We start from the raw sequence: 114,330 nt of genomic DNA, 5'->3' as shown, positions 1-114,330 counted from the left end.
GCGGTGAGCGAGACGCGCAGTTGTTCCGAGGTGCGCGCCAGCCGCCGCGCCCGCACGGTGGCGCGGTGCAGCAGGCCGAGGGATTCCGCTGCCGCTTCCAGCAGCAGCGCGCCCGCCGGGGTCAGCTGGATGCTGCGACTGGTGCGCACGAACAGCCCGAGGCCGAGCTGATCTTCCAGCTCCTTGATCTGGTGGCTGACCGCCGCCGGCGTGAGGCCGACTTCTTCCGCGGCGCGGGTGAAATTCAGGTGGCGGCCGGCGGCCTCGAAGGTACGCAGCGAGCGGGTGCCGGGAAAGGAGCGGCTCATCGATCTTCAAATCCTTCTTGATGATCCGTCGAGAAATACTCGTTTCTCCTGGCTTCGTCAAAGATCGATAGTGGACTCACCTTGAAGATCAACGTGCAGAGGAAGCCCACACCATGTCCGCCGCCATTCATCCCTACATCACCCAGCGCAACGCCCATCCCGCCAGCGCCGACGATCTCGCGCCGCTGGCCTTCGCCGGCTACGCCCATTTCACCGCCATGCAGGTACGCGGCGGTGGCATTCGCGGGCTGGATCTGCATCTGGAGCGTCTGCGCAATGCTTCCCAGCGCTTGTTCGGCCAGAGCCACACCGACGGGGAAATCCGCGCTGCCTTGCGCGCCGCGCTGGAACAGGCTCCGGCGGATACCTCACTGATGGCGACGGTGTACTCGCCGGCGGGGGAATTCACCGTCGCCGGCCCCGAACACCGGCCCGAGCTGCTGGTGCGCACCGCGCCGCCGTCGGATGGGCCGCAGGGCCCGCTGTCGCTGGCGATTGCCGGGCACGAGCGGGTGCTGCCGGAGATCAAGCACGTCGGTGAGATCGCCAAGACCTGGTACCTGCGCGAAGCGGTGGCCGCCGGTTTCGATGATGCGGTGTTCACCGACCACCGTGGCCGTTTCAGTGAGGCGACGATCTGGAACCTGGCCTTCTGGGACGGCGAATCGGTGATCTGGCCGCGGGCGAAGATGCTCACCGGCACCACCATGGGCATTCTCCAACGTCAGCTGGACCGGCTCGGCGCACGCCAGTCATCGCTGAGCATCGACCAGCAGGACCTGCCGCGCCTGGCCGGCGCCGTGCTGATGAACTCCTGGACGCCGGCCGTCCCGGTGAGCCGTATCGGCCAGGTGGCGATTCCGCCAGCGCCGGAGTTCGTCGAGCTCCTGCGCAGCGCCTTCGAGGCGGAGCCGCGCATTCAGCCCTGATTCACAGGGGCAGGAGATCGCTGCGCTGGCGATGCTGTGCCGGCGTCGGCCGGTCACAGCGCAGGAACTGGCCGCGTCCCGGCGCCAGCCTTGGCTCGCCATCGAACACCACTTCGCCGCGCGACAGGGTAAGTGCCGGCCAGGCTTGCAGGTGCATGCCTGCATAAGGCGTGTAGTCGACGTTGTGGTGCAGCATGCGGTTTTCCAGGCGCAGGTCCAGGCCGTCGTTCCAGATCACCAGGTCAGCGTCAGCGCCCACGGCGATGGTGCCCTTGCGCGGTGCCAGGCCGTAGAGTCGCGCGGCATTGCTGGAGGTCAGGGCGACGAACTGCTGCGCGCTGATGCGCCCCTTGAGCACGCCTTCGGACCAGAGCAGCGGCATGCGGGTTTCCACGCCGGGAATGCCGTTGGCGATGCGTTCGAACGAGGCGTGGTCGCCGTGGGCACGCTTGCCGTCCGGGCCGTCGTAGCAGAACGGCGCGTGGTCGGAGGAGAACACCTCGAAGCTGCCGTTGACCAGCCCGTTCCAGATCACCGACTGGTTCGCCGCATCCCGCGGAGGAGGGCTGCAGATGCATTTCGCCCCTTCGAAGCTGTCGTCGCAGCCCAGCGCGTCGGCGCTGAGGAACAGGTATTGCGGGCAGGTCTCGGCATACACCTTGAGTCCCTGGCCCTGGGCCCAGCGAATCTGCTCGATGGCTTCGCGGCCGGAGACGTGGACGATGAGGATCGGTACGTCCACCAGTTCCGCCAGCGCGATGGCGCGGTGAGTGGCTTCGCGCTCCACCAGCATCGGCCGCGAGCTGGCATGGTAGCGCGGTGCGCTGCGCCCGGCGGCCAGCAGGCGTTCGGTCAGCCAGCCGATGCAGTCGCTGTTCTCCGCGTGCAGCATGACCATGGCGCCGTGTTCGCGGGCGACGCTGAGGGTTTCGAGGATCTGCCGGTCGTCGAGCTTGAGCGCGTCGTAGGTCATGTAGATCTTGAACGAGCTGTAGCCTTCGTCGATCAGTGCGGGGAGTTCCTCGCGCAGGACCTGCTCGGTCGGGTCGGTCACGATCAGGTGGAAGGCATAGTCGATCAGTGCCTTGCCATCGGCGCGACGGTGGTAGTCCTCGACGGCAGCGCGCAGCGACTGGCCCTTCTGCTGGCAGGCAAAGGGAATCACGCAGGTAGTGCCGCCGCAGGCCGCCGAGCGGGTGCCGCTGAGAAAGTCGTCGGCCATCCGCGAGCCGTCGCCGGTGGGCTGGTCGAAATGCACATGGCTGTCGATGCCACCGGGTGTCACGTAACGCCCGGCGGCATCGATCTCCCGTGTTGCCGCCGGCAGGTCGCGGCCGAGGGCGACGATGCTGCCGCCCCGCACCGCGATATCGCAGTGGAATTCGTCCGCGGCGGTCACCGCTCTTGCGTTGCGAATGACCAGGTCGAAGGGCGAGGTGTCGCCGGCGCAAGAGGTGGCCATGTCAGGAACGTTCCAGCCAGGCGCGGGCGATCTGTTCGCGGGTGGCGAACCAGATATCGCTGTGCTGCTGCGCATACTCGATGAAGCGCTTGATCGCCATCACCCGGCCCGGGCGGCCGACCATGCGCGGATGCAGGCCGATGGAGAGCATGCGCAGGCCCTGCGCCGACTCTTCGTAGAGCACGTCGAAGCTTTCCTTCATGTACTCGAGGAAGTCCGAGGCCTGGTTCAGGCCCGGGGTGTTCCAGTAGCGGAAGTCGTTGACGTCGGAGGTGTAGGGCACCACCAGGTGGCGCTTGCCTTCGACCTCGACGAAGTAGGGCACGTCGTCGTTGTAGGCGTCCGAGTCATAGAGGAACCCGCCTTCCTCGGCGACCAGACGGCGGGTATGCACACTGGCGCCATAGCGGCAGTACCAGCCCACCGGGCGCTTGCCGCAGGTGCGTTCGAAGGATTCGATGGCCAGGCGGATGTGTTCGCGCTCCTCAGCCTCGCTGAGACGGAAGACCTCTTCCCAGCGATAGCCGTGGCTGCAGATTTCGTGGCCAAGCTCGACGGCGGCGCGGGCGACATCCGGGTTCTGCTCGAAGGCGACTGCACAGGCGTGGAAGGTCGCTGGTACTTCGGCGGCCTGGAGGATATCCAGGATGCGCCAGATGCCGACGCGCGAGCCGTATTCGTACATCGACTCCATGGCCAGGTTGCGCACGCCGGGCGGGCACTGGTAGCTACCCCATTCGGTCATCGATTCCTGGTCCGGGTCGCCCATGGCCAGCGAGCGCTCGGAGCCTTCTTCGTAGTTGATCACCAGGCTGATGGCCAGGCGCGCGCCGTTCGGCCAGCGTCCGGTGGGACGTTGGCGGCCGTAGCCGACGAGGTTGCGAGCAGGTTCTTTCATGCAGAGGGACTCCTGGCAGCGGCCCGCTGGGCCGCACCGAAAAAAGAGGATTGGGGTGGATCAGCAGTCGATGTCTTCGAGCACCTGATGATCGAAACTGCCGTCCGCGGCCTGGCGGTCGCGGAAGGCCAGACCCATCGCCAGGGTCTGGGCCACGCAGAACGACGCCGTCAGCGAACGGAAACCGAGCAGTTCGGCATCGCTGACCTCGATCAGCACGGCCGCGCCCTGGGCAATCGGGCTGAGCAGGCTGTCGGTGATCGCCAGCACCCTGGCGCCGGCGGCCAGGGCCTGCTGGCAAGCCTCGACGGTGTCGCTTGCATAGGGCGGGAAGCTGACCGCCACCAGCACGTCATCGGCACGCACCGCGCCGACCTGCTCGCGCAGGGTGCCGCCGAAACCGCCGATATGTACCGACGGCCGACCGCCGCGACTGAGCGCGTAGCTCAGGTAGCTGGCGACCGGGAAGGAACGGCGCATGCCGATCACGAAGGCGGTGCGCGAGCCTTGCAGCAACGCGATGGCCTCTTCGATGGCTGCCTGCTGCGTGCCTTCTGCCAGATGCTCCAGCGAGACGATATTGGCCCGGCTGAACTCGCGCAGGATGCCGCCGACGTCGGTGGGGTCCTCCAGCAGCTGTTCGCCCTTGTGGTGGCGGATGCGCTCGCTGAAGCTGCCCTGGCCGGCCTGCTGCAGAGGTTCCTTGAACAGCTTCTGCAGCTCGCTGAAGCCGTTGAAACCCAGCGCCTTGGCGAGGCGGATGAAGGCAGTCGAAGCAATGCCCGATCGCTCGCTGAGCGCCGCAACGGTGTTCAGCGCGACGTCATGGGGGTGGTCCGTCAGGTAGCGGGCGGCATCGCGCATGCGCTGGGTCAGGTCGACCTGCTGGGCGACGATGGCGGCACGCAGTTCCGTGAGATTCTTCGGGGCAGACATAAGAGGCTCGGTCAGGTAGGGGAGCGTCGATCAGCGCAGGCGATCGAGCGTGCCGTCGAGGTGTTCGACCAGGCGGTCGATCTCCTCGAGTGTGTTGTAGTGCGCGATGGATACCCTCACCACTCCGCCATGCTTCGCCAGTCCGAGATGCTCGATCAGGCGCCTGGCGTAGAAATCGCCGAAACGGATACCGATACGCTGTTCGTCCATGGCTTGCACCACACTCTCCGAGAGCAGCCCGTCGACGACGAAGCTGATGGTAGGCACGCGCGCGCGGTCTTTCACCTGCGCCTGGCCAATGATACGCACGCCGGGCTTGTCGCGGAGGAACTGCAGCAGGCGTTCGGCAACCCGATCTTCCTGCTGTTCGAAGGCGTCGAAGGCGGCCTGCATGATCTGCCGCGGATTGCCCTGGGCGCCGAGGCGAGTACCGATGTCCAGCAGGTAGTCGTTGATGCCGGCGCAGCCATGGGACAGCTCGTAGTTGAGGTTGCCCGGCTGCAGCTTGTAGGGGAGCACTTCGCGGCCGATGAAGAAGTGGTTCAGGCTCGGCAGTTCCAGCAGTGCTTCGCGCTGGCCCCAGAGCACCGCAAAGTGCGGGCCGAAGACCTTGTAGAAGCTGAACACGTAATAGTCCGCGGCACTGGCCTGGACATCCACCAGGCGGTGCGGTGCGTAGGCGACGGCATCGACGCAGAGTTTGCCGCCGACCGCGTGGACGCGCTGCGCGACTTCGGCGACCGGGTTGACGCTGCCGAGGATGTTGGAGGCGTGGGTCATGCTGACGTAGCGGGTGCGCGGGCTGAGCAACTGGTCCAGGTCGGCCAGTTCCAGCTCGCGGCTGTCACGGTCGACTTCCCAGAATTTCAGCGTGGCGCCGCGATCTTCGGCCAGACGCACCCAGGGACCGATATTGGCTTCGTGGTCGCTGTTGGTGACGATGATTTCATCGCCGGGCCCGATGCTCGGCGCCAGCGCGCGGCAGAGCGTCTGCAGCAGGTGGGTGGTCGAGCCGCCCATGATCACTTCTTCGTGGTGACGGGCATTGATCAACTGCGCGACGGCCTGGCGCGCCTGCAGAACGAGCGCGCCGGCATCCACCGAGCCGCCGTAGGAAGCGCCCAGTTGCACGCTGTGGTGGAGCAGGTAGTCGCGCACCCGGTCGGCCACGCGACCGAGCACGGCCGAACCACCGGCGTTGTCGAGGTAGGCGAAGCCGTCGGCCAGCATGGGGAACTGGGCCCGCACGTAGTCCATGTCGAGTGCGGCTGGGCAGGAAGCAAGGGGCAGATTCAAGGCAGTGCTCCTATTGGGTGAGCATTGTTCACTGGGACATTGTTCAGTGATGCAGGATGGCCTGCAGGAAGGCTTGGGTTCGTGCTTCACGGGGCTGGGTGAAGAACGCCTCGGGCTGGTTCTCTTCGACGATGCGTCCGCTTTCCATGAAGATCACCCGGTCGGCCACGCGCCGGGCGAAGCCCATTTCGTGGGTGACGACGATCATGGTCACGCCGGTGCGGGCCAGGGCCTGCATGACGTCCAGCACTTCGCCGACCATCTCCGGATCGAGCGCGGAGGTGGGTTCATCGAAGAGGATGACCTTGGGCTCCATGGCCATGGTGCGGGCAATCGCCACGCGCTGTTGCTGGCCGCCGGAGAGCTGTCCGGGCAGCTTGTGCGCATGGCTGGCCATGCCGACCTTTTCCAGCAGCACCTGGGCGCGGGCCTGGGCGTCGCGGCGTGACATCTTCCGTACGCGGATCGGCGCCAGGGCCACGTTGTCCAGCACGCTCAGGTGCGGATAGAGGTTGAAGCCCTGGAACACCATGCCCACTTCGCTGCGGATATGCGCCAGGCGCGGGCCGTTCTCGACACGCTCGCCGGCCACCAGGATGTCACCTTGCTGGTAGTTCTCCAGCAGGTTGATGCAGCGGATCAGGGTGGACTTGCCCGAGCCGGAAGGACCGAGGATGACTACCACCTCGCCTTCGACGACGTCGAGGTCGATGCCGTGCAGGGCCTGGAAATCACCGTAGTGCTTGGACATGCGCTGGACCTGGATGATCGGCTTCATGCGGTTTTGCTCCGGCTGTGATTGCGTTGCTCGATCCAGCTCACCATCTGCACCAGGGGCAGCAACAGCAGCAGGTACATGACGGCTGCGCCGACCAGTGGCGTCGGGTTCGCCGCCAGCGCCTGCGCCTGGGTCGCCTGCTTGAGCAGGTCGGGCATCGCCACGACCGAGGCCAGGGCGGTGTCCTTCATCACGTTGATGCAGTTGCTGGTCATCGGCGGCATGACGATGCGCATGGCCTGCGGCAGGATCACGTCGCGCATGGTGTGGAAGAAGCTCATGCCCTGCGATGCGGCGGCCTCGAACTGGCCCCGCGGGATGGCCTCGATGCCGGAGCGGAAGATTTCCGCGGCATAGGCGCAGGAGACCATCGACAGCGCCATGGTCGCCGCCGCGAAGGACGACAGGCGAATGCCCATGAACGGCAGTGCGTAGTAGATCAGCACCAGCAGCACCAGCAGCGGGATCGAGCGAAGTACGTCGATGTAGAAACGCGCCAGGGCACGCAGGGGAGCCAGGGCGTACAGGCGGATCATCGCCAGCGCCAGCCCGCCGACCAGACCCAGCACGATGCTGACGATGCCGAGCATGATGGTCACGCCGAGCCCGCGCAGCATCACCGGCAGGGCGTCGACGAAGACGTTCCAGTTGAAGAAGGTATGTAGCAGTTCCATCGGGACTTCCTAAACGAAGCGGCCTGAGCGAAGCGGCGCCGCTGCAGGCCGCCGCGTGGCTGGGATGGTTTCAGTGCGGTGCGTCGACTACTTCCAGGGTGCTGGAGCCGGCGGTTGCATCGGCGCCGAACCACTTCTTGTGCAGGCCGGCGATGTAGCCGTCCTGTTTCATGGCGCTGATGATGTCGTTCAGTTGCGCCGAGGCCGGCCAGTTCTTCGCGTGCATGATGGCGTAGCGCTCCCCGGTGGGGATGTGCGCGACCACGGCGTACTGCGGCTTGTCCTTGATGTAATAGAGCACCGCGGGGATATCGCTGATATAGCCGTCGATACGCCCGGAGGCGAGGTCGAGCATGGCCGGGGACAGCCCTTCGTAGCGCGACACGTCGCCGATCTTGTACTGCGCGCTGTGCTGGCCGACCCACATGTCGCCGGTGGAGCCGGTATCGACGCCGACCACCTTGCCGGAGAGGTCGTCCAGGCTCTTGATCGAGGAGGACTTGAGCACCGACAGGGACTGGTCGCTGTCGTAGTACGGCTGGGCGAAGCCGACCGATTCCAGGCGCTTGGGGGTGATGGTGATGGAGGAAATGGCCAGGTCCGCGCGCTGCGATTGCACGGCGCTGAACAGGCCATTGAAAGGAATGTTGACGAACTCGACGGTCTTCCCGGCGCGCCTGGCGGCCTCGCGGACCACGTCCACTTCAAAGCCGACGATGTCGCCCTTGGCGTCCTGGAACTCCCAGGGCACGTTGCCGACGTTGGCGCCGACCGTCCAGTCAGCGGACCAGGCGCTGCCGGCTCCGGCGGCGAATGCTGCCGCCAGGGCGAATCCTGCTACAACCTTTGCTTTCATTGCTGCTCCCCTCGTTCTTGTTGTACAGAGGCCGCTTTTGAAGCGGCCTGTTCTGAAGAAGCTGGCGATCCCGTCTGGGGAATCTGTCGTCGAGGGTAAGCCTGTAAATCAAATAGTTCAATATCTAATTTTATTGAATCAAATAGTTCTCTGGTGGTGCATTGCGCACCCTTTCGGGGCGCTGCGGACAGGGCTCCGGGCGCAGGAAATGCGCGCCTCAGAGCCTTGCCTTGAAAGGAGCCTGCACCGGTTTGCAGCGGCAGGCAGGGCGCTGGCAGGTCAGTTCAGGTGTGCCTTGAAACCGCTCGCATGCGGCTCGATCTCCTCGCGCAGGGTCAGCGCGGGGATGTCGTAATCCCCGCCATTCTGCCGGCGGAAGGGGATGGGCGGGGTGGTCTGCAGTGTGTCCAGGCGCTCGCCGAGTTCCCGTTCGATCTGTGCGTAACGATCCGCATCGACGCGGCTGGTGCGGTAGATCAGGTAGGGCGGCAGCACATCGAAGCCGGGGTAGTGCAGTACGCCGTGGTGGATCGGGAACAGCAGGTCATCGATCGGCCCGTTGATGCCGCGGGCGCTGTAGTGCGATTCCCAGCCGCCGGTGGTGACCACCAGCATGGCGCGTTTGCCGGCGAGGTTGCCTTCGCCGTAGCGGTCGCCCCAGCGGGCATCGGAGTGTTCGCCGACGCCATAGGCGAAGCCGTAGGCATAGACCCGTTCGAACCAGCCCTTGAGGATCGCCGGCATGCTGAACCACCACAGCGGGAATTGCAGGATCACCGTGTCGGCCCAGCGCAGCTTTTCCTGCTCGGCGGCGATATCGCTGCTCTGCCGGCCAGCGGCGTAGGCGCGCCTGGAGTCCTGGGACGGATCGAAGCGCGCCTCGGGGTCGCGGTCGAGGCTGTCGGAGGCGTCCAGCGCGGCTTTCCAATTCATCGCATAGAGGTCGGAGACCTGCACTTCATGGCCGGCTGCCTGCAGGCGGCGCACGGCGAAATCCTTCAGCGAACCATTGAGCGAGCGCGGTTCCGGGTGGGCGTAGACGATCAGTACCTTCATGGCGGCTCTCCTGTGAGCGGTGGGGTGCGCGCAGGATGCGATTGCCGCAGGTATAGTTGAAATGAATATCTTAAATCCCAGGTATACGAATGAATAATCTGCGCAGGCTCGACCTCAACCTGCTGGTAACCCTGGATGTGCTGCTCGCCGAGCACAACGTGACCCGCGCGGCCGAGCGACTGAACTTCTCGCAGCCGTCGGTGAGCGTGCACCTGGCGAAGCTTCGCGACATCTTCGACGACCCGCTGCTGCTGCCCGGCCCGCGCGGCATGCGCCCGACGGCGCGGGCTGAGTCCCTGCGCGAACCCTTGCGCATCGCCCTGGAAGCACTGGAGCAGGCGGTGGCGCCGTCCGCACCGTTCGACCCGGCCCAGGCCGACAACACCTGGCGCATCGCGGCGACGGACTATGGCGAATCCACCATCCTGCTGCCGGCCCTGAGCGCCATTCGGGGCAGTGCGCCGGGCACCCGTCTGGCGCTGCTGGAGCTGTCGCCGCCGCGCATCGCCCGGCAGGCGGAGCAGGGCGAGATCGACCTGGCCTTCCACACCAGCGGCGGCAGCCCGCCGGGCATGCGCCGCCGAACATTGTTCAGTGAACGCTACGTGCTGGCCGGTCGCGCCGGGCACCCGAAGCTCAAGCGCAAGCCGACTCTGGCGCAGTTCTGCCAGCTGGAACATGTGATGGTGTCGCCCGATGGCGGTGGTTTCAGCGGGGTGACCGACGAGACGCTGGCAGAAGTTGGCCTGAGCCGGCGCGTGGCGCTGTCGGTGCCGCACTTTCTCTTCGTCATCTCGGCGCTGGCCAGCAGTGACCTGGTAGCCATGGTGCCGGCGCGGCTGGTGCGGGATAACCCGGCGTTGCGGGTGGTGGAGGCGCCGGTACAGGTGCCGGGGTACGAGATGTCGATGCTCTGGGACGAACGCTCGCACCGTGACCCGGCGCATCGCTGGTTGCGCGAGCGGATTGCCGCATCGGTCTGACGACGGTGTACACCTGCAGGGGCGGCGTTGGGTGGGTTCGCGAGCAAGCTCGCTCCTACGAAGGGCGCCCGAAGCCGAGGCTGAACTTGTAGGAGCGAGCTTGCTCGCGAACAAAGCCGGGTACGCAGGATGGGTGCGTCCTGGCGTATCAGTCCACGAAGCGCAGCCGCAACAGGTACTTCAGCGAAGCGGCCAGCGTCTGCCCATGACTCATGCCGTCGAAGGCATGGAACTGCGCCTGCATGCCGGGCACCTGGGCGAGGTCGTCCACCAGTTGCTGGGCGGCGCGGGGCGCGCTGGGGGTGATGTCCTCACGCGGCCGGAAGGGTTCCTCGCCGCCACGCATCAGCAGCAGTTGCGCGGAATGCCCAGCCAGGCGCTGGGCGAAGCCTTCCTGCTCCTTGAGGATGGCGCCGTCGCCCCACCACAGCGAAGGACTCGCCGGGGCGTAGAAGCTGAACTGCTGCGGCCGGGTGAGTAGCGCGTGGAGGGTCAGCAGACCGCCGTAGGAATGACCCCAGAGTGTCTGCTGCGCGCGGTCGATGGGCGCTTGCGCGGCCACGGCCGGCAGCATCCGGTCACGCATCAGGTCGAGGAAGGCGTCGGCGCCGCCGCTGGGGTCGCCGGTGAGCGGGTCCTTCTGCTCGGCCAACTGCGGCCGGGGCGGGGTGTAGTCGCGGGTGCGGCCGCTGCGGTCGATGCGCAGCGGCGTCTGGTAGCCCACGGCAACCAGCAGTGGAGTCTTGCCGTCGTTCAGCTCGGTCAGCAGCTTTTCGTCCAGCGCACCGATGGCGGCATTGCCGTCGAGCATCCACACCACCGGGTAACCGGCGGCGGGGGCAGGGTGGTTCGGGCGGGCGATCCACAGCTGGTAGTGGCGCTGGCCGTCGGCGGAATCCAGCTTCAGTTCGCTGAAGCGGTAAGCCAGGTCGCTGCGCTGCAGCAGGTGGGTGTCCATTTTCTGGTCGGGGGCAGGCGCGGCGTGCGCTGCCAGCCCCGGCACGGCGAACGCCAGTGCCAGGGCCAGGAGGCGAAGTCTCATCAGGCTTTTTCTCTAATCAGAAGGACGCGGTGAGGCTGGTGTACAGCGTGCGGCCGGGTTCGTTGTAGGTGGCGGCGCCGGCGCCTTCGATGCCGTTCACGCCCTGGGCATTGCCCTCGCGGAACAGGCGCTTGTCGAAGACGTTGTCCACCCCGGCGGTGAAGCTCAGGTTCTTGGTGAACACGTAGGTGCCGCTCAGCCCGGCGATGGCGTAGGGCGAGAGCTGGTTGTTGGCGCTACCGGTAACGCGGTCGCCGTGGTAGTCGTACTTCTTCGGCGTCTGCTTGCCGTACCAGGCGACGCTGGCCTGCAGCGACAGCGCGTCGGTGGCCTGCCAGTCGAGCATGGAGTTCAGGGTGTACTTCGGCGTTACCGAGAGTACGTCGCCGGTTTCCTTGTTCTTCGACTGCAGCATGTAGGTGAAGTTGTTGCTCCACTTCAGCTGTTCCATCAGCGGAATGGTCAGGGTGCCTTCCAGGCCCTCGACCAGCGCCTTGGGCACGTTTTCCCACTGGTAGATCGCCGCGTTGGCGTAGCTGCCGGTGCCGCCGCTGGCCTGATCGATGGGCGACAGGCCCGACTCGATCTTGTTCTTGTAGTCGTTGCGGAAGTAGGTCAGGCCGGCGATCAGGCCGTCCTTCTGGAACTCGATGCCCAGTTCCTTGTTGACGCTGGTTTCCGCCTTGAGGTCCTCGTTGCCCTGCAGGTAGCAGCTGGTGCTCTGGCCATAGCAGCCCTGGCCGCGGCTGTAGAGCAGGTAGTCAGGGTTCAGCTGGTACAGGTTCGGCGCCTTGTAGGCGCGGGCGATGCCGGCCTTCAGGGTGACGGTGTCGGTCAGCGCGTGGGACAGGTTCAGCGACGGGCTGAAATTGTCGCCGACGATACTGTGGTGGTCCCAGCGCAGGCCCGGGGTGAGCATGGTGCCGGGCAGCAGTTCGATGTTGTCCTCGGCGAACAGCGAGAAGATCTGCGCCTGGGAGGTGGTGTCGCGGTTGCTGCTGGTCAGCCCCGGTACCGAGCCGCCTTCGCTGGTGGTCTGGGTGTTGGCGCTGGGGTCGTCGAGCTTCTGCTGCACCCATTCGCTGCCCAGGGTCAGGGTCTGGTCGCGCCAGGCATGCAGCGGCAGGTTCACTTCGCCGTGGGCGGTGAGGTCGCGCAGGGTGGCGGTGTAGAAATCGGTGTTGCTGAAGATGCCCTCGGTGCCGCCGGCCAGGCCTTCGTTGATGCGGCTGTTGCGGGTCTTCTCGTACTGCAGGTAGGCCATGGAGCTGCCGAAGTCCCAGTCGCCGCGATGGGTGACCGAGTAGTTCTCGCGGTACATGCGGTTGGTCTCGTGACCGAGCATGGACTTCACGTTGGCGTTGCTGTTGGTGTTCTGCGTATCGCCTGTGTAGATGTTGCCCTGGCGGCTGAAGCCGGCTTCGAAGTCCAGCGTCTGCTCGGGCGTCAGGTGCCAGCTGAGCAGGCCGTTGACGTCCTTGTTGCGCACGCCTTCGCGGCCGGCGGGGAGGGTGCCGACCTGGTTGCCGGTGCGGTTGGATTCGTGGCCGGCGTTGATGTCCCAGTCGTCCGAGTCGGTCTTGGCGACGTTGCCGTAGACGCGGTAGCTCAGGGTGTCGGTCAGCGGGCCGTTGAGGCCGAAGGTCATGCGCTGGGTGGCGCCTTCGTCGCTGTGCTGCGGGAAGTTGCTGTAGACGGTGACGTCGCCGTGGGTTTCCTTGCCGGCCTGCTTGGTGATGATGTTCACCACGCCGCCTGCTGCACCGTTGCCGTAGCGCGCCGCCGCCGGGCCGCGCAGCACTTCGATGCGCTCCACCTGGTCAGCCGGCACCCAGTTGGTGTCGCCGCGCGAATCACGCTCGCCGCGCCAGCCGTAGCGCACGGCGTTGCGGCTGGAAACCGGCTTGCCGTCCACCAGGATCATGGTGTTCTCCGGGCCCATGCCGCGGATGTCGATCTGCCGGTTGTTGCCGCGCTGGCCACTGGTGGAGTTGCCGGTCAGGTTGACGCCCGGCATGGTGCGGATGATCTGCGACAGGTCGCTGGCCGGCGGGCGCTTCTTGATGTCCTCGGCGGTGATGATCGACACGCCCGGCATCTGCTTGGCTTCCTCGGCGGCGGTGGCGACGATGGTTTCGCTGTCGAACTCGACGACATCGGAATCGGCGCTGGCGGCCTGTACGGCGAAGGACAGCAGGCAGCTGGAAAGCAGCAGGAAGGGCGGAAGGAACTGCATCGGACGGGACGACATCGGTGATCTCCGAAGGAGGACGATTACTAAGAGATCACAAATGATAATGACTGCTATTTGCTAGTAAAGCGCATTAACTTTCTAAACACTTGCGACGTTTTGTTGGGCAACGTTTCCTGGAATTGCGGCGGGTAGCAGCAGGTGCAGACAGAGACCGGCGTTGCCATCACGGCTGCCGTTCTCGGCCCACAAGCGCCCATCGGCCAGCTCGACACCGCGCCGCGCGATGGCCAGGCCGAGGCCGAAGCCGCTGGACTCGGACGGCTGCAGCCGCTGGTAGGGCTGGAAGATGCGTTCGAGGTCCTGCTCGGCGACACCGGGACCGTCGTCGCTGACGCACAGGTGCCAGAACGCGCCTTCGCGCCAGCCGTCCAGGCGCACGCTGCCGCCGCGCGGGGAGTGGCGGATGCCGTTGCGCAGCAGGTTCTCGATGGCCTGGGCGAAGCTGTCCAGATGCACCTGCACCACGCAATCGGTGCCCAGAGAGCAGGGCAGCCGTTCGGGCCCCCAGCCGCTTTCGAAGCAGGCGTCCTCGCGCAGCGCTTCCCAGACCGACAGCACCAGCACCGGCTCGCGCTCCAGCCGCGGCCGCTCGGTGTCCATCCAGGCGAGGTCGAGGGTGTCTTCGAGCAGGCGCTGCATGTCCTGGATCTCGCGGTCCAGGCGTTGCCGCAACTGGTCCGCCGGCAGATCGCTGTCATGGGCAATGCGCAGGCGTGCCAGCGGAGTGCGCAACTCATGGGACAGCGTGCGCAGCAGCAGGCGCTGCTGCGCCAGGCTGTGGCGCAGGCGATCGGCCATGTGGTCGAAGGCCAGCGCCAGCTCGCCCAGTTCGTCGCGGCGGTGGGCCAGTGCTGTGCCGGGGCCTTCGCTGTCCAGGTCGTCCGCCCGCAGGGCGTCGGCACGGGCGCGCAGGCGATTGAGCGGCAGCACCAGGTGGCGATAGATCAGCAGGCCGAGGAGGGCAGCCAGCAGGGTCGGCACCACGCCGTGGCTGAACAGGTGCGTCCAGGGCGTCAGGCCGCTGGGCAGCAGGCGCTCGGGCAGCTGCATGACCAGCCGGCCGTGCTCGGGATGACGGGGGAACTCGATGCTGACGTAGGGCAGCTCGTCCTGCAGGCGCCGGCTCATCGGCCAGTGCAGCATGCGCATGAAGGTCAGGTGGCTGGACTCTTCAGCGGTCAGCGGCGTGGTGCCCAGGCTCTGCAGGTGCGGGCCGATCACCGCAACCCAGGTGTCCTCGGCGGCGGACAGCTGCTGGCGGAAGCGCTCCACGCCCTCGGCGCCCTGTTGCTCCCAGATCATTTCCGCCTGTTCGGCGTAGCGTGCCAGGTAGTCGCGGTCCTCGGTGCCGAGGAAGTAGGTGCTGCGCTCCAGCGACAGGCCCCAGGTCCAGATCAGCCAGGTCAGCAGCAGGCAGAAGCCGACCTGCAGTGCGGCGATCTTCCACAGCAGCGGGTGACGGCGCATCAGTGGCGTTCCGCGTCTACCAGAATGTAACCCTGACCGCGCACGGCCTGGATCTGCACCTGCTGCGCACCGATGGCCGCCAGCTTGCGGCGCAGGTTGCAGACATGTACGTCCAGCCCGCGGTCGAGCCGCGTGTAGGCACGGTGCAGCACGCTCTGGTAGAGGAAACTCTTGCTCAGCGCTTCGCCGGCGTGGGCGTTCAGGGTCGACAGCAGGCGGTACTCGGAATGAGTAAGGCCTGCGTGTTCACCGTCGCGGGAAACGTCCTGCAGCTCATCGTCGAACTGCAGGATGCTGCTGCGCTGTGGCGCAGGTGGCAGTGTGCGGGCGCGATCCAGATCGACCCGGCGCAGCAGCGCATCGATGCGTGCATCCAGCTCCGCCAGGCTGAAGGGCTTTGGCAGGTAGTCGTCGGCGCCACGGGTGAAGCCGGTGATGCGGTCCTGTTCCGCCCCCAGGGCGGACATCAGCATCACCGGCGTGGAGCGCTCGCGACGCAGGTCGTCGAGCAGTGACAGGCCATCGACGCCGGGCAGCATGATGTCCAGCAGCACCAGGTCGAAGTCGTTCTGGTGGACGGCCACCAGGCCCTGGTCACCGTTCGCGCAGGTAGTGACGGCAAATCCGCGCTGACAGAAATGACGTTCGAGGTCCAGGCGAAGACGGGAGTCGTCTTCCACCAGCAAGAGCGAAGGGGACACGGCAGGCCTTGATGCGAATATTTACCATTTGCAAATATCGCATCCCTGTCTGTCAGAAGGCAATGGCGATCTGCCAAGCATCTGTCAGAAATGGCCTCAGACCCAGCGCCGCACCCGACCGCAGAAAGCCTCGAACTCCGCACCGAACAGCTCGCGCAGCGCCCGTTCTTCCGGGCGAATCTGGAAGCGCCCGATGTACAGTACGAAGGCCGCCACGCCGAGCACCGCCAGGGCCGAACCGAGGAACACGCACCAACCCAGCAGGATGATGGCAAAGCCCAGGTACATCGGGTTGCGCGTGTGCCGGTAGATACCGGCGACCACCAGCGACGAGGCGGACTCCGGCTTCAGCGGGTTGACCGTGGTGTGCGCGCGGCGAAATGACGCTACGCCCGCCAGACAGACTGCGACACCGGCCAGCACCACCAGCAGGGCCAGCCACAGCCGGTTGCCCAGTGGATCGATCGGGCGCACCGCCAGCCACATCAGCACGGCGGTGATGATTGCCACCAGGGGTGGGGGAATACGGTGTTCCAGCCAATCCATGCTCGGTCTCCGGGCCAGTGCGGCCATCTCCAGTGAGGTGCCCACACTAGCCCAGATCGATGCCCTTAGCGCGGCCGGCGTACTGCGCGGACCTTGCCGCTGTTGCCGCCGCCGCAGTAGAAACGCTCGCCGCCATCGGCCTCCAGGCCGGAAACGTGCACGCCTTCGGGCATGTCCAGCTGCTGCAGAACTGCGCCGGACTGCGGGTCGATGCGGCGTAGCTCGCTGTAGGTCGATTCCGGTTCCCAGGTGCCATGCCAGAGTTGGCCTTCGACCCAGGTCACCCCAGTGACGAAACGATTTGAATCAATCGTACGCAAGACTTCACCGGTTTCCGGATCGACCTGATGAATTTTCCTGGCGCGGTACTCGCCGACCCAGAGTGAGCCTTCCGCCCAGGCCATGCCGGAGTCGCCACCGTTGCCCGGCGCGGGGATGGTCGAGAGCACCTTGCCGCTGGCCGGGTCGATCTTCTGGATGATGCTTTCGCCGATCTGGTACAGGTGCTTGCCGTCGAAGGCCGTGCCGGCGTGGGCCGGGACCGCGATGGCTGTCTCCAGTCGGCCGCTCTGCGGGTCGAGCTGCTGCAGTTGCTCGCCGGTGGCGATCCAGACGCGCTGACCGTCCCAGGTCACCCCGGCGACGGTCTTCACCTCAGGGAAGGGGCCGTATTCCTGGAGCACTTCGGCGGGGGATTGCTTGTAGCTGGTCATGGTATTGCCCTGCACTTGGTGGTTGGAGCCTTCAGCCTATTCAGGCACCGAAGGGCGCGGGGAGTAACAAGGTCGTCGCGAATCCCGGCACCGGCGGCAGCGTCCAGCGACGCGAGCGGCCCTGTCCCAGTGCCTGCACCCGACCGGCTTCGGCCAGCGCTTCAAGGGCGCGCTGCACGCTGCGCTGGCTGGTATCCAGCGCCAGCGCCAGGGCTGAGCTGGACCAGGCCTGGCCATCGCTGAGCAGCGCCAGCACCTCAGCGTTGGCGTCCTCCAGGGGCGGCGCAAGGACTACCGGATTGGCGGCCACCAGCCGATAACCACGGGACGTTGCCTCGATGCCCGCCATGGGCTGCAGCAGACGGCGCAGGCGGCCGATCTCCACTCGCAGACGTGCGCGGTGGGTTTCATCCGGGTGGCGGGTGCGGAACACCCGGCCGATCAGCTCGGTGCGCGACACGTCGCCCGGCCAGGCTTCGGCCAGGGTGCGTGCCAGGGCAAAGAGCACCGGACGACTGCCCAGTGAGAGATCGCCGATGCGGTTGCGGCAGGCGTCCACTACCAGGGCATCGGAGCCCAGCAGCGTCTCCACGTCATCCAGTGACAGCAGGTGCGCGAGCTGGCGGTCGGTTCTCCGGGCGGCCGGCGCTTCGAGCGCGTGCGTTGCCTGATCGACCTCTGCACGCAGGGCCGGAATGCCCGCGACCGAAGCGGCTTCGGCGGCCTTGCGCAGTGCTGTCCGGGCCTCACCGGCGTGCAGTCGGCGGACGGCGATGCCGGCCGCAATCAGCCAGTGAACCGCGCGCAACGGCGCCGGCAGCGATGTCGGCTGCAATTCGCCGAGTGCGGCATGGGCCTGGTCGAGCTGGCCGATCAGCAGTGCGCGGCGGATCAGCAGGTAGCGGGCGTGGGCGGCGTTGTTCGCATCGCCATGGTTCTGCAGCGTCTGCACGGCCTGCTCCAGCGGTGTAGTCGGCCAGTTCAGCTCGCGGCTGGCCAGCGCCACTTCCGCCTCGGCCACCCGGCAGCGGGCGCGCTCCATCGGCTCATGGGCGCCGAAGGCGCGGGCGGCGCGGCGCAGCAGGGCGCGGGCGCGGAGAAAATCGCCCAGCTGGGCCATAGCGATGCCGCGCAGGGCCAGTGCCGGCGGGTCTTCGCGCAGCGCCACGCGGTTCAGCGCGCCCAGCGGATCGCCTGCGGCGAGCGCGCCGGCTGCCGCCGTGATCAGCGAATCCATGGAAATCCCGCCACCTTTGTCACTCCCGTCGAACTCGGCCCGCTGCCTAGTCTAAGCCATGCCCACCGAGCCGCCGCTGGCGGAGGAGAACTGCCATGACTGCCCATCCCACCGCGACCCGCGAAGAGTGGCTGGCTGCGCGCCTGGACCTGCTGGCCGAGGAAAAGGCCCTGACCCGGCGCAGCGACGAACTGGCGCGCCAACGCCAGGCGCTGCCCTGGGTGCTGATCGACAAGGACTACCGCTTCGACACCGAGCAGGGTCCGGCGAGGCTCGCCGACCTGTTTGCCGGCCGTTCGCAACTGCTGGTCTACCACTTCATGTTCGGCCCGGACTACCGAGCCGGCTGTCCGTCGTGCTCGAACATCGCCGATGGTTTCGACGGCTATGCGACCCACCTGGCGAACCACGACGTAAGCCTGGTAGCGGTATCGCGCGCGCCATTGGAAAAGTTGCTGGCCTATCGCCTGCGCATGGGCTGGAGCTTCCCCTGGGCGTCGTCCCACGGCAGTGGTTTCAACTATGACTTCAACGTGTCCTTCACCCAGGCGCAGCAGCGTGGCGGGGAGGTTGACTACAACTTCCGCCGCGAAGGCCCCGCCGCGGGTCCGGCGCCGGAACCTGTGGTCGCAACTGCCGCCTGCTGCGGCACCGATGTGGCGACCTTCACCCGCGATCTGCCGGGAATGAGCAGCTTCATTCGTGAGGGCGAGCACATCTATCACTGCTACTCCACCTACGCCCGCGGGCTGGACTCGCTGTGGGGCCTGTTCCAGTGGCTCGACCGCGCACCGCTGGGGCGCAATGAGCAAAGCATGTGGTGGCGTCGGCACGACGAGTACTGAGGGCCTCCGCGCCGCCCGGAAACATCGCGGACGCAATCCGCTCCTATGGGTTCAGGACCGCTATCTGAGCCTGGAAGGAGCCCCTGTAGGAGCGGGCCATGCCCGCGAACCGCGGACGTAGTCCCGGCACCCCAGGTCAGGGATTCCAGCGCGCCGCGCTGATATCCACGGCGCGCGGCAGGATGCGCTCGGCGAGGAACAGGTCGGCGGTGCGCTGTTGCGCGGCAATGTCCGCCTCACCGACAGGCTGAATGGGCGAGGCCGGACGGTGCCTGAAGGTTTCCTCGATCACCGCGGGAGCCAGCCCGGTGATCCGCGCCATGATTGCCACACTGCCGGGCTCGTCGCTGCGGGTCAGGGCTTCCGCGTCGTTGAGGGCGCCCAGTACCTGTTGAATGAACGCTGGGTTGGCGCCTGCGTATTCCCGGCTGGACAGGTAGAACGGCCCGCTCAGCCCGACCGCCGAGCCGTCAGCGAGCAAGCGTGCATGACCATCCAGCAGCAGCGCCGAGTACCACGGGTCCCAGATCGCCCAGGCATCCACCCGGCCGCTCTCGAACGCGGCGCGGGCGTCAGCCGGCGTCAGGTACAGCGGATGGATGTCCTTGAGGCTCAGGCCTTCCTTCTGCAGCAGGCGCAGCAGCAGGTTGTGCGAGCTGGAGCCCTTCTGGAAGGCCACGCGCTTGCCTTTGAGTTCAGCCACGCTGTGGATCGGGCTGCCCTTGGGCACCACTACGGTTTCGGCCTGCGGCTTGGGCGGTTCGACACCGACGTAGAGCAGGTCGGCGCCGGCGGCCTGGGCGAAGATCGGCGGGATGTCGCCGGTGGAGCCGATATCCAGGCTGCCCACGTTCAACGCTTCGAGCATTTGTGGCCCGGCGGGGAATTCGATCCACTGGATCTGCGTCTGCGGGAAGCGCTTCTCCAGCAGGCCGTGCTCCTTGGCCAGCACCAGGCTGACCGAGGCCTTCTGGTAGCCGATGCGCAGTTGCGTCGGGTCCTGCGCCTGGGCCGTGCCGGCCGCGATCAGCAGCAGAGCGGCGAGCAGTCGACTGAACAGTCTCACAGGCTCATTCCTTCCAGTCGTGGGACGGTTTCTCCCAGAGGTTGATCCCGCCTTCCACGGCGTAACGATCGATCTCCGCCAGTTCCTCGGCGCTGAACACGAGGTTGTCCAGCGCGGCAACATTCTCGACGATCTGTTCCGGCCGGCTGGCGCCGATCAGCGCGGAGGTCACACGGGCATCGCGCAGCACCCAGGCCAGCGCCAGTTGCGCCAGGCTCTGGCCGCGGCGCCGGGCGATTTCGTTCAGCGCGCGGGCACGACGCAGGTTGTCGTCGGACAGGTGCTCCGGCCGCAGCGAAGCGCCGCCCGGCTGGTTGACCCGCGCGTCGGCCGGCACGCCGTTGAGGTAACGATCAGTGAGCAGCCCCTGGGCCAGCGGCGTAAAGGCGATGACGCCCGCGCCCAGCTCATCGGTGGTGGCCAGCAGGTCCTTTTCCACCCAGCGGTTGAACAGGTTGTAGGCCGGCTGGTGGATCAGTAGCGGCACCTTCCGTTCCTTCAGCAGCGCGGCGATCTCGGCAGTCTTGCCGGCGGAATACGACGAGATGCCCACGTACAGCGCCTTGCCCTGCTGCACGGCGCTGGCCAGCGCACCGGCGGTTTCCTCCAGCGGGGTATCGGGGTCGAAACGGTGCGAGTAGAAGATGTCCACGTAGTCCACGCCCAGGCGCTTGAGGCTCTGGTCGAGGCTGGAGAGCAGGTACTTGCGCGAGCTGCCGCCCTGGCCGTAGGGGCCGGGCCACATGTCCCAGCCGGCCTTGGTGGAGATCACCAGCTCGTCGCGGTAGGCGGCGAAGTCCTCGCGCAGCAGGCGACCGAAGTTGATCTCGGCGCTGCCATAGGGCGGGCCGTAGTTGTTGGCCAGGTCGAAGTGGTTGATGCCCAGGTCGAAGGCGGTGCGCAGCAGGGCGCGCTGGCGGTCCAGCGGCACGCTGTCGCCGAAGTTGTGCCACAGGCCCAGGGAGAGGGCTGGCAGCACCAGCCCGCTGCGGCCGACGCGGCGGTAGGGGACGCGCTGGTAGCGGTCGGGGTGGGCGAGGTAGGTCATGAAAACTCCTTTGCAAACGGGCCGTAGAGGGGGCGGCCGGTGAATCGTCAGATCGTGTAGCGGTTGGCCGGACGTTTGAGCCCGAGGTGGTTGCGCAGGGTGCTGCCGCTGTACTCGCGGCGGAACAGCCCGCGTCGCTGCAGCTCTGGCACGACGTGGTTGGCCACGTCTTCCAGGCCGCCGGGCAGGTGCGGCACCAGCACGTTGAAGCCATCGGCGGCGCCGCCTTCGAACCACGCCTGCAGTTCGTCGGCGATCTGCGCCGGCGTGCCGATCAGGCTGTAGTGCCCGCGCCCGCCGGCGATGCGCCGGCCCAGCTGGGCGAGGGTGAGGTTCTCGCGCCCGGCCAGCTCGGTGAGCAGCAGCTGGCGGCTGCGCTGGCCGCTGTCGGTGAGCGGCAGCTCGGGCAGCGGGCCGTCCAGTGGGTAGCCGGACAGGTCGAAGTTGCCGAGCATGCGCGACAGCAGAGCGACGCCGACCTGCGGCTCCATCAGTTCCTGGAATTCCTCGAACTTCTCCTGTGCCTCGGCCTGGCTCTGGCCGACCACCACGAACACGCCGGGCATGATGCGCAGGTCGTCCGCGCTGCGGCCGAAGCGCGGCAGACGGCCCTTGAGGTCGTTGTAGAAGTCGCGGGCGGCGGCCAGCGAGGTCTGCGCGGTGAACACCACTTCGGCGGTCTGCGCGGCCAGCTCGCGGCCGGTCTCGGAGCTGCCGGCCTGGACGATCACCGGGCGGCCCTGGGGCGAGCGCGCGACGTTCAGCGGGCCCTGCACGCGGAAGTGTTCGCCCTCGTGGTTCAGCACATGCAGCTTGGCCGGGTCGTAGTACTGGCCGCTGGCCTTGTCGCGGGTGAAAGCGTCTTCTTCCCAGCTGTCCCACAGGCCGGTGACCACTTCGTAGAATTCCCGTGCGCGGGCATAGCGCTCGGCGTGGCCGAAGTGTTCCTGGCGGTTGAAGTTGAGCGCCTCCGCAGCGGCATCGGAGGTGACCAGGTTCCAGCCGGCGCGGCCTTCGGAAATGTGATCGAGCGAGGCGAACTTGCGCGCCACGTGGTACGGCTCGTTGTAGCTGGTGGTCACGGTGCCGACCAGACCGATGCGTTCGGTCACTGCCGCCAGCGCCGAGAGCAGGGTCAGCGGCTCGAAGTGGTCGGAGCGTGCCATGCGGCTGGCGATGTCGCCGGTTGGCGCGGCAACGCTGTCGGCAACGAAGAGTGCGTCGAACTTCGCCGCTTCGGCCACCTGCGCCAGGCGCATGTAGAGTCGGAAGTCGAGGCCGCCGTTGGCCGGCACATCCGGGTGCCGCCACGCGGAGACGTGGTGACCGGTGGCCATGAGGAAGGCGCCAAGGGAAAGGGTGCGTGTCATGTCGGTTTTCCTGTGTGTCCGTCGGGTTGGACGCAAGGCGGCGTGGGTGTTGTTGTCGGCGGCGCCGGGGCGAGCCGGCGCCGCTTGTTTCAGGCGATCAGAAGTCCTTGCGCAGCTCGACGCCGAAGTAGCGGCCGTCGTCGCGCGGCACCATGCGGTAGACGTAGCTGCCGCCGGTGGCCAGGAGGGGCGAATAGGACTTGTCGGTGAGGTTCTTGCCCAGCAGGGCGACACGCCAGCCGTCGTTGTAGTCAGCCAGGGCGATGCTGGCTCCCCACAGGCCGTAGGCGCCCTGGATGGTGTCGGGGTTCTGGCTGAGGTCGTACTGCACCTTGTCCTGCCAGCTGTAGTCGGTGCCCAGTTCCACATCCAGGCCGTTGTCCAGCGGGATGCTGTAGTCGGCGCGCACGTAGCTCTTCCAGTCCGGCGAGAAGGGCAGCGGCTTGCCGTCGACATTGCAGGCAGCGGCCGCACCGGCCGGGCAGGCAAAGCTGTCGATGCGCGCCTTGGTGTAGGCAACGGCGCCGGAGACCTTCAGCTGGCGGGTCGCCTGGTAGCTGAAGTCCAGCTCGGCGCCCTCGCTCTTGACCTTGCCGGCGTTGATCAGACGGGTCACCACCTGGCCGGCGACGGTGTCGTAGAAGTTCGCCTGGTAGTTGTCGTAGACGGTGTGGAACACCGCGAGGTTGGCGGTCAGGCGGTTGTCCAGCGCGGTGGCCTTCAGGCCGGCTTCCCAGGAGTTGGAGGTCTCCGGCTTGAGCGCCTCGGTGTCGCGTGGCTGCATGTTGAAGAACACGTTGTAGGCCGGCCCCTTGTAGCCGCGCGAGTAAGTCAGGTAGCTGGTGAGCTGCTCGCTGAGGTCGTACTGCAGGCCGAGGCGGCCGGACCAGCCGTCCTCATCGGTGGAGCCGGAACTGGACGTGGACGGCTGGATGCCGGTCACCGCCGTGGCCGAGGTGGAGCGGCGGCGATGGTCGTATTCCAGGTCGTCGTGGGTGTAGCGCAGGCCGGCGATGCCACGGAAGTCGTCGGTGAAGTTCAGCGTGCTCTCGCCGAACACCGCGTAGGTGTCGCTGCGCGTGCTGTAGTCGGCCACGCCGGTGTTCTGCGCGGTGGTGGAGGTCACCACGCGGCGGTAGGTTTCATCGTCCACGGCGTGCATGTAGTAGAGGCCACCGACGTACTCGAGGAACTCCCCCTTGGGCGAGGCCAGGCGCAGTTCCTGGGAGTACTGGTCGTAGTTCAGTTCGCCCTTGTCGTGGGAGCTGGGGATACTCGCCGTGACCTGGGAAAGTCGGTCGCCATCCTGCCACTGGGTGTTGTCCCAGCCGCGCCAGGCGCTGATGGAGGTCAGGGTGTAGTCGCCCAGGTTCCAGTCCAGCTGCGCCGACAGGCCCTTGTTGGTGTCGTCGACGTGGGTGCGGTAGTCGCTGTTGATCTTGCGGTTGTCGCTGTCCGCCGTCACCGGGCGCAGGGCATTGGCGAAGGCCGCGCTGGAAGTGCTGGTGATGACGCCGCTGGGACTGTCGTCATTGCCCTTCATGTAGTCGGCGATCAGGGTGACCTTGAGGTCGTCGTTCGGGGTGATCTCGAACTTCGTGCGCGCGCCGGCGCGGTTGTAGCCGTTCACCTCGTGGCCGTTGTAGACGTTGTCCACGTTGCCGTCGTAGCTGCCCAGCAGGGTGGTGACGCTGGCCTTGAGCTTGCCGGGGATCAGCGTGCCGCCGATGCCGAAGCGTGTGCGGTTCTCGTTGCCGCCGCCGAAGTGCGAGTAGTCGATGTAGCCGGTGGTTTCGTCCGGTACCTCGCGGGTGACCACGTTGAGCACGCCGGCCGAGGCGTTCTTGCCGAACAGCGTGCCCTGCGGGCCGCGCAGCACTTCGATGCGCTCGACGTCGAGCAGGTCGAGGGTCGCCTGGCCGGGGCGGCCGAGCACCACCCCGTCGATCACCGTCGATACGCTCGGCTCGACGCCGGGGGAGGTGGAGATGGTGCCCACGCCGCGGACGAACAGCGAGGTGTCCTTGTTCGAGGCTCCGGTACGGAAATTCAGGGTCGGCACCTGCTGGACGATGCTCGACACGTTATTGCGGTTGTCGCGTTCCAGCTGCTCGCCATCGATTACCGAAACGGCCACCGGGACCTTCTGCAGCGATTCTTCGCGGCGAGTGGCGGTCACGGTGACTGCCTTGAGCGTCGGCGCCGAGTCGGCGGACTGGGTGTCGCTGCCGGTGGCCTGCGCAGCTTGCACGCTGCAGCTCAGTGCGCCGATCACGCTGGCGACGCCCAGGGCCAGCGCGCTGCGCCGACCAGTGAATGACGGACGGCCGAGCGTCCCCCGTTGTTGCGATTGCATAGCCACTCCTTCGTGCCCTGGTCCACCCTCAGTCTCTTTGCCGGGGCGCCTTTTTCTGCGGGACTGTCACGAGCGCTCGCTCGTGCGAGTGGCTGGAATCGTTGCGGACAGTTTGTGTTGTTAGCGCTAACATCGGCGAGTATCCTGAATCGCCAGATAGATCGTCAAATAATTAAAAATTACGTTTATATTCCTGAAATGGTATTCAGACTCCAGCAGCAGGAGAGCCGTGTTGGCCAACCAGACACCCCGTAAACGTCGCGGGGCAGGGCGCGTGACGCTGACTGCAGTGGCCGAGCGCGCGGGCGTTTCCGCGATCAGCGTGTCGCGCTACTTCAACCAGCCGGCGCAACTGTCGGATGACCTGCGCGAGCGAATCGGCGCAGCGGTGGAGGAGTTGGGCTACGTGCCCAACCAGGTCGCCGGCGGACTGGCTTCGGCGCGGGGCAGGGTAGTGGGGATGGTGGTGCCGAACATCTCCGGGCCGATCTTCGCCGACACCATCCAGGCGTTCAGCGACACCCTCGCTGCCCGCGGCCACCAGTTGCTGCTGGCCTCCAGCTACTTCTCCGAAGACAAGGAAGAAAGCGCCGTACGCGCCTTCCTCGGCTGGAACCCGGCGGCGCTGGTGCTGACCAGCCACTTCCATAGCGCCGCCACCGAGAAGTTGATCGCCGGCGCCGACATGCCGGTGGTGGAGGTCTGGGATTACCAGCCCGAGCGCGCACCGCTCCAGGTCGGCTTTTCCCACTATCAGGTCGGCGTGGAAGCAGTGCGCTACCTGCACGGGAAGGGCCACCGGCGCATTGCCTTCGTGCAGAACAGCGCGCCCGGCGACTTCAGCGCCCTGGATCGCCGTGATGGCTACGCCGACACCCTGCGCGAACTGGGCGGCGAACCGTGGATGTTCGTGCCCACCGAGAGCGCGCCCTTCGAAGCCGGGCGGCAGGCCATGGAAGCGTTGATGGCACGTGGAGCGCAGCGGCCGGAGGCGATCATCTTCGCCAACGACAACCTGGCTGCCGGCGGGCTGCTCGCCGGCCAGCGCGCGGGGCTGAAGATTCCCGAGGATTGCGCGGTACTGGGCTTTGGTGACTATCCCTTCGCACCGATGCTGCTGCCCAGCCTGTCCACCATCAAACCGCCGGCCCGCGAGATCGGCGAGATTGCCGCGCTGCGCGTGCTGCAGTCCATTGGCGTAGTACCGCTGGAGGGCGCGGTGGAGCGGCTGAACCTGCTCGGTTGCCGAGTGCTGGAGCGCGAAAGCGGCTGAACACTGAGCCCCCTGGGGGCGTTATTTCGCCAGCAGGTCGATCACTTCCTGGTCGCTGAGCTGGTGGAAGTCCCGGTAGTGATCGCCCACCGCACGGAAGGGTGACGGGGTGTCCAGGCAGACCAGCGCATCCACCTCATCACGCAGCTTCTGCACGGTTTCTGCCGGTCCCACCGGCACGGCCAGTACCACCTTGTGCGGATGCTGCGCACGCAGGCACTGGAGCGCGGCGCGCATGCTGCTGCCGGTGGCGAGGCCGTCGTCGACCACGATCAGGTCGCGGTCCTCCAGCTGCGCCGGGGCCTTCACGCCGCGGTAGAGCACTCGCCGGCGCTCCAGCTCGCGGATCTGCTCCAGCACCTGCTGCTCGAACCATTCCGGTGGCGGGTCGTAGCGTTCGAGCATCTGCTCGTCCACCACCCAGTTCGGCTCGGGGCCGTCGACGATGGCACCCAGGGCGTACTCCTCATTGCCCGGCGCGCCGATCTTGCGCACCAGCAGCACGTCCAGCGGGGCGCCCAGAGCGCGGGCAATCTCCTTGCCGACCGGCACGCCGCCGCGGGGCAGGGCGAGGACCAGCGGGTTCTCCAGCGGCATGTCGCGCAGGGCCATTGCCAGCGCCACGCCGGCATGGCGACGGTTGGTGTATTGCACAGAGGGCATCTGAACCTCCTTTCGCGAGTCACAGCAGCGTGTCCAGGGTATGTGGCCGCTCGCGGATGCGTTTCCGTTTGCAGGGTAGACGGACCTGGCGGCGCCTGCGACCTGCCGGAAAGCGATTGCGCCCGTCTGCCCCGGATGAAACCGGCGCGCGCGGGTCTGCCGTGGGCTGTGAGCCGCAACCCTATCGAAGGTTCAGCTATTGCGCGCGAACGGTCGCTGGCATCGCGCGGCGGGCGCTCGGGTTGAACATCGGCACGCCCCGTCACTCCTAGTGGTAAGTCCTCCCAGAAGAGACGCCGATGAATACCCATGTCACCCGGCTCGCCGCGCCACGCGAGATCTCCGCCCAGCGTACTGTCACCTGGCACCTGACGCTGTTCATCCTGATCCTGCTCGGGGCGCTGGGGGTGAGCGGCGCGGTGATGGGGCACATCGCTGCGCTGCAGGATGAGATGGCCCGGGAGCAGACGCTCTTCTACGCCGGCAAGGCGCTGCAGAACCGCATCGCCGCCTCCGAGTCGCTGATCCGCACCTACGCGTTCTGGAATGACGCCTACCACTACCTCAATGCGCCGCTCAACGCTGACTGGGCCTACCGCGAGGACAACGTCGGTCCGCTGCTTTACACCGCCAACGAGTACGAGATGGTCTGCGTGCTCAACCAGGCCGGCGAGGAGTACGTGATGCGTGACGGCCAGCCGACGCGCAGCCACTGTACCCGTGACATGCCGGTGAACCTCGACGAGCTGCGCGACGCCGCCACGCTGGCCGCGCGGCATGATGCCGTGGTGACGCGTTACGTGACCCTGGGCGACCAGCCTGCCATTGCCACCGCTGCACTGGTCCGCCCGACACGAGCCAACCCGCCGCTGGACGGTCCGCTGATGATCTTCGTCGACCGGCTCACTCCGGCCAAGCTGCAGAAGATCGCGCGGGATTTCGGCCTGAACGCGCTGCAGGTGCGCGCCGACGATGTGCGGGTCAGCGACGGCAGCGCCGTCGACCTGGGGGATTCGGGTTTCGAGCTCAGCTGGCGCACCCCCACGCCCGGCCGTGACATGCTGCATCGCCTGGCGAGCGTCTGGGCGGCGGTGGTACTGCTGGTGTTCGTCTTCCTGGTCTGGCTGATCCGCGCTTCGCTGACCAATGCGCGGGTGGTCGATCACTATCAGCGCAGCCTGAAACAGATCAACCAGGCGCTGGAAACCAGCGAGCAGCGGTTCAGGGCTGTCGCCGAAGCCAGTTCCGACTGGATCTGGGAAATCGACGAGAGCTTCCGGCTGACCTATCTCTCCGCGCGCTTCGAGACGCTGACCGGCTACCGTATCGACGACTGGATCGGGCGGCGTATCGACGACCTGATCAGTTGCGACACGACGAGCCTGGTCGCCTGGCTGGAGAAGATACCCCAGGAAGGCCATTCCACCACCCTGACCTGCGGTTTTCGCGACGCCCACGGGTTGCGGCGTATCTGCAGGTTCACTGCGTCCGGCGCGGGCGGGCTGGGTTATCGCGGCACCAGCGCCGACATCACCCATGAGGTGGAAGCCCACGCGCGGATCCAGCACCTGTCACTGCACGACGCCCTGACCGGGCTGCCCAACCGCGCCAAGCTCGCCAGTTTCATGGATGACCTGCTGGGTAGCGGGCGTGAGGAGCAGATGGCGGTGCTGATGCTCGACCTGGATCGTTTCAAACCCATCAACGACACACTTGGTCATCCGGCCGGCGATGCGGTGCTGCAGATAGTCGCCGAGCGCCTGCGCGATTCGATTCGCGGCGAGGACCTGGTGGCGCGCCTGGGTGGAGACGAGTTCGTCATCGTCGACAGCCAGTCCCAGGGGCGCGGCGACGCCGAGGCCTTCTGCCGGCGCCTGGTGGCCATCATCAATCAACCCATCGAGTACAACGGCAACCTGCTGCATATCGGCACCAGCATCGGCATCGTGCTCTCGGGCGATGCCCAGGGCGACGCACAGAACCTCCTGCGCTGCGCGGACGTGGCGATGTACGAAGCCAAGTCCGCCGGGCGCAACGCCTGGCGCTTCTATTCCGAGCACCTGGACCTGCAGCTGAAGGCGCGCAAGCGCAGCGAGACCGAGTTGCGCGAGGCCCTGCGCGAGGGTCAGCTGGAACTGTACTACCAGCCGCGCTACCGCATCGGCGACCTGGCCATCGTCTCCGCCGAGGCCCTGCTGCGCTGGAATCATCCCGCGCGCGGCCTGGTGGGGCCGGAGGAGTTCATCAAGCTGGCGGAGGAAAGCGACCTGATCGTCGATATCGGCGAGTGGGTGCTCGCGGAGGCTTGCCGTGAGGCGGCCCGCTGGCCGGGTTCGATGCTGGTGTCGGTGAATATCTCGCCGAGCCAGTTCATCCACGCCGACATCGTCAGCCAGGTGAAAGCAGCGCTGGTGGACTCGGGGCTGGCAGCCGAGCGGCTGGAACTGGAACTCACCGAGAACACCATGCTCGGCGACGTGGAGTGCGCGCTGCTGACCATGCAGGCGCTCAAGGAGCTGGGCGTGAAGCTGAACATGGATGACTTCGGTACCGGCTACTCATCCCTGGGCTACCTGCGCGCGTACCCGTTCGACAGTATCAAGATCGACCGCCGCTTCGTCGCCACCCTCGACACCACCGGCCGCGACCGTTCCATCGTCCAGGCCATCATCGCGCTGGGCCGGGCGTTGAACCTGGCGGTCACCGCCGAAGGCGTGGAAACCGAAGATCAGCTGCGCATCCTCGCGGACGAGCAGTGTGGCGAGGTGCAGGGCTTTCTGTTCAGCGAAGCGGTGAACCGGGAAGGCCTGGCGCGCCTGTTGCGGAAAACCCGGGTGGCGGCAGGTTAGCGCCGCGCGGCGCCTGTATCGGCAGGGCAAAAAGAAGGCCCCGTCGGAGAGGGGCCAGGGGAAAGTCCGGGAAGTGCACTTACCCTAACAGCCTGGGTTGTCGTGCCAAGCAACTTGTGGCGATAGGCCGTTTCGGTTGCGGGCATATGTGCTCGCCACTCACCCGCTGCGCCCACTTTGCATCGGGCATTCTGCATCGAGAAAATCGCGCACTCGGGCTTTCTGCTGCTAGCGCCGTGCGATCACTGGTCCGACAAACCGCTCTGCGGCAGGCCTCTGGCCTTGGGCGGCGAATGGGCGCGGAACTTGCTCGACTCCTGCATTCGTGGAGAGCCCGTACTCGACAAGGGAGAGACGCACATGCAAGCACATGACAACAAGATGGTGCTGATCCTCGAGGAAGCACCCGAGCAACTGCAGCGCCTGGAAGACCATCTGCTCGGCCAGGGCCATGCCGTGCTCAGCGCCCTCAGCGAAGAAGAAGCCATCGAGCACCTGGTGTCGTCCTCGGTCATCGACCTGTTCCTCATCGACGAGCAGCTCACCGGGCCGCTGACAGGTGCCGCCCTGATCGAAGCCTGCCTGCCGCTGCGGCCACGCATGCGCGTACTGGTGCTGTCGCCTTGGGCGGAGAAAGGCGAAGAGGGCTCGCCTTACCCCGTGCTGCCCAAGTCGGCGGACTTCGACGAACTGGAGGGTGCCATTCAGCGCACGCTGCTCAGTCCGCCCGTGCAACCCTGGATGCTGAACTAGACTCCTGCGCACAAAGGCCGTCCGATCAGCGGAACGGCCGAGTTCACCGGGGAGGAGGCACCATGCACGCGTACCTGATCCGCTATAGCCGCAACGGCCAGTCCATGAGCACCGTGCTGCGCCAGGAAAGCCTGAGTCGCGAGCAGGCACAGAAGTTCGTCCGCGCGCTGCATGGCCCGGTCGGGCACGATTCGCGCTCGGATATCCAGGTGAGCGAGGTGCTCTGCACTCAGTGACCGGGCGCTCCGCCCGAGTCGCCAGTGAGCAGCTGCCCATGAAAAACGGCGCCGATCCTTCGGCGCCGTTTTCGTTCTTGCGGGGAATTAACGACTGGCAGTGAGCTGGCGAGCGCGCACAACGCCGCCTCGCCAGCTCCGGATCAGTGGCCGCCGTGACTGCGCTGACCTCCCTTGCGGCCCGCGTCGGATGCGCGCGCCGGATCATTCTTGAAGTTGCCGCCACTGTGCTGGCCGCCTTTCCTGCCGGCTTCGGAAGCACGCTGGGGGTCTTCTGCAAAGTTGCCTTTACCGCCTCTATGTTCGGCCATGGGAACTACTCCGTGGGCAATGTTCGTGAGAAAAGTCCGTGAAAAATGAATAGGCGAATGCCGTGCATTCCCTTCATCCGAAACACATCGCGCAGGGGTGTTCGACTCTTTTTCAGAACGATCCGTCATCGCGGCGGCGAAAAACCGTTATATGTAAAGTCTTGCCGCCGGTCCGGGCTGGTTAATTGGCGAACCCGGAGAATTGCCGCCGTGCAGGACTCAAGCCGCTCAAATCGTTGGCCTTTGCGGCGTCGCCGGCGAAGTGGGCGAGCCGGGTGATGGCCAGTGGCCGCGGTTCCATTCCCAGCGCAGCGGCGCAGGATAGGCACAGCAACGCAGGAGAATCCGATGAATCCGCCAAGCTGTCACGACGTCGCCGAACTCCTTCACCGGAGCTATCCACTGTTCGACTTCACCTGCGACCGACAGGAAGACGGCCGTTACCTGATCAGCCTTCAGAGCCGCTATACCTCCACGCCGCGAACCAACGTGTTCGGTATCCACGGCAATGAACTGCGCACCGTCAGGCAGGTAAGAGACCTGGGCATGGAACTGATCTGTGGGTTGATGCAGGGCGGTTCAGACGACTCGTTTGCGCAGTCGCGCGATTAGCTTCTGCCGCTGCTCGCTGTCCGCCTCCCAGACCTTGCCGTCCAGTGCGTGGCAGATCAGCCAGATTTCCTCGTTGTTGAGCATCACCGCGCCACCACCGGATTCCGCCCGGCGCTTGCGATAGGCAGCCTGTTTTTCGGCGTTGCTCATGGCGCCTTCCTTGCGGGGGCGGCCCTTGCGCGGCGTTTCGAAGGCGTCGCGAGTGGCTTTGTCCTTGGCGTCTTTCATTCTGGTTCCCCTGGTTTGTAACGCGTTACCGGAATCCGCTCGATATTCTGGTAACGCGTTACCTATCATAGCCGGCGCAGCAGGTGTCGCCAATCGTCGGCTGGCGGGGTGGAAATGGAAAAACCGGGCTATTCCTGCAATGCACAACCACAAGCAATGGAGGCTGACGTGGAGCGACTGCGAAAGGTATTGATGGCCTCGGCTTTCAACGAGACCTGCGTCGTCCAGGTGCTGCGCGAAGCCGCGCTCAAGGCCACCACTCCCGATGCGGCAACGGCGCTGATGGCGGCAGCACTATTGCTGGAACATGACGCCGAAACCCTGCTTCACGCCGCCCACCGGATCGACCTCGTCCTGCACCATTCGCCTGCCGAAGGCGGCACTATCTCCCTGGTCGTGATGGACTGAGCCGAATGCCGATGGCCTGGCCATCATTCTCTTTGAACCGCCGATACCCGCGCCCGGTCAGTGCTTGAAACAGAGCCAGCAGCCCGGAGGCGCCATGCAGGACGAATTTCTGACAAAGCGGTACCACGTCAGCTTTGTGAGAGATGGGCGGGAGTTCGAGTTCGAAGCCCAGGATGAGTCCATGAGCGAGGCGCGGGCGTGGAGTCATGTGGCGCGCCACCTGCACATTCCGACTCACGATCTGCGCGGCTACCAGAAGCGCTACCACACCATCCGGCGCAATGTGGAAGCGCATAACGTGCAGGACGTTTCCTTTCGTGTAGCGGGGGCTGGCGACTAGGAAAATGCCTCAGGCTTGCGCGAAGGCGAGGCGTGGCAGTGCTTCGTACTACGAAAAAGGCATTAGGTTATGCCTTCCGGCGATTTGTCCTGCGCGGCGTGACCGATCAGGATAGGCAATCGTGATTGAAAGCCCCTGAAGATCAAGGAACACAGCAAGCGATGAACGACGCCAACCGACTGTACGAGAATGTCCCGGTGAACTGGCAACTGGCGCAGATCGTCGAGGACCTGCGTGGCGCACGCAATGAATGGCGCAGCCGCACGGGCCGCCACCCGGAGCAGGGTGGTCGCGAACTGCCCTCGCGGCAGTCCGTCGAGGAAGTGGTGGAACGCCTGGCCAGTGCGCTGTTCCCCATGCGCCTGGGGCCGAACGACCTGCGCGAAGAGAGCGAGGACTTCTTCGTCGGCCACACCCTGGACGCCGCGCTGAATGCACTGCTGGTACAGGCACGACTGGAACTGCGCTACAGCGCGCGGCAGCGCGGTGATGTGGTGGACGGCCGGATCGATGAGCACGCCGTGGTGCTGGTGCGTGATTTCGCCCGTGCACTGCCGGAGATGCGCCGGCTGCTCGACGCCGATGTGCTCGCGGCCTACCAGGGCGACCCGGCCGCACGCAGTGTCGACGAGGTACTGCTGTGCTACCCGGGTGTGGTGGCAATCATTCACCACCGTCTCGCGCATCACCTGTACAACGCCGGGCTGCCGCTGCTGGCGCGGATCATCTCGGAGCTGGCGCACTCGTCCACCGGCATCGACATCCACCCCGGCGCGCAGATCGGCAGCAGCTTCTTCATCGACCATGGCACCGGCGTGGTGATCGGTGAAACCGCGATCATCGGCAAGCAGGTGCGCATCTACCAGGCAGTGACCCTGGGGGCAAAACGCTTCACTGCCGACGAAACCGGCCAACTGCACAAGGGCGAGCCGCGCCACCCGATCGTCGAGGACGAAGTGGTGATCTATGCCGGCGCGACCATCCTCGGTCGCGTCACCATCGGCAAGGGCTCGACCATTGGCGGTAACGTCTGGCTGACCCGCAGCGTTCCGCCGGGCAGCCAGGTGAGCCAGGCCAGCCTGCAGCATGACGAGAGCCGCTGCGGCAAGGACTGAGCCAGTCCTGCCTGCGGACACGCAAAGCGAAGCGGGGGAGTTGACAGCTCCCTCGGTCCTTCAGCAGTATCCGTCAGGTATTTCACACAACTTATCTTGGGCAAGAGCATTCCATGTTCTCCGTCTTCAACCACTCGCTTTCCGCTTCGGGCTTCCTTGCCCGGGCCTGCGCGTGCGTTGTCGTTGCCAAGAAATCGAAGAAACAGTCGCTCATTTGACCGGGGCGCTGTCCCGTCAGATGGGCTGACAGGACACAAGGCGCAAGGTCGAACCTCCCTCCCGCTTGATTCCCGCATCCCTCCCTGACGGCGACCCGACGGTCAGCCAACAGGAGTCTTTGCATGTCGAATTTTCGTGGGATCTGGGTGGCGCTGGTCACTCCCTTTCGTGATGGCGCAGTCGATTACCCGGCACTTCAGGGGCTGGTAGCGCAGTTGCTGGAGCAAGGCGTCGCCGGTTTCGTGGTCTGCGGCACCACGGGCGAGGCGGCCGCGCTGAGCCATGAAGAACAGCTCGAAGTCCTCGATGCCGTGCTCCAGTGGGTGCCCGCGCAGCAAGTGATCATGGGGCTGGCCGGCAACAACCAGCGCGAGCTGCTGGCCTTCCTGCAGGACATCCAGCGCCGCCCGGTGGCAGGCGTGCTGGTACCGGCGCCGTACTACATCCGTCCATCCCAGGCCGGGCTGGAAGCCTTCTTCCGTGCCGTGGCCGACGCCGCCAGCGTGCCTGTGGTGCTCTACGACATTCCCTACCGTACCGGTGTGCGCATCGAGCGCGAGACGCTGCGCCGCATCGTGCGTCACCCGAACATCGTGGCGATCAAGGATTGCGCAGGCGATGTGGAGACTACCCTGGCGCTGATCGCCGATGGTCAGGTCTCGGTGCTCACCGGGGAAGACCTGCAGATCTTCAGCAACCTCTGCCTGGGTGGTGCCGGGGCCATCTCGGCGTCATCCCACGTACGCGCCGATCTCTACGTGCGGATGTGCGGGGAGATGGAGGAGGGCGATATCAACGCGGCACGCCGGACTTTCTATCGTCTGCTGCCCTGGATGCAGGCCGCCTTCGCCGAGCCGAATCCTGCTGCCGTGAAAGGTGCGCTGGCCCTGCAGGGGTTGATCGCCAACGAAGTGCGTGAGCCGATGCAGGCTTGCACGCCGGCGACCCTGGAACGGTTGAGGGGCGTGCTGGCGGAGCTGGCTGACTAGGCGCTGCGGGTATTCGGAGGGAAGCGCGGGGCTCTTGACGGGCGCCGTTCCGAAGTTGCGGCCGTGCGGAAAGTGTTCGCGAGCAGGCTCGCCCGTACAGATTCGGAGCTCCGATGGGGTTGTAGTGGCGGGCTGCGCCTGAAGGTGCTGCGCCGATCGCTGTAACGCGTTACCGAAATCAGCCTCCGGAAATGGTAACGCGTTACGTTTGGCGGTTTCAGAATACTGCTGAAAGCCCCGCCTGGCGGATCTTGCGTTCTCGCCGGCGCTTCCGCTCAGCAGCGCTGATCCGTTTCTAGGGTGATTTACTCGATGAAACTGGACGTTTGCTTTCGTGGGAGCGGGTCACAACGATCAGCAGATTGTTCTCCCGGAAGACTTCCGCATCCGACGGAATCCAGGAGGGAATATCGGCCCCGGACTTCGCCGGAAGATCCAGCACCATCCCGATCGGACCTTGCTCGGAATGCTGGGCAATCCAGCGCCCGACATTCTCCGAAGCGACCTTGCGCTCGGCGGCATCGGTATAGGCCAGGCCGTACTGCAACTCGCCCTGCACATCGAGCAGGGTGACGTCGCTGCGATCCAGTCGCCAGGCCAGCGCCGATGCGGCGCCCAGCTCATTGCTCAACAGGCTCCTGGCGCCCTTCAGCTCGCCCAGGTGCCGCGCAATGAATTGGTCCGGCATCTTGTTATCGACCACCGACAACGGCATCGCCGCCGGCAACAGGGCAATCAGAACCCACAACCCCAGTGCCGGTGCGTACCAGTGCCGCGCCGGGCGCATCCATTGCACGTAGCCACTGGCAGCCCAGGCGCCGCAAACCAGCAAGGCGAGGGACAGCTGCAGAGGCTGGCCGCTGTACAGCGGATGCACCAGCTGCAGGAAGATCAGCCCGAGCAGGGCCAGGCTTCCCGCGACCAGGTTGAACAGCCCGTTGCCGCTGATGGCGAACAGGTCCCTTTGCCGAACCTTGTCCACCAGCGCGTTGGCCATCAGCAGGGCCAGCGGCACGAAGCACGGCAGGATATAGGTCGGCAGCTTGCCCTTGCTGAGGCTGAAGAACAGGAAGGGCATCGCCAGCCAGAGCGCGAGGAACGCGATGCGCCGTTCCTTGCGCTCACGCCAGGCACGACGCAGGCTGGGCACCACCAGCAGGGCCCAGGGCGAGGCGCCGGCGAACAGCATCGGGACGAAGAACCAGAACGGAGCGGCGTGCTGCGCCTTGGCTCCGGCAAAGCGGCGGATGTGCTCGTTCCAGAAGAAGAACTGCCAGAAGTCCGCTTCGCGGTGATGCACCGCAAGCGCCCACGGTAGGCTGAGCAGCACGGCCAGGAGAATTGCCAGCGGACCGCCCTTGAGCAGTTCGCGCCAGCGTTGTTGCAGTATCGCGTAGGGAGCCACCACGATCACCGGCAGCAGCCAGGCGAGAAAACCCTTGGTCATGAAGCCCATGGCGCAGGCTATGCCCAATAGGCCCCAGCCGGTCCAGCGCTCGCGGGCGGTGCCTCCCTCCATGGCGTACCAGGCCGCCACCAGGCTGAGGGTGATCCACAGCGTCAGCTGCGGGTCGATGTTGGAGTAGCCGGCCTGCCCGGCCGCCAGGCCGTAGCTCATGTAGAGCAGGCAGGCCGTCCAGGTTTTCCAGGCGTCGTTCCAGAGGCGGCGGCCCAGCAGGAAGATCAGCCCCAGGGTGGCGGCGGTGGTCACGGCGGAAGCGATCCGTGCGCCGAACAGGTTGTCACCGAAGATCGCCTGGCCAATCGCGATCAGCCAGTAGCCGCCGATGGGTTTCTCGAAGTAGCGCAGCCCCAGGAAGTGCGGCGCTACCCAGTTGCCGCCGTGCAGCATTTCCTGGGCTGCCTGGGCGTAGCGTGACTCGTCGGGTATCCACAGTCCGTGCAGGCCGAGCGGCGCCAGGAAACACAGCACGAAGGCAATCAACAGGGCGGGGTAGGCCGCCGCGGGCAAGGCGCCTGCGATGCCCGGGATGGTCGTGCCCGGTCGGCACGGGGATGGGAGCGTGATCTCGCGCATCGGCTCGGTTCCTCGAAGGTCGCGTGGACGATCATTGGCTGGAGCCGCGAGATTACGAGGGAAGACTTAGCTGGCCCTGAGGCGGGCCGGGGCAGGGCGGGTACGTACCTGTCAGATACGTGCGGGCCAGATGTGTGCCGATCAGGTCGCAGTCAGGAAGCGTAGCGAAACGCACAGTCCGGTTTTCGCCGTGCTGTCCGAGTAATCCAGCTCGATGCTGGCGCCGGCGCGGCTGGCGATGGTCTTGACGATGGACAGGCCCAGGCCTGAGCCGATCTCGTCGCTTCCGGGCACCCGGTAGAAGGCGTCGAAAACCCGCTCGCGCTCGGACTCGGGAATGCCCGGCCCGCTGTCCTCGACCTGCAGGATGACCGTTGCACCCTGGCGCAGCACGCGCAGGTCGATCCGGCCGCCGGCGGGGGTGTAGCGCACCGCGTTGTCGGCCAGGTTCTTGATCAGGGTCTGCAGGTCCAGTTCGTTGGTCACTATCTCGCAGTCGTCGCCGTCCACGCCCAGGTCGAGCTGCTTCTTCTCGGCGACCGGCAGCAGGTCTTCGAGCACTGCGCGGTAGACCTTGTGTACCGAGATTCGCGCGGGGGTCGTGGCACTGGATGACTGCGCGCTGGCCAGCGCGAGCAACTGGTCGATGAGATTGCGGCCGCGCTCGATGCCCTGGCGCAGCTTGGCCAGGCGCTCCCTGGCCAGCCCGGACATTTCCGCCGCTGCCAGACGCTCCGCCTGCAGTGACAGCGCGGTCAGTGGCGAGCGCAGTTCGTGCGCCGCGTCGGCGACGAAGCGGCGCTGGGCTTCCATGGACTTGCCGACCCGGCCGAGCAGGCGGTTGATGGCGAGGGCGAAGGAGCGTATCTCGGTGGGCAGGTGGCGCGCGTCGATAGGCGCCATGTCCTGTTCATCGCGCCGGTCGATCTCGGCCGACAGCGTGGCAATGGGGCGGAACAGCTTGCGGATCAGGTCATTCATCACCAGCAGCAGCACAGGGATGAGGATTACGAAGGGGATCAGTCCTCGCCAGGCGCTTTCGCGCGCATCGCGGTCGCGGCTTTCGGTTTCCTGGGCAATGGCGATGCGTTGCCCGGTTGCAGTAGTGCGCACCAGCACGCGGAATTCCTCGCCGCCAACGCTGGTGGTGGAGAAGCCATCGTTCAGGCTGCTCGGCAGGGGCAATGGCAGGCTGTTGTCGTTGGCTCCGGGGGCGATGGCGCTGTCGGCCAGGTACTGCACGACGACCCGGGTCTCCTCGTTGTCGCCCGCGATTCTGTGGGTGTCATTGGGGTAGTGCAGGGTCATCTGCTGGCGCTCGAACATCGCTCCGATCTGCTTGAGCGTGTTGTCCTGCATCTCCAGCGCTTCGCGGTAGGCCGATACGAAGGCGAAGATGCCGGCTAGCAATGCGACCACCAGGATGGTCCCCGACAGCGCCAGGGACAGGCGGAACTGCACGGACTCCTTCAGTCGCTTTTGCAAACCATCCATCCCATTCCCCTGACGTTCCTGATGACCTGGGCTCCGAGCTTCTTGCGCAGCGAATGGATCAGGAACTCGATGGCGTTGCTCTCGACTTCATGACCCCAGCCATAGATGCGATCTTCCAGTTCGCTGCGCGAGAGGATCGCGCCGGGGCGGATCAGCAAGGCTTGCAGCAGGCTGAATTCGCGGTTGGACAGCTGCACATCGCTTGCCTCCGCGCTGCAGGCCAGTTTCGAAACCGGGTCCAGCGACACCGCGCCATTGCTGAGGATGGGCGAAGCGGTGCCGCCCTTGCGGCGCATGACCGCGCGCATGCGTGCCAGCAGTTCGGCCATCTCGAAAGGTTTCAGCACGTAGTCGTCAGCGCCGCCGTCGAGGCCGCGCAGACGGTCTTCGAGGCTGTCCCGCGCGGTGATGATGACCAACGGCACGGGGTTGTCCCGGGCGCGGATGCTTTCCAGCACGCTCAGCCCGTCGCGGCCGGGCAGGCCAAGGTCGAGCAGTATCTGATCGTAGGCCTGGGCGGCGAGCGCCGAGAGTGCGGTCTGGCCGTTGTTGACCCAGTCGACGGCGTAGCCGGCATCCTTGAGCGCGCCTTCGACGGCCTCGCCGATCATGGGGTCGTCCTCGACCAGCAGTATTCGCATGTTCCCGCCCCTGAATCCCGAATGCCCCTGTACGGCTGCCGTACCGGGGCGGTGTCTTCTGACGATAGCCGTCAATGGGCCTGCCGACGCTTACGACTGGCGCTGGCCCTGAAGGGTATCAAATGCCTTCATCAGGTCGTCCATGGCGGCCTTGCAGGTCGCCTGCTGCGGGCTGCTGTCGCGCAGCGCATCGAGTGCGCGGTCGATGGCCTTGTCCAGCGTGTGCCAGTCACTGACGGCGCGCGGCTTGATCCCAGCCTCGGCATTGTCCCAGGCCAGTTCCAGGTCCTTGATACGGGCCTTGCCCTTGTCCAGTTCGTTCTTGTCGACCAGGGCGCTGACATCGGCCGCGATGCTGCGGAATTCGCCGAGATCGCCGAGCCGGGTGGCCGCGCGGGGGCCGGCGCTGGCCTGCTGGCTGGCGCTGGGGCTGTCCTGCTTGGAGCAACCGGCGGCCAGACCGAGCAGGGCGATGGCGGAGGCGAGGGCGACTTTGCAGACGATTCTCTTGAAGTAGGTCATGAAGGATTCCTTGATAAGTGGGGATGCGTTACTGGGATACGCGCTGACTGCTGGCACCGAGCTGGGCGACGGTCACCAGAATCAGGATCACGCAGAGGAAGATCGCGCTGGTCCAGGTGGCGCCCATGCCGAGGCCGCCATAGGTCTTGGCCTGGGTGAGCAGGTCGCCCAGCGAGGCGCCGAAGGGGCGGGTGAGGATGTAGGCGACCCAGAAGCTCGGCACGGCGTCCGCGCCGAGTTTCCAGGCCGCGAAGGTGGCGGCGAGGAGGGCGCCGAACAGCATCACGCCCACGGTGAAACCCATGCTCAGGGCTTCGGTCGCCAGGTCGCCAGCGGCTGTGCCGAGGGCGAAGGTGCAGAGCACGGTGGTCCAATAGAACAGCTCGCGGCGCGGGGTGACGATTTCCTGGATGGAAAGGTTGCGTTCGACGGCGTACCAGGCGCCGAAGTTGATCGCCAGCAGGCCGGAGAACACCGCGGTACTGAGGTACAGGCTGACGTCCAGCACGTCGGTGAGAATGTCGGTGAGCTGGGTGCCGAGAATGCTCACCACGACGACCGTCAGCCAGTAGATCCAGGGCGTGTAGGTGCGGGTGCGCATCTGCCAGGTCAGCGAAACCGCCAGCAGTGCGGCCATGGCCGCGGTGGTGATGCCCAGGCCGAGGCCGGCATCCACGGCGAGGAAGTCGGCGAAGGTCTCGCCCACGGTGGTGGACATGATCTTGATGACCCAGAAGGCCAGCGTGACCTCCGGGACCTTGTTCAGCCAAAAGGCTTTCGTACTGGGATTCATGGCGAGGCGTCTCCTTCGCGGCAACTGGGTGGCGTGGAGGAGAGCCTACGGGGCGAAACTTAGCTGGGACTGAGGTCCTGCCGGATCGCGCTCCGGCAGGAGGTGTTCGCTGTGGTTGCTGACGTGGTCAGTCCAGCCGGCCGGCCGAAAAGGAGTGGGCGGCGCCGCTGACCAGGATATGCACTCGCGCCCCCGGCTCGGGGCAGTCCATCGCCGGCACCCGGACCGGAATCGTCATCTCGTCTTCCTTCAGCGGCGCTTCCAGTTGGACCATCACCGTGCACTTGTCGCCGCCGAAGTCGCTGCCCACCACGACGCCATAACAGCCGTCCTTGCTGTTGGGGAACATCGAGCTGCGGCTCAGGTGCAGCTGTTCGGGGCGCAGCAGTATCTGCGCGTGGCCGTTGACCGTGGTGCTGTCGGCGATCACATTGCCCAGCGCACAGCGCGCCCAGCCGTTCTGCACATGGGCGCGGAAGACCAGGGCATCGCCCAGGAATGCCGCGGTTTCCTCATCGACAGGGCGCAGGTAGAGGTCTTTCGGCGCGCCGGCCTGGACCAGTCGCCCCTGGCGAATGACGGCCAACTGGTCGCCGAAGGAGAGGGCTTCTTCCTGATCGTGGGTCACCAGGATAGCGGTGACTCCGGCATCGCTCAGCACCTTCGACACCGCCTTGCGCATCGAGACGCGCAGGCCGCTGTCCAGCGCCGAGAAGGGTTCGTCGAGCAGCATCAGCTTCGGGCTCTGCGCCAGAGCCCTGGCCAGCGCGACGCGCTGTTGCTGGCCGCCGGACAACTCATGGGGCCAGCGCGTGGCCATGGCGGCGCTCAGCGAGACCATCTCCAGCAATTCGTGGATGCGCCGCTCGCGAGCCGCCATGCCCTTGGGCAGCCCGAAGCCGATGTTCTCGCCCACCGACAGGTGAGGAAACAGCGCGCCGTCCTGCGGCACGTAGCCGATGACCCGGCGATGGGCGGGCACGAAGGTGCTGCCACCGGCCAGCGTCTCGCCATCGAGGGTGATGCTCCCGAGGTCGGGCACCTCGAAACCGGCGATCAGGCGCAGCAGTGTGGTCTTGCCCGAGCCCGACGGGCCGACGATCGCAGCCCGGCCGCCGCTTGCCACGGACAGGTTGAAGTTCTCGATCGCTGCATAGGCGCCAAAGAACCGGGAGACGGACTTCAGTTCGAGGGTGCTCATCGACCTGCTACTCGCTTGGATTGGTGGTAGAGAATCCCGGTCAGGGGGAGGGACAGCAGAATCATCAGCAGGGCGTAAGGCGCCGCCGCCGCGTAATCGATCTCGCTGGTCTTCGACCAGAACGCGGTGGCCAGCGTCGAGGTGCCGCTGGGCGACAGCAGCAGCGTCGCGGTGAGCTCGTTGACGATGGCGAGGAACACCAGCGCGACGCCCGCGGCGGCCCCCGGAGCGGCGAAACGGACGGTGACGCCCCATAGCGCCTGCATCGGCGTGCGGCCCAGGCTGCGGGCGATGTTCTCCAGCTCCACCGGTGCCTGGGCGAGCCCCGCGCGCAGGCTGACCAGGGCGCGCGGCAGGAACATCAGCACGTAGCCCAGCAGGACGGTGAACACGGTCTGGTACAGCGGCTGGGCGAAGCGGATGGTGACGCTGACCAGCGCCAGGGCGATGACGATGCCCGGCAGCGCGCTGGCGATGTAGTTGCTGCCTTCGAGCAGGCGCTGGAAGCGGCTCGGCGCGCGGACAGAAATCCACGCGATGGGCACGGCGGCCACGGTGGTCAGCAGGGCGCCACCAGCGCCGAGCAACAGGGTCTGGCCCAGGCAATTGAGCAGCTCACTGGAGCTCCAGACCGCAATGCCGCCGGCCTTGAGCCATTTGCCCAGGGTCACCAGCGGGACGCCCAGGGAGGCGGCAGTGAAAGCCGCACAGAGGATCAGCACCAGCGCCGAAACGGTCCCGCCGAGCCGATATTGCCGTGGCGAACGCGGGCTGCCGGCGCCAAGGCGGGCATAGCGTGCTGAACCGCGCGTGGCCGATTCCAGGCTGAGCATCATCAGGCAGCCCAGGGCCAGCACGCCGGCGAGCATGTTCGCCGAGGGGCCGCTGAACGAGGACTGGAACTGATCGAAGATCGCCGTCGTGAAGGTGTCGAAACGAATCAGCGCGTACAGCCCGTACTCCGCCAGCAGGTGCAGCCCGACCAGTAGCGAGCCGCCCCAGATGGCCACGCGCAGTTGTGGCAGCACGACGCGCAGGAACACCTTGAGCGGCCGGTCGCCCAGTGACTCGGCGACATCTTCCAGCACCGGATCGAGCCGGCGCAGCGCCGCAGCGGCGGGCAGGTAGATGAAGGGCGAATAGGCAATCACCGACACCAGCACGGCGGGGAACAGGCCGTGGATCGACGGAACCAGACTGATCCATGCGTAGCTGTGGACGAAGGCCGGAATGGCCAGCGGAGCCACCACCAGCAACGACAACAGACGCCTGCCCGGAAGGCTGGTGCGCTCGGTCAGCCAGGCCATCGCGATGCCGTGGAACACGCACAGCGGAACGGTGATCACGACGAGGAGGGCGGTGTTGTACAGCAGCTCCGCCACTCGGGGGCGAAACACCAGCTTGGAAATCAGCGGAATACCGGCCTGGAAGCCGGCTACCGCGACGAAGATCAGCGGTAGCAGGGCGAATGCCGAAACCAGCAAGGCAGCACCCAGTACCCAGGGCAGTCCCGAGCCGTTGCGCCAGCGTCGCAACGTTGATGCCGAGGTTTTCGCCCTGGCCTGGAGCAGGCGCTCGTCGGGGCCGAACTGTTGTGCTGTCACTTAGAGCAGGCCAGCCTGGATCATCAGGTCGACGACCTTCTGGCTATCCAGTTTGGACGCATCGATGACCGGGGCGTCCAACTGGTCCAGCGGAACCAGCTTCGGGTTCGACTGGGCGCCTTCACCCACGGCGTATTCGAACGAACTGCCATCCCTGAGAATCGCCTGCCCCTTGGGCCCGGTGATCCATTGCAGGAACTGCTGGGCCTGTTTCTGGTGCTTGCTCGATGCCAGCACGCCGCCACCGGACAGGCTGATGAAGGCGCCAGGGTCCTTGTGCCGGAAGTAGTGCAGGGCGGTGTTGCCGCTGTTCTCGCCGGTCTTCGCCTGGTCGCCGAAGAAGTAATAGTGGTAGATCACCCCGGAATCGATCTGGCCGGCGTTCACCGCCTTGAGCACGGCGTTGTTGCCCCGGTAGTTGCGCGCGCCGGCCTTCAGCGCGTCGAGCCAGTCGAGCGTCACGGCTTCGCCCTTGAGTTCCAGCAGCGCGCCGACGATGGCCTGGAAGTCAGCACCCGCGGGGGAGGCGGACCAGCGACCGATCCACTGCGGCTCGGCCAGTTCGAGCAGCGACTTGGGCAGCTCGGACTCCTTGATCTTGTCCTTGTTGTAGACGAACACCGTGGAGCGGGCGGCGATACCGACCCAGTGACCCTCGGCCGTCCTGAAGGGCGCGGCGACCTGGGCAATGGTGGCCGGATCGACCGGAGCGAACAGCCCGGCGTGGTCGACGAGCATCATCGCCGGGGAGTTCTCGGTGAGGAACACATCGGCGGGCGAAGCCTTGCCTTCCTGGACGATCTGGTTGCCCAGCTCAATGTCGTCGCCCTTGCGCAGCGTCACCTTGATCCCGGTATCGCGAGTGAAACCCTCGCTCCAGGCCTTGGTCAGCGACTCGTGCTGGGCGTCGTAGACCACGATGCCGTCGTCATCGGACGCGCCCAGCGCTGTGGCGGAGCCCAGCAGGGCAGCGCTTCCGAGGGCTGCCAGGATGACCAGCGAGGCTCCGTACCGTTTCATCAAACACCGCTCCAATCCATACGATCCATACGGCACACAAAGCGCTGCGCCTTTCGAGAGTGGCAGCGATCTTCGCCGGAAGGCTGTTAAAAAAGTGTCATTCTCATTGGCTGGTTAAGGCACCAGGTAAAGCAGATCGCGCCCGTGACTGCCTGCAGAGCCAGCGCTTTGGCCGGCGCGGACAGGACGCGAACAACTGAGCGCGCACTAGACTGCGACTACCCAACAAGAAGGAGTTGCACATGGCTTTCGATCAGCAAGTGGTGTGGATCACCGGGGCATCCTCGGGCATCGGCGAGGCCCTGGCCCGTCTGTTGTTGCAACAGGGCGCGCGGGTGATCCTGTCTGGCCGCCGCGAGTCAGCGTTACAGGCCGTCGCCGAGCAGGCGCCGCAACAGGCCTTGGTACTTCCCTTCGAAAGCACCGACTACGCAGCGCTGCCGCCGATAGTCGAACGGGCCTGGGCCTGGCAGGGACGGATCGACTGCCTGATCAACAATGCCGGCGTCAGCCAGCGCAGTCTCGCCCTGGACACCCAGTTCGAGGTCTACCGGGAACTGATGGAAGTCGACTACCTCGCGCCAGTCGCACTGACCCAGTTGCTGCTGCCGCGTCTGGTTGCACAGGGCAGCGGCCAACTGGCAGTCGTCAGCTCGGTGGCTGGCAAGGTCGGCGCGCCACTGCGCACCGGTTACTGCGGCGCCAAGCACGCCGTGATCGGCTACTTCGAAGCCTTGCGCGCTGAGGTCGAACAGGCCCACGGCATCCGAGTCAGCGTGATCCTGCCGGGCTCGGTGCGCACCGGCGTGGCAGTCAATGCGCTGAGCGGCGACGGCGCCCGTCGCGGTCGTTCCGACGTCAATATCGATAACGGCATGCCTGCCGAGGAAGCGGCACGACGTATCGTCGAGGGCCTGGCTGCCGGCCAACACAGCATCGAGGTGGCGGAGGGCACTGAGAAGATTGCATTGCACCTGCGCAGCACTGATCCGGAGCGGCTGTTCATGCTGACCGCGGCCGAAGGCGCACGCCTGGCCGAAGAACGCGCCCGCAACGGCAATGCCGATATCGATCCGGGAGCGGTACAGCGACTCGGTAGCTGATAGCGTTTGTCGCAAGGCAAAAGCCTGGGCAAGTGCCTGGGCTTTTTGGTGCGGAGCTTTCAGATACTGCAGCGTGTCCTGGGGGTGCTGTAACACCCCCACTTTGGTATGAAACTCCATACTTTTCCGGGCGGCGGTGGGACTCTTTTCGGCCGCCTGCCTTCTCCGTCAGTCCTTTCCTAGGACGGTCTCGCGGTACGCCTTCCCCCTATGCCACGCAGCACGGCGTGAAGGGAGCGCAGTTCGAACGCGTCATGGTGGTGATGGACGAGGAAGAAAGCGACTACCGAACGTATAACTACGAGCGTGTCTTCGCAAGTGCTGAGGCCCGTGCTGCAGATCGTGCGCGAGCACTGGATGGTGATGAAAACACTTGAGCTGGGCCCGATGTTCACTAGCTTCCAGATCAATGTGCCGCAACTCAATGTCGAGTTGGACCGGGTCAAGGCGAAGCAGCAGGGCGTATCCGTTCGTGATGTGTTCGACACCCTGCAGATCTACCTGGGCTCGCTGTACGTGAATGACTTCAACGCCTTCGGCCGGGTCTACCAGGTACATGCCCAAGCGGATGCGCCTTTCCGCGCAACCGCGGAGTCCATCGGCCAGTTGAAGACTCGCAACGCTGCCGGCGAAATGGTCCCGCTGTCGTCCCTGGTGAAGGTATCGCCGACTTACGGGCCGGAAATGGTCGTGCGCTACAACGGCTTCCTGGCGGCAGATATCAATGGTGCTCCGGCTCCGGGTTATTCCTCCGGGCAGGCCGAGGCGGCAGTCGAGCGCATCGCTGCAGAAGTCTTCCCGCGCGGTATCAAATTTGAATGGACGGACCTGACTTACCAGCAGGTACTGACCGGAAATTCTGCCCTGTGGGTATTCCCGATCAGCGTGCTGTTGGTGTTCCTGGTGCTGGCGGCAATGTACGAGAGCCTGACCTTGCCGTTGGCAATCTTGCTGATCGTGCCGATGACTCTCCTGTCCGCGTTGGCTGGCGTTTGGTTGACCAACGGCGACAACAACATCTTCACCCAGATCGGCCTGATGGTACTGGTGGGGCTGTCGGCGAAGAACGCCATTCTCATCGTCGAGTTCGCCCGTGAACTTGAAATGAGTGGTCGCAGCGTTGTGCAGGCGGCCATCGAGGCTAGCCGTTTGCGTCTGCGGCCGATTCTCATGACCTCGATCGCTTTCATCATGGGCGTGGTGCCTCTGGTGGTTTCCAGTGGTGCCGGTTCGGAAATGCGCCAGGCCATGGGTATTGCGGTGTTCTTCGGAATGCTCGGTGTGACCCTGTTCGGACTGCTGCTTACCCCGGTGTTCTACGTCTTGCTGCGCAAACTGTCGGGTCTCGAACACCTGGTCGACAAGCACGGCAAGCATGGCAACACCGAGCCACTCGACGCTGACGCTTCTCATCTATCCACGCCTGCCTATCGGCCGACCGCCGAAGCAGCGATGCTCGATTGAGGACTGAATCATGAACGTCACTCTGACTAATCGTTCGCTTCGCCTGGGCGCCCTGGCCAGTCTGCTTATGGCGCTGATCGCCTGCTCGGCTGAGCCAACTTATGAACGCCCCGAGGCCGCGGCCGCGGCGGCATTCAAGGAGGAACTGTCCGCGGCGGAGCTCGGTACCTGGAAAACTGCTGAACCGGCGGACTTCAATGCAAGAGGTGAGTGGTGGAAGGTCTTCGAAGATCCTGCGCTTGATGCACTGGAAGTCCAAGCACTTGCGGCCAACCAGAATCTGCAAGCTGCCGCTGCCCGTATCAAAGAGGCGCGAGGGTTGAGCCAAAGTGCCCGTGGTGGGCTGTTCCCCAGTATTGATGGCGGGGTGGGGGCCACGCGCCAACGTGTTTCTGAAGCCGCTCAACCGGATGGTTCGAGCGCCTATCAGAACACCATGGTTCGCGCTCAGACCGGTATCGCTTATGAGGTCGACCTGTTCGGCCGAGTATCGTCCTCTGTACATGCAGCCCAGGCCGATCTTGAGCAGAGCGAGGCGTTGTTCAGGTCAGTACAGCTCGCCCTGCAGGCCGACGTCGCGCAGAACTACTTCTTGGTACGTCAGCTAGATGCTCAGGCTGGTGTACTGGCCGATGCTGTTGAGTTGCGCGAGCAGGCGTTGAAGCTGGTGGAGACACGCTTTGCTGACAGCGAAATCGACGAGCTGGACGTATCCCGCGCCCGTGCCGAGTTGGCTACTGCTCGCTCCGATGCCATGACCGTCGCTCGCCAACGTGCCGCTGCGGAACACAGCCTCGCCGTTTTGCTGGGCAAGGCTCCCTCGGAATTCAGCCTGGCAGCAAAGCCTCTGGAAAGTGTGAAGGTACATGTTCCCGCGGGTCTTCCTTCGGCGCTTCTCGAACGGCGTCCGGATATTGCTGCCGCCGAGCGCGCGATGGCGGCGGCGAATGCCCGTATCGGGATTGCCAAGGCTGCATTCTTCCCATCCTTGTCATTGACCGGTTCGGCCGGCTTCGAAGGCTCTACGCTTGGCGATCTGTTCAACTGGAGTAACCGTACCTTCCTGCTTGGGCCGTTGGCCGGTACGGCTCTGAACATCCCGATCTTCGATGGCGGTCGCCGCAGTGGCAATCTCGCGGCAGCCCGCGCGAAGTATGAAGAGGACGTCGCCAACTATCGGCAGCAAGTCCTGATGGCCTTCCGCGAGGTCGAGGACAACCTTTCAGACCTGAGCATTCTGGAGAGGCAGACCCGAACTCAAGGAGAGGCGGTAACGGCGTCGTCCAGGGCTGCGGATATTGCACGTACACAGTACGTCGAAGGTGCAGTGGCCTACCTGGATGTCATCGATGCCGAGCGTTCGGTTCTCCAGGCGCAGCGAGCCGCCATTGACCTGCAGGGTGTACAGGCCATTGCCACGGTAAACCTCATTCGAGCCTTGGGCGGCGGGTGGGGCTCCACTGGAAGCAATGCCGTGGCGAGCAGCCGCTAACGCCCTTTGTGCCTGACTGGGTCAGGCCTCAACTTTCACCACTGTTCCCTCCACGGGTGGAGCGCCATGCGCTCCGCCAGAGGAAACTCTTTGCGTAGGAAAAGCCATGACTGCGACAAGCAACGCTCGTTCTGACGAGCAAGGGAAAATCTGGATCTTGGTCTCGATCTGTTTGGCCGCGCTGGTTCTGCCAATGAGCTTCACCGGTGGGGCGGTGGCGCGCCCGGCCATCGGTCATGAATTGGGCGGTACGGCAGTACAGCTGACCTGGATTACCAACGCATTCATGCTGACGTTTGGAAGTCTGTTGATGGCTGCTGGAGCGTTGGCCGACCAATATGGCCGCAAGCGGTTGTTCACGCTGGGAACCGGACTGTTCACCCTCACTTCATTGGCCCAGGGATTTGCACCGTCGGTTCCGTGGTTGGATGTGCTGCGTGCGCTCCAGGGTGTGGCCGGCGCCGCGGCCCTAGCCAGCGGTTCGGCAGCGTTGGCCCAGGAGTTCGAGGGGCATGCCCAAACTCGTGCCTTCAGCATGCTCGGCACCACATTCGGTATTGGTCTAGCATTTGGCCCCCTGCTGTCCGGGGTGCTGATCGAGAGCTTTGGCTGGCGGGCCATCTTCTTCGCTACCGCGGCACTCGGCGCTCTTTCGATGGTTTTCGGCCTGCCTCGTATGCGCGAGACCAGAGATCCTGGTGCCACCGGTCTGGACTGGCCAGGAACGCTGACTTTTACCGGAACGCTCGCCACCTTTACCTTCGGTGTAATCCAGGGACCTGAGAGTGGCTGGGGAAGTCCGCTGGTCATAGCGCTGCTCGTTTCGTCAGCGCTTTTGCTGGCTGCCTTCATTGCAGTGGAAAACCGAGTGGCTCGTCCGATGCTGGACCTCAGCCTCTTCCGAATTCCTCGCTTCGTAGGTGTCCAGATTCTGCCACTCGGTACCTGTTACTGCTACATCGTGCTGGTGGTGATCCTGCCGTTGCGCTTCATTGGCATCGAGGGCATGAGCGAGATTGAGGCCGGCTGGATGATGCTTGCGCTTTCCGCGCCGATGCTCGTCGTACCGTTCCTCGCGGCCAGCCTGACGCGTTGGTTCTCGCCTGGTCTCCTGAGTGGCGTCGGCTTCCTGATTTCCGCAGTAGGGCTGCAGTGGTTCAGTCGAGCCAATGTGGGGGCTTCAGGTGCATCGGTGATTGTGCCGATGCTGTTAATCGGTATCGGAGCAGGTCTTCCATGGGGGCTGATGGATGGTCTGGCCATTGGCGTGGTCCCGAAGGAGCGAGCTGGCATGGCTACTGGCATCTTCAACACTGCACGTGTGGCAGGCGAAGGCGTTGCCCTGGCGATTGTTAGCGCCATTCTTGCATCCCTGGCCCAGCAATACCTGATGCAGGCTGCTCCGACTGCACTGCCAGGGTTGGCGAGTGCTGCCCAGCAGGTGGCAGCAGGCGACCTTGCCCATGCTTCAGTTGCCCTGCCTGAAGTATCGAGGGAGACATTAGTTGCAGGCTACGCCAAGGCATTTGAGCTGCTGCTGCACATCCTAACCGGTATCACCATTCTTTCGAGTCTGGCGGTATTTGCCTTCCTTTCTCGTAACGCCACCCAGGACGCAGCCACTGAGGTTTTGGAGGCTGGCCACTAACGTTGATGCAGCCGGTGCGACGCGCCGGCTCTACTTCAAGAGGACATCGTCATGTCTATCAACGCCGTGAGCACTCTTGAAATCGAGTGGACCAAGGGCATAGATGCTGAGCTGGCAGTCGGAATCAGAAATAGCGTCGCCGAGCTGCAGTGCTTGCAGGGGTGCCACAGCTATACCCTTACAGAGAGCGCCGGTCAGTCTCACCGCTGGTTACTGAGCGGGTATTGGTTGAGTGAGGAGGCGATGGATCGCCACTTCGCCTCCGTTGCTATAGAGATGCTACTGATCTCTATTGGCAACTCCGCCGCCGCAGTTCGCTTTGGCAGCTTCTCCCGGCGATTGGGTGAGCAACATGGCACTCGATGAGCAGCTATTGCGTAGCCTGGATCTGAATGCGCTCGTGATCTTTATGGTGGTGTATCGCGAGCGCGGGGTTTCTCGTGCGGCAGATTTGCTACACATCACTCAGCCAGCAGTTAGCAACACGTTGCGGAAGCTACGCCGACACTTTGGTGACGCACTTTTTATACCCAAAGGCGGGCAGGTTTGCCCAACTGCTTTGGCCGTCCAGATAGCATCGATTCTGGAGCCAGCCCTTTCAGGGCTGCAGGGTGCGATTCAGGTTCGCAGTAGAACAGATAGGGGCTTGGGGGGGAAATGACGAGCGGCGTAATGTAGGCCCTGCCCGATTGCCGCCCCTGACGAGGGGCAGCTACCGACCCATAGCGGACGTCCATAGGCAGGTATGATCGGGTACTTGTCGAGTTAGTCGGCGATGCACTCTAGTAGTTTGGTAAAGCGGTAGATAGCGACATTGATGTCATCCCTAGTGTCGCCATCCCAATCTTCAATAGTTTCGAGTTCGGCTTTGAGCAGTGCTATCCGCTCCCTGATTTCTGCTGCCTCTGTAGCCCCACATTGTGCGGCAATTGCCGCCCATTTCTCCTCAGAAATTCTCTCCTGGATCGAAAGTCCGGCCTGTGCTTCTGCAATTAGTTCAGCGAGTTTGCTCATCGTTTACGCTCCAAGTAAGGCTGTGTCGGCGCTATAACCTCCCAGAAATCTACATCCGCTATTGGCTGATACCAGCTTTTCGCTCGCAAATTCCCACAGCGTTGCTGATGGCTGAGTATCGCAGGGGACTCCCGCGTCCGCCGGCGTGGAAGAGGCTGTCTGACGCAGTCGCCGCGCAAGAGTGCGTCGATTTGATCTGTAGTGAGAAATTGAGCGCGGCCAGGCCGCGTTCTTATCGTGAGTGAGCCGGACAGCGCTCCGGTGGACAGCTCACTCTTCCCGAGTACTGCGGGCACCAGCAGGTGTCGGCGGGCGAGGGGGTGAGGTGAACTCAACTCTGGAGTTTCAGCTCATGCACGATAAAAACAACAATGCCGGAGCCGGCGGGGCCATCCCCAAGAACAGCCTGTCGAAAGGTCTCAGCAGCCGGCAGATCACCATGATCTCCATCGGCGGCGTAATCGGCGCTGGGTTCTTCGTCGGTTCCGCCAGCGCTATCATGGCTGCCGGCCCCGCCGTGCTGGTGTCGTTCGGCGTCGCTGCGGTGCTGGTGGTACTGGTCATGGGGATGCTCGGTGAACTGGCGACCGCCAATCCCGACTCGGGGTCCTTCTCCACCTATGCGCAGAATGCCCTCGGGCGCTGGGCTGGCTTCTCCATCGGCTGGCTCTACTGGTGGTTCTACGTGCTGGTGATCCCGCTGGAGGCCATAGTCGCGGCGGATATTCTCGGTGGCTGGCTCGGCTTGCCGTCGATGCTGATCGGCGTGGCGCTGATCGTCGCACTGACCTTCACCAACATCCTCAGCGTGAAGAACTTCGGCACCCTCGAATACTGGTTCTCGCTGATCAAGGTGGTCACCATCCTGGCGTTCATCGTCCTCGGTTTCAGCGCCATCGCCGGACTGCTGCCAGGCAGCTCCGCGAGAGGCCTGGAACATCTGTGGACCGATGGCGGGTTCGCCCCGACCGGGTTGCCGGGCATGGCCTCGGCGCTGGTGCTGGCTCTGTTCAGCTTCACCGGGATGGAGATCGTGACCATCGCTGCCGCCGAATCTGAGGACCCGCGGCGCAATATCCGTAAGGCGATCCGTTCGGTTGTCTGGCGGATGCTGATCTTCTACTTCGGCTCGATCTTCGTGATCGTCAGCCTGGTGGCCTGGAACTCCCCGGCGTTGGCTAATGGCTCCTTCCAGTCCGCGCTGGAAGCGATGAACGTGCCGGGAGCCGCCACTATCGTGCAGACGGTCATCCTGGTCGGCGTGGCCAGCACGCTGAACTCGGCGATCTTCACCGCTTCGCGCATGGGTTACTCGCTGGCTACCCGCCGCGATGCCCCCCGCTCCTGGGCGCACACCACGCACCAGGGCGTGCCGCGGGTTTCGGTGCTGTTCGCCAGCGCCGGGGCACTGGTGCTGCTGGTGGCCAACTACACCTTGCCGCAGAGCGTGCTGGTGCCGCTGATCGCCACTATCGGCACCATCGCCCTAGTGATGTACCTGGTGATCGCCGTCAGCCAGGTGGTGCTGCGCAAGCGCGCCATTGCCCGAGGCGAGGAGCTGCGGGTGAAGTTCCCGCTGTTCCCGGCGCTGTCGTACCTGACCATTGCCCTGATCGTCGCCTTCCTCGGGCTAATGGCAGTGGTGCCGGGGCACCAGATGGAGCTGCTGGTTTCCTCGATCCTCACCGGCGGGCTGATCGTGGTCGGCTGCTGGTTACAGTATCGCGACCGCAGTCAGGCCGGGAGCGCGGCTGAACTTAGGTCACCTGCCTGAGTCGACAGGGCCGGCGCTGCCAGGCGCCGGTCCTGTGCGTCTGTCTGCGTCGATGGAACAGGCGTTGCGAAATTGAGCGCAGGACCTGCGTCAATTAACTTGGCGGGGGCTCGCTCGCGGCCAGCTACCGCTCGCTTCGCTCTAGGTCGTTCTGACGGCCCTTCGCACTTCATGCCAGAGTTCTCCATGTCCAGCTTCGATTCCTCCGCCATCTCCGCCCGCAACCTCGCGGCCTGCCGCCTGACCTTCCTGCTTTCCGGTGCCGCCATGGGGGCCTGGGCGCCGCTGGTGCCCTATGCCCGCGAGCGCGCCGGTATCGAGGATGCCCAGCTCGGCCTACTGCTGCTGTGCCTGGGCTGCGGCTCGATGGTGATGATGCCGCTGGCCGGTTGGGTGGTGTCGAGAATCGGCTGCCGGCGCACGATCTTCCTGGCCGCCAGCGCGGTGGCGCTGAGCCTGGCGTTCCTCGCCTCGGTTTCGTCCTTCGCGGCGCTGGTGGCGTTCCTGCTGCTGTTTGGCGCTGCGGTCGGCACCGCCGACGTCACCATGAACATCCAGGGCGTGATAGTTGAACGAGCCTGCGGGCGTTCGATGATGTCCGGCTTCCACGGGCTGTTCAGCCTGGGCTGCATTCTCAGCGCCGCCAGCCTCAGCGCGCTGCTGTGGCTGGGCGCCTCGCCGCTGCAGGCTGTCTGCGGGCTGCTGGTGGCCGGCGCGCTGGTACTGATGAGCTATGGCAATGCGTTGCTGCCCTACGGCGAGGGCGGCGCGAGTTCGCCGTTCATCCGGCCTTCCGCAGAGGTCCTGCTGCTCGGTGGGCTGTGCTTCATCGCCTTCCTGGTGGAGGGTGCGCTGCTGGACTGGAGCGCGGTGTTCCTCGCCACCACCAGGGACGTCGACAAGGCCCAGGCCGGCCTGGGCTACGCCTTTTTCTCGCTGACCATGGCGGCGGGGCGGCTGTGCGGGGATCGCATCGTCAATCGCCTGGGGGAGCGCAGCGTGCTGGTCGCCGGCAGCCTGCTGGGCATCTGCGGAATGGCTCTCGCGGTGGCACTGCCGCACTGGTACTTCGCTCTGCTGGGCTTTGTGCTGGTGGGGGCGGGGATTTCCAACATGGTGCCGGTTTTCTGCTCCCTGGCGGGTCGACAGCGGCGAATGCCGGTGGGCATGGCGATCGCCGCGATGACCGGCATCGGCTACCTGGGGATTCTGCTGGGGCCGGCGCTGATCGGCGGCGTTGCCCACCTGGCGAGCCTGAGCCTGGCGCTGGCAAGCAGCGCCGGGTTGCTGCTTATCGTGGTCGCCTGCGCGCCCTGGATGACCCGCAAGCGCGCAGTCTGAGGCCGGCGGTTCCATAGCTCAAGATGACGCACTAGACTGAGACATATTGCGCCGGCCACTGTCGGACGGCGCTGCGATAGGCGCCACCAATGGACAAGCAGGAATTCCTCCCCGAGAACCTCCGCATCCTCAGCGAGAGGGCGGGCACGGTCACCGACATGTGTCGGCGGATCGGCATCAACCGCCAGCAGTTCAACAAGTACCTGGCCGGCACCCACGCACCTTCCAGGGCCAACCTGCGAGCCATCGCCAGCTTCTTCGGGCTCAACGAGGAGGTGCTGTTCAGCGCGCCGAACGATTTCCGCTCGATGATGGATGGCGGGCATTTCCACCTGTTCCGCAGCCTGGTGCAGTCCCCCGCCATGCAACTGTTCATCAGCGAGATGCTGCGCGCGGGTGGCGGCGCGGAGTTCGCCGGCATCTACGAGCGCTACCACTATTCGTCGATCTATCCGGGGCAGATCCTGCGTTCCATCTTCTGCCTCTACGAGCGCGATGGCGTGCTCATGCACTACTACGTGGAGCGCTTCCCCAGCCTGGATGGCACCGGCAAGGTAGATTACCGCTTCAAGTACCACGGCCTGAGCTTCCTGCTGGCGGGGCGAATCTTCTCGGTGGATTTCGAGACCATCCAGAAGAACGAGATGACCTTCAGCAACCTGGCCGCGGTGAGTCGCAGTTCGCGCAAGTACATCTTCGGCGTCACCAGCGGCATCGCCGCGACCATGATGCGCCAGCCGGTGGCAGCGAAGGTCGCCATGTGCTTCGTCGCCAAGGGGCTGATCAGGAAGGAGCACATGCAGCGCGCCACCGTGCTGGCGCCCAGCGATCCCTCGATCCCCCGCGAGGTGCTGATCTACCTGAACTCCGGGAACACCTCAATCGATTCGGCGTGACCTCGGCTAGCCATTCGCATGTATTTCACGTGGTGCGTCAAACTGCGTCATATTAAGTGCATCTGAGAAATTGAGCGACGCACATCCTCATCGTACTTTTCTCCCACAGGGCGGGATTCTCGCCCTGTCGATGACGCAGCCCGACCGTTGCCTCAACCGACGCCTTTTGCCCTGCACCACGCTAGCAAGGCCGGGCGCCCGGCAGGACGGCTGAGCGTGCGCATCCAGTGGCTGCCGCCGGTCAGGCTGCAGCCTCCTCGATCAGGCAGATCGCAGATGGTGCTTTCTGGCTTCGCGCCAGGACCAGGCTGCGCCAACAAGAAAAGGTGAATGTGATGGCTGAGTGGATCAAGAAGGCGAAGCCGACCGGGCAACAGGCCGCCGCCAACGACAAGCTGAAGGCAGACGTGTCGAACATCCTGCTGGACATCGAGAAGCGCGGCGATGCGGCGGTGCGTGAACTGTCGGTGAAGTTCGATGGCTGGGACCGCAGCGACTACCGCCTGAGCGAGCGCGAGATCGAACAGTGCATGGCCAGGCTGACCGACCGCGAGCGCGACGACATCCTCTTCGCCCAGGCCCAGGTGCGCCGCTTCGCCGACGCCCAGCGCGCGTCGATGCTCGACTGCGAGATCGAGACCATTCCGGGCGTGGTGCTCGGCCACAAGCACATCCCGGTCAACGCTGCCGGCTGCTACGTGCCTGGCGGCAAGTACCCGTTGCTGGCCTCGGCGCACATGTCCATCGTCACCGCCAAGTCCGCCGGCGTGCGCAACATCGTCACCGCGGCGCCACCGTTCCAGGGTCAGCCTGCACCCTACATCGTCGCTGCCCAGCATCTTGCCGGCGCGGACGCCATCTACTGCCTGGGCGGCATCCAGGCGGTGGCAGCTATGGCGATCGGCACCGACAGCATCGCCCCGGTGGACATCATCGTCGGCCCCGGTAACGCCTATGTTGCCGAAGCCAAGCGCCAACTGTTTGGTCGTGTCGGCATCGACCTGTTCGCCGGCCCCACCGAAACCCTGCTGATCACCGACGACAGCGTCGACGGCGAACTCTGCGCCACCGACCTGCTGGGCCAGGCCGAGCACGGCAAGGATTCCCCGGCGGTGATGCTGACCACCTCGCGCGCGCTGGCCGAGGACACGCTGAAGGAAATCGCCCGCCTGCTGGAGCTGCTGCCCACTGCGACCATCGCCGGCGAAGCCTGGGAAAACTTCGGCGAGATCATCCTCTGCGAGTCCTTCGAGGAGATGGTGCGCTACTCCGACGAATACGCCTCGGAGCACGTACAGATCATGACTCGCGACGACGACTTCTTCGTGAAGAACCTGAGCAACTACGGCGCGCTGTTCGTCGGCCCGCGTACCAACGTCTCCTATGGCGACAAGGTAATCGGCACCAATCACACGCTGCCGACCAACAAGGCCGCGCGTTACACCGGCGGGCTCTGGGTCGGCAAGTACATCAAGACCTGCACCTACCAGCGCGTGCTGACCGACGAGGCCTCGGCGCTGATCGGCGAGTACTGCTCGCGCCTGTGCCTGATGGAAGGCTTCGTCGGCCACGCTGAACAGGCCAACCTGCGCGTGCGCCGCTACGGCCGCAAGGATGTGCCCTTCGGCGAGCCGGCGCTCTGAGCCCTGCCGCCACAACAAAGCTGCAAGAGAACGTGTGAAGAGTACGTGTGAGCCGGGGTGTTCCGGGGCCGGGGCCTGCGCCGGCTCACGCTACCTGCGGAGCGCTTCGGCGCTCCGCGGTTTTCCGCAGCATCCCGCCACCCAGCCTGGAGATCCAGCCATGCCCAGCCTGACAGCAGACATGCCGGCGAAGCCGCGTTTGCGCGCCGGCATGATCGGCGGTGGCGAAGGCGCTTATTTCGCCAGCTACCACCGGGCCGCCATGCGCCTGTGCAACCGCTTCGATCTGGTCGCCGGTGTGTTCTCCTCGTCGCCGGCGAAATCGCAGGAAGCGGGCACGGCACTGGGCATCGATATCGAGCGCATATACACCTCGGCACAGGCCATGGCGGATGCCGAGCGCGGCCGTCGGGATGCGATTGACGTGGTCGTGGTGGTGACGCCCAATCACCTGCACTTCGAGGCCTGCCAGGCGTTCCTCGCCGCCGGTATCCCGGTGATCTGCGACAAGCCCCTGGTCAATCGCCTGGACGAGGCTGACGAACTGCTGGCACTGGTTCGCCGGCAACCGACCTTCTTCGGCGTCACCTACACCTACCTGGGCTATCCCATGGTCCGTGAAGCGCGCAGCCGCATCCGTGCCGGCGAGCTGGGAGATATCCGTTTCGTGCAGGCCGAGTACCTGCTGGAGTGGCTTTGCCAGGGCACCGACGGGCTGAGCGACAGCCTGGCCTGGCGCGGCGACCCAGCCAAGGCGGGGGCGACCAGTGTAGTCGGCGACGTCGGTACCCATGCCCTGAGCCTCATGGAATTCGTCACCGGCCAGCGCTGCCGCAGGCTCAACGCGAATCTTTCGACGAAGGTCCCGGGCTGGTCGATGGACGACCACTGCGTCGCCCAGCTGGAGCTCGACGGCGGCGCCGACGGCCTGATGTGGCTGAGCTTCGCCGCGCCCGGCCACCGCAACGGGCTGAGCCTGCGAGTGATCGGCAGCAAGGCGTCGCTGGAGTGGCGCCAGGAAGCGCCGGAGACGCTGCATATCAGGCCGGTGGACGAGGCCGAACGGATCTACCGGCGCGGCCAGGCGGACAACTTCCCCCATACCCGCGCCAGCAGCAGCCTTCCTGCCGGCTGCAGCGAGGGCTATCTGGAAGCGCTGGCGGTGCTCTACGCGGATTTCGCCGAGGCCATGGCGACGGACGATCGGCAACCTGGCATCGGAAGTGCTTCGCTTCCGGGGCTTGTCGAGGGAGTGAGAGGCGTGAAGTTCTGCCATGCCTGCCTGCAATCGAGCCGGGAGCGCTCGTGGGTGGAACTGCCCAGCGCCGAATCGGAGTGAAGGGAGGGTCAGTTTTTTAGAAAGATGAGTGCCTGAAGGACCGAGGAGCGAGTCCGCAGGTACCAACCAACGGCTTGTGGCCTGCGGGCCAACTAGTCTTCAGCTGTGCTACGGAATTGTTGAAAACAAGATGAACAAGAGAAACAACAACCTGGTCACTCCACGCATTCGCCGGGCGCGCATCGCCACCTTCGCGGGTTTCATGATGATCGGCGCCATGATGTACATCTGGTCCACCGGCGTGACGGCCTTCCGCGAACAGATGGGCCTGTCGGGCAGCCTCGGCGATGTGGACTTCGGCATGATCGCGCTGAGCATCGGCGTCGGCGCCGCCATCGGCTGCATCGCCGTGGGGCGCTTCGTCGATGCGTTCGGCGCGCGCAAGGTCATCTATGCCACTGCCATTGCCTATCCGCTGTCGATCATCCCCATGGGGTACGTCAGCCACTTCTGGTTCGCTGTCACCTTTGGTGGCGTGCTCGGGCTGTTCCGCGGGGCCATCGATACCGCGCTGAACTCGCACGGGGTGCAGGTCGAGCGCTTCTACCAGCGGCCGATCATGTCGGCCTTCCATGCCTTCTATTCCTTCGGCGGCTTCCTGATCGGCATAGTCGGCAGCTACTTCGCGAGCCACTACACCAGCAGCGCCGCAGTGCCGTTCACCGTGCTTGGCCTGGCGATGCTGCTGATCGGCCTGGTCACCGGGCACTTCCTGCTCGACAAGGGCGAGGCTCCGGCCCAGGACATGGCCGTTGCCGACGGTGATGCGGCGGGCCCGGCCAGCTCTGCGCGGAACTGGCAGATCATCCTGATCATGATCGGCTTCGGCATCCTGCTGCTGGGCGGCATCATCGGCGAAAGCGCGGTCTCGGACTGGGGCCAGGAATACGTACGCCGCCAACTGGGCACAAGCGCCTCCGAGGCCGGCCTGGCGATCTCGGTGTTCATCGGTGCGCAGTGCTTCAGCCGGGTCGTCGGCGACCGCATCGCCGAGCGTATCGGCGCGGCGCAGATGGTCTTCTGCAGCGGCCTGGCGGCGGTGGCCGGCCTGCTCGTGACCATCATCGGCGGGACGCCGCTGGCGGGGTTGATCGGTTTCGGCCTCTATGGCCTGGGGCTGGCCTGCATCGCCCCGCTGATGCTCTCCAGCGCGGGGCGCAAGGACCCGGCCCATGCCGGTCGCAACATCGGCATCGTCAACGGCATAGGCTACTCGGGGATGCTGGTGGGGCCGGCGGGCATCGCTGCGTTGGTCAACTATTTCGGGCTGAGCTACCTGCTCTATGCACCGCTGATCCTGCTCGGCCTGCTGGCGATCTTCAGCCCGCTCCTGATGCGCGCCCATGTGTCTTCGCCAGCCGGCAGCGGAGCGTCATCCTCCCTGCCTGCACACTAGTCACGGCTAGTCGAGCTTACGGGTGGAAGTGCGTACCACCAGTTGGGTCTGGAAGATCTTGCGCTTGGGCTCGTCGCCCTCGGCGGGCGGTGTGTTGAGGATGTCCACCAGGAAGCGCGCGGCGTAGACGCCTTTTTCCACCAGCGGCTGGCGGATGGTGGTCAGGCCGGCATTGCCGGCCTCGGCGATATCGTCGAAGCCGATCACCGACAGATCGTCCGGCACCTTCATCTGCAAGGCCTGCGCGGCACTGATAGAGGCGAGCGCCATGACATCCGAGCAGGCCACGATGGCGGTGGGAGCGTACTGGTTGAGCAGGCTGGTGGCGGCCGCCTGGCCCACCGTCGAGTCGAAGCCGCCGGCCTCGAAGACATGAAGATCGCTGAACGCCAGGCCTGCTTCCTCGGCTTCCTCGATATAGCCGGCGAGCCGTTCGCGCACGATCATCTCGGTGGACGACTTGAAGCGCTTGAAGTCCACCTCGCCACGGTGGTTGTCGGGGTTGAGGCGATCGACGATGACGCCGATCCGCCGGTGCCCCAGCTCCAGCAAGTGGCGCATCTGCTGCCGGGCGGCGCCGCGGTCGTCGATGCCGACGTAATGGGCGCCGTCGATCATCGGCGAGTCCACCACCACGTAGGGAATGCGCTGCTGGATCACCGCCCGCACCATTGGGTGGTCGTCGGGCATGGTCGGGATGATCAGGCCGTCCACCAGGCCACGCACTGCCAGGCTGGTGTTGCCGGGCTTGCCGGCTTCCTTGCGGATGCGCTGGTTGTTCAGCGGGAACAGCGTCAGGGCGACGTTGGAGAGTTCGCCGATTTCGCCGATACCGCGCAGCAGGGCGATCATCGAGGGGTCGGCGAAGGCGTAGGAGAGCTTGTCCATGACCATCAGTCCGATGGCGCCTACCTTACCCGAACGCAGGCTGCGGCCCATGATGTTTGGCCCCGGATAACCGAGCTGCTCCGCCACCGCGAGGATATGCTCGCGCTGCGCCGCCGACAGCTTGCCGGGCTTGTTGTAGGCATAGGAAACCGCCGGCTGGGAAACCCCGGCGGCCAATGCCACGTCCTTCATCGAAACCATTGTCACACTCTTCAGCCACTTCCGTGGCGCTCATTCCTGTTCGGCCCTGGCAGCTTGTGCCTTGCCCGGGCCGTGAAGTCCCGGCGCGATCATAACGCACCTGAGGGTCGGGTATCGGCCGCTAAGCGGCGCCGGCCTGCCGAATCCGTCACCCAAGTCGTCACCTGAGAGAAGGAGTGAAACCGTGAGCACACTACTGGAAAGCGCCTACGCGACCCTGCTGCCGGCCTTTGCCGGGCTGGAGCTGGATGGCGCCGTCCGCGACTTCCTCGCCAGCGGCGGCTGTTCGCTGCTGCTGGGCGAGACCCGCGCGGAGTACCTGGCGCGAGCGATGTCGGCCGAGCGCCAGGGCAGCGAGAGGCGCGAGCAGTTCAGCCAGCTGGTCGCCCAGGCCCGCGAACTGGCCGGGCAGGACCTGCTGATCGCCGTGGACCAGGAACTGGGCGGCATCCCGCGCCTGCACCGGCTGGTTCCCGTACTGCCCAGCGCCGCCGAGGCTGGATTGCTGAGCACGCAGGATCTGGCGCAGCAGGCGGCGTCGGTCGCCGAATCGGCCCGAGCCATGGGCATCAATCTGTTCCTCGCCCCCATCGTCGATGTCGTCACGGGCGAAAATCCCTGGTTGCAGAGTCGCACCCTGGGTACCCGCGCGGAGGATGTCAGCCGTGTGAGCGGTGCCTATGTCAGCGGCGTGCAGCAGGCCGGTGTTGCCGCTGTCGCCAAGCACTTTCCCGGGCATCCGGTGACGCCGCTGGACCCGGCGGTGGCCGAGGCAATCGTCGAGTGTTCGAGGGAAGAGCTGCAGCCCACCCTGGGTGTATTCGCCGAGCTGATCGCGGGGGGCGTGCAGGCCATCATGGTCGGCCCGGCGCTGGTGCCGGCGCTGGACACGCAGGAACCTTCCAGCACCTCGGCGGCGACCATTGCCCTGCTGCGGGATGAAATGGGCTTCACCGGGCTAGTCGTGTCCGATGACCTGGATGCACCGGGCATCCACCGTGGCCGCTCCATCGAGGCGACTGCCGTGGCGTCGATCAAGGCGGGCGCCGACCTGCTGCTGCTTTCCAGCGAGGCGGGTCTGGACTCGGTAGCGAGGGCGTTGGCCGAAGCGGTAGAGAAGGGCGAGATGACCGAGGCACGCCTGCTGGATGCGGCGCGGCGGGTGAGGGCGCTGGCAGCGCAACTGTCGGCCGGGGGCTGAAAAAAGCTGCGTTGCGCTGCCGGTGGCTGTGGCAGTGCAACGCAGAAAGGATGCTCGGTCAGGCCGATTCGGCAGGCAGGCTCTGGCGCAGGGCGCCGGCGTCGGTCTTGTGCGTCGGGCCTTTCTGGATCATGTCCGCGGCCTTCTCGCCGATCATGATGCACACCGCGTTCGGGTTGCCCGAGACCAGTGTCGGCATGATCGAGGCATCGGCTACGCGCAGGCCCTCGACGCCGTGTACCCGCAGGTCAGGCCCGACCACCGAATCCGCGTCGCTGCCCATGCGGCAGGTGCCCGCCGGGTGCAGTGCGGCATGGGCCTGCTCCAGGCAGAACTTGCGCATCTCCTCGCGGCTGCTCACCTCGTTGCCTGGCACGTGGCGGCGGGCTATGAAGGGTTTGAACGCCGCCTGGCACATGATCTGCTCGCCGACCATGCAGCCATCGGTGAGGGCCTCGATGTCGTAAGGGTCGGCGAAGTAGTTCGGCACAATGCGCGGCGGCAGGCTGGTGTCGGCCCCGCGCAATTCGACGTAGCCGCGCGAGCGCGGGCGAATCTGTCCCAGGTTGAGGGTGCAGCCATTGCCGCCGGGCACCGAATCGACGCCTTCCTCGATGCCCGCGCCTACCACCATGAAGTACTGCACGTCCGGGGTTTCCTGGGTCTTGTCGCCCCACCAGAAGGCCCCACCCTCGATCAGGTTGGAGGATGCCGGGCCGTTGCGGAACAGGGCGTACTGCAGGCCGGCCATGGCCTTCCAGAACGGTTTCTTGTACTTGTCGTAGCTGTGCGGGCCGGTGAGTTCGTAGATCAGCGAGATCTCGATGTGGTCCTGCAGGTTCTGGCCGACGCCGGGCAGGTCGCTGACCACCTCGATGCCATGCTTTTGCAGGTGCTCGGCTGGGCCGATGCCGGAGAGCATCAGCAGGCGCGGCGAGCTGATGGCGCCGGCGCTGAGGATGATTTCCTTGTTGGCGAAGATCTGCTGGCGGTGACCGTTCTCGATGAACTCGACGCCCTTGGCGCGGTTGCCCTGCATGAGGATGCGCTCGACGCGGCAGCCGGTGCGTACCGACAGGTTGGCGCGGCGTTTCGCCGGGGCCAGGTAGGCGCTGGCGGCGCTGCTGCGCAGGCCGTTCTTCGCGGTGATCTGGTAGAGGCCGCATCCGGCCGGGTCGCCGCTGTTGAAGTCGGCGTTGTAGGGCAGGCCGAATTCCTGGCAGGCCTTGAGCCAGACCTTGGTCAGCGGGTGGATGTAGGGCACGTCGGAGACGCCCAGCGGGCCACCGGTGCCGTGCACCCGGTTTCTGAAACGCTCGTTGTCCTCGGCCTTGCGGAAGTACGGCAGCACGTCCTGATAGCCCCAGCCGGCGGAGCCCTGGGCGGCCCAGCCGTCATAGTCCTGGGGCACGCCGCGGATGTAGATCATCGCGTTCACCGAACTGCCGCCACCGAGCACGCTGGCCTGGACCATGGTCGGCTTTTCCGTGCGCGCCTGGTCGTCGCGGGGTTCCCACTCGTAGCGCTTGAGCAGCGGGCCCTGAGCGGTCTTGTAGTAGGCGCCTGGGATGTGGATGTAGGGGCTGCGGTCGCGAGGGCCTTCCTCGAGCAGCACGACGGAGGCGGAAGGGTCCTCGCTCAGCCGCGAAGCGACGGTGCAGCCGGTGGAGCCGCCGCCGATAACGATGTAGTCGACCATGAAAGTTCTCTCAGCCTGGTGGCGGAATGGGGTGGGGATCATCGGCTCAGCAGGCGTTCGAGCAGCGCCTTGAGTTCGCTGGCGACTGCGTAGCTGTCCTGCTGCTGTTGCCTGCGGCAGAACAGCTCGCAGCTCCACCAGCCCTGGTAGCCGGTGGCGAGTACGGCGTCGGTCCAGGCCTGCAGGTCCAGGGTGCCCTGGCCGGTGGGAACGTCGCGCAGCACCACCTCGTCGGGAATGCCGCCGGCGAAGGCCAGCGAGTCGCAGACGTGCACGCCGTAGAGGTGGCGCTTGTCCATCTTCGCTACGTCGTCCGGGGTATCGCCAGAGGTGTGGCAGTGCCAGAAGTCGATGACCATCTTCAGGTTGTCGCGCTCGCTGCGTTCGAGTAGCTCCACCTGGTGGCCGATGCCGCGCAGCGGCGTCCAGGACAGCGCTTCCAGGTAGAGGGTGAGGCCGAAACCCTGCGCCAGGTCGGCCAGGCGGCGCAGGTTGTTGGCCGTCAGCAGCATCTGCTCGCGCAGATCGGTACCCAGCAGCCCGGCGTAGTGCTGCGAGCGGCCCTGGCGCTGGAAGTCGCGCACCGCCTCGACATTGATCGGCCCGGTGAGCACCTGCACGCCCTTGGCGCCAGCGGCCTGGGCCAGGGTGAACAGCGCTTCGGCCTCGGCGAACAGCGCGTGTTCCTCGGCGCCCTGGCGTTCGATGTTCGCCAGGTAGCCGATACCGGGGATGTCCAGATCGCCCAGCAGGTTCTTCAGTTCGGCATGGGTGAAGCCGGCGTCCAGGTAGCTGGCGATCTTCAGGCCCGAGGCCTCCAGCGCCTGCAGGCCGAGACGGCGGGTGATGTCGACATCAGTGGCGAGGGTGCCGTGGCGCGAAACAGTCGAGTGCTGCGCCATCGTTTGCCCGGAAATGTTCATCGCGATTCCTCTTGTTCTTCTTGGGGGCGATCAGTGATCGCCGCGGGTTGCCGAATGCAGGAAGCCGTGCGCCACGCGCAGCGCGTTCGCCGCGATGGTGAGCGCGGGATTGACCGCAGCGGAGGAGGGGAAGGAGGAGCTGTCGACGACCCACACGTTGTCCAGGTCATGCATGCGGCAGTCGCGGTTCAGCACGCTGCGGCTGCTGTCTTCGCCCATCACCGCCGTGCCGCACTGGTGGGAGTTGGTGCCGATGCCCATGCGCTCGGTGAGCACCAGCGGATAGCCCGCCGAGCGCATCAGCGCCGTGGTCTTCTCCACCAGCTGTTCGTGGGCCTGGAGGTTGTTGGGCGTCCAGAACACCTTGATCGCATCGCGCTCGGCGTCGAATTCGATGCGGTTCTGCGCGGTGGGCAGGTCTTCCGAGGTCAGGTAGAGGTCGACGCTGTGGTCGGTGAGGTAGCGCGACACCGTCTTCGGCACCCAGGGGCGCATCCCGGAGATCATTGGCTCGCGAATCTTGCCGAGCATCTGCACGTTGCCCAGGGGGAACATGTTGTGTCGGGTCGGCAGGTACCAGTCGTTCAGCGCCAGGGTCTTCTGGAACATCACCTCGTTGCGCCGACGCGGATCGACCGCCACCAGGAAGGTGCTGTTGTGCACCATGTAGTTGCGCCCGAGCTGCCCCGAGCTGTTGCCCAGCCCGCCGGGGTGCCGCTCGCTGGCGGAGCGGAGCAGCAGGGCGGCGGTGTTCACTGCGCCACAGGCCAGCACGAAGCGGCCGGCCCGGATGCGTACCGGCTTGCCGTCGCGGCTGGCCACGGCCTCGGTGACCTGGCTGCCGTCCTCGCTGGTCAGCAGGCGCTCGACCTTGGTCCGGTTGAGCAGGCGCATGTTGTCGCGCTGCAGGGCAGGGCGCAGGGCGGAGAGTTCGGCGTCGCCCTTGGCGTCCACCAGGCACGGGTAGCCGTCGCAGGTGGAGCAGAGCACGCAGGGGCGGTCCTCGCCGAAGTCGACCGCCGCCGGCATGGCGAAGGGCTGCAGGCCCGCGCGGCGCATGGCGCTTTCCAGGGAGCTCAGCGCCGGGTCGTGCTGCAGCGCCGGCCACGGGTAGGGTTGCGAGCGCCAGGGCTCGGTCGGGTCGGCGCCGGCATTGCCGTGCACCTTGTACAGGGCTTCGGCCTCGCAGTAGTACGGCTCCATTTCCGCATAGCTCACCGGCCAGGCTGGCGACACGCCTTCGGCATGGCGGATTTCGCCGAAGTCGGCCTCGCGGAAGCGCGGCAGCATGGCGCCGTAGAATTTGGTATTGCCGCCGACGTAATAGAAGACGCCGGGGGCAAAGGGCTTGTCGTCGGCATCCAACCATTGCTCGGCATTGCGGTAGCGGCCTTCGCCGAACACCGCCTGGGCGCTCCAGTTGTGGATCTCGCGCGGCAGGAAGTCGCCACGCTCGATCACCACTACCGAGAGTCCCTGGTTGCGCAGCGCATAGGCGAAGGTGGAGCCGCCCATGCCCGAACCGATGATCGCCACATCGCACGTCACCAGCCCGCTTTCATCAGGCTCGACCAGCGACAGGGAGCGCCGGCTGGCCGGCGCCCCCTGTTCCGGTTGCTGCGCTGAATGAGTCGAAAACAGCAGATCGCTCATCAGAGCCTTCCTCACCTCTTACAGGTGTTGTTCGGAGTTGCGCAGTTCCCAGTACTCATCCTGACGTTCGTCAGTGATGTACTCGGGGATCGGGAAGTCCCACCAGCCCGGCACCCAGGGCCCGGCCGCGTCGCGGTCGGTGGGCACTTCGATGAGCACCGGCTCGTTGCACTCCAGCGCCTGCTTGAGGATGGGTTCCAGATCCTCGGGGCGCTCCACGCGCCAGGAACGCAGGCCGAAGGATTCGCCCATGGCCTTGTAGTCCGGGGAGTAGGGCTCGCCGTCCGGCGTGTTGAACTCGGTGCCGATGTGGCGGCTGGTCTGCTTGCGCTGGCCGCCGCGGATCGACATGTAGCCGGCGTTGTTCTGGATGATGAACACCACGGGGATGCCGTTGGTCTTGCAGATGGCGATTTCCTGGTTGGTCATCAGGAAGTCGCCGTCGCCGAGGATGCACACCACCGGCTGGTTTGGTGCCGCGAGCTTGGCGCCGATGGCCGCCGGCACTGCCCAGCCCATGGACGAGAAACCGCCCGAGGTCAGGTGGGTGCGAGGCTGGTAGACCGGGAAGGTCTGCTTGACCGCGCCCTGTGTGTTGCCCGAGCCGACCACCACGATGGTGTCGCGCGGGAACACCTTGCGCAGGGCACCCAGCGGACGCTGCGAGGTGAACGGGAAGCGGTCGGAGTCGCGGCGGGTGGCCAGCTTCTCTTCCCACTCGGTCTGGCGGGCCAGCAGGTCCTTCATGTAGTCGCTGCGGTCCACGCTCTGGCCCTTGAGGGCGTCGGCCAGGTGCGCCAGCGCGTACTTGGCGTCGGAGACGATGCCCACGGTCACCGGGTAGTTCTTGCCGATCTCGTGCGGGTCGATGTCGATGTGGATCAGCTTGCCCGGCGGGATCGAGAAGGTAACGCCCTTGGCGTAGCTGGACGACGACCAGTCGGTGAAGCGGCAGCCCACGGCGAGGATCACGTCGGCGCTGGAGGCCATGGCGTTGCCGCACAGGGTGCCGGTCTGGCCGACGCTGCCGGCGAACAGCGGGTGGTCCTCGGGGAAGCCGCTCTTGCCGTTCCAGGTGGTCACTACCGGGATCTGCCACAGTTCGGCCAGGGCCAGGACTTCATTCCAGGCCTCGCCGGTGATCACGCCGCCGCCGATCACCATGACCGGGCGCTTGGCCTCGCGCAGCACGTCGGCAGCCTTGGCCACCGCAGCCGGGTCGGGGAACACCTTGCCGACCGGGGTGCGCTCCTCGATGGCGTGCAGGTTTACCTCGGCGGCTTCGGCTTGCACGTCCATCGGGATCTCGATGTGCACCGGGCCCGGGCGGCCGGTCATCATCGAGCTCCAGGCGCGGTGCATGATGAAGGGCATCTCTTCAACGCGGGTGGCGACCCAGTGACGCTTGGAGACGGCCTCGGCGATCTTCGGGAAGTCGTTGTCGGTGTAGCGCTCCAGTTCCTGCAGCAGGCCATGGCCGCGCATGTGGGTGGGCGGGCCGCCTGTGATCAGCATCAGGCTGGTGGAGTCGGTGAAGGCGGTGGCCATGCCGATCACGGTGTTGCTGGCGCCGGCGCCAATGGAGGTCACTGCGGCCATGGGCTTGCCGCTGACGCGGTAGTAACCGTCGGCCAGGTGCACGGCGCTTTGCTCATGGAAGACCTGGATGAACTTCAGCTTCGACTCTTCCTCAAGGAAGGCGTCGGTGAGGGTCCAGATGCCGTGGCCGGGAATCCCGGCGACGTACTCGACGCCGTAGTTCTTCAGGGTTTGGGCAACCACTTGGCTGCCGGTCAGTTTGGGCATGTCGATGCTCCTTCGGGTGGTAGGTGGCGGCTCAGGCAGGTTTGCGCGCGGCCCAGGCCAGGCCCTGCTTGGTCAGGCGGCGGATATTCGGGTCGGCGAGGTTGCTCGTGTCGTGGCCGATGGAGTGGTAGAAGACACGCCCCTCGCCCCAGTTGCGGACCCAGGCGACCGGGCTGCGATGGCCCTTGAGCCAGGGCATCGGGTTGCCGTCGAAGGTGGTTTCCGCCAGCACGTGGAGGTTCGGGTCGACCTGCATGTAGTACTGCTCGGAGCGCACCTCGAAATCCTCCACGCCTTGGGTCACCTCGTGCTCGCGGTCGATGAAATTGACCATGTACGGATGCGGGTAGCCCTCGCCGGCGGGGTGTTCGAGGAACGAGCCACCGAGCACGAAGTGGTACTTCAGGCTGGCGCGGAAGGCCGCCCCGGCGCCGTGCCAGGCGGCCAGGCCGGTGCCGCTCTCGATGGCTTCGAGCAGGCGGTTTTCCTGGGCGGCGGTGAGGGTCTCGGTGGTCACCGCGTTGTTCCAGCCGATGACGATCAGGTCATAGCCGGTGAGGTCGCGGTCGAGGGTGAAGATGTCGGTCGATTCCTCGACCTGGAAGTCGAGCTCGGCGAACAGCTCGCGGGCCCAGGCGGCGATCTCGTAGGGGAAATGGCCGGGCCAGCCGCCATACAGGTAAAGGACACGGGTCACGGTTGGTTACCTCCGGTGTTGCTGTTTTTGCGGGAAGCCGGCGACGGGTCCGGGCAGGGGAGTGCCCGGAGCGCGGGCGGTCTCGCGCTGGTGGGTTGTTCTGGTTGGAGCTGTCGTGAGGGTTCTGGGGCTGTGCTCAGGCCGCTGCAGCGCGGGAGCCGCCTTGGCCTGATATCGAGGTGCCCGCCTGCGTCCTGACCGTGCAGAGCGCGGCGTTCTGCGTCGGCGCGATCACCTCCGGATAAGCGGAGAGCGCAGCGGCATCGGGCAGGAAGACGAAGAAGTGACCCGCAAGGGCGTGCCGGGAGGCCGCGGGTTGCGAGCTGGACTGGCCGGCATGCGGAGTAGAGCCGCACGGGTCATGAAGGGAGCTGGCCATGGTTTCACCTCGATCTTGTTTTTGGTGTGGCGTAATCGGCTATGGGTTATACGTATAACCTTAATTTCACATTACCACCGGCAGAAGTCTTGTCAATACCAGGCGTCGACCAGGGCGACGCCAAGTCTGCCGCGCGGCTTCCAGGCCGCAATCGGTGGCTGAAAGATGAGTCATCGACGCGTTCAAAGCGCATTCTGTCGCTTTTGGATATGTCGCTAGAGCCGCTGATAGTGCGGCTTCTGGGCGATATCTGAGAGGCAGTGCCGATGCTCTACGGGAATTCTGACCATTTGGTCATCGCGCCGGTTTCCTAAAAACGACCCTGTGAAAGAAGCCCATTGACAAGCCAGGCGGTGGTGATAGCTTCGAAATAAACGAGTTATACGAATAACTCGATAACAAGACACGAGCGAGGTACCCCACCCATGAACACGAATTCCGGCCCGCTGGCGGGCTCGATCATCGAGGGAAGGGCGTCCAGCGGCCTGCGGGCCGTTCTTGTCATCGTGCGGGCCATCACGCAGGCCAGCGCCGTGGCGCCGGCCTCTTCCAGCTGCAACCTGCGGCTGCGGCTCTAGCCCTTCCCTTTCGCACTCCAACACTGCCGGTCAGCCGGCCGAATCGACGCTCGACAGGGCTATCCAGGGCCCCGGCGAGCCCGTACCTGGTCGTTTCATCGCTTCATCCAAAACCTACAAGACAGGAGCAACACAGGTGAAAACACACAAGCCAGCGAAGGGGCGTAGCCCCGTCAATCCCGGCAGGCTCTGCGCCTGCATCGCCGTGCTCGGCGCGGCGCTGGGCGCTTCCGCCGCGATGGCCGAACAGCGCCTGGAGGTACTGCACTCCTGGGTGTCCGACAGCGAGGTGAAGGCGGTCACCGTGATCAAGCAGAACCTTGCTGCCAAGGGCGTGACCTGGGTCGATTCGGCGGTCGGCGGCATGAGCGGCAGCAATGCCCAGCAGGCGCTGCGGGCGCGGGTGACGGCGGGCGATCCGCCGGCCGCCATGCAGTTCCTCGGGCATGAAGGGATGATCTGGGCCGAGCAGGGCATGCTCGCCAGCCTCGATCAGGAGGCCAAGGCCAACCAGTGGGATGCCGCGGTACCCGATCCGCTCAAGCCGTTCCTCAAGCAGGGCGGCGAGTGGAAGGCGGTGCCGGTCAACACCCACCGGCAGAACTGGCTGTGGGCCAACGCCAAGGCCTTCGAGAAGGCCGGCGTGAAGCCGCCGCACACCTGGGACGAGCTGATCGGCATGGGCGACAAGCTGCGCGCCGCCGGCTACGTGCCGCTGGCGATCAGCGATGAGCCCTGGCAGATCGGCATTGTCTTCGACGCGATCCTGATCGACCTCTACGGCGCCGACTTCTACAAGAAGACCGCCATTGACCTGGACAAGGACGCCCTCGGCAGCCCGCAGATGGTCAAGGTGTTCGACACCCTGCGCCAGGTGCGCGGCCTGACCGACACCAACTTCCCCGGCCGCGACTGGGCGGTGGCCACCGGCATGGTGATCAACGGCAAGGCGGCCATGCAGTTCATGGGTGACTGGGCCAAGGGCGAGTTCCTCGCCAAGGGCATGAAGCCGGGTAGCGACTTCCTCTGCCTGGAGACCCCAGGCAAGGAAATTTCCTTCCAGTTCGTGATGGACACCTTCGGCATGTTCAAGGTCAAGGATCCGGCGGTGCAGAAGGCCCAGGTGCTGCTGGCCGACGTGACCATGGACAAGAAGACCCAGCACGACTTCAGCCTGATCAAGGGCTCGATCCCGGCGCGTACCGATGTCGATATCTCCGACTACGACAGCTGCGGCATCAAGGCTGCCGAGGACCGCGCCACGGCGCTCAAGTCCGGCGCACTGGTCGGCGCCATGACCCATGGTTTCGCCAGCCAGGCCGAGTTCGCCAACGTGTTCCAGGATGTGGCGAGCAAGTTCTTCGTGACCGACATGAGTTCGCAGGATGCGGTGAACATGCTGGTCCAGGGCATCGATAACGCGCGGTGATCGTCATGCAAGATACTTCCCTGAAGTCGCCTGGCGCCCTGGTCGAAGTGGAAGCAGGAGTGGCCGAAGTCGGCCGCTCCACTCCACCTTCCGGCGCGCGGCGCTGGCTGGCGCGGCATCTGCCGAAGCTGGTCCTGGCCCCCAGTACCTTCGTGGTACTGATCGCGGTCTACGTCTTCATCGCCTGGACGGCGTGGATTTCCCTGTCCTCGTCCAAGGTGGTGCCCATCTACGACTTCGTCGGCCTGGAACAGTACGTGCGCCTCTGGGCGACCGAGCGCTGGCACACCGCGGTGGTTAACCTGTTCGTCTTCAGCAGCCTGTTCCTGATTGGCGCGGTGCTGATCGGCCTGCTGCTGGCGATCCTGCTGGACCAGCGGGTACGGGCGGAGGGCGCCCTGCGGGCGATCTACCTGTACCCGATGGCGCTGTCCTTCATCGTCACCGGCACCGCCTGGAAGTGGATTCTCAATCCAGGGCTGGGTATCCAGAAGGTGGTCAACGACCTGGGCTGGGACAGCTTCGTCTTCAACTGGATCGTCGACCCGCACTACGCCATCTACACGGTGGTGATCGCCGGTATCTGGCAGTCCTCGGGGTTCGCCATGGCGGTGTTCCTGGCGGGGCTGCGGGGTATCGACAATTCGATCATCAAGGCCGCGCAGATCGAGGGCGCGAGCCTGCCGCAGATCTACTGGCGGATCATCGTGCCGATGCTGCGTCCGGCCTTCCTCAGCGTCGTGGTGCTGCTCAGCCACATCGCGATCAAGAGCTTCGACCTGGTCCTGGCGCTGACCAATGCCGGCCCCGGCGGCTCCACCGAGCTGCCCTCGACCTTCATGTTCGCCGCCAGCTTCCGCCGCAACCAGCTGGGCGTGGGCGCGGCGAGCGCGATGATGATGCTGATGACCGTCGCCGCGATCATCGTGCCCTACCTCTATTCGGAACTGCGAGGCCGCCGCGATGAGCACTGACCTGCAAGGCTTCTCCCGTTACCTGGGCGGGCGCCTGTTCATCTACCTGGCGCTGGTGCTGGTGGCGCTGGTCTACCTGATGCCGCTGTGGGTGATGATCGTCACCTCGGTGAAGGACCTCGACGAGATCTACAACGGCTCCTTCATCGGCCTGCCGCAGCGCATCACCTTCGAGGCTTGGGACAAGGCGTGGTCCAGCGCCTGCATCGGCACCGAGTGCGTCGGCCTGCGCGGCTACTTCCTCAACTCGATCCTCATGGTGGTGCCGGCGGTGGCGTTGTCGACGCTGATCGGCGCGCTGAACGGCTACACCCTGACCAAGTGGGAATTCAAGGGTGCCAACGTGCTCTTCGGCCTGCTGCTGTTCGGCTGCTTCCTGCCGTTCCAGGCGGTGCTGCTGCCAATTGCGCAGTCGCTGGGCTACCTCGGCCTGGCCGGCTCGATCAAGGGCCTGATCCTGGTCCACACGGTCTACGGCATCAGCTTCACCACGCTGTTCTTCCGCAACTACTTCGTCGGCCTGCCGGGCGATCTGACGCGCGCCGCGCTGGTGGACGGTGCAGGGTTCTTCCGCATCTTCTGGAGCATCATGCTGCCGGCCTCGATCCCGATCATCGTGGTCTCCTGCATCTGGCAGTTCACCCAGATCTGGAACGACTTCCTCTTCGGCGTCTCCTTCACCTCCGGCTCCAACACACCGATCACGGTGGCGCTGAACAACATCGTCAACGTCACCGCCGGCCGCAAGCAGTACAACGTCGACATGGCCGCTGCCATGGTCGCCGGCATTCCAACTCTGGTCGTCTACATCCTGGCGGGGCGCTACTTCGTGCGTGGCCTGACCGCTGGCGCAGTCAAGGGGTAAAGAACTATGGCAACTCTTCAGATCGACGGCGTGAGCAAGAGCTACGGCGACCTCGATATCCTCAAGCGGGTGGACATCGCCATCGAGCCGGGCGACTTCCTGGTGCTGCTCGGTCCCTCGGGCTGCGGCAAGTCCACGCTGCTCAACCTGATCGCCGGGCTCGACGACATCAGCGCCGGGGAAATCCGTATCGCCGGCCAGCGGGTCAACGAGCTGTCGCCCAGGGATCGCGACATCGCCATGGTGTTCCAGTCCTATGCGCTGTACCCGACCATGAGCGTGCGCGAGAACATCGAGTTCGGCATGAAGATCCGCAAGGTCCCGGCCGCCGAGCGCGCCGAGGCGGTCAAGCGGGTCGCGGCGCTGCTGCAGATCGAGCCGCTGCTGGAGCGCAAGCCCTCGCAGCTCTCCGGCGGCCAGCGCCAGCGCGTGGCCATGGGCCGCGCCCTGGTGCGCAACCCCAAGCTGTTCCTGTTCGACGAGCCGCTGTCCAACCTCGACGCCAAGCTGCGGGTGGACATGCGCACCGAGATCAAGAAGCTGCACCAGCGCCTGGGCACCACCATCGTCTACGTGACCCACGACCAGATCGAGGCCATGACCATGGCCACCAAGGTCGCAGTGATGAAGGACGGCTACGTGCAGCAACTGGCCGACCCGGAGACCATCTACGACACGCCGGCCTCGGTGTACGTGGCGCGCTTCGTCGGCTCGCCGGCGATGAACATCATCCCAGCCAGTTTCCGCCTGACCGACCGAGGCCCGCAGCTGCTGTTTCGCAAGCCGGACGGCGGCACGGTGAGCCTGGGTGACGTGCGCATCTCCGACGAGACCGCGCGGCAGTATTCCGGCCGCGATGTGCTGGTGGGCATCCGTCCGGAAACCTTCCGCAGCGTGACCGCGGGGCAGCCCGACGCCTTCGACGTGGATGTCGAGGTGATCGAGCCGACCGGGCCGGACACCCTGGCCTTCTTCACCCTTGGCGGCACCGAGGTGATCGCCCGCCTGGAGCCGCGCAGCGTGCAGTCCGGCCGTAGTGCCTGCCTGAGCGTGAACATGGAGAAGGTGGTGCTGTTCGATCGCGACAGCGAGAAGCGCATCCAGTAATCCAGTAAGCAACACAGGGCCCGCCACGGACGGCCGGCCCCATTACTCAAGCAGACCGAGGACTCAACGTCATGTCGCTTTCCGAATCCGAACTTGCCTGCCACCTGAGCTTCGCACAGGAGCTTGCCGATGCCGCCGCTGCCCAGGTGCTGCCGTACTTTCGCTCCACCTTTGAGCTGGAGAACAAGGACGCGGGGCACTTCGACCCAGTGACGACAGCGGATCGTGCTGCTGAAAGAGCGATGCGCGAGCTGATTGCGCAACGCTATCCGGACGACGGCATCCTGGGTGAAGAGGAGGGTAGGGTAGTCGGCCGTTCGGGACGTCACTGGGTCCTGGACCCCATCGACGGTACTCGGGCATTCATCACCGGACTTCCCCTGTGGGGTGTACTGGTGGCGTTCAACGACGGCAATCGACCGCTCGTGGGCGTTGTCGACCAGCCCTTCACCCGCGAACGCTTCAGCGGAAATGGCGCGCGGGCCTGGCTCAATGGCCGCGTCATTGGCTGCCGTCCCTGCGATCGCCTGGAGCAGGCAAGCATCATGAGCACCAGCCCGGAGAACTTCGTCACTGCCGGGCATCAGCAGTCATTCCAAAGGGTCGCCGGGAGGGTGCGTATGACCCGCTATGGCGGCGACTGCTACGCCTTCTGCATGGTCGCCCTGGGGCAGTTGGATGCGGTCATCGAGCCTGCCCTCAAGCCCTACGACATCCAGGCTCTGATCCCGATCATCGAGGGCGCGGGCGGCGTCGTCAGCACCTGGGATGGCGGCGACGCGCAGCACGGCGGCGCCGTCGTGGTAAGCGGGGACCGGCGGCTTCACGAGCAGATCCTCGCGAGCCTGGCCCGTGGCTGAGCCGCTTGCCAACTGATTTCTACTGTTGCGCCTCGGTGCCCAAGCAGGGCCCGGGACGGGGCTCCCGGTCTGGCATGGGTTGTCGGCGGCCGGTCCGAGAGCCATTTTTTTCTGTCGTCAATGCGGTCGCCCGCGTCATATCCAGAGGTGCTTCCGATGATATCCATGAAGGACGTAGCGCGTGCCGCGGGCGTTTCACAGCCAGCGGTCTCCTACGCCTACAGCGGCTCGCCGAAGGTATCGGCGGCGCAGCGCGAGCACATCTTCGCGGTCGCCGAGGAGCTGGGCTATCCGGGTCCCAACCTGCGCGCGCGCAGCCTGCGCTCGGGGCGTATCGGCGCCATCGGGCTGATCGTCATGGACCAGCTGTCCTACGCCATCGACGACCCCTGGGCCACCGCACTGCTGCGCGGCATCAGCAACATCAACGAACTGTCCAACGTCGCCCTGACGCTGTTCCCCATGAACAGCCGGCGTCTGGAAGAAGACGGCCAGGGTGGCGACGTACACATGGCGGTGCGTGGCCTGGTGGACGGACTGATCATTTCGACCCTGCCTGACGATCACCCGACCATTCAGTACCTGCTCAAGCGCAAGATTCCTTTCGTCGTGGTCGACTCACCGCGCATCGAGGGCGTGCCTTACGTTGGCATCGACGATCGGGGGGCTGCGCGTGAACAGATGCGCCACCTGCTGGGCCTGGGCCATCGTCGGATCGGCATCCTCCTGGAGCGTCTGAAACCCGACGGTTATCGCGGGATGGTGGATGAGCGACGCTACAACCGCTCCACCGAGATGATCGTCCGCGAACGTCTGACCGGCTACCTGGAAGAGGCGGCCACAGCCGGGTTGCGCTTCGAAGACCTGCACGTGATCGAGGCCGGTGGCTTCGATACGGTGGTCGGCAAGGCCGCCGCCGAGACCCTCCTGCGCAAGCAGGAAGTAACCGCGGTGATTGCCTGCTCGGACGTCATGGCGCTTTCCTGTCTGGCGGCGGCGCAAACGCTGGACGTCGCCGTGCCCGGCGACGTGTCGGTGGTGGGCTTCGACGATATCCCCGAGGCCGTCGAAAAGGGCCTGACCACCATCCGCCAGTCATTACTGGAGAAAGGCGAGTGCGCAGCACGCTTCCTCACCGACATGCTGCAGTCGCCAGAATCCCGGGCACTGCCGCCGAAGGTGAAGATATATCCGACCAAGCTGATCGTGCGCACTTCCACATCCAAGCCCAAGGATCTCAATGGGGACTAGTGGTCGCTTGTTTCTCCTGGCTTGAGGCCGTTATCGACCCATAGCGGACGCACGCAGGCGGCTCGCCCAAGGCTGCGTCGGTATATGCCTGCTTCTGGCGGGAAACGGGCGTCCGCAATTTAACCTTCTGTAGCCAGAGCTCACCTGCTCAGCCCAACCGCCCTAGTTGCCCTAACTCAACCAGCGTCTCGACCACGCACTTGACCTTCGGCCGCAAATGGGCGGCCCTTGGCCAGACCGCATGGACGTCGACCAGATCTTGGGTGTACTCATCTAGCACAGTCACCAGGCGCCCTTCGGCGATGTGCTCTCGCACCAGTGACTCCGGAATCTGGCACAGCCCCAGACCGGCAAGCGTTGCGTCGACAATCGCATCTCCGTCACTGAGCTGGTGCGTCGCCGGAGGGCTGAATCGTTGTGCCTCCCCCTCGATAGAAACCCGCCAGGATAAGGGCTGGTCGCGCCGATACCCCACGATACCCTGATGGAACGCGAGGTCATCGAGAGTGACCGGGGTGCCGTGCTTCTCGAGGTACTTCGGCGCACCGCAGATCACCCATCGCTGACTGGTCAGGCGACGTGCGATCAATTCAGTCGAGTCCTTCGGCTCCCCGAAACGGATCGCCAGGTCAACGCCTTCCTCGATCGGATCAATGAGGTGATCGGCGAATGTCATTGTGAAATGCAGATCGGGATACCGACACCCGATCTCCAGCAGAATCGGCATCATGACCTTGCGTCCGAAGACCACCGGCATGTCGATACGCAGGCGACCGGATGGACTCATAGCACGGCCCCCCAGGCTGTTCTCGGCGGCGCCTATTTCCTCTAGGGCAGCGGAGCAGGCTGCGAAGTAAGCTTGACCGTCGGCAGACAATGTCACTCGCCGCGTCGTACGGAGAAACAGCTTTACCCCCAACCGCTCTTCCAGGCGGGCAATCGACTTGCCGACCGCAGATTTGGACACTCCCAACTGCGCAGCGGCGTCCGTGAAGCTGTGAGCGCGAGCCGCCACCACAAATGTGGTGATTCCGCTCAAGGATTCGATGGGGAGCATGGGAAGTCTCTGTAGACCTTAAGTCTACATAGTGACAATAAGCAGCGCGTTTATCGAGCTGAAAGTCATCCATAGAATTTCGAGCACACGCTGGCCGGCTCTCCATCACCTGGTTAGCTCCTCACTCGTTTATGGAGACACAATCAATGCCCCTCGCTATCTGGGCCCTCGCGATCGGAACGTTCGGGATCGGCACCACCGAGTTCGTCATCGCCGGGCTGTTGCCGCAAATGGCGGCCGAATATGGCATCACCATCCCACAAGCCGGGTACCTGGCAACCTCCTATGCACTGGGCGTCTTTCTCGGCGCACCGCTGTTGATCATTCTGGGCGGACGGCTGCCGCGTAAACGGATGCTCGCGATCCTGATGGTTCTCTTCGTCCTGGGAAATCTCATGACGGCCGCCGCGACGAGTTTTCCAATGGCACTACTCGGCCGAGTGATTACCTCGCTGACCCACGGGGCCTTCATTGGCATAGGATCGATCCTCGCCGCTGAACTGGTAGCTCCCAACAAACGGGTCAGCGCGATTGCCTTCATGTTTTCGGGTATGGCGCTGGCCACCCTGCTCGGTGTGCCTGCCGGCACCTGGTTGAGCCAGTTCATTTCCTGGCGGGCGACGTTCTACGCCATCACCGCTATCGGCATCATCGGCTTGCTAGCAGTGGTCTACATGATTCCCGATGTCGGCGGGAGCAAAGGTGCCAACGTTCGTCAGGAGCTGGCAGCGTTCAAGAACTCCAGGGTACTGCTGGCAATGGGGATCACCGTTCTCGGCCCAGCTTCGTTCTTCACCTCGATCACCTACATCGCGCCCATGATGACGGAAGTCGCCGGCTTCTCTGAGTCCGCAGTTGTCTGGCTGATGATGGCCTTCGGCATCGGTCTGTTTGCCGGGAACTCTCTCGGCGGACGCTTTGCAGATCGCTCGCTGATGACGCTGCTCTACATCACACTGCTCGCTCAGGCGATCGTCCTGTTCATCTTCGCGTATACCGCGCACAGCCAGTGGATGTCCGCCTTGTGCATTGCGCTGATGGCGGGCTTTGGCTTTGCCACCGTGTCGCCCATTCAGAAGCTGGTTCTGGATAAAGCAGCGGCTGCGGGCGCTCCTACCCTTGCCGCCGCTGTGAACATCGGCCTCTTCAACCTGGGCAATGCCATCGGCGCCTGGGTAGGGGGCTGGGTGATCAGCGCGGGTTTCGGCCTGGTTGCCCCGAACTGGGCCGGCGGACTGTTGTCACTCGGCGCTCTGGCACTGGCCCTGATATCTGGCGCACTGGACAGGCGCGAAGCCATGGGCCTTCCGCAGCAGGCTTGAGCGAGGATTAGCGAGGGCCTTCGGCAGACGGGGGACCTCTTTACTACTGAACAAGTGTTTAGCTATAAGAGTGTTCCTGAGTTCATGCCGCGCCGAGCGTCGGCGGAACACCACAGCTTTCTTCCCCGGGGGCGGTTAACTCCGCCTCTTCCCAGCTCTTCGCTGAACCGGAGTGCCCATGCGTAACCAGCTCTTCAGAACTCGCATTACAGAGATGCTCGGGATCCCTCATCCCATTCTTTGTGGCGGTATGGGGCCTGGGGTGTCAGACGCCAACTATGTCGCGTCGGTGGTCAACGCAGGTGGGATGGGATTTGTGGTTGCTGCCGGCTTCCCCGATCTGGACGAATTCCGCGAACAGCTTCGTCGGTGTCGCAGCCTCACCTCGGGCAAAGGGTTCGGGGTGAATCTCTACCTTTCTGGTCAGGCCGGCGCAACCGAGCGCTTGCGTCAGCAGATGAGGATCCTTGCCGAGGAAGAAGTCCTCTGTGTCGAAACATCGGGTGGAAGCCCAGAAGCTGTTCTACCGGCGCTGCAGGAAGCGGGCATAAAGGTTCTGCACAAGGTTCCGGCGGTTCGCTACGCGCGCTCAGCCGCGCGTCTTGGCGTGGATGCGGTGATCGTCGTTGGCAACGACTGCGGCGGCCATCCAGGAACCTACGGCATCAGCAGCATGGTTCAAGCCGCCCATGCGCCGAAAGAGGTTCCGATCCCGGTGGTTATCGGTGGCGGGATTGGTACCGGAAGCCAACTGGCGGCGACGCTGTTGATGGGAGCCGAGGCCGTCCTGATGGGGTCGCGGATGCTGGTAGCCGAGGAGCTGTGGATTCACCGCCAGTACAAGGAGCGTCTGGTGCAAAGCGATGGCACAGAAAGCATCATCGTGAAGACCGGCCTGCGGCAACATCACCGAGTCCTGAACAATGACAGCGCCAAGGCTGTTGCAGCATTGGACGCAGCGGGAGCGAGCGATTTCGAAAGCTATCGCCCTCACGTCATGGGAGCACTGACCACTCAAGCCTACAAGACCGGGGATAGCCGCCAAGGCATGCTCGATTACGGCCCGTCGATCGTATTTGCCGACGCTGTGCAAAGCGTGGAAGCCATTTTTGACTCGGTGCTCGATGATGCGCGCGATGCGATGCGGCGCCTTGAATATCTGGGCTGCAACGGGTGACCGAAAATATCCCCAATCTTGGGTTCAAGCTGCCAAGGAGTGGCGGCAGCATCCGACCCCAAGCAGACGTCAGGCAATACGATCAATGGGCAGTGCACGCCGATGTCCCTTCGCAAGCTCTGCACGATAGAGCTCAATAACTTGGGCGGCATAGTCTGCTGGCTGCTTTCCGCATTGACGTGCCGCCTGGCATAGCTCTGACCATGCTTTCTGTCGAAAAAAGTCTCCAGCTTGCTCGCGCGTACTTCCTTGCGGGATCAGAAGCTGAATTTGATGACGTAGGGAGGGGGTTAGCTCGAGAAATGCAACGGTCGCCAACTCAACGTTGACGTGATTTTGCGGGGGCATGCTGTTGCTCTCGTACACTGGCAATTGGCTGCGAACAGGCGTAGGCGAGAGCGCCAAGGGGCGGGGCGGAGCAACCGGTGGTGATTCGGCGGTAGTCCGAGGAACTCAAGTCATAGGATCACTGTAGGCCATTAACCTGTCGGCGGGAGGAAATCAGCTCAACGGGGCGTCAGCTAATGGCCGATCTCAGACGGCGGCGCCGTAGTGCCCACGACCATGTGGGTCGAGTTCATCCAGCCTCTAAATGCATGTGGAATTGGGTGATTGCTGCTTCTGACCGCTTGCGGCCAACGGTGATGGGCAGCTGCCGACCAATAGCAGACTTAGACGGCAAAGCTTCCACGCCTCGTTTGCGGTTCCAGCCGATAATTAATGCGATTGAGAGGTGCTAACTGCTTCAACTCGGCCGAGTAAGCGAGGAAATATGAAGAGTGAGTCTTTCGATCGATTTAGCTGCCCGCCGTGAGAGGGGCCACTCCGCTCGATGGATCAGCCAGAGTTTGTCCACCACCGGGGCGCCACATTCCATTACGGCGATCTCGTCCTGCCGGACGAATGCCTGTCGGGCGTAGCGCGGCAAGACGGTGAAGCCGAGGCCGCGGGCGACCGGCTCGAGGATCAGCCCGATCTGGTTGCTGAAGCCGTGCAGCGGCAGATTACGGAGCCCAGGGTTGCCGGGGAAACGGCGGCTCAGCAGGCGGCCAGCCATGGCCTGGCCGTCGGGGTGGTCGATGAAACCCAAGCGCTCCAGGCTTTGCCAGTCGTGCACCTCGATTCCCGCCGGCACCACCAGTTCCAGCGGTTCCTCGGCAAATAGCCTCGCGCTCAGGCGCGGGTCGTCAGGCTTGAAGCTGAGCAGGCCCAGTTCATAGTGGTTTTCCAGCACAGCGCTCAGCACCTCGCTGTCAGGTGCGAAACGGTGGCGTACGACCAGCCCAGGCGTGGCCTTCTGCATCTCCAGTAGCAGCGGATAGAGGAACAGGCCGATGCTGCCGGGGCTGATCAGAGCGATTTCTCCGTGTTCGGCATCGGCGCCTTCCAGCTCTTGGCGCAGGCGGCGATCCGCCTGGTTCACCTCGGCGCAGTAACGCAGCAGTGCCTGACCGGCAGGCGTCAATTCCAGCAGGCGCGGCCGGCGGATCAACAAAGGGCCGAGTTGTTCTTCCAGATGGCGGATGTGCTGGCTGACGGCGGCCTGGGTGAGGTCTAGGCGGTCGGCGCTGCGCGTGAAGCTGCCGACCTCAGCCAGAGTGGAAAAAGTGCGCAGCCACTGGGGATTAAGCATAACGATCTCTTATTGGTTCAATAACATCTGCGTTGTTTTCATTATAGCGGTTCGTCCCTAGGCTGGTGATACATCCGTATCATCGAGGCCTGAGCCATGAGCGCCACCTATCCCCGCAGCTTTTCCCACATCGGCCTGGCCGTCACCGACCTGGACGCCGCCGTTGAGTTTTACACCCAAGTCCTGGGTTGGTACTTGATCATGCCGCCCACCACCATCAGCGAAGACGACTCCGCCATTGGCGTGATGTGCACCGATGTGTTCGGCGCTGGCTGGGGCTCGTTTCGCATCGCCCACCTGTCCACTGGTGACCGCGTTGGCGTGGAGATATTTCAGTTTCCCAATGCCGAGCGTCCGCAGAACAACTTCGAGTACTGGAAGACCGGCGTCTTCCATTTCTGCGTGCAGGATCCGGACGTCGAGGGCTTGGCCGCCCGCATCGTCGCCGCCGGCGGCAAGCAGCGAATGCCGGTGCGTGAGTACTTCCCCGGCGAGAAGCCCTTCCGCATGGTTTACATGGAAGACCCCTTCGGCAACATCCTGGAGATATACAGCCACAGCTACGAGCTGACCTATTCGGCTGGTGCCTACCAATGAGTTCATCCCGGGCCTGGACTTGGCAAGGCGGTGCGCAGGCGCAGCAGTTGCAGTTGCAAAGCCGCGCGTTGCCCGTTCCTGCGCCGGGTGAAGTGCTGGTGCGCAACGCTGCCATCGGCCTGAACCCCGTGGATTGGAAGGTTCTAGGCGGTGAGCTGGTGGATTGGCAGCCGGGGAAAATCCCCGGCGTTGATGGCGCTGGCACCGTAATAGCGGTCGGTCAGGGTATCGATGAAGACTGGCTGGGGCGGCGCGTGGCCTATCACCAGGATCTGAACAAGCCGGGTAGTTTTGCCGAGCACACGCCCGTTGCCGCGCGAGTGCTGATGTGTCTGCCGGATGCGCTGGATTTCGCCCGTGCCGCCGGCTTTCCTTGCCCGGCACTGACCGCCTGGCAGGCCCTCGACAAGCTGCCGCTGCACGAAGATGACCTTCTGCTAATCAGCGGGGCCGGCGGCGCCGTCGGCCAGTACCTGGTGCAGTTCGCCAGCGAACGCTGTGTGCAGGTCAGCGTCATGTGCCATTCGCGACACTGGCAGCGGCTGCAGCGGTTGGGCGCCGCCCAGGTGCTACCCGGCCCGCTGGCCGATGACGAAGTCTGGGCCGCCGGTGAGCGATTCCATGCCTTGATCGACTGCATCGGCAGCGACCATGCGCAGCGATTGGCGCCAGCTCTGCGCGCCAATGGCCATCTGCTGTGCATCCAGGGGCGCGTCAGCGATTGGCCTAACCCGCCATTCGGTCGCGCGCTATCGATGCATGAGGTGGCCCTGGGAGCACTACACCGGCACGGCGACGACGTCGACTGGGCGCGCCTGGTAGCCGCCGGTGAGCGATTGCTGCTGGCCGCCTCCGAGGGACAACTGCAAACCGAACCGCTGGTCATCGGCGAATTCGAATCGTTGCCCGAGCGCCTTGCAGACCTGCGGCAGCGCAGTTTCTCCGGCAAACCTGTCATTCTTTTCTGAGCGAGAAGTCCATGTCCGCCCTGTTCTCTCCGTTCCGCCTCAAAGACGTCGAACTGCGCAACCGCATCGCCGTACCGCCCATGTGCCAATACATGGCCCGCAACGGTTTCACCAATGACTGGCACCCAGCCCACTACGCCGGTATAGCCCGCGGCGGCGCCGGACTGGTTATTGTCGAGGCGACCGCGGTGTCGCCCGAAGGACGCATCACACCAGCCTGCACCGGCCTGTGGAATGATCAGCAGGCCGAGGGCATGGCGCAGATCGCCGCCTCGATCAAGGCCGCTGGCGCAGTGCCGGGCATCCAGATTGCCCACGCGGGACGAAAAGCCAGCGCACACCGACCTTGGGAAGGCGACGATCACATCGCCGAAGGCGACCCCAGCGGCTGGCAGACTATCGCACCGTCTGCTTTGGCCTTCGGCGCTAATCTGCCGAAAGTGCCGCGCACCATGACCAGGGAAGACATCGAGCGCGTCCAGCGCGATTTCGTTGCCGCTGCAAGGCGGGCCCGTGACGCCGGCTTCGAATGGCTGGAGTTGCATTTCGCCCACGGTTACCTGGCGCAAAGCTTCTTCAGCGTCCACGCCAACCAGCGCAATGACGAATACGGCGGGGACTTCGCTGGACGCAGCCGCTTCCTCTTGGAAACCCTGCGTGCGGTACGCAAGGTCTGGCCCGAATACCTGCCGCTGACCGCACGGTTCGGAGTCATCGAGTTCGACGGCCGTGACGAGCAGACCCTCGCCGAATCCATCGAGCTGACCCGCCTGATGCGCGATGAAGGTCTAGACCTGCTCAATGTCAGCGTCGGCTTCTCCATCCCGCAGACCGACATCCCTTGGGGGCCGGCCTTCCTCGCCCCGATTGCCGAGCGCGTGCGCCGTGAAGCGCGGCTTCCCGTAGCATCGTCCTGGGGCATCGAGCGGCCGGCGGATGCCGAGCGCGTCGTCGCTCAAGAGCAGATGGACTTGGTAATGGTGGGGCGCATGCACCTGGCAGATCCGCATTGGCCGTTGCGTGCGGCGCAGGCGTTGGAGATCGAGCGGTCAACGTGGGTGTTACCGGCGCCATACGCACACTGGCTGGAACGCTACCAGAGCCGCTGAAATACACCCCAGGAGATGCGCTCGATGAAGCTGAGTGAACTACTGCTGTCGGCTCTGCTGGTGGTGCTACCTGTCGCCGCCATGGCAGCGGAAACGCCTAAGCAGTTGCTGCTGATTGCCTCCAAGACCGACCACCAGCTCCAGCTCCGTGATCCACTCAACTTCGAGCTGATCGCGCAGGTTGCGCTAGGGCCTGACCCGCACGAAGTGGAAGTCACGACTGATGGGCGTGTGGCCTACGTTTCCAATCCGGGGTACGGGGCCTTCCACGAAATCAATGTGATCGACCTGGCTGATGCCGTCGCCCAGACGCCGATCAGCACCTTGCCGCTGATCGGCCCGCATGGACTGGCCTACGTGGGCGGAAAGCTCTGGTTCACCGCTCAGGGCTCAAAGGCCGTGGGGCGCTTCGATCCGGCGCAGGGACGCGTGGACTGGGTCATGGGCACAGGACAAGACACGACGCACATGCTGTACGTGAGTCCGGACGCTAAGCATATGTACGCCACCAACGTCGGTTCCGGTACGGTCAGCCTGCTCGAGCAGCGCATGGTAGCCCCAGCCATGCCGCCAACAGGAGTCCTACCGCCAGCGGCAAAGCCGCGGCTGGACTGGGTGCAGACCTTGGTGTCGGTGGGCAAGGGCGCAGAAGGATTCGACGTCTCTCCCGATGGTCGGGAGCTTTGGACTGTTACGCCCGGCGGCATCTTGTCTATCGTCGATGTGCAGGCGGAAAGGCTAACGTCACAGATTTCTACCGGGCTGGACGGTGCCCATCGATTGAAGTTCACACCCGATGGCAAGCAGGTATTGGTGGTCAGTGTGAAAACCGGCGCGCTGGTGTTCTATGACAGCGCCACTCGCAAGCCGCTCAAGCGTCTGCAAATCGGGCGCGGCGCCGGAATCTTCATCGATGCAGCGACAGGACGCGCGTTCATTTCCTGTACGCCCGACAGCGTGGTTTCGGTGATTGATCTGGCAAGTCAAGAAGAGGTAGGACGCATCCCTGTCGGACGCCCTGACGGTGTCGGGATAGCCCGGCGTTGAAACCCGGCTGATTCGCAGCGGGTATTAGTAATGACTATGCCTGGTGTTAGAAGTGATCATTGGTGCTAATGGCTGGGTGTCGTCATCCTTTTGCCATGAGCTACCCATCCCCGGCGGTTCAATCCTCACAGGAGCAAAAGCGTGACCATGAATTCGATCTATTGGCCGGAAGGATTCGTCCCCGGCTTCACCGAAAATTTCGCCTCCAACGAGGTGATAGTCGCCGGCCTCAGCGCTCAGGACATCTGGCCGCTGCTCAGCGTACCGTCGCGCTGGCCTAGCTATTACGCCAACTCCGCCAATGTGCGCTTCTACGACGACAAGGGCCCCGAACTGGCGGATGGTGTGCGCTTCTACTTCGAGACCTTCGGCTTCCCTGTCGAGGCGCAGTGCAACGAGTACGTGCCGCCGGTGAACGGCCGGCCAGGGCGGGTTGCCTGGCACGGCTGGGCGGGCGAAGGCGAGACGCGCCTGGACGTTCATCATGCCTGGCTGGTGGAAGACCTCGAAGGCAGTCGTGTGCGCATCCTCACCCAAGAAACACAGAAGGGTAAGCCGGCTGAGGAACTGCACCGGACTAAGCCCAACCCTATGATTAACGGCCACCAGGATTGGCTGGATGGCCTTGTCATAGCCGCTAGCAACGAACAGAGCAGTTAAGTCGGTTGAAAGGGCAAAGGTGAGATAAGGAACTTGGTCAGACGGGCGGACATCTGGTTCAGTGCCCGCTTCTGGCCGATTGCTGCCCCTGACGAGAGGCTGCTACCGACCCATAGCGGACGCCCCAGGAGACAAACGACAGAAATCCATTCCCTCTCGTCAATCACTCTTCGCGCTAACCAACTGTGCCGAGAACTGGCTACGAAACCCCACTGGTGAGACTCCAAACCATCGCTTATGAGCTCTACAGAAGGAGCCCGTACGCCTATAGCCAAGCGCGCTGGCGATCTCGTTAATTCCTATGTTTGTGTGCTGGAGCATATGGAGCGCTTGGCTGCGACGCACATTGTCTAACAGCTGCTCGAAGTCGGTTCGCTCATCAGCGAGTCGTCGCTGCAGCGTTCGAGGGTTCATACCGAGAGCTTGGGAAACATGATCAAGTGTCCCTTGATGAAGGGGCATGAGTCTCAGAATGTGGGCTGTGACCAGCTCCTGTAAGAGCCCTGAAGAACAGGTCTGCACTTCAAGGTAGAAGCGCATGATGGAGTGCAGTGTGGGGTCTCGCTCCGTGCAGAGCTCATCGAGTGTCGCGGATGACAGTACCAGCGAATTATTTTTCTGCCTGAAAAGTGCTGGGCAACCGAATCTCTTGAGGTAGTTGCCACGGTCACCTAGGGGCCCGTGGCGAAAGCTAGTCTGTTGAGGAGAGAACGGCCGGCCGAGAAGTATCCCAATCAAGCGGGTTGTGTGGAGCATCCAGGTTTCGACCACCAATCCATCACCTTGAGAGGGACAGGCGCACTCGAAATGCATCTGAGCATGAGACGGTTCGCGCTCCCAACGGCATTGGACTGTCTTTATGCAGCTGCTCATGTATCGAGCGAGTGATTCAAGGGCATCGCCGACTGTCGGGGCAGAGGTCATCAGATAACGAAGCTCACCAAAATGAGCTAATTGGGAGTCTTCTTTTTCGGAGCATCCGATTGATGGAGGGCTGAGCTTTAGCTTCGTCAAAGAAATTCGCATTGGCCTGACCTTGAGCTGTTCCGAGAATGCCTCCCTTCGGAATCGACGATGGCATATGTCTAGGCTAGACCATTTGCGCGCACGTCTACTGTGCTTGCAGCAAGTCGCATCTGATCAACACTGCATTGAAAATCACCGTCCACTGCACTTTGATAGCTGCTGCCTGATCTGTTTAGAAGACGCGTCGCCAATTAGGCCGGGTCGTCGTTGGGGGTACGAGGTGGAAGCGGGCCTAGGAACATTTTCCTCAGGCGCTCATGGCCGATCACCCGTGCCAGCTCCGAGATGACGCAGTACATGAAAATCAACGTGACCAGCAGTATCTGCACCGCCCAGAAGCGCGGCCAATTCATCGACGTCCACAGCATGGAGTTGGCGTCCAGCAGACTGGGAGCTTCCTTCCAGTACTCGTAGAGCCGCTCCAGGTAGTGCACGAACAGGGCGACCAGCGCGTACATCACGGTCTTCCAGGTTACGTTCCAGATCAGCGGCTTCTCGGGAAAGCGGTTGATGAAGGGCAGCATGTCGGCCACCAGTACCGACTTGCCGAGCACCAGCGAGGCGATCAGAACCGAGGCCGTCACGGGAAGTGGAACGCCGGTTCCTTTGATCATCAGTGCACGAATCGCGGCGACGATGTGCAGGATGACAAAGAAGAAGATGGTTGGCGGCAGCGCCTTGATGAACTCGTGTTTTGCCTTCAGCAGTATCGATTTCATGAGTTCTCGACTCTTCATACCGTGACTGCGCTGAGTGTAGACAGCTTCGTCAGTCGAGAATGAGATCTGCGCATGCCCGCTCACTGGCAGCTTGATTCGTCGACGGCAGCTATTGGCCGATCTCGGCCGGTGGCGCCGTAGTGCACATGACCATTTGGGTCTAGGCCATCCAGCCTAGAAATGGGTGTGAAATTGGTTGATCACTGGATTCTGACTGCTTGCTGCCGTGGTAATTGGCAGTTGCCGACCCATATCGAACTGGCTCTGACGTCGTTGAATCTTGGCGCCAAGCGTAAATACACAAAGCCGCCTTAGGGCGGCTTTATGGTTTTAGAAGGGAAGGGGAAATCCTCAAGGTACATCCTGCTCAGATTTTTGCAGACGCTCTTGGAGGCTAGCGATGAGAATCAGGTGGTCTTGCACCATTAGCTGGGCGGTACGCAACTCGTCCGAGAGTTGCTGATTCTGCTCCTCAAGTTCCATGCGTTGCCCGTCGAGCCTGGCTTTATCTTGGCGCAATACCTCTGAAGCCAGCGCCTCGCGCACAATCTGCTGCTGCTTCGTCTCCCCATCATTCCGCAATAGACGAGCCTCTGTGAGCAGCCGCTCGTTATCTCGATTTAGTTGTGTCACTTCGTCCTGGCGAATAATCAGCGTCTGCTGCAACTGTCTCAGCTCAACTCCAGCCTGCTGCAGCCTCCCTTCGTGCTGGCGCAACTCCTGCTCACGCTGCTCCTTGGCAGCCTGGCGGAAGTGATCAAGCGTGAGGCGAGCATGGTTGTGCTTCTCCTCTAGCGAGAGGATCTGTGCGTCTCGCTCCCGCAGGCGTGTTTCCAGATCACTCCCCACCTGACGAAGTCGGGCATTTGCTAACTCGGACTGGTGCTTCTGTTCTTGCGCTGTTTGGAGTTGGTCGCGTGACTCCAGCAGTTGGCTTTCCAAGGCCTGTACGCTTCCTTTCAACTGATCAACCTGTGCCTGCGCGTTGCGTACCTGTTGCAGGTAATCCACTCGCTCGCGTGCCAGGGCGGCCCTGTCTTCCGCAACGGACTGTCGGGCTTCTTGGTGCATCTGCCCAGCCAGTTGAGCCACCAGCTCGGTAAGGTTGTCGCTGAGCGAGCGCGGCTGGCCATCGCGTGGGGCGTTCTCGGCCTCAACCTCTTTCAGATAGCGGTGGATCGTAGATTTGGAGCCCGTGTTGCCCATCTCGACGCGCAAGGCATCAATGCTCGGGTTATCTCCGCGCGCCAGTATGGAGGAGCGGGCTTTCTGTACCAGGGCTTTAGTGATTCCGCCACGCGCCATGGGGTCTCCGTCGATTTCATAATGTGGTATGTAATATGTATATACATATTACTCTACCGAATATTTCGAGGATTTGCGCTTGCTAAATTCACATTAGATAATCACGAATTATCACTTGTGATAGGTAAAGGAGCGCCTATCTCGAGCAGCAGGCCGGTACGAAACGTGGAGGCGCAGCAATGAGCCAGGAGATAGATCGATACATAGAAGCTGCCACACGCACCAACACGCGACGCAGCTACCGCGCTGCAATTGAGCACTTCGAAGTGACCTGGGGCGGATTTCTGCCGGCAACAAGCGACGCTATTGCTCGCTACCTGGTGGAGCATGCCGGTGCGCTCAGTACCAACACCCTTAAGGCTCGCCTGGCTGCCCTGTCGCAATGGCACCGTAGCCAGGGCTTTCCGGATCCCACCAAATCACCGGTAGTGCGGCAAGTACTGAAAGGCATCCGCGTCTTACACCCGCGCCAAGAGAAGCAGGCCTATCCGCTGCAGATCCAAGAGCTCGAGCAGTGCGTCCTTTGGCTGGAGCAGCAGCTGCAAGCATCAACCGACATGCCTACGCGCCGGCGTTGCCTGCGAGATCGCGCCTTTCTCCTCATCGGGTTCTGGCGTGCGTTTCGTAGCGATGAGTTGTGCCGCCTAGACATTGAGTTCATCGAAGTAACGCCAGGGGAGGGGATGGCAATCTACTTACCTTGGAGCAAAGTCGACCGCGACAATCGCGGACAGACATACAAGGCGCCAGCACTCGCGAGACTCTGTCCAGTGCAGGCTTACCAGAGCTGGCGTGACGAAATTGGCGAGACTGAAGGGCCAGTGTTCCGTGGTATAGATCGCTGGGGGCATTTGGCTAAACAAGGGCTGCATCCTCACAGCGTGATCCCGGTTCTGCGCAGCGTCCTTAAGGGAGCGGGACTTCCAGCAGAGCGCTACAGCAGCCATTCACTGCGACGCGGATTTGCCACCTGGGCCACACGTAGTGGATGGGATCAAAAGTCCCTCATGAGTTATGTCGGGTGGCGCGATCCGAAGTCCGCGTTGCGCTACATTGAAGCCTTTGGAGCGTTCCCTGGATAAATCCGGGCTGCAAAGGCGCGTTTAAGCTATGCGTACGATTCATTCTCGTCCTGCTACTTTTCCATAAGTTTCCAGCTCAATAAATTTTGAGTTATATAGATTCTCTGGAACCTTCTTTTTCAGTAGCCTGAAGAAATTTTCGTCATGAGTTGAAATGATTATTTGCTTATTCAAGTTGCAGCAGATATTTCTTAGAATATCAATCGTGGATAGTATATTTATAGAGTCCATCGAGTGGATTGGGTCATCAATCAGTATCGTGTCAATTGAAGCGTTCGCGTTGCGTGCATGAATCGCGCGCGCCAGAAATATGCTCAAACTCAATATATTTAGCTGAGCAGAACTAAAGTGAAAGGCTGGGGCGTTCAGCTTGTTGTTTTCGTCTTTTAAAAGCACCTCTAAGCGTGGGCCGCTATCTCCTTTGAAGTCACATTTAAACTCAATTGTTTTAAAGTCAGGATGTGGATCAATCCTTGAGTATATTTCATTAATTAAATCTTTAGAAAAGAATTTGTTTACTCTTTTCTCTAGGTGCTCAACAACTCCGTTATAGTCTGTATCGATTTTCTCTTGAATACGGTTATGATGGGCAATCAATCTATTCAAGTCAGACGCTGCATTTCTAGCCTGCTGGCGTCTAAAGAAAGGCGCTAATTCTTCAACCTGGCTAAGTAGTATCTGGCTTTTGACAAGGCTAGCCTCCAGCTCTCCCCGACGCGAACGAAGATTTTCGGCCTCGATCCTTAGCCGAGATATGACTGACTCAGGCGCAAGCTCCGACTCCAGGGAAATGGAAAGTTTTATAAAAATTGCGGAATATGGAGAAACTAGGAATTCGATCTCTCTGAGTTTATCTTTCAGATGACTCAATTCTTTTTGCAATAGACCGCCATCAGCGGATTCAATCTCAAACTCGCTATATCTTGTAGAAATCTCCATGCGAGCTTGGCTAGACTCAGCCCTGAGTCGATTGATCAGTTCCAGCCGAACTTCGGCGCGCGATTTTAGGAAGGTTGCAAGGTGTTCTGGCGGGAGCTTTACTAGACTTGAAAAGTCTTCGACGTACCGCTTGACCGGGTTTAGCAAAAGCGTTGAAAGCAGCCGCTCCACCGCCTCAAGCTTAGACGTAATTGAATGTTTCTCATCAGTAAGAGCGAATATTCTATTTTGAGCCTGATCAATCATCGCCCGAAGAGAACTTGCTCTATCCGCCAAACGAGAACGGGAATGCTTGAGTTGTTGAAAGTAACCCGGTTCGTCTAAGTTATTGACCTTATTCCTGAGGCTATCAACAACGAGCTTGTTAGAGCTTGCGGACTCCAGTAAGTCATCAATCGTCTTAAGAGACGCCTCTTCTTTCTCGAGACCAACCTGCAACTCCGCTTCCAAGCTGGAAATCCTAGCACTAATTTCAAGGGCCATCTGCCCAATACAGTGCATTTCCGCTATTTGCAGCTTATTGAGAGCATCCTCGAGCTGAGCCACTTTAGTCACTGCATCATTTTGCTCTGATGATAGCAAGCTTCCATCCAGGATTTGATTGGCCAGGATTTCGAAGGTGTCAAATTTAGTCTTGCAAAGAGGGCAATTGTCTGCCTTTTCCTTGTGCACAATTTCATAGCCAAATTCGACAAGGCGGGAAATTTGACTTGCATGATTTTGCAAGCTCTCCTTTCTCATTCGTGCCATTTCTAAGTCTTCTAAAATCTCTGACTTCTCCTCAAGAGTCGAGTGAAAGTTCTCCAAGAGGATATTGTCGAAACTTAACGAATCTATATTCTCCAATATTTTCTCTTTGGAGACAGGGGTAACAAGATCAGAGAGCCATTCGACCTTTGATCGTAGCACCCTATTTTCCCGAGAGAGCTCAGCCAAGTCCTGATCCTGAAGTTCAGCATCTTGCTCCAATTGAGATATCGCTAATGTCGTCGACTCAATCTCTTTGAACACTCCGGGTGCGGCTTGCTCAAGGAGTAATAGCTCCGTAATTCGTTTGTCATTCAATGACAACTCAGCCTCTGCCTCATCCTTCCTCTTTGTTTCTGCCAAAAGCAAAGACTCAAGACTCTCAGAGCTCTTACTGAGAGCGCCTTTCACTTCCGCGTGAGAGTTTATCTCACGATTTGCGCGGAAGTACTCCGGGAGTGCTCTTTCAATTTTCGCATCATCGCTTTCTTCAGTGGCTACTGCTTTTAACAAGTCTTCGGACTGAGTGATAATCAATTTAAGCTGGCGAATGCGATGCGTCGCTGCGAGTTTTTCTTCTAGCCTCTTAATGTTCGAAATTACATCGAGCTTCTCTCTGCTTTGCAGATAAAATGACTGCTCTGAACTAATAAGACTCTCGGTCTCTTTGATAAGAGTGTCGAGGGAGGTGATCTTGCTCCCTACCAATATTACATTTTTAGTTATATCGGTACTCAGCCTGGCCTCATCCTCCGGGCCGAATTTCTCTCCAATTAACTGGAATTTCGCACCGAAAGCATTGAGATCGACAAGAGTGGCGTTGACAATCTGAACAATTCTCTCATCGGTCGGTCTGTTTATTTCCTCAGAAAGAGCGGTCAATTGCTCCTTTAAATGAGAAATCTTGTTGGAGTTCGCATTAGACGCTGCAAACAGGTCAGTTCTATAACTCTCTTCAGCAATATCAAATTGCTGCATAAACTTATTGTAGCGATCCTCTGGCCGTATTTCTTTTATAAACCCATCAATAGCGTCTTGGGAGAGAAATATATCACTAAAACCTTCGGTTCCATCAAACGTTTCCTTTGGGTCAAACTTGTAGTCTCGGTTTCCTCTCCTGATTTTAGGAACCCAGTTTACATAATTAAAATCAGACGTCTGCACAATCACTCGAGATGTTTCATCTACATCCGTCTGGTTATTTCTAAGAATAAATTGATACTCGCCAGATGCATTAAGGGCTTTTGATGTTTTGTTGTTATTCTGCCGCTGCGATGCAACTAGGTATCGAGCGATGTTATTTGTCAGGGCCCACTCTACTGCGTCATAGAATGAGGACTTTCCGAACCCATTTGGCGCATAGATCGCCACAAAATCTGCGCAAGAACCATCATCGGTTAAGAAATCAAAAGTCCCATCTTCCTTTGCCCTATATGCGCGAAACCCTTCAATCACAACCTTCTCAATTTTCATTTACTTAATCCTCTCAAGAAGGAAGCTCAAGAGTTCTTCTCTTTTATTTTTCGATTCAATTTTATTATCGGTTGGCACAGCTCCGAACTCATCGAATAGTTCCTGTAAGCCGGAGCGCTCTCTGTCTGAGATATCGGGGAGGTTGCGCAAAAGTTGCGACTCCAAAGAAGCACCAAGTATTTCGCTATTGAGCAGCTCCACAACATTTGATTGAAGGAGTCTTGGTGCTTCAGAATATACAATCTTGCGCATTGAGAACTTGTCATTCTCAATTTCATATTGAAGCGCACGACTTAGTTTTGATTCACACCTGAAAATAAGATAAATATTCCAGGCGGAATAGTCGTCCATCAAAGCGGATTGATATAGCGCGGCAATTCGAGTTGAGATGTATCTCCAGTTCTGCTCTAGATTTTCCTCGCTATCAATGAGAAAAATAAAGCTAGAGATAAAGGACTCTCCAATCTTCGCCTTATAAAGGCTCCACGAAAACTCACGAAACGCCTCGCTAAGTTGCGGGCTTGCCTCTGCTCGTTCAAAAGTTTTCACGATATTTGCCTCGAACTTCCGCTATAAAATCCCCAGTCTGCATGAGTTGGCCGAGTCTCAATTCGTTAGCGATAATGGCGTTTCGGCTGACTCCCTCGATGTGTAAAAGTTTCGTATTGCTATTAATCTTCATCCTTGGTGAGCCGATGTCGAATTCCAGAGACGCATCCGAATCAATATTGGGGATAATTCGACTTATAGGAATTCCCGAGATTTCGGCAAGGACTGGCGAGCTCTTTGTTCCTATTATTAGTGCCGAGCCTTCTGATAAATTAGGAATATCAGAGCTGAGAATCTCCGGCAGCAAGTCCATCCAGTCACCATCAGTGCCTGAGTAGAGAAAATGTCTATCCGAACTAAGGAGGCTGATGAAGTCTTCATTGATGTCTTCCTGGTTGTTTTTAATCAGACCGACAACTAGGTACTCTAGATAAGCGCTCCAGAACTTTTCATCTAGTATTTCCTGCCCCTTTGAGCTCCCTATAATCGCTCTATGAATGAACGATTCCTTTAATTTAAAGGGAGGAGGGGACGCAGCAGTTATGCCTTTTTGTGCAATAGAGCGCAAATAATTTCGAGCTCTCTCGGAGACCTCTCGGATTGCTGAGCCTCTAAATTCAAATATTTTGTCAATGCTTTTTGATAAGCATAGCAAGTGTGGAGGGAGTATTTCTGCTAGCTTCTCTCCCCGATAGCGGCCTTCTTCAATTAGGGAGTTGAATTCTCCAACTGGAACACCAGTTACCCGACCGTGAAACTCGCCAATTGATCCGGATAGCGAAACTTCTATTCCTGCAAGATAGCAGTCATCTTTAGTTTCAATGAAGACTCCGCAACCGGACATGCCTTTTATCTCTTGAGCGCTAGGCCTATCATTCGACTCTATCTCGAAAGTTGAAGCTTTCACTCGTCGCACGACTCCCGCAATGTCGCGCATATGATCATTAAAGTCTTCTTTTAAGGGGGCCCTTCTTATTCCGGGACACCCAAGCACCAAGACCTTATGTTCCCTAGCCAACGGTATGCTGGCTACTTTCAATGTCAGGTCGTGCATGTATTCAATAACTAGAATTGCCAAGTCTGAGTGGCGATGTATATACCTTTCAAGAACCTTTATTTCACCCGCACCACCGGTTACCAAAATTTCGTCGGCGACTTTATATTTTACAGCATCTTCATCTTCATCTTCATCTTCATCTTCATCTTCATCTTCAGGCTCTTTGTGGCGGCTCACTTCAAGTACATGCTTGGCTGTCAGAATATAGGAGTACTCTTCAGTCATTGGCTGAACAAGGACGCCGCTCCCATTTTCTACAAAGACGGTATGCGACTCCATTTTTTCATAACGTTCATCTGCCAATTTGAAGCGCCTCTTCAATCGACCCAAGAAGCTCCCCAAGATCACTCACCTCGTTAGGGGAGTATATTTTTTCGATCAATTCAGGGTAATTGAAAAGCACTTGGGAGTGGGGATGTATCTGGTGAATTCTAGCGAAAGTCATTTTATTTGGCAGACAATGATAAGAGCCGTCTGTTGTGACCACGAAGCGAGGACTTCTAACAATTCTTAATAGCTCAGGACTGGTATTCTTCTTGCTACCATGATGCGAAAGCTTTATTAGCTCGCACTGCAAGGGGTTTAAGTCGCTATAGCCGAGCTCCTTTAAGCTACTCACGATAGTTGATGGGTGAGAGTCTGCAAGAAGCAATATGCTACAACCCTCAACTTCCAATAGTAGGCTTATCGAGCTTCCATTTGGTCTAGACCCATCCTCTTTGAATGAATCAAGCTCTAATAGCTTGCTGTATGGCTCATTGTAATCATGAGCGCATCCTGCCGTCCTTAAATCAGCGTCAGAACTGTACGGCTTCCATTTTTGAAGTAGGCGATCCAGCCCGGCGGTGTCAGGTGAGAGAATTTTTATGTCTATACCATCAGGAAGAAACGGGCGATAGTTTGTATCGACGAGTTCTTCATCCCAGATGTTGTGCTTCTTAATTAACCCCTCAAAAGTCATACCTTCTTTTATACTTGTTTTAAGGGATGCACTGAAGTCTTCACTAATGTAGTGCTCACTCTTAACTTCTAGAGAGCGGCTTTTGAAGATGGATGCAGCTGAATTAAACCAGACTTTCTTTACTAAACTGGGCAGTAAGGTAGGATCCTTAAAACCCTCTAGCAAACCCCCGATGTGATCCGAGTCAATGTGAGTTAGGACTAGAAGGTCAATTGGGGTGTTCGCTTCACGAAGCTTTTCTAGCTCTAGCTTTAAACATCCATCACGTCGCGCTGAATTGTTTCGAAATGCTGTAGCCGGCCCGCCATCTATTAGTATAGTAAAAGTAGATTCTCTATTTTTAATTTGGATTAAAATAGAATCGCCATGATCGGCGCGGATAAATTTTATTGACATAGGCATAGTTGATTCCCTTTAACCTAGCCAACCAGATGGCCCCCGAGCGAGCAGGGGCTCCAAGAGGATTCGACTTCCTATTATACTGAATAGATCGGCTCAAACCTAGCCAAGTGCCACTACGCATGTGGTTGTGCTCACAGACACCCGCGCGAAACACGCCTATGTAAGCATGCCGCGTCAATTTAGCTCAAATGCGCCTTCGTTGCGCTCATCGGGGCGAAAGACAGCCAAGGTCGTGAGATTTGGGGAGCGGGCGCTGACCTAGAATGTAGGTCATGAACGCCTCATCAAAAACGATCGCTTTCAGGCAGCGCAAGATCTCCGGGCTGGAGTGCTGTACCAGAAAGCAGCACTGCAACAGTGACCAGATGATCGCTGGAACGGCCTCACGGCAATCCCTCAGCGTTTTACCTTTAGCCCCTTAATTGAATGGGCTCGTTGCTCATCGAGAGAGTTGTAGTAGGTGTTTTGCGTCGTGCTAAGGCTGTTATGCCTCAGATCTGCCTGCAGATCCTTCATATCTCGATGAGGAGCATCGAATGTGGCAGATGTGTGGCGTAGCCAGTGCAGAGAGGCGGAACGGAGTTGATCTACCTCGTCATCGCTCCAGCCTTCCTCTCGCATCCTCTGAAGGGCTTGATCAAATACCTCCTGGAGCAAAAGCCTGATGTGACGATCAGAAAGGCCGCCTCGCCCCTTTAGCGTGCTGAGCAACGGCCGCTTTTCATGCGCAGAGGGAAGGGGAGGCAGTTGTAGATGCTTGCGGTACCGGGTCAGGTAGGACTCTATAAACTCATCGCGCACGCTAATTTTCGCCGCCTTGTTCCCTTTACCAACAACGTGGAACCACCAGTTCCCTGTGGTATCTCGCCGGAAATCCCCCATGACGGGCTGCCAGTTATCACGCCCCACAAGGTCAGAGACACGCAGATACATAGAAAAGAGACTGGCGACGATAAAAAGAGTGCGCTCATGAGCAGGGTCAGCTGCCGCCATGAGCTCGGCAGTTTCAATGACAAAGCTCCACTGCAGTTGGGTCAGTGAGCGAGACGCCACATCCAGGGTATTGCGCTGCTTGTAGACCGACTTCTGTTTGACTGCCCGGAACGGATTCACCTCGGTGAATCCTTCGTCTATCGCGTGCTGAAAGAAGCTGCCGCACACGGCAAACACCTGGGCCACGGAGCCCTGGGACATTTTGTAGGCGCTCAAGGGGAGGGCGGTCAGCGTTTCCGATGCGATTTTCCTATCTCGTTTAGGAGCACTGGCAGCGAAAGGACGCCAATGCTCGTTCACGCCATAGGTATCACTGTCAGCGCGCTTCCTTGCGCCGATGCGCACAAAGCGAGACTTAACGATCGGGCCAATCCAGTCAGCAGGCGGATTGAGGCAAAACTCCATGAAGGTTTCTGCATCTCGGCGGCGTAGCTCGATGAGGGGCTTTTCGACAATCAGCGCAGACCACAGAAGCAGGCGCTCAACGTGCGTCCGATAGGAGTTGTAGGTTGCTTGGTTACCGGCATAGGACTTGAGGAAGCCGCGCACGGCTAGATATCCCTCGATAGCCATGCATTGCTCGGGCATTGATCGGAGATAGCCAAGCACGACTGGCAGCTCACCACCCAGGCCCAGGAAGTTGAGTTCATGAAAACGTTCGAAGGTATCGAACAAGGGCTGAGGTGTTTGAGGCATGGCGTCGCCGCGAGAAGATGATGCCTCTAGGATGAGGGTTTTGTGGATATCCTGCAATATCCGGGTCTAGCCATTATCGGATATTACACTTTTGGGTTCGTGCTCCTCAGGGGGCTCTACTGGCTGCAGGGGAGCGCCTCACCGCCGATTCAATTAAGAGACTATTGCTGTGCGCTGATGCCTGAACAACGATGCGTTTCTTCTACCTCGTCTTTTCGTGATCAGGACGCGCTGTAGAGCCTTTGTGTCTTCGAAGCTGAGCTTGCATTTTCGTAGTAAATGACGGCTAAAGACTAAAGACCCGCCTTGCCTTGCACAGGCCAGGCCTGGCCACTGCAATAGGTTTGAGGACTCCGGCTATGAGAAAGATGCGCTCTATGCCGGAACACCAATTCCTAGAGTGCATTTTTTTAAGGGCATGACTCCAACCCCCCTTGAAATAGCGGCTTTTGCCGAGGTGCTGACGCTCAATTAAACCGCACTAATAGTGCGCTATTTGCGGTTGTGGGCCCGAGCGATTCTGTCTGCACGAACCTGGGGGCGAGTGCATTTATTGAGAGGTGCGTGTGCGAGCTTTGAGACCAGCCAACTATCCATCCGCATGAAGTAACAGCTGTTTCCGCTTGATCCAACGCGTATTTCTTTTTAAGGCATCGAATGCGTTTTTTCGTAGCACGCGACACCAGTAAATAAAAATACGCGCGACCAATGGCTAACTCCCTGTAAGAGCTCTATGGCTGAGGATCCCTGAATCAGCAAGCTAAAATGGATCGCAGCTCGAATCGAAGCCATCAGCGCGGGAACTATGCCGCGTAGCCAGTCCAGTTTCTAAAAAATCGGTAACGCAAACGAACGAGTCCAGTTTTTTGAGAACGCATGGCTCAGCCGAGCACCAGCCAGCTGTCGATAGGCGTTGTAACTGATTGATTTTTAATGGTCCATTTTTTGGAGAACGAAAATCCAGTTTTTTGAAAATGCGGTCAGGACTACAAGCAGGCCGTTTAAAGGCTTTTAATCTGTGACACTCGACCCTGCGCTTCGCATAGGCAACTTCGCATAATGTATATTATGTTAAACGATAGGCCATGTTCATAATGTTCATGAGCTTTACAAGCTCTTGATTCGACAGGCCCCCATTCCACGTCCATGCTTGCAAGCCGGCTATGTTCAGTTGTTCATGGGGCCTGCTATGAAGCTGATTCAGTGTCGCCTGTCTGCAGGCAGTCGAATGCCACTGCTGGTGCAGGATGGCGCTGCTGCGCCCTTACCGGTGCTCGTTCCGTTTCTCTATGTCCAACTCAAACTCAAGTACCGTGCCTATAACACCGCTGCAGCGCACCTGAGAGCTATCCAGGCGTTCTATATCTATGCGGAGAGCCGCAGCCTCAGTGTCGATGAGGCCATCCTGGCGTGCCGCTTTGAGTCGATCCTGGCCGTGCTGGACGGCTATGCCGTTTGGCTTCTGAGCGGCCGGCGAGCCGACAATATCTCCGCCAAAATTGGTGCTGCGGATTCATCACTCTTCCCCAAGATCGATCTTCGCACCCGCGACCAGTACCTGCGTTTGCTGAAGCGCTACTTGGCCTGGGCTGCAACCCGTTACCTGCCACGTACTCCAGTCAGTACTGGAGCTCACCACTTAATCAATGCGGCCTTCGTTGACGTCGCGGAAGCTATCGAACGTCGCTTCGACAGTCACATCGTTCAGGTCCGTCCTCAGCAGGCGCGCTACCGCAGTCTGACGGATGCGCAGCTCGAAACCATTCATGTCCTGATCTGCCCAGGTGGCGCGGATAATCCTTTCCCTGAGCGAGTTCAACTGCGCAATTGGCTGATGATCGAACTGTTGCTCGAAACGGGTATGCGTCGTGGGGAACTCCTGAAGCTCTACACTACAGATATCAACCACGGCTCCCAGCACGCCTATGTCAGCATCAATGACCGTGAGCATGATCCAGATGACCCGCGCGCCGAAGAGCCAGCGCTGAAAACACACAGCCGCACAGTAGCGATCTCCTCGCAGTTGTATGAGGTCTACGAGCGGTACATCCAGCGTGGCCGGCGCCCTATCCGTAACGGTAAGCCGATGAAGCTACCGACCCGCTATCTATTCATTTCTGACCGGGGTCGCCCGCTATCAATCCGCGCCTTAGCCAACGTGCTTGATCGACTGTTTCTGACCATTGAACTGGCGCACCCGGGGCTACTGCCTACACTTTCGGCTCACGACTTTCGTCACACCTTCGCTGACCGGTTCTTGGCCTACCTAATTGAGACGCGCGATTACGAACTGGATCGAGCGATGGATGAGCTCCGGCGGGTTTGCGGTTGGTCAGACGCCTCGGTGATGCCACGTCGTTATGCGAGCCGTTATCTCGCGGAGTCGGCCAACCGACATAACGCTCAACGGACTTCAGCAGCATGGAAACGGCTTAACGGCTAAGGAGGTGCCAGTGACTACGCCCGCCAGCCAAGACCAAGTGTCCCCGCCCTCTCCTTCAAGTGCTTACGTATTTCAAGGGCCTCCCCGGGTAGCCATTCGGGCTCGTACCAACGATCAGCCACGATATGTGAATACCCAATCTACTATTTGGAAATGGTACGACGGAGGTTTGCCTATTGAAGTGAATTGGGAAGAGATTAACCTCAACTCAAGTCTGCTGGAAATATTTAAAGGATTCATCGCTCACTCTCTTGAGAAATATGCACCGCGAACTGTAGAAATGTTCTCCAGATTAATAAAAAGAATGTCAAAGAGTGGAATCCTGAAGGATTTTCCTTGGGAGCATAATGATGTTCTGCTTGCAGCTACACGCCTTTCTGACACTCGACACGACCTGGTTGGATTTCGAATATTCTATCGCTGGGCGTTAAGCCGTGGGCTGGCAGGATTTAATCAAGGAACTTATCTCGCAATTAAAGAAATTAAGTCTGACCACGTAGATCAATACTCTCGCATCTTCCTTTCGCAAACTGGATTAGAGCTTAATGAGGAGGTTGGGCTGCTTAAGCGAATTGAACGAGAGGCCGAGAGAGATGGATGGATAAATCTTCAATCCAACATATTACTTCACTTAGGGTTCGAGTTGGCGCCGCGCTTAATTCAATTCCACGCATTAGATGTTTCCGATTTTGAAATGGTTAGAACTGCAGGGCCTGATACGTACTATACCCTCTGGCTACCGATGGCCAAGAAGATCGGCCAGCGTCGTCCAGAGCGACGCCCCCGCAAGATTACCAGACCTCTAGGGGAGAAGATTGAAAGCCATATCTCCGAGCTTAAGCGCCGCTTTGGCAGCACCTGCGAAGCGTTGTTTGTTAGCCCTGCCGGTAAGCGCCTATCGGTAATTGGTATCGGCACTAACCTCAAGAACGAGTTGCGCGAAGCTGGCATAGAGCGACCGAATCAAGTCTCTATGTTACTTCGTCATCACCTAGGTCAAGGTCTGGCAGATCAGGGAACACCGGCAGAGTTGATCGCCGAGTTGCTCGGCCACAACAGCACTGTCGCGGCGCGCGCCTATGTCACGGCGACTCCTAATATTGCCCGCATCAAAGAGAAGGCGCTCGGTAAAAGCCCTGCCTACCAACGCATCATGCGCAGTCTCTTGACGGGTGAAATCGTGCGGCGCCGCGATACTGAGGCCGAAAGGGAAGTTCGTGGGGTTGTCGATATGCAATATATTGGCGACATAGGTGCCTGTGCCCTTCCCACTCACACGCACTGCCCCTACAACCCTGTCTATGCCTGTTACACCTGCAAAAAATTTCATCCTTTCGCGGACGGCCGCCACGAGCAGGTGAAAGAAGCGCTGCAACGGGAGGCGCAACGCTTTATTGATGTGGCCGAGCAAGCTGGTGAACTCCAACACAATCGCACCCTGGCGCAGCACGAGGCCACTATCCTTGCTGTAACGGCCACCATTGAGCGCTGCCAAGGGCATATAGGGGAGTCTGAAGTTGACCCTGTCTAGAGCGCAGCAGAATCTTGACGTGTTCTTAAGGCAGGAACGGGCGGCTTTCCAGTTGTTGCCTATTGAGACGCCGTGGGAGTCAACGCAGTGGTCAGTAGGAAGTTGGCTTCCCCAACGCGGGAAAGCACAAGCGATCACTTTTGAAACACATCGGCAGTCGCTCGAGAAGGCTGGGTATGCCGTTCCACCCAAAGCCCCCCTGCCCCCGGCTTTTCAGGACTTCTGCAAGGCCATTGTTGTGCACCTACAACGCACCCGGGGATTGAAGTTTTCGATGGCGGCGGCCTACAACATCGCGACCAGGCGACTGTACAACCCGCTGTTCGAGCGCGGCGAAATAGACCCGACCCGATTGACACGTGGTGATTTTGATCGCGTTGTCGGTTTTCTTCGCGTGAGTAGTTATAAGAACTTGTACGATGCGATTTCGCACCTCAAGGTGATCGCTGACACGATTGACAAGTTGCAAATAACTGAGGTTGCCATTCACTTTGAGCATGACGTTCGCCCCGAGAAAGCCCGTCATGATTACATTTCCTTGCATGACCCTGATCGTGCGGTAAAGCAACGCGAGTCTGATGAGAAGTTACCGTCTCGCGAAGCCATGGAAGCTTACGCGCAATGCACAAATCAGCCCTTAAGTTCGGGCGAGGAAATTTTGCTCCGAGTGATAGATTTGTTGATTGCGACGGGACAGCGCGGTAACGAGGTTGCAATTATCCCCTATGACTGCTGGGTCGAGCGGCCAATTAGAGATGAACAGGGTGAAGTGGTATTAGACGCTCATGGAAAGGCGCTCGTTGAATGCGGGATTCGGTACTTTGCGGAAAAGCAGTTTCAGTCACGAGTTCATTGGCTCGCTGAAAGTGACGTTCCGCTAGCTAGGCGCGCTGTTGAACGATTGAGGAATTTAACCACTGAGCAACGAGAAATTGCGGTATGGCAAGAGCAGCATCCAGGACGGATCTGGCAGTATTCCGCCGAAGAAGTGATATCTGAGCGAGAGGTCATGAAGTGGCTGGGATTTAGCAACGAGCAAGGATACGGAAGAAACCTCTACCTATATTTGTCTCGAAATGACATTCACCCGCACGACGAACTAGGGGGGCGGAAAAATAAAACGGCATGCAGGAAGTATGTGGCGGGTGAAATTGAGCGCCTGATTGCCCCCAGACTTGGCGGTCACGCAGCACTCACAGAAAATACCAACGGCATAGCTCAAGTCCTACTTAAGACCAGTGAAGTACTTGCTATTGCTTTCGATGGCCAGTTCCGTTTCGGAGGTCGAGAGGCGAATGTGTTCCGTGCGATCCCGCGACGGGTAAGCCTGCTGGATATAAACCGAGCACTAGGCGCTGACTCCAGATACCCCTCCATTTTTTCGCGTCGCTCATTGGTTGAAGCCGACGGATCTCCGATTCGCCTAACGAGTCACCAACCCCGACATTGGCGTAACACCATATATCACTTAACCGGCATGAGTGATGTCCAACAAGCGTTGGCCCTGGGTCGGAAGCGCCTCGATCAGAACAAGTTTTATCAGCACACCAGTATCGAAGAAGCCACCGCTGCCCACCAAGAGTTTCTGGCGTTCAACAGCTACCAAGAACGCATCGATTTTCTACACGCGGGCATTAGAAAGGGCCAAATCCAGGGCTCGTTGACCGATAGCTACCACGCGCTGCTACAAGACAAAGGTACGACCACGGCTGAGACCTTTCTCACGGTGCATGCTACAGCTCTGCATGTCACGCCCTTTGGCGGCTGCGTCCATGATTTCTCCCAGGCGCCCTGCCCTAAACATCTGCAATGTTGGAACGATTGTTCGCACCTGCATCTGATAGGCACGCCATCCGAAAGGAAGAACTTGCAGGAGCAAGCCGAGCGGCTAGCTTCTGCCATCCTTATCATGCGCGAAGGTGGCGATGGCGAGGCCGGCAGTGACGTGTGGCTGGCGGATCAGGAGCACAAACTCAACAATCTGCAGACTGCCCTTTCACGGCATAGTCCTGGTGTTCAGCAGGTATTTCCTGCGGGGCGGCCGATGACGATTTCTGATGCCAACAGGCGCCACAGCTCAGTTTCAGATGAGTAGAGACAGCATAGTGCAACGACAGTCCTTGAGAGGCGCCGCCTTAGATGAGGCGATTGATGCCCTCCTCGTCCAAATGATCAGCCTTGGCTTGGAGCGTGCCCCCATTTCACGCACGGAGGTGCAACGGCGTCTGGGGCTAACGAGTAGAGCGACCTTGGTAGGTGAGCGTGGCAGGCGAATAGAGTCCGCCCGCCTCGTACAACTGAGGGAGAGCGGAAAATACCCTGATAGCGAGCGCGGTCGTAGAAGCTTCGAAGAGAGAATTGCCCATTTGCAGGCAGAGAATGCTGACTTGATCAAGCAGCGAGATCGACTTTACGAGGCCCTGACGGTGATTTCGCAAAACTGCCTAATAAGAGGGCTGGATGTAGAGGAGATTTTTGCTCCACTACGCAAGCGTTAGCAATTTACTGCGCAGTCGGCTTTGGGGCGGAAGCTGCTGTCTAGAGATAGCTAGCTTTTAGTGCACTTGGAAGGCGTAGCGGGATCCTCTCCTTGTGCTTCATGCTCGATGTCGAATGGCACAAGCCGACCATCGGGATACTGCCACATCCACCCCCCGTCCACCTCGATGGCGTGTGGCAGGCCTAGCTCATCAGTTCGCTTAGCTGATTCGGCGGTTGCCTTGGCCATGATCTCTGCCACTTTATCGAGGCCTATCTCTTCAAATAGCGACTTACCCATAGCGAACCCCCTGTGGGCATGCGCTCTGAGATGGTTCAGAACGCTGCAATGTGCTCAGTGATGCCGTTCCTCAGGGCCTGATGCAAGGGCTGCATCAGCGAGATCCTTTCGAATCCTCGCTATCAGGTCCTCTAGGTCCACCTCGCGCTCGAGCTGCAGATACGTGTACGCCAAAAGCGTCATTGGATGCACATCCAACACCGCCGCCAAGCTTCCTACTTTCTCGAGCGTTGGGCTTTTGAGTCCCCGTTCGAGAGTGCTGAGGTAGGTACGACTGCTGACTTGGGAGAAGTCTTCCTGCGTCAGATGCTTGCTCGTCCTCAATGCCTTGAGAGCTTGGCCAAAGGCCTGCTTCGGTTCCATTTGCGCGCCTCGCAAAGGGAACGATGAAGCCCTTCAGAACACTTTAGGACTACAATCTATAGTGTTCATTTTAGCGGAACAGGCCAGATGTTCAGAACCTACAAGCAGGCGGAAATCCCGTCGGATGAGCTGTATGGCGGGGACGCCAAGCTATGGAGCGTCGTCGAGCAGAGCCTCCACAGTCCCTGGTTCTACGTTTCGGTGCTCGAAGGACATCCAGGTCAGACCCTGTGCACGATGCTAATGGTGCAAGAAGTGCCCGTATTAGAGGCGTTGCTTGCCCAGCAAAGCGTGACGATGAAAATTGAGAATGTGCAACTCGTCACCCCAAGCTACTTAAACAACACCGATAGTTGGCGCATGGAGGGGCTGTCTGAGCTTGTGCAGCTCCAAAGCAAGGACTCGCATTGCTACCAATTCCTCGTTGAGAATGGGCGTCGATACGTCGACGGCGATGACCTGACCCAAATGGCTGAGCGGTCGATTATTAACCGGCGCGTCATTTTTCAACGCGGAAGCCTATGACAGAGTGTGTGCAACACAACATGTTGCTCTTGAGGCAAGCATGAATGCAGATGTCGCCGACGTCATTGAACGACGCTTTGAGAGTCATATTGTCAACTTTCGTCCCGGCCGTACTCGTCACCGCAGCCTGACAGATCCCCAACTCCAGATCATTCGCGCACTGACTCGCCCGGGCGCTGCAGAGAATCCGTTTCCGGAGCAACTGCAGTTGCGCAATTGGCTAATGATTGAGTTACTGCTGGAGGCTGGTATCCGTCGCGGAGAGCTTCTGAAGCTCTACACCACGGATATCAATCAGGGGTCTCAGCATGCCTATCTCAGCATCAATGACCGCGAATATGACCCAAGCGCCCCGCGTGCTGAAGAACCTGCTCTGAAAACACATGGACGGAAAGTAGGTTATCTCCGCGCAGCTGGAGCTCGCCCCAGACAGAGGATCTAATTTCTATCCGGCTCTGATTCTAGGACCTGCACGCCTTGGACGTCCGGTGTTGCGCAAAAGACTTCTAACGCAGCGGCTTTAACGCAAATCTGGTTGTATCCACGAAGAATTTCGTCGCTATTTACCAAGAGGAGCGCATTCACCCCCGTGGCTATCCTAGCCCTGGCTTGTTCTCGTACACATTCATCAATGCCATATTCCCTCATTACTCTGTCCAATACGGCATCAACAAACGTGTGTTCAAGTGCGACAATGCAACTCTTGGATACGTTCATATAGGTGAGCGGCCCATTTCCAGAGCCTTTAACCACCCCAGTATCCGTAAGTAGCGCACAGTGCTTATCGAACACAGCGACGAATATAGTTGTGGAGAGCTCTGGGGCTATAAAAAACTCATCTATAAAGTCGTCCAGCTTGGACGCCTCGTCATCCCTATCTACGTAGACAAACAGTAGCAACAGCCGAATCCACTGCTGGTACTCCATTGACGAAACGCAGTAAGTCTTGCAGATATACGCTTCTTCAGCAGGATTTTTTTCGGCCAGGGCCAGATACAGCGCAAGCGCACCAGGTTTATCGAGGGAGTGATCTAAAAATTTATCAAACTGCTTCAATACCTCTTTGATTTTATGAGGATTCCTCAGCCAGTTCATTGTTTTATAGGTATAAATGAATTTGATTCGGTCGAGAAATTTCTCAAAATCGAATCCTTCTAAATCCTTCAAATGGATTTCAGGTCGGATATCCAGACGATCTCTAACGTCGTTGATCATTGCGAGTAAGCTGGACACATGCTCAGGATAGGGAGCTTCGTAACGTTCGAACAAGCGCTCAAAATTCAACCGGTCTTTCTCGCCTGTCCGCATGAAAGTAAACAGGTCCTGAAATCCAAGGTTTCTCCATATCTGAGTTTTTCCTTTCAAATTAACGGTTGGCGTTTGTCTATCGAAAATTGAAAAGCGATAGATTTCGGCCTTTTGGGACTGAGGATCTACCGAGCAAGAGTTCAGGCGCTGCTCGGATCGTGAAACGAAATGCTGGTTAGAGGTGGGGTTTATGAATGCGTCAAGACTGGTCATATCTAGCCTTTGGATACAAAAATGTGGGGAGGATGCCACCATGACGGATAAATGGCCCCAGAAAGGAGCGAGTGTGCCCTGACTGAAATAAATTGGCGGCCGACCCAAGCCCTAGGTGCCAAGCTTATGTCTTACGCCCCGCCGCAGGTGACCTCTCAGAAAACGACCCGCTCAGCCACGCACCAGGTCTGACTGAGCGGGTGGCTGAGTTCCAAAACTACGCTTTGAAAAGTGCCTGAACTTTCAACTGAGCGCTCGCGAGATCTGAGCGTAGTAGGTACTCGTTGAGCCCGATTACCGCGCGAACGCCTGCCGTGCCGGCGCTGGGTTGCTGGCGCTCAAGGTTATCGATCAGCCCCGGGTAGCAACCCACCGCTACCGTTTCACCCTGTTGTTCAACCAGCAAAGGCGCAGACGGAGTGGGGCCAACCCTACAGGCATATCCCGCTAACTCAAGGCTGGCTCGCAACTGAGCGAGCTTTACCAACTGGCCGGTGGCCGATGAACAGGCTGGAACCTCTCCTCGTACCGCGTAACGCAAGAGCATTGCACCCAAATGCCGATCAAGGCGGTGCTGAAGGTGTTGGTTATGGAAGTGGTTGAGGCATTCTGTGCAGGAGATCTCGCATGTGCAGTTTTCTAGCAGCTCAAGCGTCGCGTCTAATACCTCATCCATGTGCCGCGCTACGATCTCTGCGTACCCTGCGCCCCCTGACAACGTGTCGTACAAAAATATATCCAGGATACGGGTGTCATCCTGCAGCGCAGGCTCAATCCTAAAGCCAGAGCCGAACTCGGCAGGGTCCAGATCCAGTTGCCGATGCCGACTGGCCGCTAGCCGCAGCGCCTCTGCAAGTGTATGCAAAGCATCTTCGAGAATATGCAATACCACCCCGTTTACCGTATCGGTCACGATCGGTTCCGCGATTTTGAGACGTAACAGCAGAAGGTCCGTGTCGAAGTGATGGCCTAGCAACACCCGTGCGAACTGGCCAGAGCACTGCGGCGGTGTTCCTTTTGGACCGAGTTGCCTGTAGGGGCGGTCATGTGCTCCCGCCTTCGCTTCTTGATCAAAGACCGAGGCATGGCCGCATTCCATGCAGACTGAAAACCCCCCTTCCCCTGTACCTTCCTTGCCTCGGTTGACGGTGACAAGCGTGCGGTCGACAGCATGGGTGAAGCTTGCATACGGACCGCAGGCCGAAAAGCTGAAAATCTCCGGATCGACGGGTTGCGGCAATTGGGCCATCGTCGCGTAGGTGATTTCCTGCTCGCGGTCATTTTCCGGCAAATCGGCAGCGCCCTCCGGCCCGAACACCTGTGGCACGATCATTTGTTCAGTCACCAACTGTTGGCCGCAGACGGGACAGGTCATCTGATCTTTAGCTGAACGATTAGGGTCACGCACGAAAGAGCAGGCTTTGCAGTGGGTGTGCGGCTTTTTGTTCTCGAAGAGAGGGCCTGCACGATTTACGACACCCGCTGGTAGATCTGCAAAGACACCGCCTGAGCGATAGGTCTTCTTGTCAATGACGATCAGGCGCCCCGGGGCGTACTCGCTCAGGGCTTTGATGATGGACTGCTGCGGGCGTTGCACCGTACGCACTTCCCATCGATCCCGAGCGTTTTTGCTGAACTTTTCCACGAGAAAGCTGCAAAGACTGGTCGGAAACGCGTAGCTGGGGAGCAAGCCGTGGAAGAACAAGAACTCCAGAAGTTCCGCCTGTTCGATACTTGATGGGAGATTTTCGCCATCCTGAATCTCTTGGTCAGCGGGAACTTCATGCGTCGTAGTCGCTTCGACGGTTGCGCTCAGCTTTTTGAGTTCGACCAGCAAGCCCTTACTGGTGTCAGCCAGCCATTCCATCAATGAAAGCCCGCGGGTATCCAGCCCCGGCGGTAGCCAAGCGACAATTGACTCGCGCAGATCGCCGTCGCTGGCCAGCACCCGGCGAGCCACCCAAGCTTCGAAGCTGTTCAAAGTGGGGCCGGTTTGCTCGGTGCTGCAGAAGAAATCCTCAGTCGGCCCCAGTGCTTTGAGCAGCGACGAGTTTTTCTCAGTCAACGCACCGGTGCATTGCGCCATGATTTCATGGAAAAAAGTCTGGATCAGGTACGCGTGAAGATGCCGACGGGCGATTTTCGCATTATCGATCTTAACCTCTGGCGTACGAGGTGGACCTGCCACGATACGTGCTGGGTTCAAGAAGTAGTGGCTGTCATGTGGACCATTCTGTGAGTAGGTGACTACGGTAGAGACCGACGAACCTCGCCGCCCTGCCCGACCAGCGCGCTGCTGGTAGTTTTCCCGCTGCGGAGGGACGTTTCGCAGCGCTACTGCCACCAACGAGCCAATGTCGACGCCTACCTCCATGGTCGTTGTGCAACTGAGTACGTCGATCGGGCGATCTCGATCCTCGATCAGCACGTCTTGGAACCGCATCTCATAGAGTTCTGTGGTCGCATGCACCCTGCTACGGTCACGATTCGATAACTGTGCAGTATGTTCTTCGACGCTCATGTTGGACAGCTCTGCTCCTGGCGTTAGAGCCCTAGCCACTGGAAGCCGCCAGAAGTTTTTACGCGCAGTGACATAGTCGCTGTTCTTCGGATCGAGGGACGATGCTGCGTCGCTGCCACACGCCAGACAAACCTTACCCGCCAAGGCGAAAGGCATCAGCGCAGTGCAGTCAGCGCATTGCGCCCAACAGTGGGCTAAGTCGACGACAACGGCTAAGGAGTCGGGCACCAGGAACCAAGCACCCTCGAATTCTTCCGCCAATTGATCTCGGAAGATCGATTCAACGCGTTGTACTGCCTCACTTGACCAACCGAAATGGTTGATCAGACTCTCCTTCAATGATTTCCCAAACTGACCGTTGCTTCCCCAGGCCGAGTTCGCATAACCGGCTGCCTTCCAGCGATAGACCGATTCGATGGATTTGTCGAAGGCATATTCCTGCAGCATCGAGTCAATCCATCCTACCGCCAATTCACGGACGTTCGCTTCGCTGATCGCGAGCCCGGCAGTCGACAGGTGCTGGCTGAGTTTTCGCAATTTCAGAGGGGTTGGCTCAACGAAGCCGACCATTGTCCCCGTCAGTGAGTAATAGTTGCCACAAAGAAGTTTGAGGAGGGCAATCTGGTAGCGCGCCGGGATTTCCTGTGGCGTAAAACTTGCCTCAATGGCTTCGACCAGATCGGAATCATAATTGTCATCAAGTAATTTGCGTGCATTCTCGACTCGTCTCGAATCACCGCCGTCGAACATTGGTAGGTCGTGGTCGTTCAAGACGCAAAGGAAGGCTAAATAGAGTAAGGCCGTGGGCTTGGCGGGTTTTTCTAAATCCATGAGTTTGTGACAAGCCAATGCGACAGCCTGTCGAAACACGTCGAGTTCAATATCGCGTGGAATATCACGTGCTAGCCGAGCGGCCTTTTGCCGACCGTCTGAGAAAATCAGCACCTTGCGACCGGCGTTCGGGTGCCGTTTATCTTTGGCTCGACTGGCGGATTGTTTCGCCATCTGCGTCCGAACGAGCGCAGTGAACGGCGCCTCCCCCTTGGTGAGGTGATCCATGATTTTCGATGGGGCATCTTTGGCGTTTTTGATCTTACGCGTACAGACCGGGCAGTGATCAAAAGTTAGATTGCCTGCGTCCGCCGCCTTGTCCGGTACACGGACCCTCCGGAACCCGGTTTCGTCGCCCGGCTGTTCATTCGAGAGCTTGCCACTGGCCATATGCAGCCATTTCTCGATATGTCGACTGCGAGGATGGACCGCGTCCTCCACGCACAACTCTATCGGCATCAGTGTAGAAACCGCACCGTCGGATAACGGGCCACTGGGCTGGTGCCAAACGAAGTCCTGGTCCTCGTTTACAAAGCCACGTAGAAAAGCGGCTCCGCAGTCACGATGTGTGAGCAGTTCATACACGCGGCCATTGGCCTCGCAGCCACACTGGGTTGAAGGTTTCGTATACAGGCGGCCCAGGATAGTGGGGCCGTCATGATGGCCTAAGCGCTCGGAACAGGCAGGGTTCACGCAAGCGAACAGACCAGGTAATCCGCGATGGAAGAGGTGCAGGCGCGTCGGCAACAACACCCTTCCATCCGTGCTCCGCTGTGCGTAGCTACCCAGTGCCAAGAGTGCGTCGGTGGCTTTTTCCGCATGGACCGCCGGGTGATTGCCAAACAGCCGATCACTCAGATCGTCTAGTCGAACCGCACGGCCCGATACCTCGGTAATCAAGTTTTCCAGCGGTTCGAATCCCGTGAGACGTTCGAACAACCAGTTGCGAAACGCAGCATGATCCCCCTGCGGCGGTTGGCTCCATCCGAGCCGATGGGCGAGTTGCGCCGCAGCTTCAGTAGCCGCATTGAGGTCCTCGGCCGAGCGTTGAAAATCTGCCAGATTGAAATCTGCCAGCGCCTCAAGCTGTGCTACTGGCGCTACCTGTGATACGCAACGTTGCTCCGGTGTCCCCTGGATCACCCTGATGCGTCGCGGCGATGTGTCGGCCAAGCCCGTCAAGTCCCGCGCAAAGCGCTCGCCATCAACCTCGGCGGTGTCTGCGGGGCCCAGACTCGCACTGGTCATGATGCATCGCATGCGCTCTCGTGGAATGTCGAGCCGCGCGCAGAGACGCCGGATCAACAAAGCCACCTCGGCTCCACCGGCCCCCCTGTACATATGCGCCTCGTCCAGAACGAGGATAAACTCGTTGCGCGGGTCCGCTTTAAGCCATGCCTTCGTCCGGTCAAAGATATCGCGCTCGATCGGTCGCATGAGCATGTATTCGAGCATAGAGTAGTTGGTGATCAATAGCTCGGGACAACGCGCTTGCATTTCATGGCGAGTCATCATCTCGCGATCAGTGGGCTGGGTCTGAAGCCGGTCTGCCCAATGCTTTTTGGTGAAGTTGTCGCCCTTCTTCTTCCCCGATGCATAGGTCTTGATTTCAATTGCTGCGGTGCCGTAGAACCCCTCCAAGTCCTTGCTCGGCCAGCGCCCGATCCTGACCAGTTCATCTTTCACGGCAGGCTTCACGGCCACTTTGTTATAAAACTCTTCAAACAGCGGCTCTATAAAGCGCTCGTCGCGTTCTTTGGAGCGCTCTCCTGGGTACGGGGTGCGCCCGGTATAGCTACCGAAACAAATCGGCTGGGAGCGGCTTTGAGTCAAGATCGACGATGCCTCAGTGTTTCCTATGAGGCGTCGGATCCGCGCCAACTGGTCATTGACCAAGGCGTTCATGGGGTAGAGCAATAGGGCCCGACAACCCGGCAACTGCGCTGACTCGGGCCGCTCCTGCCCCTCGATTGCCAATTGGCCAATAATTGGCATAAGGAAACTTTCGGTTTTGCCCGAACCGGTACCCGTTGCAACGACAAGATCCGCTGCCTCGGCACCTAAAAATGCGGTGAGCGCCTGCGATTGGTGCTCGTAGGGACGAGGGTAAAGGCCGAGTCCCATGAGCGACAACTGAGTGAGCGTATCGGAGGCAATCTTCGGAATGGCGAGATGTTCGAACGGATCGCCTACTTTGTAGACCGCCGTCGCTTCTACATAAGGCGTCTGAACAATAGTTTCAGGGCGCAGCAGCAGAGCATGACGCTCTCTGACAAGCCCTTCATCACGAATATGGTATTGCGCTTCGATGTATTGCCGAAGGCTCTCGGCCAAACTTTTCGCTGTCTCGTGAACACCCGACGCTTCATTCATCGAAATCCCTCCCATTATTGTCTTCCCTCTGCAAACTCACGTTCAGTCAGGTCCACGCGTAGCCCTGTCAGCGCTTGGCGCACGAGCGGAAACATCTCACGCGGTATTACATAGTTGGTCGCGGTTGCGCCGCCACCGCTAGGCGGCGGTAATTGCCAGCCCAGCAGCAGCGCTCGTGCCTCTTCCCGCGGCAAATGACGACTCAGGCGCAGTCGAACCTGTGATTGCCACACATGCGCTTGAACTTTCATGGGATAACCGGCTTGTGCGTCGAGGTAAAACTGCAAGCGACTCGCCTCATCCCGTCGCAGTCCGGTCATCTGCCGCAGATGGCCTCGCGACACCTGGGCCACAAAGTATTCAAACCGTGGACCTGTCCGACATTTGGCAAGAAAGAGACCTTCGGCGGTCGCGCAGGCAGGCAGTGCCGCCCAATTTCCACTGGTGCGGATTGAAACGTCCGCAAGCTCATTCAGCGCAGGTTTCAACTGCGCCTTGGCCTTCGTCAATAATTGGATCGACCACTCCTGCAATCCTTCGAGCGGTGCGCCAATCCATTCCTGTGGCTCCCAGAGGTCGATGCGTCCTGCACAAGCATCGACGTCGATCATCCTGAGCCTGCCTGCCCCACGCATCGTGATTGAGAAAGGAAAGGTTTGTGCAGGCCCTCCGCCGGTGATCACCGCCAGCGGGCCCCCGGTTCTGATCGCCTGTGGTGGAGGGGTTAGCCAACGTCCGCCGTCGAGTCGCACCAGATCCCCTAGCTTACCCAGGCTCTCCAAAATCGCTTTGACACCCGGTTCAGCGGCCTGCTCGTCGTCGAGCGTCGGCCACAGGGGGAGCAAACGCCGGCGAACCAGGCTCGTCAAGCTGAGCGTGGTCGCAGGCACCCAAGTTTCCCGATCCGTGTTGGGCGCAGAACACAGATAGGATGCGACCCGAAGGCACTCAGCTACCGCCGCGATCCTCAATCCTTCACCGTCACCTCTACAGCCCAAACCGGCTGCCAGGGTTTTCCGAGCGGCATCGCGATCGCTCCCTAGCCACTTCACTCAACACGCTCCGCATGGACCGCCTGCGCGTTGATTTCATTCAGAAGCTCGGTGGCGCTACGCGTAATTGCGTCGACCGGCCCCCCGAGGGATTGCGCCCACGGCAGTGCCCATTGCTTAAGTACCACATGAAGCGTTCGCTCCGAAGGGCCTGGTGATAGGAGTCGCAGTTGGGCGTATGCCCGGTCAGCGACTCGTAGCCACAGATTCCCAGGAATAAAATCTACCTGTGCAAGGCGCTCCCTCAACGTGCTCGGTAGAGCCAACAGCGTGCTCTCGGCAGGGCCGTGCAGGGCTTTCCAATCTTCCACAGCTAGATGGCCAAACTGCATCAGCGGCACCTGGGCGGATACCCCCCGCATAGCAAATTCATCCGTATCAAACACGGGTCCGAGTTCAGACAACGTACCGCCGTCTGGAAATGCCGCAGGGCCGTGAGTCCAAGACGCGATCAGAACCGGACGCGTATCGACCGTCAGGGTGAACTGACGACGCGCCACAAGATCGCGGATGGCACTGCCATACACCTCAAACGCAGACCGGTTGGCCCCCTTGAGCAGCAGGCATCCAGACGAGTCGCTCACTACTTCGAGGCAGTCGGTCGCGGCATCCTCCGACAGGAGGCCGACGGGAACCCGCCACTCATGGAAAATCGCCCCTCCTACAGCTGCTGCCACGGCATCTGCAATTAAGTCAGCCGTTGACCCTTTGAACTGAATCAACTGGCCGGAAATGACTGCTGCCAGGATGTGCCATGCGCAACGATTGGCATCGTTCTTCACTACACCGCATGCCTGCAGATTGTTGGCTATGACCTTCCAGGCGGCGTCAATAGAGCTGACTTCAACGAACGGGCCGGTTGCTTCGTTCTCGATCAAGCGTACGCGTGTCTGGCCACCCGTCTCGTCACGCGGTTTGGCAAACCGAAAGTCATGCTCGTCGAGGCGTTCGCGCAACGCCGCAATGGTGGCCGCCGTGACCTCCCAGTCGGGAATGCGTGCACCAAGGGTGGTCAGTGCTTCCTCGAAAGCTAGGACCTGTGCGCGCTCAGCCACCAGGTCTGCGACCTGAACAGAGAGGGAGTCCAGCGCAGTCGACATGTGCTCGCCGCGGAGGTCTGC

The 114,330-nt window shown here is 61.8% G+C and carries 97 protein-coding genes and 1 pseudogene (2 of these 98 running past the window's edge); 45 read left to right on the top strand and 53 right to left on the bottom strand.

Going from position 1 to position 114,330, the window contains the following annotated elements; translation table 11 throughout:
* Window positions 1-308: the start of a LysR substrate-binding domain-containing protein gene (locus J2T47_RS12110; RefSeq protein ID WP_253446602.1), read on the bottom strand. Its footprint begins 604 nt before the window's first position; the window shows 308 of its 912 coding nt (coding positions 1-308); its start codon is at window positions 306-308; its stop codon lies off the left edge, out of view.
* Window positions 309-421: 113 nt separating this feature from the next.
* Here J2T47_RS12110 and J2T47_RS12105 point away from each other — a divergent pair, with 113 nt between their 5' ends.
* A complete protein-coding gene (locus J2T47_RS12105; protein WP_253446599.1) occupies window positions 422-1,237 on the top strand; it encodes an aminotransferase class IV family protein in 816 nt (271 codons plus the stop codon).
* A gap of 1 nt (window position 1,238) precedes the next feature.
* Here J2T47_RS12105 and hydA read toward each other — a convergent pair whose 3' ends face one another.
* The 8 genes from hydA to J2T47_RS12065 all read right to left on the bottom strand — a co-directional run bounded on the left by hydA (window position 1,239) and on the right by J2T47_RS12065 (window position 9,193).
* Entirely contained in the window at window positions 1,239-2,699 is a 1,461-nt protein-coding gene (gene hydA / locus J2T47_RS12100) for a dihydropyrimidinase (protein WP_253446595.1), read from the bottom strand.
* A gap of 1 nt (window position 2,700) precedes the next feature.
* A complete protein-coding gene (locus J2T47_RS12095) occupies window positions 2,701-3,597 on the bottom strand; it encodes an allantoinase PuuE (RefSeq protein WP_253446592.1) in 897 nt (298 codons plus the stop codon).
* A 60-nt stretch (window positions 3,598-3,657) separates the two neighbouring features.
* A complete protein-coding gene (locus tag J2T47_RS12090; protein WP_253446588.1) occupies window positions 3,658-4,533 on the bottom strand; it encodes a MurR/RpiR family transcriptional regulator in 876 nt (291 codons plus the stop codon).
* A gap of 30 nt (window positions 4,534-4,563) precedes the next feature.
* Complete coding sequence (locus J2T47_RS12085) at window positions 4,564-5,829, bottom strand: cysteine desulfurase-like protein (RefSeq protein ID WP_253446584.1); 1,266 nt, start codon at window positions 5,827-5,829, stop codon at window positions 4,564-4,566.
* Window positions 5,830-5,872: 43 nt separating this feature from the next.
* Window positions 5,873-6,607, bottom strand: a complete 735-nt coding sequence (locus J2T47_RS12080) for an amino acid ABC transporter ATP-binding protein (RefSeq protein WP_301295494.1) — start codon at window positions 6,605-6,607, stop codon at window positions 5,873-5,875.
* Window positions 6,604-7,281 (bottom strand): amino acid ABC transporter permease, encoded by a 678-nt coding sequence (locus tag J2T47_RS12075; protein ID WP_253446581.1) that lies wholly within the window; start codon window positions 7,279-7,281, stop codon window positions 6,604-6,606. The genes J2T47_RS12080 and J2T47_RS12075 overlap by 4 nt, the downstream gene beginning before the upstream one ends.
* A 70-nt stretch (window positions 7,282-7,351) precedes the next feature.
* Complete coding sequence (locus J2T47_RS12070; protein WP_253446578.1) at window positions 7,352-8,137, bottom strand: transporter substrate-binding domain-containing protein; 786 nt, start codon at window positions 8,135-8,137, stop codon at window positions 7,352-7,354.
* Window positions 8,138-8,416: 279 nt separating this feature from the next.
* Window positions 8,417-9,193: an NAD(P)H-dependent oxidoreductase gene (locus J2T47_RS12065; protein WP_253446575.1), complete on the bottom strand. Its 777-nt coding sequence runs from the start codon at window positions 9,191-9,193 to the stop codon at window positions 8,417-8,419.
* 89 nt (window positions 9,194-9,282) lie between these two features.
* Between J2T47_RS12065 and J2T47_RS12060 the strand changes: the two genes are divergently transcribed.
* The gene (locus J2T47_RS12060; RefSeq protein ID WP_253446572.1) at window positions 9,283-10,176 is read left to right on the top strand and encodes a LysR family transcriptional regulator; all 894 of its coding nucleotides are present in this window, start codon (window positions 9,283-9,285) and stop codon (window positions 10,174-10,176) included.
* Window positions 10,177-10,324: 148 nt separating this feature from the next.
* Here J2T47_RS12060 and J2T47_RS12055 read toward each other — a convergent pair whose 3' ends face one another.
* From J2T47_RS12055 to J2T47_RS12025, 7 genes are all read right to left on the bottom strand, one after another.
* The gene (locus J2T47_RS12055) at window positions 10,325-11,218 is read right to left on the bottom strand and encodes an alpha/beta hydrolase (RefSeq protein WP_253446569.1); all 894 of its coding nucleotides are present in this window, start codon (window positions 11,216-11,218) and stop codon (window positions 10,325-10,327) included.
* Between the two features lie 16 nt (window positions 11,219-11,234).
* The gene (locus J2T47_RS12050) at window positions 11,235-13,454 is read right to left on the bottom strand and encodes a TonB-dependent siderophore receptor (protein ID WP_437180978.1); all 2,220 of its coding nucleotides are present in this window, start codon (window positions 13,452-13,454) and stop codon (window positions 11,235-11,237) included.
* 96 nt (window positions 13,455-13,550) lie between these two features.
* Window positions 13,551-14,939 (bottom strand): HAMP domain-containing sensor histidine kinase, encoded by a 1,389-nt coding sequence (locus J2T47_RS12045; RefSeq protein ID WP_253446563.1) that lies wholly within the window; start codon window positions 14,937-14,939, stop codon window positions 13,551-13,553.
* Entirely contained in the window at window positions 14,939-15,640 is a 702-nt protein-coding gene (locus J2T47_RS12040) for a response regulator transcription factor (RefSeq protein WP_253446560.1), read from the bottom strand. Before J2T47_RS12040 ends, J2T47_RS12045 begins: the two co-directional genes overlap by 1 nt.
* A 96-nt stretch (window positions 15,641-15,736) precedes the next feature.
* Window positions 15,737-16,186, bottom strand: a complete 450-nt coding sequence (locus J2T47_RS12035; protein ID WP_253446557.1) for a methyltransferase family protein — start codon at window positions 16,184-16,186, stop codon at window positions 15,737-15,739.
* Between the two features lie 65 nt (window positions 16,187-16,251).
* Window positions 16,252-16,899, bottom strand: coding sequence for a Vgb family protein (locus tag J2T47_RS12030; protein ID WP_253446554.1), 648 nt, complete (start codon window positions 16,897-16,899; stop codon window positions 16,252-16,254).
* A 40-nt stretch (window positions 16,900-16,939) separates the two neighbouring features.
* A complete protein-coding gene (locus J2T47_RS12025; protein ID WP_253446551.1) occupies window positions 16,940-18,136 on the bottom strand; it encodes a helix-turn-helix domain-containing protein in 1,197 nt (398 codons plus the stop codon).
* 95 nt (window positions 18,137-18,231) lie between these two features.
* On the opposite strand from J2T47_RS12025, the gene J2T47_RS12020 reads away from it, so the two are divergent.
* Window positions 18,232-18,981 (top strand): DUF899 domain-containing protein, encoded by a 750-nt coding sequence (locus tag J2T47_RS12020; protein ID WP_253446548.1) that lies wholly within the window; start codon window positions 18,232-18,234, stop codon window positions 18,979-18,981.
* A gap of 136 nt (window positions 18,982-19,117) precedes the next feature.
* Here the strand turns inward: J2T47_RS12020 and J2T47_RS12015 are convergent, their stop codons facing one another.
* From J2T47_RS12015 to J2T47_RS12000, 4 genes are all read right to left on the bottom strand, one after another.
* The gene (locus tag J2T47_RS12015; protein ID WP_367399502.1) at window positions 19,118-20,047 is read right to left on the bottom strand and encodes an aliphatic sulfonate ABC transporter substrate-binding protein; all 930 of its coding nucleotides are present in this window, start codon (window positions 20,045-20,047) and stop codon (window positions 19,118-19,120) included.
* Window positions 20,048-20,051: 4 nt separating this feature from the next.
* Window positions 20,052-21,095 (bottom strand): L-glyceraldehyde 3-phosphate reductase, encoded by a 1,044-nt coding sequence (mgrA, locus tag J2T47_RS12010; protein WP_253446544.1) that lies wholly within the window; start codon window positions 21,093-21,095, stop codon window positions 20,052-20,054.
* 47 nt (window positions 21,096-21,142) lie between these two features.
* A complete protein-coding gene (locus tag J2T47_RS12005; RefSeq protein ID WP_253446540.1) occupies window positions 21,143-22,465 on the bottom strand; it encodes an LLM class flavin-dependent oxidoreductase in 1,323 nt (440 codons plus the stop codon).
* Window positions 22,466-22,562: 97 nt separating this feature from the next.
* Entirely contained in the window at window positions 22,563-24,821 is a 2,259-nt protein-coding gene (locus tag J2T47_RS12000) for a TonB-dependent receptor (protein ID WP_253446537.1), read from the bottom strand.
* Window positions 24,822-25,053: 232 nt separating this feature from the next.
* On the opposite strand from J2T47_RS12000, the gene J2T47_RS11995 reads away from it, so the two are divergent.
* The gene (locus tag J2T47_RS11995) at window positions 25,054-26,094 is read left to right on the top strand and encodes a LacI family DNA-binding transcriptional regulator (protein ID WP_253446534.1); all 1,041 of its coding nucleotides are present in this window, start codon (window positions 25,054-25,056) and stop codon (window positions 26,092-26,094) included.
* A 21-nt stretch (window positions 26,095-26,115) separates the two neighbouring features.
* On the opposite strand, the gene J2T47_RS11990 is transcribed toward J2T47_RS11995, so the two are convergent.
* Complete coding sequence (locus tag J2T47_RS11990; RefSeq protein WP_253446531.1) at window positions 26,116-26,757, bottom strand: phosphoribosyltransferase; 642 nt, start codon at window positions 26,755-26,757, stop codon at window positions 26,116-26,118.
* A 299-nt stretch (window positions 26,758-27,056) separates the two neighbouring features.
* Between J2T47_RS11990 and J2T47_RS11985 the strand changes: the two genes are divergently transcribed.
* The 3 genes from J2T47_RS11985 (at window position 27,057) to J2T47_RS11975 (ending at window position 30,595) form a co-directional block, all read left to right on the top strand.
* Window positions 27,057-29,606 (top strand): bifunctional diguanylate cyclase/phosphodiesterase, encoded by a 2,550-nt coding sequence (locus J2T47_RS11985; protein WP_253446527.1) that lies wholly within the window; start codon window positions 27,057-27,059, stop codon window positions 29,604-29,606.
* A 360-nt stretch (window positions 29,607-29,966) separates the two neighbouring features.
* A complete protein-coding gene (locus J2T47_RS11980; RefSeq protein ID WP_253446524.1) occupies window positions 29,967-30,359 on the top strand; it encodes a response regulator in 393 nt (130 codons plus the stop codon).
* A 62-nt stretch (window positions 30,360-30,421) separates the two neighbouring features.
* Window positions 30,422-30,595, top strand: coding sequence for a hypothetical protein (locus J2T47_RS11975; RefSeq protein WP_253446520.1), 174 nt, complete (start codon window positions 30,422-30,424; stop codon window positions 30,593-30,595).
* Between the two features lie 143 nt (window positions 30,596-30,738).
* Here J2T47_RS11975 and J2T47_RS11970 read toward each other — a convergent pair whose 3' ends face one another.
* Window positions 30,739-30,906, bottom strand: a complete 168-nt coding sequence (locus J2T47_RS11970; RefSeq protein ID WP_138215663.1) for a general stress protein — start codon at window positions 30,904-30,906, stop codon at window positions 30,739-30,741.
* A gap of 348 nt (window positions 30,907-31,254) precedes the next feature.
* On the opposite strand from J2T47_RS11970, the gene J2T47_RS11965 reads away from it, so the two are divergent.
* A complete protein-coding gene (locus J2T47_RS11965) occupies window positions 31,255-31,518 on the top strand; it encodes a hypothetical protein (RefSeq protein ID WP_253446517.1) in 264 nt (87 codons plus the stop codon).
* Here J2T47_RS11965 and J2T47_RS11960 read toward each other — a convergent pair.
* On the bottom strand, window positions 31,486-31,746 hold the full coding sequence (locus J2T47_RS11960) for a hypothetical protein (protein WP_253446514.1): 261 nt from the start codon (window positions 31,744-31,746) through the stop codon (window positions 31,486-31,488). The two genes, J2T47_RS11965 and J2T47_RS11960, sit on opposite strands and share 33 nt — an antisense overlap.
* Before the next feature lie 168 nt (window positions 31,747-31,914).
* Here J2T47_RS11960 and J2T47_RS11955 point away from each other — a divergent pair, with 168 nt between their 5' ends.
* From J2T47_RS11955 to dapA, 4 genes are all read left to right on the top strand, one after another.
* Window positions 31,915-32,154, top strand: a complete 240-nt coding sequence (locus J2T47_RS11955) for a hypothetical protein (protein ID WP_253446511.1) — start codon at window positions 31,915-31,917, stop codon at window positions 32,152-32,154.
* Between the two features lie 94 nt (window positions 32,155-32,248).
* The gene (locus tag J2T47_RS11950) at window positions 32,249-32,494 is read left to right on the top strand and encodes a hypothetical protein (protein WP_253446509.1); all 246 of its coding nucleotides are present in this window, start codon (window positions 32,249-32,251) and stop codon (window positions 32,492-32,494) included.
* A 161-nt stretch (window positions 32,495-32,655) separates the two neighbouring features.
* Window positions 32,656-33,609, top strand: a complete 954-nt coding sequence (gene epsC / locus J2T47_RS11945; RefSeq protein WP_253446506.1) for a serine O-acetyltransferase EpsC — start codon at window positions 32,656-32,658, stop codon at window positions 33,607-33,609.
* Window positions 33,610-33,950: 341 nt separating this feature from the next.
* Window positions 33,951-34,817 carry a 4-hydroxy-tetrahydrodipicolinate synthase gene (gene dapA, locus J2T47_RS11940; RefSeq protein ID WP_253446503.1) on the top strand — a complete coding sequence of 289 codons (867 nt, stop codon included), beginning with the start codon at window positions 33,951-33,953 and terminating at the stop codon, window positions 34,815-34,817.
* A 295-nt stretch (window positions 34,818-35,112) separates the two neighbouring features.
* Here dapA and arnT read toward each other — a convergent pair whose 3' ends face one another.
* The 8 genes from arnT to J2T47_RS11900 all read right to left on the bottom strand — a co-directional run bounded on the left by arnT (window position 35,113) and on the right by J2T47_RS11900 (window position 44,130).
* Window positions 35,113-36,855: a lipid IV(A) 4-amino-4-deoxy-L-arabinosyltransferase gene (gene arnT, locus J2T47_RS11935; protein ID WP_253446500.1), complete on the bottom strand. Its 1,743-nt coding sequence runs from the start codon at window positions 36,853-36,855 to the stop codon at window positions 35,113-35,115.
* Between the two features lie 141 nt (window positions 36,856-36,996).
* Window positions 36,997-38,349 carry an ATP-binding protein gene (locus J2T47_RS11930; RefSeq protein WP_253446497.1) on the bottom strand — a complete coding sequence of 451 codons (1,353 nt, stop codon included), beginning with the start codon at window positions 38,347-38,349 and terminating at the stop codon, window positions 36,997-36,999.
* On the bottom strand, window positions 38,325-38,990 hold the full coding sequence (locus tag J2T47_RS11925) for a response regulator transcription factor (protein WP_253446494.1): 666 nt from the start codon (window positions 38,988-38,990) through the stop codon (window positions 38,325-38,327). Before J2T47_RS11925 ends, J2T47_RS11930 begins: the two co-directional genes overlap by 25 nt.
* 90 nt (window positions 38,991-39,080) lie before the next feature.
* Complete coding sequence (locus J2T47_RS11920) at window positions 39,081-39,512, bottom strand: hypothetical protein (RefSeq protein ID WP_253446490.1); 432 nt, start codon at window positions 39,510-39,512, stop codon at window positions 39,081-39,083.
* A gap of 28 nt (window positions 39,513-39,540) precedes the next feature.
* Window positions 39,541-40,305: a COG4705 family protein gene (locus tag J2T47_RS11915; protein WP_253446487.1), complete on the bottom strand. Its 765-nt coding sequence runs from the start codon at window positions 40,303-40,305 to the stop codon at window positions 39,541-39,543.
* A gap of 127 nt (window positions 40,306-40,432) precedes the next feature.
* Complete coding sequence (locus J2T47_RS11910; protein ID WP_253446484.1) at window positions 40,433-41,506, bottom strand: ABC transporter ATP-binding protein; 1,074 nt, start codon at window positions 41,504-41,506, stop codon at window positions 40,433-40,435.
* The gene (locus J2T47_RS11905; protein ID WP_253447307.1) at window positions 41,503-43,041 is read right to left on the bottom strand and encodes an ABC transporter permease; all 1,539 of its coding nucleotides are present in this window, start codon (window positions 43,039-43,041) and stop codon (window positions 41,503-41,505) included. The genes J2T47_RS11910 and J2T47_RS11905 overlap by 4 nt, the downstream gene beginning before the upstream one ends.
* A 69-nt stretch (window positions 43,042-43,110) precedes the next feature.
* A complete protein-coding gene (locus J2T47_RS11900) occupies window positions 43,111-44,130 on the bottom strand; it encodes an iron ABC transporter substrate-binding protein (protein WP_253446481.1) in 1,020 nt (339 codons plus the stop codon).
* Between the two features lie 242 nt (window positions 44,131-44,372).
* Here J2T47_RS11900 and J2T47_RS11895 point away from each other — a divergent pair, with 242 nt between their 5' ends.
* From J2T47_RS11895 to J2T47_RS11870, 6 genes and pseudogenes are all read left to right on the top strand, one after another.
* Window positions 44,373-45,233: an SDR family NAD(P)-dependent oxidoreductase gene (locus tag J2T47_RS11895; protein ID WP_253446478.1), complete on the top strand. Its 861-nt coding sequence runs from the start codon at window positions 44,373-44,375 to the stop codon at window positions 45,231-45,233.
* A 360-nt stretch (window positions 45,234-45,593) separates the two neighbouring features.
* Window positions 45,594-46,697, top strand: a pseudogene (locus J2T47_RS11890) (efflux RND transporter permease subunit); the annotation flags it as partial.
* Window positions 46,698-46,707: 10 nt separating this feature from the next.
* Complete coding sequence (locus J2T47_RS11885) at window positions 46,708-48,189, top strand: efflux transporter outer membrane subunit (protein WP_253446475.1); 1,482 nt, start codon at window positions 46,708-46,710, stop codon at window positions 48,187-48,189.
* Window positions 48,190-48,295: 106 nt separating this feature from the next.
* Window positions 48,296-49,837, top strand: a complete 1,542-nt coding sequence (locus J2T47_RS11880) for an MFS transporter (RefSeq protein ID WP_253446472.1) — start codon at window positions 48,296-48,298, stop codon at window positions 49,835-49,837.
* Between the two features lie 51 nt (window positions 49,838-49,888).
* Window positions 49,889-50,203, top strand: coding sequence for an antibiotic biosynthesis monooxygenase (locus J2T47_RS11875; protein ID WP_253446469.1), 315 nt, complete (start codon window positions 49,889-49,891; stop codon window positions 50,201-50,203).
* A complete protein-coding gene (locus tag J2T47_RS11870) occupies window positions 50,190-50,498 on the top strand; it encodes a helix-turn-helix domain-containing protein (RefSeq protein WP_301295490.1) in 309 nt (102 codons plus the stop codon). The genes J2T47_RS11875 and J2T47_RS11870 overlap by 14 nt, the downstream gene beginning before the upstream one ends.
* A gap of 104 nt (window positions 50,499-50,602) precedes the next feature.
* Here J2T47_RS11870 and J2T47_RS11865 read toward each other — a convergent pair whose 3' ends face one another.
* Complete coding sequence (locus J2T47_RS11865; protein WP_253446466.1) at window positions 50,603-50,851, bottom strand: hypothetical protein; 249 nt, start codon at window positions 50,849-50,851, stop codon at window positions 50,603-50,605.
* Between the two features lie 352 nt (window positions 50,852-51,203).
* Between J2T47_RS11865 and J2T47_RS11860 the strand changes: the two genes are divergently transcribed.
* The 6 genes from J2T47_RS11860 to J2T47_RS11835 all read left to right on the top strand — a co-directional run bounded on the left by J2T47_RS11860 (window position 51,204) and on the right by J2T47_RS11835 (window position 59,240).
* The gene (locus J2T47_RS11860) at window positions 51,204-52,625 is read left to right on the top strand and encodes an amino acid permease (RefSeq protein ID WP_253446463.1); all 1,422 of its coding nucleotides are present in this window, start codon (window positions 51,204-51,206) and stop codon (window positions 52,623-52,625) included.
* Window positions 52,626-52,811: 186 nt separating this feature from the next.
* Window positions 52,812-53,966, top strand: coding sequence for an MFS transporter (locus tag J2T47_RS11855; RefSeq protein WP_253446460.1), 1,155 nt, complete (start codon window positions 52,812-52,814; stop codon window positions 53,964-53,966).
* A gap of 89 nt (window positions 53,967-54,055) precedes the next feature.
* Window positions 54,056-54,862, top strand: a complete 807-nt coding sequence (locus J2T47_RS11850) for a helix-turn-helix transcriptional regulator (RefSeq protein ID WP_253446457.1) — start codon at window positions 54,056-54,058, stop codon at window positions 54,860-54,862.
* A gap of 335 nt (window positions 54,863-55,197) precedes the next feature.
* The gene (gene hisD, locus J2T47_RS11845) at window positions 55,198-56,505 is read left to right on the top strand and encodes a histidinol dehydrogenase (RefSeq protein WP_253446454.1); all 1,308 of its coding nucleotides are present in this window, start codon (window positions 55,198-55,200) and stop codon (window positions 56,503-56,505) included.
* 160 nt (window positions 56,506-56,665) lie between these two features.
* On the top strand, window positions 56,666-57,844 hold the full coding sequence (locus tag J2T47_RS11840; RefSeq protein WP_253446451.1) for a Gfo/Idh/MocA family protein: 1,179 nt from the start codon (window positions 56,666-56,668) through the stop codon (window positions 57,842-57,844).
* Window positions 57,845-57,974: 130 nt separating this feature from the next.
* Complete coding sequence (locus J2T47_RS11835; RefSeq protein ID WP_253446448.1) at window positions 57,975-59,240, top strand: MFS transporter; 1,266 nt, start codon at window positions 57,975-57,977, stop codon at window positions 59,238-59,240.
* A gap of 6 nt (window positions 59,241-59,246) precedes the next feature.
* On the opposite strand, the gene J2T47_RS11830 is transcribed toward J2T47_RS11835, so the two are convergent.
* The gene (locus J2T47_RS11830) at window positions 59,247-60,329 is read right to left on the bottom strand and encodes a LacI family DNA-binding transcriptional regulator (protein ID WP_253446445.1); all 1,083 of its coding nucleotides are present in this window, start codon (window positions 60,327-60,329) and stop codon (window positions 59,247-59,249) included.
* A gap of 184 nt (window positions 60,330-60,513) precedes the next feature.
* Between J2T47_RS11830 and J2T47_RS11825 the strand changes: the two genes are divergently transcribed.
* On the top strand, window positions 60,514-61,530 hold the full coding sequence (locus tag J2T47_RS11825) for a glycoside hydrolase family 3 N-terminal domain-containing protein (protein WP_253446442.1): 1,017 nt from the start codon (window positions 60,514-60,516) through the stop codon (window positions 61,528-61,530).
* A gap of 58 nt (window positions 61,531-61,588) precedes the next feature.
* Here the strand turns inward: J2T47_RS11825 and J2T47_RS11820 are convergent, their stop codons facing one another.
* The 5 genes from J2T47_RS11820 to J2T47_RS11800 are packed head-to-tail and all read right to left on the bottom strand — an operon-like array spanning window position 61,589 to window position 68,308.
* Window positions 61,589-63,229, bottom strand: coding sequence for a GMC family oxidoreductase (locus tag J2T47_RS11820; protein ID WP_253446439.1), 1,641 nt, complete (start codon window positions 63,227-63,229; stop codon window positions 61,589-61,591).
* 38 nt (window positions 63,230-63,267) lie between these two features.
* The gene (locus tag J2T47_RS11815) at window positions 63,268-64,152 is read right to left on the bottom strand and encodes a sugar phosphate isomerase/epimerase family protein (RefSeq protein WP_253446434.1); all 885 of its coding nucleotides are present in this window, start codon (window positions 64,150-64,152) and stop codon (window positions 63,268-63,270) included.
* Window positions 64,153-64,182: 30 nt separating this feature from the next.
* On the bottom strand, window positions 64,183-65,805 hold the full coding sequence (locus J2T47_RS11810; protein WP_253446431.1) for an FAD-dependent oxidoreductase: 1,623 nt from the start codon (window positions 65,803-65,805) through the stop codon (window positions 64,183-64,185).
* Between the two features lie 18 nt (window positions 65,806-65,823).
* The gene (locus J2T47_RS11805; protein WP_253446428.1) at window positions 65,824-67,611 is read right to left on the bottom strand and encodes a thiamine pyrophosphate-binding protein; all 1,788 of its coding nucleotides are present in this window, start codon (window positions 67,609-67,611) and stop codon (window positions 65,824-65,826) included.
* Window positions 67,612-67,642: 31 nt separating this feature from the next.
* A complete protein-coding gene (locus tag J2T47_RS11800; RefSeq protein WP_253446425.1) occupies window positions 67,643-68,308 on the bottom strand; it encodes a ThuA domain-containing protein in 666 nt (221 codons plus the stop codon).
* Window positions 68,309-69,112: 804 nt separating this feature from the next.
* Between J2T47_RS11800 and J2T47_RS11795 the strand changes: the two genes are divergently transcribed.
* The 7 genes from J2T47_RS11795 (at window position 69,113) to J2T47_RS11765 (ending at window position 75,751) form a co-directional block, all read left to right on the top strand.
* Window positions 69,113-69,265, top strand: coding sequence for a hypothetical protein (locus tag J2T47_RS11795; RefSeq protein WP_253446422.1), 153 nt, complete (start codon window positions 69,113-69,115; stop codon window positions 69,263-69,265).
* 136 nt (window positions 69,266-69,401) lie between these two features.
* Window positions 69,402-70,694, top strand: a complete 1,293-nt coding sequence (locus J2T47_RS11790; protein ID WP_253446419.1) for an ABC transporter substrate-binding protein — start codon at window positions 69,402-69,404, stop codon at window positions 70,692-70,694.
* Between the two features lie 5 nt (window positions 70,695-70,699).
* Complete coding sequence (locus J2T47_RS11785; RefSeq protein WP_253446416.1) at window positions 70,700-71,668, top strand: carbohydrate ABC transporter permease; 969 nt, start codon at window positions 70,700-70,702, stop codon at window positions 71,666-71,668.
* Window positions 71,658-72,533, top strand: coding sequence for a carbohydrate ABC transporter permease (locus tag J2T47_RS11780; RefSeq protein ID WP_253446412.1), 876 nt, complete (start codon window positions 71,658-71,660; stop codon window positions 72,531-72,533). The genes J2T47_RS11785 and J2T47_RS11780 overlap by 11 nt, the downstream gene beginning before the upstream one ends.
* Window positions 72,534-72,539: 6 nt before the next feature.
* Window positions 72,540-73,640: an ABC transporter ATP-binding protein gene (locus J2T47_RS11775; RefSeq protein ID WP_253446409.1), complete on the top strand. Its 1,101-nt coding sequence runs from the start codon at window positions 72,540-72,542 to the stop codon at window positions 73,638-73,640.
* Window positions 73,641-73,711: 71 nt separating this feature from the next.
* The gene (gene hisN, locus J2T47_RS11770) at window positions 73,712-74,500 is read left to right on the top strand and encodes a histidinol-phosphatase (protein ID WP_253446406.1); all 789 of its coding nucleotides are present in this window, start codon (window positions 73,712-73,714) and stop codon (window positions 74,498-74,500) included.
* A gap of 165 nt (window positions 74,501-74,665) precedes the next feature.
* Entirely contained in the window at window positions 74,666-75,751 is a 1,086-nt protein-coding gene (locus J2T47_RS11765) for a LacI family DNA-binding transcriptional regulator (RefSeq protein WP_253446403.1), read from the top strand.
* A gap of 148 nt (window positions 75,752-75,899) precedes the next feature.
* On the opposite strand, the gene J2T47_RS11760 is transcribed toward J2T47_RS11765, so the two are convergent.
* Window positions 75,900-76,808 (bottom strand): LysR family transcriptional regulator, encoded by a 909-nt coding sequence (locus J2T47_RS11760; RefSeq protein WP_253446400.1) that lies wholly within the window; start codon window positions 76,806-76,808, stop codon window positions 75,900-75,902.
* A gap of 146 nt (window positions 76,809-76,954) precedes the next feature.
* Here J2T47_RS11760 and J2T47_RS11755 point away from each other — a divergent pair, with 146 nt between their 5' ends.
* Complete coding sequence (locus tag J2T47_RS11755; protein WP_253446397.1) at window positions 76,955-78,130, top strand: MFS transporter; 1,176 nt, start codon at window positions 76,955-76,957, stop codon at window positions 78,128-78,130.
* Between the two features lie 178 nt (window positions 78,131-78,308).
* Window positions 78,309-79,307, top strand: a complete 999-nt coding sequence (locus tag J2T47_RS11750) for an NAD(P)H-dependent flavin oxidoreductase (RefSeq protein WP_253446394.1) — start codon at window positions 78,309-78,311, stop codon at window positions 79,305-79,307.
* Between the two features lie 745 nt (window positions 79,308-80,052).
* Here J2T47_RS11750 and J2T47_RS11745 read toward each other — a convergent pair.
* Complete coding sequence (locus J2T47_RS11745; RefSeq protein WP_192291617.1) at window positions 80,053-80,940, bottom strand: LysR family transcriptional regulator; 888 nt, start codon at window positions 80,938-80,940, stop codon at window positions 80,053-80,055.
* Window positions 80,941-81,036: 96 nt separating this feature from the next.
* Between J2T47_RS11745 and J2T47_RS11740 the strand changes: the two genes are divergently transcribed.
* The 5 genes from J2T47_RS11740 to J2T47_RS11720 all read left to right on the top strand — a co-directional run bounded on the left by J2T47_RS11740 (window position 81,037) and on the right by J2T47_RS11720 (window position 85,321).
* The gene (locus J2T47_RS11740; protein WP_138216959.1) at window positions 81,037-81,537 is read left to right on the top strand and encodes a lactoylglutathione lyase family protein; all 501 of its coding nucleotides are present in this window, start codon (window positions 81,037-81,039) and stop codon (window positions 81,535-81,537) included.
* Window positions 81,534-82,505: a zinc-binding dehydrogenase gene (locus J2T47_RS11735; RefSeq protein ID WP_192291615.1), complete on the top strand. Its 972-nt coding sequence runs from the start codon at window positions 81,534-81,536 to the stop codon at window positions 82,503-82,505. Before J2T47_RS11740 ends, J2T47_RS11735 begins: the two co-directional genes overlap by 4 nt.
* An 11-nt stretch (window positions 82,506-82,516) precedes the next feature.
* Window positions 82,517-83,614 (top strand): NADH:flavin oxidoreductase/NADH oxidase, encoded by a 1,098-nt coding sequence (locus tag J2T47_RS11730; protein WP_192291613.1) that lies wholly within the window; start codon window positions 82,517-82,519, stop codon window positions 83,612-83,614.
* A gap of 24 nt (window positions 83,615-83,638) precedes the next feature.
* Window positions 83,639-84,661, top strand: a complete 1,023-nt coding sequence (locus tag J2T47_RS11725; protein WP_253446391.1) for a YncE family protein — start codon at window positions 83,639-83,641, stop codon at window positions 84,659-84,661.
* A 147-nt stretch (window positions 84,662-84,808) separates the two neighbouring features.
* Complete coding sequence (locus tag J2T47_RS11720) at window positions 84,809-85,321, top strand: SRPBCC domain-containing protein (RefSeq protein WP_253447301.1); 513 nt, start codon at window positions 84,809-84,811, stop codon at window positions 85,319-85,321.
* 159 nt (window positions 85,322-85,480) lie between these two features.
* On the opposite strand, the gene J2T47_RS29335 is transcribed toward J2T47_RS11720, so the two are convergent.
* From J2T47_RS29335 to J2T47_RS11710, 3 genes are all read right to left on the bottom strand, one after another.
* Window positions 85,481-86,347, bottom strand: coding sequence for a helix-turn-helix transcriptional regulator (locus J2T47_RS29335; RefSeq protein WP_367399501.1), 867 nt, complete (start codon window positions 86,345-86,347; stop codon window positions 85,481-85,483).
* 191 nt (window positions 86,348-86,538) lie between these two features.
* The gene (locus tag J2T47_RS11715) at window positions 86,539-87,066 is read right to left on the bottom strand and encodes a hypothetical protein (protein WP_253446387.1); all 528 of its coding nucleotides are present in this window, start codon (window positions 87,064-87,066) and stop codon (window positions 86,539-86,541) included.
* Between the two features lie 351 nt (window positions 87,067-87,417).
* Entirely contained in the window at window positions 87,418-88,371 is a 954-nt protein-coding gene (locus J2T47_RS11710; RefSeq protein WP_253446385.1) for a DNA-binding protein, read from the bottom strand.
* A 179-nt stretch (window positions 88,372-88,550) separates the two neighbouring features.
* Between J2T47_RS11710 and J2T47_RS11705 the strand changes: the two genes are divergently transcribed.
* On the top strand, window positions 88,551-89,453 hold the full coding sequence (locus J2T47_RS11705; protein WP_253446382.1) for a site-specific integrase: 903 nt from the start codon (window positions 88,551-88,553) through the stop codon (window positions 89,451-89,453).
* A 39-nt stretch (window positions 89,454-89,492) separates the two neighbouring features.
* Here the strand turns inward: J2T47_RS11705 and J2T47_RS11700 are convergent, their stop codons facing one another.
* The 5 genes from J2T47_RS11700 to J2T47_RS11680 all read right to left on the bottom strand — a co-directional run bounded on the left by J2T47_RS11700 (window position 89,493) and on the right by J2T47_RS11680 (window position 97,270).
* On the bottom strand, window positions 89,493-92,612 hold the full coding sequence (locus J2T47_RS11700; protein ID WP_253446378.1) for a hypothetical protein: 3,120 nt from the start codon (window positions 92,610-92,612) through the stop codon (window positions 89,493-89,495).
* On the bottom strand, window positions 92,613-93,161 hold the full coding sequence (locus J2T47_RS11695) for an ABC-three component system middle component 1 (RefSeq protein ID WP_253446375.1): 549 nt from the start codon (window positions 93,159-93,161) through the stop codon (window positions 92,613-92,615).
* Window positions 93,148-94,521: an ABC-three component system protein gene (locus J2T47_RS11690; RefSeq protein WP_253446372.1), complete on the bottom strand. Its 1,374-nt coding sequence runs from the start codon at window positions 94,519-94,521 to the stop codon at window positions 93,148-93,150. Before J2T47_RS11690 ends, J2T47_RS11695 begins: the two co-directional genes overlap by 14 nt.
* Window positions 94,511-95,581, bottom strand: coding sequence for a ComEC/Rec2 family competence protein (locus tag J2T47_RS11685; RefSeq protein WP_253446369.1), 1,071 nt, complete (start codon window positions 95,579-95,581; stop codon window positions 94,511-94,513). Before J2T47_RS11685 ends, J2T47_RS11690 begins: the two co-directional genes overlap by 11 nt.
* Window positions 95,582-95,977: 396 nt before the next feature.
* Entirely contained in the window at window positions 95,978-97,270 is a 1,293-nt protein-coding gene (locus J2T47_RS11680) for a tyrosine-type recombinase/integrase (protein WP_253447298.1), read from the bottom strand.
* Window positions 97,271-98,459: 1,189 nt separating this feature from the next.
* Here J2T47_RS11680 and J2T47_RS11675 point away from each other — a divergent pair.
* The 3 genes from J2T47_RS11675 (at window position 98,460) to J2T47_RS11665 (ending at window position 103,339) form a co-directional block, all read left to right on the top strand.
* Window positions 98,460-99,713: a tyrosine-type recombinase/integrase gene (locus J2T47_RS11675; RefSeq protein WP_253446366.1), complete on the top strand. Its 1,254-nt coding sequence runs from the start codon at window positions 98,460-98,462 to the stop codon at window positions 99,711-99,713.
* Window positions 99,714-99,840: 127 nt separating this feature from the next.
* The gene (locus J2T47_RS11670) at window positions 99,841-101,244 is read left to right on the top strand and encodes a tyrosine-type recombinase/integrase (protein ID WP_253446363.1); all 1,404 of its coding nucleotides are present in this window, start codon (window positions 99,841-99,843) and stop codon (window positions 101,242-101,244) included.
* A complete protein-coding gene (locus J2T47_RS11665) occupies window positions 101,231-103,339 on the top strand; it encodes a hypothetical protein (RefSeq protein WP_253446360.1) in 2,109 nt (702 codons plus the stop codon). The genes J2T47_RS11670 and J2T47_RS11665 overlap by 14 nt, the downstream gene beginning before the upstream one ends.
* A gap of 738 nt (window positions 103,340-104,077) precedes the next feature.
* On the opposite strand, the gene J2T47_RS11660 is transcribed toward J2T47_RS11665, so the two are convergent.
* Window positions 104,078-104,386 (bottom strand): helix-turn-helix domain-containing protein, encoded by a 309-nt coding sequence (locus tag J2T47_RS11660; protein ID WP_253446357.1) that lies wholly within the window; start codon window positions 104,384-104,386, stop codon window positions 104,078-104,080.
* A gap of 87 nt (window positions 104,387-104,473) precedes the next feature.
* On the opposite strand from J2T47_RS11660, the gene J2T47_RS11655 reads away from it, so the two are divergent.
* Window positions 104,474-104,911 (top strand): hypothetical protein, encoded by a 438-nt coding sequence (locus J2T47_RS11655; protein ID WP_253446354.1) that lies wholly within the window; start codon window positions 104,474-104,476, stop codon window positions 104,909-104,911.
* A 40-nt stretch (window positions 104,912-104,951) separates the two neighbouring features.
* Window positions 104,952-105,353 carry a hypothetical protein gene (locus tag J2T47_RS11650; RefSeq protein WP_253446351.1) on the top strand — a complete coding sequence of 134 codons (402 nt, stop codon included), beginning with the start codon at window positions 104,952-104,954 and terminating at the stop codon, window positions 105,351-105,353.
* Here J2T47_RS11650 and J2T47_RS11645 read toward each other — a convergent pair.
* From J2T47_RS11645 to J2T47_RS11630, 4 genes are all read right to left on the bottom strand, one after another.
* On the bottom strand, window positions 105,350-106,432 hold the full coding sequence (locus J2T47_RS11645; RefSeq protein ID WP_253446349.1) for a hypothetical protein: 1,083 nt from the start codon (window positions 106,430-106,432) through the stop codon (window positions 105,350-105,352). The genes J2T47_RS11650 and J2T47_RS11645 overlap by 4 nt on opposite strands.
* Before the next feature lie 217 nt (window positions 106,433-106,649).
* Window positions 106,650-112,157, bottom strand: coding sequence for a DEAD/DEAH box helicase (locus J2T47_RS11640; protein ID WP_253446346.1), 5,508 nt, complete (start codon window positions 112,155-112,157; stop codon window positions 106,650-106,652).
* A gap of 14 nt (window positions 112,158-112,171) precedes the next feature.
* Window positions 112,172-112,768 (bottom strand): hypothetical protein, encoded by a 597-nt coding sequence (locus J2T47_RS11635; protein WP_253446343.1) that lies wholly within the window; start codon window positions 112,766-112,768, stop codon window positions 112,172-112,174.
* A 437-nt stretch (window positions 112,769-113,205) separates the two neighbouring features.
* A protein-coding gene (locus J2T47_RS11630; RefSeq protein ID WP_253446340.1) for a hypothetical protein crosses the window boundary here: on the bottom strand, window positions 113,206-114,330 show its 3' portion. 768 nt of this gene lie beyond the right edge of the window; 1,125 of the gene's 1,893 nt are visible here — the last part of the coding sequence; the start codon falls outside the window, past its right edge; it ends in the stop codon at window positions 113,206-113,208.

This window comes from Pseudomonas nitroreducens (genome assembly GCF_024170165.1).
GTDB lineage: Bacteria > Pseudomonadota > Gammaproteobacteria > Pseudomonadales > Pseudomonadaceae > Pseudomonas > Pseudomonas nitroreducens_C.
Note: the sequence above shows the minus strand (reverse complement) of the source record. Positions and strands in the feature narration are given on the sequence as shown.

Excerpts from the sequence above, each read along its gene's own strand:
- J2T47_RS12105 (WP_253446599.1), top strand. The coding sequence starts at position 422 with ATGTCCGCCGCCATTCATCCCTACATCACCCAGCGCAACGCCCATCCC.
- hydA (WP_253446595.1), bottom strand. The coding sequence starts at position 2,699 with ATGGCCACCTCTTGCGCCGGCGACACCTCGCCCTTCGACCTGGTCATT.
- J2T47_RS12095 (WP_253446592.1), bottom strand. The coding sequence starts at position 3,597 with ATGAAAGAACCTGCTCGCAACCTCGTCGGCTACGGCCGCCAACGTCCC.
- J2T47_RS12090 (WP_253446588.1), bottom strand. The coding sequence starts at position 4,533 with ATGTCTGCCCCGAAGAATCTCACGGAACTGCGTGCCGCCATCGTCGCC.
- J2T47_RS12080 (WP_301295494.1), bottom strand. The coding sequence starts at position 6,607 with ATGAAGCCGATCATCCAGGTCCAGCGCATGTCCAAGCACTACGGTGAT.
- J2T47_RS12075 (WP_253446581.1), bottom strand. The coding sequence starts at position 7,281 with ATGGAACTGCTACATACCTTCTTCAACTGGAACGTCTTCGTCGACGCC.
- J2T47_RS12070 (WP_253446578.1), bottom strand. The coding sequence starts at position 8,137 with ATGAAAGCAAAGGTTGTAGCAGGATTCGCCCTGGCGGCAGCATTCGCC.
- J2T47_RS12065 (WP_253446575.1), bottom strand. The coding sequence starts at position 9,193 with ATGAAGGTACTGATCGTCTACGCCCACCCGGAACCGCGCTCGCTCAAT.
- J2T47_RS12060 (WP_253446572.1), top strand. The coding sequence starts at position 9,283 with ATGAATAATCTGCGCAGGCTCGACCTCAACCTGCTGGTAACCCTGGAT.
- J2T47_RS12055 (WP_253446569.1), bottom strand. The coding sequence starts at position 11,218 with ATGAGACTTCGCCTCCTGGCCCTGGCACTGGCGTTCGCCGTGCCGGGG.
- J2T47_RS12050 (WP_437180978.1), bottom strand. The coding sequence starts at position 13,454 with ATGCAGTTCCTTCCGCCCTTCCTGCTGCTTTCCAGCTGCCTGCTGTCC.
- J2T47_RS12045 (WP_253446563.1), bottom strand. The coding sequence starts at position 14,939 with ATGCGCCGTCACCCGCTGCTGTGGAAGATCGCCGCACTGCAGGTCGGC.
- J2T47_RS12035 (WP_253446557.1), bottom strand. The coding sequence starts at position 16,186 with ATGGATTGGCTGGAACACCGTATTCCCCCACCCCTGGTGGCAATCATC.
- J2T47_RS12030 (WP_253446554.1), bottom strand. The coding sequence starts at position 16,899 with ATGACCAGCTACAAGCAATCCCCCGCCGAAGTGCTCCAGGAATACGGC.
- J2T47_RS12025 (WP_253446551.1), bottom strand. The coding sequence starts at position 18,136 with ATGGATTCGCTGATCACGGCGGCAGCCGGCGCGCTCGCCGCAGGCGAT.
- J2T47_RS12020 (WP_253446548.1), top strand. The coding sequence starts at position 18,232 with ATGACTGCCCATCCCACCGCGACCCGCGAAGAGTGGCTGGCTGCGCGC.
- mgrA (WP_253446544.1), bottom strand. The coding sequence starts at position 21,095 with ATGACCTACCTCGCCCACCCCGACCGCTACCAGCGCGTCCCCTACCGC.
- J2T47_RS12005 (WP_253446540.1), bottom strand. The coding sequence starts at position 22,465 with ATGACACGCACCCTTTCCCTTGGCGCCTTCCTCATGGCCACCGGTCAC.
- J2T47_RS12000 (WP_253446537.1), bottom strand. The coding sequence starts at position 24,821 with ATGCAATCGCAACAACGGGGGACGCTCGGCCGTCCGTCATTCACTGGT.
- J2T47_RS11990 (WP_253446531.1), bottom strand. The coding sequence starts at position 26,757 with ATGCCCTCTGTGCAATACACCAACCGTCGCCATGCCGGCGTGGCGCTG.
- J2T47_RS11985 (WP_253446527.1), top strand. The coding sequence starts at position 27,057 with ATGAATACCCATGTCACCCGGCTCGCCGCGCCACGCGAGATCTCCGCC.
- J2T47_RS11980 (WP_253446524.1), top strand. The coding sequence starts at position 29,967 with ATGCAAGCACATGACAACAAGATGGTGCTGATCCTCGAGGAAGCACCC.
- J2T47_RS11975 (WP_253446520.1), top strand. The coding sequence starts at position 30,422 with ATGCACGCGTACCTGATCCGCTATAGCCGCAACGGCCAGTCCATGAGC.
- J2T47_RS11970 (WP_138215663.1), bottom strand. The coding sequence starts at position 30,906 with ATGGCCGAACATAGAGGCGGTAAAGGCAACTTTGCAGAAGACCCCCAG.
- J2T47_RS11965 (WP_253446517.1), top strand. The coding sequence starts at position 31,255 with ATGAATCCGCCAAGCTGTCACGACGTCGCCGAACTCCTTCACCGGAGC.
- J2T47_RS11960 (WP_253446514.1), bottom strand. The coding sequence starts at position 31,746 with ATGAAAGACGCCAAGGACAAAGCCACTCGCGACGCCTTCGAAACGCCG.
- J2T47_RS11950 (WP_253446509.1), top strand. The coding sequence starts at position 32,249 with ATGCAGGACGAATTTCTGACAAAGCGGTACCACGTCAGCTTTGTGAGA.
- epsC (WP_253446506.1), top strand. The coding sequence starts at position 32,656 with ATGAACGACGCCAACCGACTGTACGAGAATGTCCCGGTGAACTGGCAA.
- dapA (WP_253446503.1), top strand. The coding sequence starts at position 33,951 with ATGTCGAATTTTCGTGGGATCTGGGTGGCGCTGGTCACTCCCTTTCGT.
- arnT (WP_253446500.1), bottom strand. The coding sequence starts at position 36,855 with ATGCGCGAGATCACGCTCCCATCCCCGTGCCGACCGGGCACGACCATC.
- J2T47_RS11930 (WP_253446497.1), bottom strand. The coding sequence starts at position 38,349 with ATGGATGGTTTGCAAAAGCGACTGAAGGAGTCCGTGCAGTTCCGCCTG.
- J2T47_RS11925 (WP_253446494.1), bottom strand. The coding sequence starts at position 38,990 with ATGCGAATACTGCTGGTCGAGGACGACCCCATGATCGGCGAGGCCGTC.
- J2T47_RS11920 (WP_253446490.1), bottom strand. The coding sequence starts at position 39,512 with ATGACCTACTTCAAGAGAATCGTCTGCAAAGTCGCCCTCGCCTCCGCC.
- J2T47_RS11915 (WP_253446487.1), bottom strand. The coding sequence starts at position 40,305 with ATGAATCCCAGTACGAAAGCCTTTTGGCTGAACAAGGTCCCGGAGGTC.
- J2T47_RS11910 (WP_253446484.1), bottom strand. The coding sequence starts at position 41,506 with ATGAGCACCCTCGAACTGAAGTCCGTCTCCCGGTTCTTTGGCGCCTAT.
- J2T47_RS11900 (WP_253446481.1), bottom strand. The coding sequence starts at position 44,130 with ATGAAACGGTACGGAGCCTCGCTGGTCATCCTGGCAGCCCTCGGAAGC.
- J2T47_RS11895 (WP_253446478.1), top strand. The coding sequence starts at position 44,373 with ATGGCTTTCGATCAGCAAGTGGTGTGGATCACCGGGGCATCCTCGGGC.
- J2T47_RS11885 (WP_253446475.1), top strand. The coding sequence starts at position 46,708 with ATGAACGTCACTCTGACTAATCGTTCGCTTCGCCTGGGCGCCCTGGCC.
- J2T47_RS11880 (WP_253446472.1), top strand. The coding sequence starts at position 48,296 with ATGACTGCGACAAGCAACGCTCGTTCTGACGAGCAAGGGAAAATCTGG.
- J2T47_RS11875 (WP_253446469.1), top strand. The coding sequence starts at position 49,889 with ATGTCTATCAACGCCGTGAGCACTCTTGAAATCGAGTGGACCAAGGGC.
- J2T47_RS11870 (WP_301295490.1), top strand. The coding sequence starts at position 50,190 with ATGGCACTCGATGAGCAGCTATTGCGTAGCCTGGATCTGAATGCGCTC.
- J2T47_RS11865 (WP_253446466.1), bottom strand. The coding sequence starts at position 50,851 with ATGAGCAAACTCGCTGAACTAATTGCAGAAGCACAGGCCGGACTTTCG.
- J2T47_RS11860 (WP_253446463.1), top strand. The coding sequence starts at position 51,204 with ATGCACGATAAAAACAACAATGCCGGAGCCGGCGGGGCCATCCCCAAG.
- J2T47_RS11855 (WP_253446460.1), top strand. The coding sequence starts at position 52,812 with ATGTCCAGCTTCGATTCCTCCGCCATCTCCGCCCGCAACCTCGCGGCC.
- J2T47_RS11850 (WP_253446457.1), top strand. The coding sequence starts at position 54,056 with ATGGACAAGCAGGAATTCCTCCCCGAGAACCTCCGCATCCTCAGCGAG.
- hisD (WP_253446454.1), top strand. The coding sequence starts at position 55,198 with ATGGCTGAGTGGATCAAGAAGGCGAAGCCGACCGGGCAACAGGCCGCC.
- J2T47_RS11840 (WP_253446451.1), top strand. The coding sequence starts at position 56,666 with ATGCCCAGCCTGACAGCAGACATGCCGGCGAAGCCGCGTTTGCGCGCC.
- J2T47_RS11835 (WP_253446448.1), top strand. The coding sequence starts at position 57,975 with ATGAACAAGAGAAACAACAACCTGGTCACTCCACGCATTCGCCGGGCG.
- J2T47_RS11830 (WP_253446445.1), bottom strand. The coding sequence starts at position 60,329 with ATGGTTTCGATGAAGGACGTGGCATTGGCCGCCGGGGTTTCCCAGCCG.
- J2T47_RS11820 (WP_253446439.1), bottom strand. The coding sequence starts at position 63,229 with ATGGTCGACTACATCGTTATCGGCGGCGGCTCCACCGGCTGCACCGTC.
- J2T47_RS11815 (WP_253446434.1), bottom strand. The coding sequence starts at position 64,152 with ATGAACATTTCCGGGCAAACGATGGCGCAGCACTCGACTGTTTCGCGC.
- J2T47_RS11810 (WP_253446431.1), bottom strand. The coding sequence starts at position 65,805 with ATGAGCGATCTGCTGTTTTCGACTCATTCAGCGCAGCAACCGGAACAG.
- J2T47_RS11805 (WP_253446428.1), bottom strand. The coding sequence starts at position 67,611 with ATGCCCAAACTGACCGGCAGCCAAGTGGTTGCCCAAACCCTGAAGAAC.
- J2T47_RS11795 (WP_253446422.1), top strand. The coding sequence starts at position 69,113 with ATGAACACGAATTCCGGCCCGCTGGCGGGCTCGATCATCGAGGGAAGG.
- J2T47_RS11785 (WP_253446416.1), top strand. The coding sequence starts at position 70,700 with ATGCAAGATACTTCCCTGAAGTCGCCTGGCGCCCTGGTCGAAGTGGAA.
- J2T47_RS11780 (WP_253446412.1), top strand. The coding sequence starts at position 71,658 with ATGAGCACTGACCTGCAAGGCTTCTCCCGTTACCTGGGCGGGCGCCTG.
- J2T47_RS11775 (WP_253446409.1), top strand. The coding sequence starts at position 72,540 with ATGGCAACTCTTCAGATCGACGGCGTGAGCAAGAGCTACGGCGACCTC.
- hisN (WP_253446406.1), top strand. The coding sequence starts at position 73,712 with ATGTCGCTTTCCGAATCCGAACTTGCCTGCCACCTGAGCTTCGCACAG.
- J2T47_RS11765 (WP_253446403.1), top strand. The coding sequence starts at position 74,666 with ATGAAGGACGTAGCGCGTGCCGCGGGCGTTTCACAGCCAGCGGTCTCC.
- J2T47_RS11760 (WP_253446400.1), bottom strand. The coding sequence starts at position 76,808 with ATGCTCCCCATCGAATCCTTGAGCGGAATCACCACATTTGTGGTGGCG.
- J2T47_RS11755 (WP_253446397.1), top strand. The coding sequence starts at position 76,955 with ATGCCCCTCGCTATCTGGGCCCTCGCGATCGGAACGTTCGGGATCGGC.
- J2T47_RS11750 (WP_253446394.1), top strand. The coding sequence starts at position 78,309 with ATGCGTAACCAGCTCTTCAGAACTCGCATTACAGAGATGCTCGGGATC.
- J2T47_RS11745 (WP_192291617.1), bottom strand. The coding sequence starts at position 80,940 with ATGCTTAATCCCCAGTGGCTGCGCACTTTTTCCACTCTGGCTGAGGTC.
- J2T47_RS11740 (WP_138216959.1), top strand. The coding sequence starts at position 81,037 with ATGAGCGCCACCTATCCCCGCAGCTTTTCCCACATCGGCCTGGCCGTC.
- J2T47_RS11735 (WP_192291615.1), top strand. The coding sequence starts at position 81,534 with ATGAGTTCATCCCGGGCCTGGACTTGGCAAGGCGGTGCGCAGGCGCAG.
- J2T47_RS11730 (WP_192291613.1), top strand. The coding sequence starts at position 82,517 with ATGTCCGCCCTGTTCTCTCCGTTCCGCCTCAAAGACGTCGAACTGCGC.
- J2T47_RS11725 (WP_253446391.1), top strand. The coding sequence starts at position 83,639 with ATGAAGCTGAGTGAACTACTGCTGTCGGCTCTGCTGGTGGTGCTACCT.
- J2T47_RS11720 (WP_253447301.1), top strand. The coding sequence starts at position 84,809 with ATGAATTCGATCTATTGGCCGGAAGGATTCGTCCCCGGCTTCACCGAA.
- J2T47_RS29335 (WP_367399501.1), bottom strand. The coding sequence starts at position 86,347 with ATGCGAATTTCTTTGACGAAGCTAAAGCTCAGCCCTCCATCAATCGGA.
- J2T47_RS11715 (WP_253446387.1), bottom strand. The coding sequence starts at position 87,066 with ATGAAATCGATACTGCTGAAGGCAAAACACGAGTTCATCAAGGCGCTG.
- J2T47_RS11710 (WP_253446385.1), bottom strand. The coding sequence starts at position 88,371 with ATGGCGCGTGGCGGAATCACTAAAGCCCTGGTACAGAAAGCCCGCTCC.
- J2T47_RS11705 (WP_253446382.1), top strand. The coding sequence starts at position 88,551 with ATGAGCCAGGAGATAGATCGATACATAGAAGCTGCCACACGCACCAAC.
- J2T47_RS11700 (WP_253446378.1), bottom strand. The coding sequence starts at position 92,612 with ATGAAAATTGAGAAGGTTGTGATTGAAGGGTTTCGCGCATATAGGGCA.
- J2T47_RS11685 (WP_253446369.1), bottom strand. The coding sequence starts at position 95,581 with ATGCCTATGTCAATAAAATTTATCCGCGCCGATCATGGCGATTCTATT.
- J2T47_RS11680 (WP_253447298.1), bottom strand. The coding sequence starts at position 97,270 with ATGCCTCAAACACCTCAGCCCTTGTTCGATACCTTCGAACGTTTTCAT.
- J2T47_RS11675 (WP_253446366.1), top strand. The coding sequence starts at position 98,460 with ATGAAGCTGATTCAGTGTCGCCTGTCTGCAGGCAGTCGAATGCCACTG.
- J2T47_RS11660 (WP_253446357.1), bottom strand. The coding sequence starts at position 104,386 with ATGGAACCGAAGCAGGCCTTTGGCCAAGCTCTCAAGGCATTGAGGACG.
- J2T47_RS11655 (WP_253446354.1), top strand. The coding sequence starts at position 104,474 with ATGTTCAGAACCTACAAGCAGGCGGAAATCCCGTCGGATGAGCTGTAT.
- J2T47_RS11650 (WP_253446351.1), top strand. The coding sequence starts at position 104,952 with ATGAATGCAGATGTCGCCGACGTCATTGAACGACGCTTTGAGAGTCAT.
- J2T47_RS11645 (WP_253446349.1), bottom strand. The coding sequence starts at position 106,432 with ATGACCAGTCTTGACGCATTCATAAACCCCACCTCTAACCAGCATTTC.
- J2T47_RS11640 (WP_253446346.1), bottom strand. The coding sequence starts at position 112,157 with ATGAATGAAGCGTCGGGTGTTCACGAGACAGCGAAAAGTTTGGCCGAG.
- J2T47_RS11635 (WP_253446343.1), bottom strand. The coding sequence starts at position 112,768 with ATGATCGACGTCGATGCTTGTGCAGGACGCATCGACCTCTGGGAGCCA.